The sequence below is a fragment of the Microvirga sp. HS2 genome (genome assembly GCF_055792805.1).
The window spans coordinates 1-112,213 of record NZ_JBVVAJ010000008.1 but is presented as its reverse complement, the minus strand read 5'-3'; the positions used below and the strand labels follow the sequence as shown (position 1 = coordinate 112,213).

At 63.7% G+C, this 112,213-nt stretch carries 103 protein-coding genes and 1 tRNA gene (1 of these 104 cut by a window edge); 38 read left to right on the top strand and 66 right to left on the bottom strand.

All coding sequences use genetic code 11. The features are described 5' to 3' along the window. Together ACS5Q0_RS09815 and ACS5Q0_RS09810 are read left to right on the top strand one after the other, a co-directional pair. Window positions 1-629, top strand: partial view of a TerB family tellurite resistance protein gene (locus tag ACS5Q0_RS09815; protein WP_473126440.1) — the 3' portion only. The gene continues 97 nt to the left of window position 1, outside the view; only the last 629 of its 726 coding nucleotides appear in the window; its start codon lies beyond the left edge, outside the window; it ends in the stop codon at window positions 627-629. 4 nt (window positions 630-633) lie between these two features. Beyond that, window positions 634-1,404, top strand: coding sequence for an N-acetylmuramoyl-L-alanine amidase (locus tag ACS5Q0_RS09810; protein WP_473126439.1), 771 nt, complete (start codon window positions 634-636; stop codon window positions 1,402-1,404). Window positions 1,405-1,410: 6 nt separating this feature from the next. Here the strand turns inward: ACS5Q0_RS09810 and metH are convergent, their stop codons facing one another. The 32 genes from metH to ACS5Q0_RS09650 form a co-directional block, all read right to left on the bottom strand. Then, entirely contained in the window at window positions 1,411-5,166 is a 3,756-nt protein-coding gene (metH, locus tag ACS5Q0_RS09805) for a methionine synthase (RefSeq protein ID WP_473126438.1), read from the bottom strand. Between the two features lie 93 nt (window positions 5,167-5,259). Then, entirely contained in the window at window positions 5,260-6,165 is a 906-nt protein-coding gene (metF, locus tag ACS5Q0_RS09800; protein WP_473126437.1) for a methylenetetrahydrofolate reductase [NAD(P)H], read from the bottom strand. Next, window positions 6,165-7,178: an ArsR/SmtB family transcription factor gene (locus tag ACS5Q0_RS09795; RefSeq protein WP_473126436.1), complete on the bottom strand. Its 1,014-nt coding sequence runs from the start codon at window positions 7,176-7,178 to the stop codon at window positions 6,165-6,167. The genes metF and ACS5Q0_RS09795 overlap by 1 nt, the downstream gene beginning before the upstream one ends. Window positions 7,179-7,306: 128 nt before the next feature. Further along, entirely contained in the window at window positions 7,307-8,782 is a 1,476-nt protein-coding gene (locus tag ACS5Q0_RS09790; protein ID WP_473126435.1) for an AMP nucleosidase, read from the bottom strand. 119 nt (window positions 8,783-8,901) lie between these two features. Further along, on the bottom strand, window positions 8,902-9,288 hold the full coding sequence (locus ACS5Q0_RS09785; protein ID WP_473126434.1) for a hypothetical protein: 387 nt from the start codon (window positions 9,286-9,288) through the stop codon (window positions 8,902-8,904). A gap of 293 nt (window positions 9,289-9,581) precedes the next feature. Next, complete coding sequence (ettA, locus tag ACS5Q0_RS09780) at window positions 9,582-11,234, bottom strand: energy-dependent translational throttle protein EttA (protein ID WP_473126433.1); 1,653 nt, start codon at window positions 11,232-11,234, stop codon at window positions 9,582-9,584. A gap of 1,102 nt (window positions 11,235-12,336) precedes the next feature. Continuing rightward, on the bottom strand, window positions 12,337-13,680 hold the full coding sequence (locus ACS5Q0_RS09775) for an erythromycin esterase family protein (protein ID WP_473126432.1): 1,344 nt from the start codon (window positions 13,678-13,680) through the stop codon (window positions 12,337-12,339). 189 nt (window positions 13,681-13,869) lie between these two features. After that, the gene (locus ACS5Q0_RS09770) at window positions 13,870-15,132 is read right to left on the bottom strand and encodes an aminopeptidase (RefSeq protein WP_473126431.1); all 1,263 of its coding nucleotides are present in this window, start codon (window positions 15,130-15,132) and stop codon (window positions 13,870-13,872) included. A 79-nt stretch (window positions 15,133-15,211) separates the two neighbouring features. Next, window positions 15,212-16,318: a molybdenum ABC transporter ATP-binding protein gene (gene modC, locus ACS5Q0_RS09765; RefSeq protein ID WP_473126430.1), complete on the bottom strand. Its 1,107-nt coding sequence runs from the start codon at window positions 16,316-16,318 to the stop codon at window positions 15,212-15,214. Next, window positions 16,318-17,013, bottom strand: coding sequence for a molybdate ABC transporter permease subunit (modB, locus tag ACS5Q0_RS09760; RefSeq protein WP_473126429.1), 696 nt, complete (start codon window positions 17,011-17,013; stop codon window positions 16,318-16,320). Before modB ends, modC begins: the two co-directional genes overlap by 1 nt. A 202-nt stretch (window positions 17,014-17,215) precedes the next feature. After that, the gene (gene msrQ, locus ACS5Q0_RS09755; protein ID WP_473126428.1) at window positions 17,216-17,860 is read right to left on the bottom strand and encodes a protein-methionine-sulfoxide reductase heme-binding subunit MsrQ; all 645 of its coding nucleotides are present in this window, start codon (window positions 17,858-17,860) and stop codon (window positions 17,216-17,218) included. Next, window positions 17,860-18,804, bottom strand: coding sequence for a protein-methionine-sulfoxide reductase catalytic subunit MsrP (gene msrP / locus ACS5Q0_RS09750; protein WP_473126427.1), 945 nt, complete (start codon window positions 18,802-18,804; stop codon window positions 17,860-17,862). The genes msrQ and msrP overlap by 1 nt, the downstream gene beginning before the upstream one ends. Before the next feature lie 81 nt (window positions 18,805-18,885). Further along, window positions 18,886-19,956 carry an ABC transporter ATP-binding protein gene (locus ACS5Q0_RS09745; RefSeq protein WP_473126426.1) on the bottom strand — a complete coding sequence of 357 codons (1,071 nt, stop codon included), beginning with the start codon at window positions 19,954-19,956 and terminating at the stop codon, window positions 18,886-18,888. An 11-nt stretch (window positions 19,957-19,967) separates the two neighbouring features. After that, window positions 19,968-20,648 carry an N-acetylmannosamine-6-phosphate 2-epimerase gene (locus tag ACS5Q0_RS09740; RefSeq protein ID WP_473126425.1) on the bottom strand — a complete coding sequence of 227 codons (681 nt, stop codon included), beginning with the start codon at window positions 20,646-20,648 and terminating at the stop codon, window positions 19,968-19,970. Window positions 20,649-20,657: 9 nt separating this feature from the next. Continuing rightward, window positions 20,658-21,509 carry a carbohydrate ABC transporter permease gene (locus ACS5Q0_RS09735; protein ID WP_473126424.1) on the bottom strand — a complete coding sequence of 284 codons (852 nt, stop codon included), beginning with the start codon at window positions 21,507-21,509 and terminating at the stop codon, window positions 20,658-20,660. Next, window positions 21,506-22,438 (bottom strand): carbohydrate ABC transporter permease, encoded by a 933-nt coding sequence (locus tag ACS5Q0_RS09730; RefSeq protein WP_473126423.1) that lies wholly within the window; start codon window positions 22,436-22,438, stop codon window positions 21,506-21,508. Before ACS5Q0_RS09730 ends, ACS5Q0_RS09735 begins: the two co-directional genes overlap by 4 nt. A gap of 77 nt (window positions 22,439-22,515) precedes the next feature. After that, window positions 22,516-23,766, bottom strand: a complete 1,251-nt coding sequence (locus ACS5Q0_RS09725; protein ID WP_473126422.1) for an extracellular solute-binding protein — start codon at window positions 23,764-23,766, stop codon at window positions 22,516-22,518. 77 nt (window positions 23,767-23,843) lie between these two features. Beyond that, complete coding sequence (locus tag ACS5Q0_RS09720) at window positions 23,844-24,722, bottom strand: protein phosphatase 2C domain-containing protein (RefSeq protein ID WP_473126421.1); 879 nt, start codon at window positions 24,720-24,722, stop codon at window positions 23,844-23,846. Window positions 24,723-24,792: 70 nt separating this feature from the next. Then, window positions 24,793-25,962: a 4-hydroxybenzoate 3-monooxygenase gene (pobA, locus tag ACS5Q0_RS09715; protein ID WP_473126420.1), complete on the bottom strand. Its 1,170-nt coding sequence runs from the start codon at window positions 25,960-25,962 to the stop codon at window positions 24,793-24,795. Window positions 25,963-26,256: 294 nt separating this feature from the next. After that, window positions 26,257-27,321: a 3-carboxy-cis,cis-muconate cycloisomerase gene (locus tag ACS5Q0_RS09710; protein WP_473126419.1), complete on the bottom strand. Its 1,065-nt coding sequence runs from the start codon at window positions 27,319-27,321 to the stop codon at window positions 26,257-26,259. 18 nt (window positions 27,322-27,339) lie between these two features. Beyond that, entirely contained in the window at window positions 27,340-28,542 is a 1,203-nt protein-coding gene (gene pcaF / locus ACS5Q0_RS09705; RefSeq protein WP_473126418.1) for a 3-oxoadipyl-CoA thiolase, read from the bottom strand. A gap of 1 nt (window position 28,543) precedes the next feature. Then, on the bottom strand, window positions 28,544-29,215 hold the full coding sequence (locus tag ACS5Q0_RS09700; RefSeq protein WP_473126417.1) for a 3-oxoacid CoA-transferase subunit B: 672 nt from the start codon (window positions 29,213-29,215) through the stop codon (window positions 28,544-28,546). Further along, window positions 29,212-29,934: a 3-oxoacid CoA-transferase subunit A gene (locus ACS5Q0_RS09695; protein WP_473126416.1), complete on the bottom strand. Its 723-nt coding sequence runs from the start codon at window positions 29,932-29,934 to the stop codon at window positions 29,212-29,214. The genes ACS5Q0_RS09700 and ACS5Q0_RS09695 overlap by 4 nt, the downstream gene beginning before the upstream one ends. A 100-nt stretch (window positions 29,935-30,034) precedes the next feature. Then, window positions 30,035-30,661 carry a protocatechuate 3,4-dioxygenase subunit alpha gene (gene pcaG / locus ACS5Q0_RS09690; RefSeq protein WP_473126415.1) on the bottom strand — a complete coding sequence of 209 codons (627 nt, stop codon included), beginning with the start codon at window positions 30,659-30,661 and terminating at the stop codon, window positions 30,035-30,037. After that, on the bottom strand, window positions 30,661-31,386 hold the full coding sequence (pcaH, locus tag ACS5Q0_RS09685; protein WP_473126414.1) for a protocatechuate 3,4-dioxygenase subunit beta: 726 nt from the start codon (window positions 31,384-31,386) through the stop codon (window positions 30,661-30,663). Before pcaH ends, pcaG begins: the two co-directional genes overlap by 1 nt. A 39-nt stretch (window positions 31,387-31,425) precedes the next feature. After that, window positions 31,426-31,779, bottom strand: a complete 354-nt coding sequence (gene pcaC / locus ACS5Q0_RS09680; protein ID WP_473126522.1) for a 4-carboxymuconolactone decarboxylase — start codon at window positions 31,777-31,779, stop codon at window positions 31,426-31,428. A gap of 31 nt (window positions 31,780-31,810) precedes the next feature. Then, window positions 31,811-32,605, bottom strand: coding sequence for a 3-oxoadipate enol-lactonase (pcaD, locus tag ACS5Q0_RS09675; RefSeq protein ID WP_473126413.1), 795 nt, complete (start codon window positions 32,603-32,605; stop codon window positions 31,811-31,813). Between the two features lie 8 nt (window positions 32,606-32,613). Further along, a complete protein-coding gene (locus ACS5Q0_RS09670; RefSeq protein WP_473126412.1) occupies window positions 32,614-33,330 on the bottom strand; it encodes an ABC transporter ATP-binding protein in 717 nt (238 codons plus the stop codon). After that, window positions 33,311-34,075, bottom strand: coding sequence for an ABC transporter ATP-binding protein (locus tag ACS5Q0_RS09665; protein ID WP_473126411.1), 765 nt, complete (start codon window positions 34,073-34,075; stop codon window positions 33,311-33,313). Before ACS5Q0_RS09665 ends, ACS5Q0_RS09670 begins: the two co-directional genes overlap by 20 nt. Beyond that, window positions 34,072-35,064 (bottom strand): branched-chain amino acid ABC transporter permease, encoded by a 993-nt coding sequence (locus ACS5Q0_RS09660; RefSeq protein ID WP_473126410.1) that lies wholly within the window; start codon window positions 35,062-35,064, stop codon window positions 34,072-34,074. Before ACS5Q0_RS09660 ends, ACS5Q0_RS09665 begins: the two co-directional genes overlap by 4 nt. Before the next feature lie 10 nt (window positions 35,065-35,074). Continuing rightward, window positions 35,075-35,938: a branched-chain amino acid ABC transporter permease gene (locus tag ACS5Q0_RS09655; protein WP_473126409.1), complete on the bottom strand. Its 864-nt coding sequence runs from the start codon at window positions 35,936-35,938 to the stop codon at window positions 35,075-35,077. 96 nt (window positions 35,939-36,034) lie between these two features. Further along, the gene (locus ACS5Q0_RS09650; protein ID WP_473126521.1) at window positions 36,035-37,168 is read right to left on the bottom strand and encodes an ABC transporter substrate-binding protein; all 1,134 of its coding nucleotides are present in this window, start codon (window positions 37,166-37,168) and stop codon (window positions 36,035-36,037) included. A 224-nt stretch (window positions 37,169-37,392) separates the two neighbouring features. Here ACS5Q0_RS09650 and ACS5Q0_RS09645 point away from each other — a divergent pair, with 224 nt between their 5' ends. From ACS5Q0_RS09645 to ACS5Q0_RS09635, 3 genes are all read left to right on the top strand, one after another. Beyond that, the gene (locus tag ACS5Q0_RS09645) at window positions 37,393-38,175 is read left to right on the top strand and encodes an IclR family transcriptional regulator domain-containing protein (RefSeq protein ID WP_473126408.1); all 783 of its coding nucleotides are present in this window, start codon (window positions 37,393-37,395) and stop codon (window positions 38,173-38,175) included. An 83-nt stretch (window positions 38,176-38,258) separates the two neighbouring features. Continuing rightward, the gene (locus ACS5Q0_RS09640; RefSeq protein WP_414473596.1) at window positions 38,259-38,576 is read left to right on the top strand and encodes a hypothetical protein; all 318 of its coding nucleotides are present in this window, start codon (window positions 38,259-38,261) and stop codon (window positions 38,574-38,576) included. A gap of 52 nt (window positions 38,577-38,628) precedes the next feature. Beyond that, window positions 38,629-40,494, top strand: coding sequence for a DEAD/DEAH box helicase (locus ACS5Q0_RS09635; protein WP_473126407.1), 1,866 nt, complete (start codon window positions 38,629-38,631; stop codon window positions 40,492-40,494). 61 nt (window positions 40,495-40,555) lie between these two features. On the opposite strand, the gene ACS5Q0_RS09630 is transcribed toward ACS5Q0_RS09635, so the two are convergent. From ACS5Q0_RS09630 to ACS5Q0_RS09620, 3 genes are read right to left on the bottom strand one after another with little or no spacing between them, the layout of a single operon-like run. After that, window positions 40,556-41,056: a hypothetical protein gene (locus tag ACS5Q0_RS09630; RefSeq protein ID WP_473126406.1), complete on the bottom strand. Its 501-nt coding sequence runs from the start codon at window positions 41,054-41,056 to the stop codon at window positions 40,556-40,558. Window positions 41,057-41,061: 5 nt separating this feature from the next. Then, window positions 41,062-41,358, bottom strand: a complete 297-nt coding sequence (locus ACS5Q0_RS09625) for a hypothetical protein (protein WP_473126405.1) — start codon at window positions 41,356-41,358, stop codon at window positions 41,062-41,064. A 2-nt stretch (window positions 41,359-41,360) separates the two neighbouring features. Further along, window positions 41,361-41,597 (bottom strand): hypothetical protein, encoded by a 237-nt coding sequence (locus ACS5Q0_RS09620; protein ID WP_473126404.1) that lies wholly within the window; start codon window positions 41,595-41,597, stop codon window positions 41,361-41,363. Between the two features lie 278 nt (window positions 41,598-41,875). On the opposite strand from ACS5Q0_RS09620, the gene ACS5Q0_RS09615 reads away from it, so the two are divergent. Together ACS5Q0_RS09615 and ACS5Q0_RS09610 are read left to right on the top strand one after the other, a co-directional pair. After that, window positions 41,876-42,115 (top strand): hypothetical protein, encoded by a 240-nt coding sequence (locus tag ACS5Q0_RS09615; RefSeq protein WP_473126401.1) that lies wholly within the window; start codon window positions 41,876-41,878, stop codon window positions 42,113-42,115. Between the two features lie 133 nt (window positions 42,116-42,248). Then, window positions 42,249-43,418 (top strand): extracellular catalytic domain type 1 short-chain-length polyhydroxyalkanoate depolymerase, encoded by a 1,170-nt coding sequence (locus ACS5Q0_RS09610; protein ID WP_473126403.1) that lies wholly within the window; start codon window positions 42,249-42,251, stop codon window positions 43,416-43,418. Between the two features lie 161 nt (window positions 43,419-43,579). On the opposite strand, the gene ACS5Q0_RS09605 is transcribed toward ACS5Q0_RS09610, so the two are convergent. Continuing rightward, window positions 43,580-44,386, bottom strand: a complete 807-nt coding sequence (locus ACS5Q0_RS09605) for a DUF1194 domain-containing protein (protein ID WP_473126402.1) — start codon at window positions 44,384-44,386, stop codon at window positions 43,580-43,582. Between the two features lie 412 nt (window positions 44,387-44,798). Here ACS5Q0_RS09605 and ACS5Q0_RS09600 point away from each other — a divergent pair, with 412 nt between their 5' ends. After that, window positions 44,799-45,038, top strand: coding sequence for a hypothetical protein (locus ACS5Q0_RS09600; protein WP_473126401.1), 240 nt, complete (start codon window positions 44,799-44,801; stop codon window positions 45,036-45,038). Window positions 45,039-45,157: 119 nt separating this feature from the next. Here ACS5Q0_RS09600 and ACS5Q0_RS09595 read toward each other — a convergent pair whose 3' ends face one another. Further along, window positions 45,158-45,778, bottom strand: coding sequence for a class I SAM-dependent methyltransferase (locus ACS5Q0_RS09595; RefSeq protein ID WP_473126400.1), 621 nt, complete (start codon window positions 45,776-45,778; stop codon window positions 45,158-45,160). A gap of 741 nt (window positions 45,779-46,519) precedes the next feature. Here ACS5Q0_RS09595 and ACS5Q0_RS09590 point away from each other — a divergent pair. Genes ACS5Q0_RS09590 through ACS5Q0_RS09575 form a run of 4 tightly spaced genes read left to right on the top strand, consistent with a single transcriptional unit; the run spans window position 46,520 to window position 52,304 of the window. After that, on the top strand, window positions 46,520-47,512 hold the full coding sequence (locus tag ACS5Q0_RS09590) for an ABC transporter substrate-binding protein (RefSeq protein ID WP_473126399.1): 993 nt from the start codon (window positions 46,520-46,522) through the stop codon (window positions 47,510-47,512). Further along, on the top strand, window positions 47,509-50,814 hold the full coding sequence (locus ACS5Q0_RS09585; RefSeq protein WP_473126398.1) for a PAS-domain containing protein: 3,306 nt from the start codon (window positions 47,509-47,511) through the stop codon (window positions 50,812-50,814). Before ACS5Q0_RS09590 ends, ACS5Q0_RS09585 begins: the two co-directional genes overlap by 4 nt. Continuing rightward, entirely contained in the window at window positions 50,814-51,179 is a 366-nt protein-coding gene (locus tag ACS5Q0_RS09580) for a response regulator (protein ID WP_473126397.1), read from the top strand. The genes ACS5Q0_RS09585 and ACS5Q0_RS09580 overlap by 1 nt, the downstream gene beginning before the upstream one ends. Window positions 51,180-51,185: 6 nt before the next feature. Continuing rightward, window positions 51,186-52,304, top strand: a complete 1,119-nt coding sequence (locus ACS5Q0_RS09575; RefSeq protein ID WP_473126396.1) for an adenylate/guanylate cyclase domain-containing protein — start codon at window positions 51,186-51,188, stop codon at window positions 52,302-52,304. A gap of 119 nt (window positions 52,305-52,423) precedes the next feature. Here ACS5Q0_RS09575 and ACS5Q0_RS09570 read toward each other — a convergent pair whose 3' ends face one another. The 6 genes from ACS5Q0_RS09570 to uxaC are packed head-to-tail and all read right to left on the bottom strand — an operon-like array spanning window position 52,424 to window position 59,401. Beyond that, window positions 52,424-53,896, bottom strand: coding sequence for a mannitol dehydrogenase family protein (locus ACS5Q0_RS09570; protein ID WP_473126395.1), 1,473 nt, complete (start codon window positions 53,894-53,896; stop codon window positions 52,424-52,426). 7 nt (window positions 53,897-53,903) lie between these two features. Next, window positions 53,904-54,746: an ABC transporter permease gene (locus ACS5Q0_RS09565; RefSeq protein ID WP_473126394.1), complete on the bottom strand. Its 843-nt coding sequence runs from the start codon at window positions 54,744-54,746 to the stop codon at window positions 53,904-53,906. 4 nt (window positions 54,747-54,750) lie between these two features. Beyond that, window positions 54,751-55,659 (bottom strand): ABC transporter permease, encoded by a 909-nt coding sequence (locus ACS5Q0_RS09560; protein ID WP_473126520.1) that lies wholly within the window; start codon window positions 55,657-55,659, stop codon window positions 54,751-54,753. Next, window positions 55,659-56,744: an ABC transporter ATP-binding protein gene (locus ACS5Q0_RS09555; protein WP_473126393.1), complete on the bottom strand. Its 1,086-nt coding sequence runs from the start codon at window positions 56,742-56,744 to the stop codon at window positions 55,659-55,661. The genes ACS5Q0_RS09560 and ACS5Q0_RS09555 overlap by 1 nt, the downstream gene beginning before the upstream one ends. A gap of 15 nt (window positions 56,745-56,759) precedes the next feature. Then, the gene (locus ACS5Q0_RS09550) at window positions 56,760-57,947 is read right to left on the bottom strand and encodes an ABC transporter substrate-binding protein (RefSeq protein WP_473126392.1); all 1,188 of its coding nucleotides are present in this window, start codon (window positions 57,945-57,947) and stop codon (window positions 56,760-56,762) included. Window positions 57,948-57,997: 50 nt separating this feature from the next. Beyond that, entirely contained in the window at window positions 57,998-59,401 is a 1,404-nt protein-coding gene (gene uxaC / locus ACS5Q0_RS09545; RefSeq protein WP_473126391.1) for a glucuronate isomerase, read from the bottom strand. A gap of 118 nt (window positions 59,402-59,519) precedes the next feature. Here uxaC and ACS5Q0_RS09540 point away from each other — a divergent pair, with 118 nt between their 5' ends. From ACS5Q0_RS09540 to ACS5Q0_RS09525, 4 genes are all read left to right on the top strand, one after another. Continuing rightward, window positions 59,520-60,248 carry a GntR family transcriptional regulator gene (locus tag ACS5Q0_RS09540; protein ID WP_473126390.1) on the top strand — a complete coding sequence of 243 codons (729 nt, stop codon included), beginning with the start codon at window positions 59,520-59,522 and terminating at the stop codon, window positions 60,246-60,248. Window positions 60,249-60,290: 42 nt separating this feature from the next. After that, window positions 60,291-61,823 carry a UxaA family hydrolase gene (locus tag ACS5Q0_RS09535; RefSeq protein ID WP_473126519.1) on the top strand — a complete coding sequence of 511 codons (1,533 nt, stop codon included), beginning with the start codon at window positions 60,291-60,293 and terminating at the stop codon, window positions 61,821-61,823. Window positions 61,824-61,889: 66 nt separating this feature from the next. After that, window positions 61,890-63,086 carry a mannonate dehydratase gene (uxuA, locus tag ACS5Q0_RS09530; protein WP_473126389.1) on the top strand — a complete coding sequence of 399 codons (1,197 nt, stop codon included), beginning with the start codon at window positions 61,890-61,892 and terminating at the stop codon, window positions 63,084-63,086. A 339-nt stretch (window positions 63,087-63,425) separates the two neighbouring features. Then, entirely contained in the window at window positions 63,426-65,066 is a 1,641-nt protein-coding gene (locus ACS5Q0_RS09525; RefSeq protein WP_473126388.1) for an acyl-CoA synthetase, read from the top strand. A 12-nt stretch (window positions 65,067-65,078) separates the two neighbouring features. Here ACS5Q0_RS09525 and ACS5Q0_RS09520 read toward each other — a convergent pair whose 3' ends face one another. Further along, complete coding sequence (locus ACS5Q0_RS09520; protein ID WP_473126387.1) at window positions 65,079-65,876, bottom strand: enoyl-CoA hydratase; 798 nt, start codon at window positions 65,874-65,876, stop codon at window positions 65,079-65,081. 123 nt (window positions 65,877-65,999) lie between these two features. On the opposite strand from ACS5Q0_RS09520, the gene ACS5Q0_RS09515 reads away from it, so the two are divergent. Beyond that, window positions 66,000-66,572 carry a peroxidase-related enzyme gene (locus ACS5Q0_RS09515; RefSeq protein ID WP_473126386.1) on the top strand — a complete coding sequence of 191 codons (573 nt, stop codon included), beginning with the start codon at window positions 66,000-66,002 and terminating at the stop codon, window positions 66,570-66,572. A gap of 52 nt (window positions 66,573-66,624) precedes the next feature. Here ACS5Q0_RS09515 and ACS5Q0_RS09510 read toward each other — a convergent pair. Then, a tRNA-Ile gene (locus ACS5Q0_RS09510) sits at window positions 66,625-66,700 on the bottom strand. A gap of 177 nt (window positions 66,701-66,877) precedes the next feature. Between ACS5Q0_RS09510 and ACS5Q0_RS09505 the strand changes: the two genes are divergently transcribed. Further along, window positions 66,878-67,855 (top strand): glutathione S-transferase family protein, encoded by a 978-nt coding sequence (locus ACS5Q0_RS09505; protein ID WP_473126385.1) that lies wholly within the window; start codon window positions 66,878-66,880, stop codon window positions 67,853-67,855. Between the two features lie 42 nt (window positions 67,856-67,897). Here the strand turns inward: ACS5Q0_RS09505 and ACS5Q0_RS09500 are convergent, their stop codons facing one another. Then, window positions 67,898-69,121, bottom strand: a complete 1,224-nt coding sequence (locus ACS5Q0_RS09500; protein ID WP_473126384.1) for an adenylate/guanylate cyclase domain-containing protein — start codon at window positions 69,119-69,121, stop codon at window positions 67,898-67,900. 127 nt (window positions 69,122-69,248) lie between these two features. Between ACS5Q0_RS09500 and ACS5Q0_RS09495 the strand changes: the two genes are divergently transcribed. Further along, window positions 69,249-69,869: a TIGR02466 family protein gene (locus ACS5Q0_RS09495; RefSeq protein WP_473126383.1), complete on the top strand. Its 621-nt coding sequence runs from the start codon at window positions 69,249-69,251 to the stop codon at window positions 69,867-69,869. A 6-nt stretch (window positions 69,870-69,875) separates the two neighbouring features. On the opposite strand, the gene ACS5Q0_RS09490 is transcribed toward ACS5Q0_RS09495, so the two are convergent. After that, entirely contained in the window at window positions 69,876-70,535 is a 660-nt protein-coding gene (locus tag ACS5Q0_RS09490; protein ID WP_473126382.1) for a Fe2+-dependent dioxygenase, read from the bottom strand. Window positions 70,536-70,661: 126 nt separating this feature from the next. Here ACS5Q0_RS09490 and ACS5Q0_RS09485 point away from each other — a divergent pair, with 126 nt between their 5' ends. From ACS5Q0_RS09485 to ACS5Q0_RS09475, 3 genes are all read left to right on the top strand, one after another. Next, entirely contained in the window at window positions 70,662-71,522 is an 861-nt protein-coding gene (locus tag ACS5Q0_RS09485) for a hypothetical protein (protein ID WP_473126381.1), read from the top strand. Window positions 71,523-71,530: 8 nt separating this feature from the next. Further along, window positions 71,531-72,862, top strand: coding sequence for a cytochrome c peroxidase (locus tag ACS5Q0_RS09480; RefSeq protein ID WP_473126380.1), 1,332 nt, complete (start codon window positions 71,531-71,533; stop codon window positions 72,860-72,862). A gap of 63 nt (window positions 72,863-72,925) precedes the next feature. After that, window positions 72,926-74,011, top strand: a complete 1,086-nt coding sequence (locus tag ACS5Q0_RS09475) for a bifunctional transcriptional activator/DNA repair enzyme AdaA (RefSeq protein WP_473126379.1) — start codon at window positions 72,926-72,928, stop codon at window positions 74,009-74,011. An 8-nt stretch (window positions 74,012-74,019) separates the two neighbouring features. Here ACS5Q0_RS09475 and ACS5Q0_RS09470 read toward each other — a convergent pair whose 3' ends face one another. Then, window positions 74,020-75,240, bottom strand: a complete 1,221-nt coding sequence (locus ACS5Q0_RS09470; RefSeq protein ID WP_473126378.1) for an MFS transporter — start codon at window positions 75,238-75,240, stop codon at window positions 74,020-74,022. A 250-nt stretch (window positions 75,241-75,490) separates the two neighbouring features. Here ACS5Q0_RS09470 and ACS5Q0_RS09465 point away from each other — a divergent pair, with 250 nt between their 5' ends. Further along, window positions 75,491-75,616, top strand: a complete 126-nt coding sequence (locus ACS5Q0_RS09465) for a hypothetical protein (protein WP_473126377.1) — start codon at window positions 75,491-75,493, stop codon at window positions 75,614-75,616. Window positions 75,617-75,662: 46 nt separating this feature from the next. On the opposite strand, the gene ACS5Q0_RS09460 is transcribed toward ACS5Q0_RS09465, so the two are convergent. The 3 genes from ACS5Q0_RS09460 to ACS5Q0_RS09450 all read right to left on the bottom strand — a co-directional run bounded on the left by ACS5Q0_RS09460 (window position 75,663) and on the right by ACS5Q0_RS09450 (window position 77,827). Continuing rightward, window positions 75,663-76,628, bottom strand: coding sequence for a cation diffusion facilitator family transporter (locus tag ACS5Q0_RS09460; protein WP_473126376.1), 966 nt, complete (start codon window positions 76,626-76,628; stop codon window positions 75,663-75,665). 72 nt (window positions 76,629-76,700) lie between these two features. Beyond that, window positions 76,701-77,423, bottom strand: coding sequence for an LrgB family protein (locus ACS5Q0_RS09455; RefSeq protein ID WP_473126375.1), 723 nt, complete (start codon window positions 77,421-77,423; stop codon window positions 76,701-76,703). After that, a complete protein-coding gene (locus tag ACS5Q0_RS09450; protein ID WP_473126374.1) occupies window positions 77,420-77,827 on the bottom strand; it encodes a CidA/LrgA family protein in 408 nt (135 codons plus the stop codon). Before ACS5Q0_RS09450 ends, ACS5Q0_RS09455 begins: the two co-directional genes overlap by 4 nt. Before the next feature lie 192 nt (window positions 77,828-78,019). Here ACS5Q0_RS09450 and ACS5Q0_RS09445 point away from each other — a divergent pair, with 192 nt between their 5' ends. Beyond that, the gene (locus tag ACS5Q0_RS09445) at window positions 78,020-79,279 is read left to right on the top strand and encodes an MgtC/SapB family protein (RefSeq protein WP_473126373.1); all 1,260 of its coding nucleotides are present in this window, start codon (window positions 78,020-78,022) and stop codon (window positions 79,277-79,279) included. A 47-nt stretch (window positions 79,280-79,326) separates the two neighbouring features. Here the strand turns inward: ACS5Q0_RS09445 and rpoD are convergent, their stop codons facing one another. The 4 genes from rpoD to ACS5Q0_RS09425 all read right to left on the bottom strand — a co-directional run bounded on the left by rpoD (window position 79,327) and on the right by ACS5Q0_RS09425 (window position 85,505). Beyond that, complete coding sequence (rpoD, locus tag ACS5Q0_RS09440; protein ID WP_473126372.1) at window positions 79,327-81,321, bottom strand: RNA polymerase sigma factor RpoD; 1,995 nt, start codon at window positions 81,319-81,321, stop codon at window positions 79,327-79,329. Between the two features lie 167 nt (window positions 81,322-81,488). Beyond that, window positions 81,489-83,387 carry a DNA primase gene (gene dnaG / locus ACS5Q0_RS09435; RefSeq protein WP_473126371.1) on the bottom strand — a complete coding sequence of 633 codons (1,899 nt, stop codon included), beginning with the start codon at window positions 83,385-83,387 and terminating at the stop codon, window positions 81,489-81,491. A gap of 145 nt (window positions 83,388-83,532) precedes the next feature. Beyond that, window positions 83,533-84,852, bottom strand: a complete 1,320-nt coding sequence (locus ACS5Q0_RS09430) for a sensor histidine kinase (RefSeq protein ID WP_473126370.1) — start codon at window positions 84,850-84,852, stop codon at window positions 83,533-83,535. Further along, window positions 84,849-85,505: a response regulator transcription factor gene (locus ACS5Q0_RS09425; RefSeq protein ID WP_473126369.1), complete on the bottom strand. Its 657-nt coding sequence runs from the start codon at window positions 85,503-85,505 to the stop codon at window positions 84,849-84,851. Before ACS5Q0_RS09425 ends, ACS5Q0_RS09430 begins: the two co-directional genes overlap by 4 nt. Before the next feature lie 177 nt (window positions 85,506-85,682). Here ACS5Q0_RS09425 and ACS5Q0_RS09420 point away from each other — a divergent pair, with 177 nt between their 5' ends. Next, entirely contained in the window at window positions 85,683-85,946 is a 264-nt protein-coding gene (locus ACS5Q0_RS09420; protein ID WP_473126368.1) for a hypothetical protein, read from the top strand. 157 nt (window positions 85,947-86,103) lie between these two features. Here ACS5Q0_RS09420 and ACS5Q0_RS09415 read toward each other — a convergent pair whose 3' ends face one another. Next, the gene (locus ACS5Q0_RS09415; RefSeq protein WP_473126367.1) at window positions 86,104-86,535 is read right to left on the bottom strand and encodes an Lrp/AsnC family transcriptional regulator; all 432 of its coding nucleotides are present in this window, start codon (window positions 86,533-86,535) and stop codon (window positions 86,104-86,106) included. Between the two features lie 112 nt (window positions 86,536-86,647). Between ACS5Q0_RS09415 and ACS5Q0_RS09410 the strand changes: the two genes are divergently transcribed. Next, on the top strand, window positions 86,648-87,235 hold the full coding sequence (locus ACS5Q0_RS09410) for a cysteine hydrolase family protein (protein WP_473126366.1): 588 nt from the start codon (window positions 86,648-86,650) through the stop codon (window positions 87,233-87,235). Between the two features lie 200 nt (window positions 87,236-87,435). Here the strand turns inward: ACS5Q0_RS09410 and ACS5Q0_RS09405 are convergent, their stop codons facing one another. Next, a complete protein-coding gene (locus ACS5Q0_RS09405) occupies window positions 87,436-88,074 on the bottom strand; it encodes a TetR/AcrR family transcriptional regulator (protein WP_473126365.1) in 639 nt (212 codons plus the stop codon). A gap of 146 nt (window positions 88,075-88,220) precedes the next feature. Here ACS5Q0_RS09405 and ACS5Q0_RS09400 point away from each other — a divergent pair, with 146 nt between their 5' ends. Together ACS5Q0_RS09400 and ACS5Q0_RS09395 are read left to right on the top strand one after the other, a co-directional pair. Then, window positions 88,221-88,976 (top strand): oxygen-binding di-iron domain-containing protein, encoded by a 756-nt coding sequence (locus ACS5Q0_RS09400; protein WP_473126364.1) that lies wholly within the window; start codon window positions 88,221-88,223, stop codon window positions 88,974-88,976. A gap of 74 nt (window positions 88,977-89,050) precedes the next feature. Then, window positions 89,051-89,173: a hypothetical protein gene (locus tag ACS5Q0_RS09395; RefSeq protein WP_473126363.1), complete on the top strand. Its 123-nt coding sequence runs from the start codon at window positions 89,051-89,053 to the stop codon at window positions 89,171-89,173. A gap of 88 nt (window positions 89,174-89,261) precedes the next feature. Here the strand turns inward: ACS5Q0_RS09395 and ACS5Q0_RS09390 are convergent, their stop codons facing one another. Next, complete coding sequence (locus ACS5Q0_RS09390) at window positions 89,262-89,720, bottom strand: GatB/YqeY domain-containing protein (protein ID WP_473126362.1); 459 nt, start codon at window positions 89,718-89,720, stop codon at window positions 89,262-89,264. A 144-nt stretch (window positions 89,721-89,864) separates the two neighbouring features. Between ACS5Q0_RS09390 and carA the strand changes: the two genes are divergently transcribed. The 4 genes from carA to ACS5Q0_RS09370 all read left to right on the top strand — a co-directional run bounded on the left by carA (window position 89,865) and on the right by ACS5Q0_RS09370 (window position 93,122). Then, on the top strand, window positions 89,865-91,064 hold the full coding sequence (carA, locus tag ACS5Q0_RS09385) for a glutamine-hydrolyzing carbamoyl-phosphate synthase small subunit (RefSeq protein WP_473126361.1): 1,200 nt from the start codon (window positions 89,865-89,867) through the stop codon (window positions 91,062-91,064). 205 nt (window positions 91,065-91,269) lie between these two features. Continuing rightward, a complete protein-coding gene (locus tag ACS5Q0_RS09380) occupies window positions 91,270-91,644 on the top strand; it encodes a hypothetical protein (protein ID WP_473126360.1) in 375 nt (124 codons plus the stop codon). A gap of 75 nt (window positions 91,645-91,719) precedes the next feature. Then, window positions 91,720-92,274, top strand: coding sequence for a cupin domain-containing protein (locus ACS5Q0_RS09375; RefSeq protein ID WP_473126359.1), 555 nt, complete (start codon window positions 91,720-91,722; stop codon window positions 92,272-92,274). Window positions 92,275-92,429: 155 nt separating this feature from the next. Beyond that, window positions 92,430-93,122 carry a class I SAM-dependent methyltransferase gene (locus ACS5Q0_RS09370; protein WP_473126358.1) on the top strand — a complete coding sequence of 231 codons (693 nt, stop codon included), beginning with the start codon at window positions 92,430-92,432 and terminating at the stop codon, window positions 93,120-93,122. Between the two features lie 33 nt (window positions 93,123-93,155). Here the strand turns inward: ACS5Q0_RS09370 and ACS5Q0_RS09365 are convergent, their stop codons facing one another. Next, the gene (locus ACS5Q0_RS09365; RefSeq protein ID WP_473126357.1) at window positions 93,156-93,551 is read right to left on the bottom strand and encodes a GtrA family protein; all 396 of its coding nucleotides are present in this window, start codon (window positions 93,549-93,551) and stop codon (window positions 93,156-93,158) included. A gap of 9 nt (window positions 93,552-93,560) precedes the next feature. After that, the gene (locus tag ACS5Q0_RS09360) at window positions 93,561-94,382 is read right to left on the bottom strand and encodes an SDR family NAD(P)-dependent oxidoreductase (protein ID WP_473126356.1); all 822 of its coding nucleotides are present in this window, start codon (window positions 94,380-94,382) and stop codon (window positions 93,561-93,563) included. 299 nt (window positions 94,383-94,681) lie between these two features. Between ACS5Q0_RS09360 and carB the strand changes: the two genes are divergently transcribed. The 3 genes from carB (at window position 94,682) to ACS5Q0_RS09345 (ending at window position 99,275) form a co-directional block, all read left to right on the top strand. Next, window positions 94,682-98,155: a carbamoyl-phosphate synthase large subunit gene (gene carB, locus ACS5Q0_RS09355; protein ID WP_473126355.1), complete on the top strand. Its 3,474-nt coding sequence runs from the start codon at window positions 94,682-94,684 to the stop codon at window positions 98,153-98,155. Window positions 98,156-98,261: 106 nt separating this feature from the next. After that, entirely contained in the window at window positions 98,262-98,738 is a 477-nt protein-coding gene (gene greA, locus ACS5Q0_RS09350; RefSeq protein WP_473126354.1) for a transcription elongation factor GreA, read from the top strand. Between the two features lie 33 nt (window positions 98,739-98,771). After that, the gene (locus ACS5Q0_RS09345; RefSeq protein ID WP_473126353.1) at window positions 98,772-99,275 is read left to right on the top strand and encodes a twin-arginine translocation signal domain-containing protein; all 504 of its coding nucleotides are present in this window, start codon (window positions 98,772-98,774) and stop codon (window positions 99,273-99,275) included. A 16-nt stretch (window positions 99,276-99,291) separates the two neighbouring features. Here the strand turns inward: ACS5Q0_RS09345 and ACS5Q0_RS09340 are convergent, their stop codons facing one another. Further along, window positions 99,292-99,777, bottom strand: a complete 486-nt coding sequence (locus ACS5Q0_RS09340) for an Lrp/AsnC family transcriptional regulator (protein ID WP_473126352.1) — start codon at window positions 99,775-99,777, stop codon at window positions 99,292-99,294. Window positions 99,778-99,950: 173 nt separating this feature from the next. Here ACS5Q0_RS09340 and ACS5Q0_RS09335 point away from each other — a divergent pair, with 173 nt between their 5' ends. From ACS5Q0_RS09335 to ACS5Q0_RS09325, 3 genes are all read left to right on the top strand, one after another. Further along, window positions 99,951-100,964, top strand: a complete 1,014-nt coding sequence (locus ACS5Q0_RS09335) for a mitochondrial fission ELM1 family protein (protein WP_473126351.1) — start codon at window positions 99,951-99,953, stop codon at window positions 100,962-100,964. After that, window positions 100,964-101,926 (top strand): thioredoxin-disulfide reductase, encoded by a 963-nt coding sequence (gene trxB / locus ACS5Q0_RS09330; RefSeq protein WP_473126350.1) that lies wholly within the window; start codon window positions 100,964-100,966, stop codon window positions 101,924-101,926. Before ACS5Q0_RS09335 ends, trxB begins: the two co-directional genes overlap by 1 nt. A gap of 115 nt (window positions 101,927-102,041) precedes the next feature. Continuing rightward, window positions 102,042-102,932 carry a LysR family transcriptional regulator gene (locus ACS5Q0_RS09325; RefSeq protein ID WP_473126349.1) on the top strand — a complete coding sequence of 297 codons (891 nt, stop codon included), beginning with the start codon at window positions 102,042-102,044 and terminating at the stop codon, window positions 102,930-102,932. A 525-nt stretch (window positions 102,933-103,457) separates the two neighbouring features. On the opposite strand, the gene ACS5Q0_RS09320 is transcribed toward ACS5Q0_RS09325, so the two are convergent. The 5 genes from ACS5Q0_RS09320 to ACS5Q0_RS09300 form a co-directional block, all read right to left on the bottom strand. After that, window positions 103,458-105,182, bottom strand: coding sequence for an AMP-binding protein (locus tag ACS5Q0_RS09320; RefSeq protein ID WP_473126348.1), 1,725 nt, complete (start codon window positions 105,180-105,182; stop codon window positions 103,458-103,460). Window positions 105,183-105,312: 130 nt separating this feature from the next. Continuing rightward, window positions 105,313-107,352, bottom strand: coding sequence for an elongation factor G (locus ACS5Q0_RS09315; protein ID WP_473126347.1), 2,040 nt, complete (start codon window positions 107,350-107,352; stop codon window positions 105,313-105,315). 277 nt (window positions 107,353-107,629) lie between these two features. After that, on the bottom strand, window positions 107,630-108,103 hold the full coding sequence (locus ACS5Q0_RS09310; RefSeq protein WP_473126346.1) for a DUF992 domain-containing protein: 474 nt from the start codon (window positions 108,101-108,103) through the stop codon (window positions 107,630-107,632). Between the two features lie 40 nt (window positions 108,104-108,143). Beyond that, the gene (locus ACS5Q0_RS09305) at window positions 108,144-108,656 is read right to left on the bottom strand and encodes a nuclear transport factor 2 family protein (RefSeq protein WP_473126345.1); all 513 of its coding nucleotides are present in this window, start codon (window positions 108,654-108,656) and stop codon (window positions 108,144-108,146) included. A 158-nt stretch (window positions 108,657-108,814) separates the two neighbouring features. Further along, a complete protein-coding gene (locus tag ACS5Q0_RS09300) occupies window positions 108,815-111,898 on the bottom strand; it encodes a hypothetical protein (RefSeq protein ID WP_473126344.1) in 3,084 nt (1,027 codons plus the stop codon). Between the last annotated feature and the right edge of the window lie 315 nt (window positions 111,899-112,213).

Below are 112,213 nucleotides of genomic sequence, written 5' to 3'. Positions count from 1 at the left end.
TGCTCGTCGATCGCGAGGGCGCTCCCTTCGGAAAGCCGCCGCGCGACGTCTTGTTCACCATGGGCCTGGTTGCGCTCGCCGCCAAGATGGCGAAGGCCGACGGCGTGGTGGTGGACGTGGAGGTGAAGGCATTCGAGCACATCGTCGAGGTGCCGGAGGGTGAACAGGCCCGCGTCCGGCGCCTGTTCGAACTCGCCATGCAGACCTCCGACGGATTTGAAGCCTATGCCCGGCAGATCGGCACCGAATTCAAAGAAGAGCCGGCGTTGCTGGAGGACGTGCTCGACGGTCTCTTCCATATCGCCAAGGCGGATGAGGCGGTGCATGAGGCTGAGTACGTTTATCTCCAAAGCGTCGCGGCGATCTTCGGCTTATCCGAAAGTGAATTCGAGCGCATTGCCGCCCGGCACGTGAAACGGGCGGACGATCCCTATCTCATTCTCAAGGCCGACCGGGCCATGAGCGACGAGGACCTGAAGCGGCACTATCGCAGGATGGTCGCCGAGAACCATCCCGACCGGGAGATCGCACGAGGCCTGCCGCCGGAGGCCGTGAAGATCGCAACGGAACGGTTGGCTGCCATCAACGCTGCTTGGGAGCGCATCGCCGCCGAGCGGAATCTCAGGTGAACGTATGAGCGCGTCCCTTTCCCCCGAAAGCCCAGTTGCCGCGAAGGTGTTTCCTTCACCCAATCATGGGGAGCGGAAGGACGGACAGCGACCGAACATGCTGATCCTGCACTACACGGGCATGCCCGACGAGGGCGAGGCGCTGCAATGGCTCTGTAATCCGGTCTCGCAGGTATCCGCACATTACTTCGTGTTCAGCGACGGCCGCATTCTGCAATTGGTGCCGGAGGCGCGGCGGGCTTGGCATGCGGGAATTGCGAGCTGGGATGGCGAGACGGATATCAACTCCAGTTCGATCGGCATCGAGATCGCCAATTCCGGCCATCCCGGCGGCCTGCCCCCCTATCCCGACGCGCAGATCGAGAGCGTGATCGCGCTGACGAAAGACATCGTGGCCCGCTGGCGCATTCCGTCGACTCGCGTTCTCGGCCATTCGGACGTCGCCCCCGGCCGCAAGGTCGACCCCGGAGAACTTTTCCCCTGGAAGCGGCTGCATGAGGCCGGCATCGGCCATTGGGTGCCGCCCGCCACTTTGAGCGACGGACGCTTTTTCTCGCGCGGCGACCAGGGCATGCCCATCGAAGCGCTGCAAGCCATGCTCGCCATGTATGGTTATAGCCTCAGGAACAACGGTGTCTTCGATGAGGACACGGAAAAGGTCGTCGCCGCCTTCCAGCGCCATTTCCGTCCCGAGCGCGTGGACGGCGTGGCCGATGCCTCCACCATCACCACGCTCCGTGATCTGATCGCCAAGCGGCCTTCGGCGGCCGCCTGAGGCGCCCTACTCCGCCGCCATCGGCCTGTAGCTCGCCGGATCGTAATTAAGGATCGGGCTGAGCCAGCGCTCGACGTCCTGCACATTCATGCCCTTGCGCTCCGCATAATCCTCCACCTGATCGCGTTCTACCTTCGCCACGCCGAAATAGTAAGCCTCGGGATGCGCGAGATAGAGGCCGGATACGGACGAGCCCGGCCACATGGCATAGGATTCCGTCAGGCTCACCCCGATGCGGCGTTCGGCTTCGAGAAGGCTGAAGATCGCCGCCTTCTCCGTATGGTCGGGTTGCGCAGGATAGCCGGGAGCCGGTCGAATGCCGCGATACTCCTCGCGGATCAGATCTTCATTGGTGAGGTTCTCATCGGGCGCATAGGCCCAGAACTCCTTGCGCACACGCTCGTGGATGCGTTCCGCAAAGGCTTCCGCGAGACGGTCCGCCAGGGCCTTCACGAGGATCGATCGATAATCGTCGTTCGCGCGCTCGAACTTTTCGGCGATGCGCACTTCCTCGATGCCGGAGGTGACGACGAAAGCGCCGATCCAGTCCGGCTTTCCGCTGTCGGCGGGCGCGATGAAATCCGAGATGCATAGATTGGGCTTGCCGTCGCGCTTGGAGAGCTGCTGGCGCAGGCCGTGGAAGGTGGCGAGCGTCTCGCTGCGGCTCTCGCCCGTATAGAGGCGGATATCGTCGCCGACCGCATTGGCCGGCCAGAATCCGATCACCGCCTTGGGATTGAACCAGCGCTCGTCGACGAGCCGCTTGAGCATCAGTTGCGCGTCCTCCCAGAGCTGACGCGCCGCCGGCCCTTGGGCCTCATCCTCCAGTATGGCCGGGAAACGTCCCTTGAGTTCCCAGGTCTGGAAGAAGGGCGTCCAGTCGATATAGGGCACGAGTTCGCCCACATCGTAGCTGCGGAATACCCGCGCACCGGTGAAGGTGGGTTTCGGCGCCTGATAGCTTTCCCAGTCGATCTTCAGTTTGTTCGCGCGAGCCTTCTCGATAGGCAGGCGCTGCTTGTCGGCCTCGGAACGCGCATGAGCATCGGCCACGCGGCGGTATTCGCTCCGCAGCGTCTCCACGTACGCGTCCTTGGCATCGGGCGAGAGCAGCGACGACACTACGCTCACTGCACGGCTCGCATCGGTGACGTAGACGGCTTGGCCTTTTCGATAATTCGGGTGGATCTTCACCGCCGTATGCACGCGGCTCGTGGTCGCGCCGCCGATGAGAAGCGGGATATCGAAACCCTCGCGCTCCATCTCGCTCGCCACGGTCACCATCTCGTCGAGAGACGGCGTGATGAGGCCGGAGAGACCGATCACATCGACATTCTCCCGACGTGCGGTTTCCAGAATTTTCTGGGCCGGAACCATCACCCCGAGATCGATCACCTCGTAATTGTTGCAGGCGAGGACCACGCCGACGATGTTCTTGCCGATGTCATGCACATCGCCCTTCACCGTCGCCATTAGGATCTTGCCGGCGGCGGAGCGCTCGTCGAGTCCCGAGGCCTCCTTCTCAGCCTCCATGAACGGCATGAGATACGCAACCGCCTGCTTCATCACGCGGGCGGACTTCACCACCTGAGGCAGGAACATCTTTCCGGCCCCGAAGAGATCGCCGACGACGTTCATGCCGGCCATGAGCGGCCCCTCGATCACGTGCAGCGGACGTTCGGCGCCTTGGCGCGCTTCTTCCGTATCCTGCTCGATGAACTCGGTGATGCCGTTGACGAGCGCATGCTCGATGCGCTTCTCGACAGGCCAGGAGCGCCACTCGAGATCGGTGACCTTCGATGCGCCCGCGCCGTCGCCCTTGAAGCGGGGAGCCGCTTCCAGCAGGCGCTCCGTTGCATCGGGGTGCCGGTTGAGAACGACATCCTCGCACAGCTCGCGCAGTTCGGGATCGATCTCGTCGTACACGGCGAGCTGTCCCGCATTCACGATACCCATATCCATGCCGACCTTGATGGCGTGGAAGAGGAACGCCGAATGCATGGCCTCGCGCACGGGCTCATTGCCCCGGAACGAGAAGGAGAGGTTCGACACGCCGCCCGAGATATGGGCATGCGGCAAGGTCTCACGGATGATGCGCGCGGCCTCGATGAAGGCGACGCCGTATCCGTTATGCTCCTCGATGCCGGTCGCAACCGCGAACACGTTGGGATCGAAGATGATGTCCTCGGGCGGGAAGCCCACCTTCTCCGTCAGGATCCTGTAGGCGCGGGTGCAGATCGCGACCTTGCGCTCCAGGGAATCGGCCTGGCCCTGCTCGTCGAAAGCCATGACGACGACGGCAGCACCGTAGGAACGGCAGATCCTCGCGTGCTCGATGAAGGCTTCCTCGCCTTCCTTCATCGAAATCGAGTTCACGATGGCCTTGCCTTGAAGGCACTTCAGCCCAGCCTCGATGACGTGGAACTTGGAGGAATCCACCATCACCGGAACGCGGGCGATATCGGGCTCCCCTGCGACGAGATTGAGAAATTCCACCATCGCCTTCTCGGAATCGAGCAGGCCTTCGTCCATGTTGACGTCGATGATCTGCGCGCCGTTCGCCACCTGATCGCGAGCCACGTCGAGCGCTGCGGCATAATCCCCGTTGGTGATGAGCTTGCGGAATTTGGCGGAGCCCGTGACGTTCGTGCGCTCGCCCACGTTCACGAAAGGAATGTCGGAGGTGAGCGTGAAGGGCTCGAGGCCCGACAACCGCATGAGCGGCTCCATTGTCGGAACGCGACGGGGCGCCTTGCCGGCAACGGCTTCGGCAATCGCCCGGATATGCGCGGGCGTGGTCCCGCAGCAACCGCCAACCACGTTCACAAGGCCTGCATCGGCGAACTCGGAGAGCATGCGGGCCGTGGCTTCCGGGCTCTCGTCATAGAGCCCGAACTCATTCGGCAGGCCTGCATTGGGATAGGCGCAGACGAGCGTATCGGCGACCCTGCCGATCTCCTGAATGTGAGCGCGCATCTCGCGCGCGCCGAGGGCGCAGTTGAGTCCGATGGAGAAGGGCTCCGCGTGACGCATGGAATGCCAAAACGCGGTCGGCGTCTGCCCGGACAGCGTACGGCCGGATAGATCCGTGATCGTGCCCGAAATCATGATCGGGAGCCTCACGCCCTTTTCCGCAAAGACCTGATGCGTAGCGACAATGGCAGCCTTGGCGTTGAGCGTATCGAAGATCGTCTCGATGAGGATGATCTCCGCTCCGCCGTCGACGAGCCCCCTCACCTGTTCGGCGTAAGCATCACGCACCTGATCGAAGGTCACGGCGCGATATCCTGGATTGTTCACGTCCGGCGAGATGGACAGCGTACGGTTCGTGGGGCCCACGGCCCCCGCTACGAAGCGGCGGCGGCCATCCTCCTGTTGAACCGTCAGCGCAGCCTCGCGGGCAAGCCGCGCGCCCTCGTAGTTCAACTCGTAGACGATCTCTTCCATGCCGTAATCGGCCTGGGCGATGGAGGTACCGGAGAAGGTGTTGGTTTCAACGATATCCGCACCGGCGCGAAAATAGTCCAGATGAACGTTTCGCACCGCGTCCGGCTGGGTGAGGATCAGGAGATCGTTGTTCCCCTTGACGTCCTGCTTCCAGTCCCTGAACCGCCCGCCCCGGAAATCCTCTTCCGAGAAGCGCGAGCTCTGAAGCTCGGTGCCCATGGCGCCGTCGAGCACGAGAATGCGCTTGGCGGCCGCTTCACGCAGCACGCGGAGGATCTCTGCGCCATCGGCAGGACGAGGTTCGAACACGGTCATCTCAGTCACTTTCAATCGATCGGGATCTCACCCGATCATCCATGCCTCGCATGGCAAATCAGAACACCTGGATCGCAGCCAGGCATTAAATTCCTAGGCCGCTACCTTCACGCCTTGATCACGCAATCCCAGCAGATGGCAGATGGCATAGACCAGATCGGCGCGGTTCATGGTGTAGAAGTGAAATTCGCACACGCCGCGATCGACGAGGTCGATCACCTGCTCGGCGGCGACAGCGGCCGCCACGAGCTTGCGCGTCTCCACGTCGTTGTCGAGGTCTTCGAAGCGGGCCGCCAGCCAAGCAGGCACGCTCGCGCCTGTCTTCGCAGCGAAATTCGCCGTCTGCTTGAAGTTCTGCACAGGAACGATGCCGGGCACGATAGGAATATCGATGCCCCGCGCCCGCACGCGGTCGAGATAGCGGAAATAATGATCGTTATCGAAGAAGAACTGCGTGATCGCGCGATCCGCGCCGCAATCGACCTTTGCCTTCAGGACATCGATATCGGCATCAAGAGAGGAAGCCTCGGGATGCTTCTCGGGATAGGCGGAAACGGACACCTCGAAATCGGCGATGGCCTTGATTCCGGCCACGAGGTCGCAGGTCTGCCGATAGCCGCCGGGATGCGCCTCATACGCGGCTCCGATGCCTGCGACCGGATCGCCGCGAAGGGCAACGATATGGCGCACGCCGGCATCCCAGTAGGACCGCACGACGGTATCCACCTCGTCCTTCGTCGCCGCCACGCAGGTCAGGTGCGCCGCGGGCTTGAGGTGCGTTTCCTTCACGATCCGCGATACCGTGGCATGAGTGCGCTCGCGGGTGGAGCCGCCAGCACCATAAGTGACGGAAACGAATTGCGGGTTGAGCGGAGCAAGCCGCTGAATCGAATTCCAAAGATTCGTTTCCATGTCCGGCGTCTTCGGCGGGAAGAACTCGAAGGACACCTTGATCGGACACGAGGCCTGCCTGCTGGGGCGAAGAGTCAGGGGTGACATCAGGCAACCTCTTTGCTGGGCTGAGACAGAGGCCAATCCGTGAGGATGCGGCGGTCCTGTCCGAGCCAAAGGGAAACGGTCAATTGGTCATCGCCCCTGCTGGGCGGTGCAATTTCCTTCGTCAGCGTGCAGTCGAGGCCTGCCTCGTCGAGCCAGCCCGCAACCTGCGACGGCGCGAAGCCGAGGCGGCGATGCGCCTGCGCCTCACGCAGGAATTCCAGTTTATGGGGCGCAAAATCCACCACGAGAATGCGCCCGCCCGGCGCGACGAGGCGGGCGGCCTCGCGGATGGCGCGTGCGGGATCGTCCAGGTAATGCAGCACCTGGTGAATGACGACCAGATCGAACGTATCGCGCGGAAATGGCGGCGCGTAGATATCGCCCTGGCGCAACTCGATGCCACGCAGACCCGCCTTCTCGAGATTGGCGCGGGCGACCGAGAGCATGGCATGGCTCGCATCGAGCCCCACCGTCCGGTTCGCGCGGGGAGCCAGAAGCTGCAGCATGCGACCCGTGCCCGTTCCCAGGTCGACGAGGTTGCGGATCGGCTTGGGGCCAATGGCTTCAAGCACGGCCGCCTCGACGACGGCTTCGGGGGCATGGAGCGAGCGCAGGCGGTCCCAGTCGGGAGCGAGGCGGGAGAAATAGGCCTGGGCAGCCTGGGACCGCTGGGCGCGCACGGCCTGGAGACGGGTCCGATCCTCCAGCAGTTGCGGATCGGACCGGTCGAGGCTCTCCAGCGTCGGCCGGATGATCCGCAGGGCAGTGCCACGATCCGTTAGCCGGAAAAAGGCCCAGGCCCCTTCCCGATGCCGCACCACGAGGCCGGCCTCCACCAGCAGCTTCAGATGACGGGAGATGCGCGGCTGAGACTGCCCGAGGATATCCGTCAGGTCGGAGACCGAGAGTTCCCCTTCAGTCAGCAGAGCAAGGATGCGCAGACGCGTTTCCTCGGCGGCTGCCCGAAGGACATCCAGGGTCAGATCCAGCGATGGCGCTTGCTTATCGGCCATGAGCCAAAACTCGCTCTTACATATAAAGATATATTTATATCTTTTCCGGAAAGAGAGCAAGCAGGACGTCAGGCTCCGATGCCGTGATCATGGGTGCGGAATGGCGGGCTGGTTTCCCGGGCGATGTCTCAGCGGAACGGCGGCTCGTCGAAGCTGCGCAATTTCCGGGAATGCACGGAGGCCCGCTGACCGCGCAGGATATCGACCGCCGCTAGCCCGATCATGAGATGCTCGCTCACCGCGCGCTCATAGAACGCATTGGCGGCGCCAGGCAGCTTGATCTCGCCGTGCAACGGCTTGTCGGACACGCAGAGCAGCGTGCCGTAAGGCACCCGCAGACGGTACCCTTGCGCGGCGATGGTGCCGCTCTCCATGTCCACCGCGATCGCCCGCGACAGGTTGATCTGCCGCCGCTCCTGGCTCCAACGCAGCTCCCAGTTCCGGTCGTCGTAGGTCACGACGGTGCCGGTACGCAGCCTGCGCTTCAACGCATCGCCACGCTCGCCGGTAACCTGCACCGCCGCTTCCTGCAAGGCGACCTGGATTTCCGCGAGGGCCGGCAAGGGAATTTCCGGCGGCACCGCGCCGTCGAGAATGCGGTCGCGCCGGAGATACCCGTGCGCGAGAACGTAATCGCCGATGGATTGCGACTGACGCAGGCCGCCGCAATGGCCCACCATGAGCCAGCAATGCGGGCGCAGCACCGCGAGATGGTCCGTGATGTTCTTCGCGTTCGACGGGCCGACGCCGATATTGACGAGCGTGACGCCCTGCCCGTCCTTGCGCATCAGGTGATAGGCGGGCATCTGGAAGCGGTGCCACGGCGAGGAAGCGATCAGCTCCTCGACAGCCGCATCGTCGAGACCGCGCTCGATCGTGATGCCGCCGGGCAGGACGAGCTTGCTGTAAGGCCCCTCCCCGTTCGCCAGTTCCTTCACGGCCCAGCGGACGAACTGGTCCACATAGCGGTGATAGTTGGTGAGCAGGATCCAAGGCTGAACCGCGCGCCAATCGCTTCCCGTGTAATGGACGAGGCGGCGCAAGGAGTAATCGACGCGCGCCGCATCGAAGAGCGAGAGAGGACGCGGCTCGTTCTCATGGAAGATCCAGGTGCCGTCGGCGATCTCGTCGCCGACTTTGGCGAGAAGCGGCGTGGGGAAATGCTGCGCGAGTTCGGAAGCCGAATGCGCGCCGCGTCCGAGTTCGTCACCGCGCTCGAAGATATAGGGATAAGGAATTTCCTGGTCGCTGACGCCGACCTCGAGGGTTGCGCCATAATCGCGCACGAGATGGTTCAGCTGTTCCAGCAGGTAGTTCTTGAAGAACGCCGGCTGCGTGATGGTCGTCGCATAAACGCCCGGTCCCTGAAACTTGGCATAGGCGCGCTGCTTTACCGGCGGCACCGAATTGGCCCGATAATCGAGCCTCAGCTCAGGATAGCGGAACCGGGAGCGTTCGAGGGGTGTGGGAGGCGTGCCCGTCGCGAAAAAATGTTCCAGAGCGTGGCGCTGCGCCTCGACGGCGCTGTCATGAAGCCGGATCAGCTGCTCGACGGCTTCTTCTGGAGTGGCGACGGTGTGAAAGGCGGTCGGATCGGCTGGCACGTGAACGTCTCTTCTCGATGTCTCGTGCCTCAAGGGTCATACACGCTTTTTGCAGAAAGCCCAACTCCCCTCCTGGAACGAGAGAAAGGGGCGCCGGTTGCCCGGCGCCCTCGAAACGCTTACTCGCAGACCTGCTCGCGGCGAACGATCCGGCGTCCCCATTGATCTACGAAGCGACGGCTCACCGTGTAGCAGGACGGTTCGCGATAGACGTTCGTCCCGTAATAGTAATTGGGGTAGGCCGGACGCGCCGCCATGGCGCCGAGCGCCATGCCGCCGATCACGCCTGCCGCAACCGCGCCGCCATCGTCATAGTCGCGATGGCGGTAATGGCGACGATAGCCGTAATCCGCATAAGGACGGACGACACCGTAAGGCGTCGCATAGGAACCATCGCGCCAACGGCCGGTGCTCTCACCAGCCTGGGCCGGAACCGAGGCTGCAAGCGCTCCGCCGAATGCGAGGGCAGTGCAACCAGCGGCCAGAATGGACTTCACGCGAGACATCTTCACCCTCCATCAGGAGAACAGGCTTTGGATACTAAAATCGAAAAAAGCGTCTTCGTTCCCAAGGCATGACTCAAGAATAGAGGGACCCGCCTGAACTAGAGATGAAAATCGAGCCCCTCGCGCACCAAGTCGAAGGCGACGTGTTTTTGCCGACGGTTCGACCTTTTCACGGCCGAGCGTGAACGTCGAAGAGTATTCTTCTTGCCAATTCCGTCCGGCAAGAAAAAGGGCGCGGGCGAGCTGCCTGCTCGATCCCGCGCCCCATGGAAGGCGTGTGTTCGCAGCGGGTCCTACCGCGTGAACTTCTTGTACTTGATCCGGTGCGGGATAGTGGAATCGGTGCCGAGGCGGCGCTTCTTGTCCTCCTCGTAATCCGCGAAGTTGCCCTCGAACCATTCCACATGGCTGTCGCCCTCGAAGGCCAGGATGTGGGTGGCGATGCGGTCGAGGAACCAGCGATCGTGGCTGATGATCACCGCGCAGCCTGCGTAATCCTCCAGCGCCTCTTCGAGCGCACGCAGGGTGTCCACGTCGAGGTCGTTGGTCGGCTCGTCGAGGAGAAGCACGTTGGAGCCCGACTTCAGGATCTTGGCGAGATGCACGCGGTTGCGCTCGCCGCCCGAGAGCACGCCGACCTTCTTCTGCTGGTCGGAACCCTTGAAGTTGAACGCCGAGCAATAGGCGCGGGCGTTGATCTCGCGCTTGCCGAGATAGAGCACCTCGTTGCCGCCGGAGATCTCCTCGTAGAGCGTCTTGTTGGCATCGAGCGAATCGCGGCTCTGGTCGACATAGCCGAGCTTGACGCTCTCGCCGATGGTGATGGTGCCCTCGTCCGGCTGCTCCTGCCCCGTGATCATGCGGAACAGCGTGGTCTTACCGGCGCCGTTCGGACCGATCACGCCGACGATGCCGCCCGGCGGCAGCTTGAAGGACAGGCCGTCGATCAGGAGCTTGTCGCCGAAGGCTTTCTTGAGGTTGTCGAACTCGATGACGTTGTTGCCCAGGCGCTCGGCGATCGGGATGATGATCTGAGCCGTCGTCGGGCCCTTTTCGTTGGCCTTGGCCACGAGGTCCTCGTAACGCTGGATACGGGCCTTGGACTTGGCCTGACGGGCCTTCGGCGAGGCCGACACCCATTCGCGCTCGCGCTCGATGGTGCGCTGGCGGGCCTCTTCCTCACGGCCCTCCTGCGCGAGGCGCTTCTGCTTCTGCTCGAGCCAGGACGAGTAATTGCCTTCGTAAGGAATGCCGCGGCCACGGTCGAGTTCGAGGATCCAGCCCGTCACGTTGTCCAGGAAGTAGCGATCGTGGGTCACGATGAGGATCGCGCCCGGATAATTGCGCAGGTGGCCTTCGAGCCAGGCCGTGGTTTCGGCGTCCAGGTGGTTGGTCGGCTCGTCGAGGAGCAGCAGTTCCGGCTGCTCCAGGAGCAGACGGCACAGGGCCACGCGGCGACGCTCGCCGCCCGAGAGCTTGTCCACGGTCCAATCGTCCGGCGGGCAGCGCAGGGCGTCCATGGCCTGGTCGACCTGGGAATCGAGATCCCACAGGCCCTTGGCCTCGATCTCGTCCTGGAGACGGGTCATCTCGTCCGCCGTCTCCTCCGAGTAGTTCATGGCGATCTCGTTGTAGCGGTCGAGCAGCGCCTTTTTGGCGGCCACGCCCAGCATCACGTTCTCGCGCACGTTCTTGGTCGGATCGAGCTGGGGCTCCTGCGGCAGGTAGCCGACTCGGGCCCCCTCGGCCACCCAGGCCTCGCCGGTCCAGTCGGTATCGGTGCCGGCCATGATGCGCAGCAGGGTCGACTTACCGGCGCCGTTGACGCCGAGCACGCCGATCTTGGCATCCGGGTAGAAGGAGAGATGGATGTTGTCCAAGACCTTCTTGCCGCCCGAATAAGTCTTGGAGAGGCCACGCATGTGGTAGATGAACTGACGGGACACGGGAAAAGCCCTGCTGGTAAGTCGGTTGAAAGGGATTGGCCGTCAGTTAGCAGGGGCTGCCTGCGGGGGCAAGGCGGGGGAGTGTCGCCGCTCCCTTCCCGTCCGCGGAGAGTTCGAGGGGCAAGCTCCCTCAATCGGGGCACCCCTGTTCATCGAGCCTTCGCTCGCCTTGCGCAGATGATCCCGGTGCGGCAAGGCGCGGCTTTCTCGGATGGAGAGGCAATTGTCCCTCCCGGCCTTGTGCTGGGGCTTCCAAGACGTGGAAGGCTGGGACTGATCCCGGATCAACTCCGCGGACGGCCAGTGGTGATGAGGTGAGAGGCTGAGGCCCCAACACTCTCCCCGTCATCCCCGTCTTGATCCCGTTGCGGTTCTGAAGACGTGGGTGGCCGGGCCTGATCCCCGGATCAAGTCCGGGGACGGCCATGACGACGGGGCATGGCGGAAGGAGCGCCAGGACGAAGCGGAGCTGTCAAAGAGCGCAGGGCATGGAGGATCGGCCTCGGGGCTGGTCGGCACCGAGGGGGAGCAGTCGAGGGGTCGCGCGAGGAGCGGTCCGGCTCGATGGAGAATGGTGATGGCTGGGGAACCTGACGGCTCCTCGCGCACGGTTCTTTTAGGCGGCCAACGCATGAACGCGATGGGCGAGCCCACCGGCCGCGGGCGGCCTCCCGTCAGTCCAGGCTGCGTGGCCTGGAGCGCGGGACCGTGCCCCGGCTCCACAACCTGCGACGCCTCGCGAGCGCGCCCCTCGGCGAGCCGGGACAGATCACGATATATCTTAGCTTGACGCACCTGTCAAGAACAAAGATGGAACATGCCGCCCGACCATCCCTCGGCCACTCCGCCGCTTCCGCCGCTCACCGTCATGGCCGTCCCCGGACTTGATCCGGGGATCAGACCCGGCCACCCACGTCTTCAGAACCGCAACGGGAGAAAGACGGGGATCCCCGGGACAAGCCCGGGGATGACGAGAGGAAGACCTAAACGACGGGAGGGTCACGACGGGAGGAGGCCATGACGAGAGCGGGCGTAACTATGGAGGGCACGTGGGAGTGGTACGGGAAAGGAGCCCGGCCCGGACAGGCGCATCGCTCCTGTCTCACAGCCCGAACGGATAGGTCTCCGGCATCCCCTCCCCATGAGCATGGGTCAGCGGCGTCACCGCCTTGGTCTCCTCGAACCAGACGAAGGCGTCGAACTGCTCGGTCAGGATCGCCTCAAAATAATGGCTGTAGAGCTCCGTCTCCGGCCGGTAGATCACGCCGATGGCGCGCTCCAGGCGCGGGCGGGACAGGGCCAGCTTCAGGTCGTCCTGGAAATTCTCCCGCCAATCGGTGAGGAAGCGGCCGAGCCCGGTTTCGCGGAAGATCCGCTCATGGCTGTCGGGCCGGGCCGGGATGACGTTCTTCACCTGCATCGGCTCGTCCCAATCGTCGGCGGCGGCCACGGTGCCTCGGTCGGTTCCGAAACCGATGAGAACGGCCTCTTCCCGAAAGGCCTTGCGGCACAGCTCCCCGATATTGAACTCGCCCTGCCAGCCCATGGCGGTCGCCGAAGCATTTCCGATGTGGGAATTGTGCGCCCAGACCACCGCCTTGGCATTCTCGCGGCGGGCCAGCAGGCTCTGGAGGGTGTCGAACATGTGCCGGTCGCGCAGGTTCCAGGATTCCGTCGCGCCCTCATACATGATCCGGTAGTAATGCTCCGCCGCGTGAACGATCTTGGCGTTCTGCACGGCGTCGAAGAACTGCTCGCCGCCCTCCGACTCGAGATAGTCCATCCGCTTGTCGAGGATCTCCTGCAGCTGGCGCAGCAGTTTCTCGTCGCAGGGCTTCTTCTGCCCCGTGATCACCGCGCGGCCGTAGCGGGCTGGGTCCGACTGCCAGGGGCTCAGGCAGCCGTAGCGTCCCCTCGCCTCCTTCGCGGCCTCTGGATCGACCCGGTCGAGGTAATCGAGCACGGAGCGGATGGACGCGTTCAGGCTGTAGACGTCGAGCCCGCGAAACTCGGCGCGACGGTCCTCGGGAAGATCTTTGCTGAAGGCGCGCATCCAATTGACGAAGTCGTAGACCTCCTCGTTGCGCCACATCCAGGTGGGAAAGCGCTCGAAGGCGACGTCGTCACCGTCCGGAACGTGGCGGTGGCGCACATAGGCATCGATCCGCGCCGCATCGGGCCAATCCGCCTCCACGGCCACGATGTTGAATCCGTGATGCTCGATCAGCCGCCGCGTGATGGCAGCGCGCGCCCGGTAGAATTCGGAGGTGCCGTGGGTCGCCTCGCCCAGCAGCACGACCTTGGCATCCGCGAACCGGTCGAACAGCGCTCCGAACGCATCCGCATCGTCGAGCGGAGGAAGCGGCTCGCCGTGATCGCGCACAACGTGGACGGCCTCCCTGATCGAAGCCTCGTTCTCGTTCTGCTTCCAGGAAAATCGGGCCATTGTCGCACCTCGAAGCGTGGAGAAGTTTCTCCACTAACGACGGGTCATGACTCCTGTTCCGGAAGGACTTCGTTCTCCATCATCGTGGCGAACGCCTCCTCCGCCGCCCCAATGGCCGGGCGTGCGCCCAGCATCCGTTGACTCGAAGTATGCGCCGGCCGCGACCGGCCGGCGCCAATAGCGTTTTCGTCAGGAGACCCATTCACCGCCGCGCATCAGCGGCTCGGGCGTACCGGCCTGAGTGATGCCGTCCACATCCACCTTGTCGGAGCCGATCATCCAGTCGATGTGGATGAGGCTCTTGTTGGCGCCGCGCGAGGCCAGTTCCTCCTCGCTCATGCCGCCGCCGTCGCGGATGCACTTGCTGTAGGCTTGTCCCAGCGCGATATGGCTCGAGGCGTTCTCGTCGAAGAGCGTGTTGAAGAAAAGCAGGCCGCTCCGGGAAATCGGCGACGAGAACGGCACCAGCGCCACCTCGCCGAGGCGGCGCGCGCCCTCGTCCGTGTCGAGGACCTTGTTCAGCACCGCCTCGCCGGTCCGGGCCTTGCTCTCCACGATGCGCCCGCCTTCGAACGTCACCTGGATGTCCTGGATCAGAGTCCCGTTGTAGGACAGGGGCTTCGTGCTGGTGACGTATCCGTCCACACGGTCCTTGTGCGGCGTGGTGAAGACTTCTTCCGTCGGGATGTTGGCGTTGCAGACCACCCCGTTCTTCGCCCTGGCCGAGCCGCCGTTCCACTCGTGCCCGTCCGCGAGCCCGACGCGCAGATCCGTGCCTGGACCACGGAAATGAAGGGCGGCGTAATTCTTCTCGTTGAGCATGCGCGTGCGCGCCTGAAGGCTCGCATTGTGCTGCTCCCAGGCGGCTATCGGATCCGGCGTGTCGACCCGCGAAGCCGAGAAGATCGCCTGCCAGAGCTTCGCGACCGCCACGTCTTCCGGATCGTCCGGGAACACGGCCTTTGCCCAGGCGGGCGTCGCAGCGGATACGATGGTCCAGTTGATGTCGAAGCCCGCGATCAGGCCGAGCGCCGGCATGTAGGCCTTGGAGCGAGCGCGGTTGGCGCGGGAGACCTTCTCGGGATCCTCCTTGGCGAGCAGGGACGGATCCTCTCCGACCACGGCCAGACGCGCCGCGCCGTTCCTGAAGGCTGCGGCCATGCCCTCGTAGAGCCATGCGGCGGCCGTATCGAAGCCCTCGGCGTGGCCGTAGCGATACCGCAGCAGGGTCGCCTCCTCGTCGGAGAAGAACGTAGTCACCAGGGACGCGCCCGCCTTGTAGGCGTGTTCCGTGATGCGGCGCACCAGGGGAACCGCGTCGAGCGGAGCGGTCACGACCAGTTCCTGGCCTTCCTTGAGCCCGAGACCCACCCGCACGGCGACCTCTGCGAGGCGGTCGAGAAGCTGGGCGTGGGATGGGGCATCAAGGGGCGTGCGGACTTGTTCGTTCATAATGTCATCTCTTGCAGGATGTAAGGTTGGAGGCAGGCTACACGCCTCGGGGCCAGGAGCAACCTCCGGGATCCGGGACTCACATATTCCCCGGCTGCACGGAGCCAAGGGCTTCACGGTCGAAAGCGACGCTCTTGATGATCGCCTGCACAGCCAAGCCCGGCACGAGGCCAAGCTGTTCGACGGATTTTCGCGTCACGCTGGCGACGATGCTGTCGCCGCCGCAATCGAGAACCACATCCATGGAGGATCCGGTCGCCTCGTCGATCGCCGTGATGGTGCCGGGCAGCACGTTGAGTGCGCTCATGCCCTGCGGCGCATGGAGGGACAGGATGATGTCCCTGGCGCGCAGGCGCACCCTCACAGGCGCGCCGACAGGCCGGTCGAGGCGCGAAACGGTGAGCGTCCCCGCCGCGACCTGAAGGATCGTCAGGTCATAGGCCTCCTCGTGCCGCAGCACGCGGGCCTCGACCAAGGCGCCGGCCTCCACGGGCCCCGTATGCGGAAAGAGCCTCGTGTGCAGCAGGACATCGGCGGCGGGACCGGAGGCGGTGACCCGCCCTCCGCTCAGGATCACGATGGTGGTCGCAAGCCGTGCGATCTCCGGCACGGAATGGCTGACGAGGACCATGGGGACGTCGCCTTCGTCCCGCAATCGCTCGATATAGGGGTAAATCTCGGCTTTCCGTTCCTCGTCGAGCGAGGCCAGCGGCTCGTCCATCAGCAGCAAGTGGGGGTCGGAGAGAAGCGCGCGCCCGATCGCCACGCGCTGCCGCTCGCCCCCCGACAGCGTCGACGGCCATCTGTCCTGCAGGTGCCCGATGCCCAAAAGCTCCACGATGCCGTCGAATTTGGCGGCCCGTTCTCTCCTGGGAGTGAACCAGCGCCCGAACAGCAGATTCTGCCGCACGTTCAGATGCGGGAACAGGCGCGCTTCCTGGAAGACGTATCCGATCCTTCGCCTGTGCTTCGGCACGACGATGTCCTGCGCCGTATCGACGAGGACGCGTCCTTTCACCGAGACGCGCCCTGAATCCGGGCGAATGAGGCCGCCGATGACGTTCACGAGCGTCGTCTTGCCCGAGCCGGACGGGCCGAACAGAGCCGTCAGCCGCCCCTCCGACCGGAAGCGGGCATCGAGCGTGAAAGCACCTTGCCGATGGTGAATGTCGACGTCGAGGACCATCAGGCGAGGAACCTCCGCCGGACCCGCCGCGCCATCCACTCGGACATCCAGAGCGCGGCGATGGAGATCGCAATGGACACGAAGGTCAGGCGCAAGGCGCCGCCCTCGCCGCCCGGCACCTGCGTGAATGTGTAGATGGCCGACGGGATCGTCTGCGTCTCGCCGGGAATGTTGGAAACGAAGGTGATGGTTGCGCCGAACTCTCCCATGGCTTTTGCGAATGACAGAACCATGCCCGCCAGGATCCCGGGCAGGATCAGCGGCAGGGTCACCACCAGAAAGACCCAGACAGGATGGGCGCCCAGCGTTCCCGCAGCATCCTCAATCCTGCGGTCGACGGTCTCGAGGGACAGGCGGATCGCGCGCACGAGCAGGGGAAACCCCATGATGGCACAGGCCAGCGCCGCCCCTGTCCACCGGAACGCCAGAACGATGCCGAACTGTTCGTCGAGAAAGGAGCCGATCGGTCCGCGCCGCCCGAAGCCCAGGAGAAGCGCATAACCGACGACGACGGGAGGAAGAACCAGCGGCAGATGAACCAGCACATCGAGCGCCTGCCGTCCCCAGAACCGGCCACGCTCCAGGACATAGGCCGTCGCAATCGCGGGCAGGAGGCTCGCGCTCATGGCGACGAGCGCGACCTTGAGGCTGAGGCGGACCGCCGTCCATTCCTCGGGAGAGAGCCAATCCGTCACGAGTCCGAACCCGCTGCGCTCACGACGCCGAAGTTCTGTGTCCCGGAAAGCGGCAGCCGCGCCCGCAAGGATCGCAGGACCTCAGCAAGCGCAGGCCCGACGATCGACGTCTCGGCTGTGCCTTTGCTCGAACGTGCTGTCCGCATCCCTTGCTCCCCGGGCCCCATCGGCTCGGCGCATCCTAGCGGACCCGCCCCCGGCTTCAAGCCGGGCGGTGCCGGAGTTGCGCCTTCTTCTTCATGGAACGGACGAGGCGGTAGCCGAGAAGCCCTGCCACGATGGCCGCATAGACAAGAGGCTCCATCGGCCAGGATTTGACCACGAGGATGAAATGGAGGGCCGCGCCGATGGCGGCGATATAGACGAGGCGATGCAGCCTCGCCCAGGCCTGCCCGCCCATGCGCCGGATCGCGGCATTGGTGGAGGTGAGCGCCAGCGGCACGAGAATGACGAAGGTCGCCATACCGATGGTGATGTAGGGCCGTTTCACGATATCGGCCCAAATGGCCGCCAGATCGAGCCCCTGGTCGAGCACCATGTAGGTGACGAGATGGAGGAGCGCATAATAAAAAGCGAGCAACCCGAGAGCACGGCGATAGCGCAGCAGATTGACGGAGAAGAGCTGGCGTAAAGGCGTGATCGTGAGCGTCGCGATGAGGAAGCGCAAAGCCCACAGGCCGAGCGCCTGTTCCAGGTAGCGCATCGGGTCGGCGCCCAGCTGATCGGTGATGCCCCGATAGAAGAGCCAGACGGCCGGAACGAACCCGACGATATAGACCAGGATCTTGGGCACCTGGGGCAGCGCGAAGCCCTTCTTCGCGCTCTGAACGGAAGGTCGGCCTGTCATCAGTAGAACTTCCGCAGGTCCATTCCGGAATAGAGGCTCGCCACCTGATCCGCGTAGCCGTTGAACATGAGCGTGGGCCGCCGTTTCACGAAGAGGCCGCCCTCTCCGATGCGCCGCTCGGTGGCCTGGCTCCAGCGGGGGTGATCCACGGTCGGATTCACGTTGGCGTAGAAGCCGTATTCGTTCGGCGCCTGCGTATTCCATGCCGTCACCGGCTGCTTCTCGACGAAGCTGATGCGGGTGATCGACTTGATGCCCTTGAAACCGTATTTCCATGGCACGACGAGCCGAATCGGCGCGCCGTTCTGGTTCGGCAGGGTCTCGCCGTAAAGGCCGACCGCGAGGATCGTGAGCGGATGCATGGCCTCATCCAGCCGCAGGCCTTCCCTGTAGGGCCAATCGAGTATGGGGAAGACCGAGCGCAGGCCGGACATTTCGCTGGGGCGGTTGACGGTCTCGAAGGCCACATACTTGGCGCTTCCGAGCGGTTCCGCCCGCTTGATGAGATCCGCCAGAGGGAAGCCGACCCACGGGATCACCATGGACCAGCCCTCGACGCAGCGCATCCGATAGATCCGCTCCTCGAGCGCGGAGGCCTTGATCAGGTCCTCGATCCCGATCTCCTGGGGCTTGCCCACGAGCCCGTCGATCTTCACCGTCCAGGGAGAAGTCTTGAGCGTTCCGGCATTCTTCGCCGGATCGTCCTTGTCGACCCCGAACTCGTAATAATTGTTGTAGCTCGTGACATCCGCGCGGCTCGTGAGCTTCTCATCGGTGGAGAAAGGGCTTTTCTGGGCCGACAGGGGCGCGGCTTCCACCTGCGCCGGCAAACCCGCCGCCAGGGCGAGACCGGCGGCACCAGCCATCCATTGGCGGCGGTTGAGATAGACCTCCTGAGGCGTGATCTCGGAGGGGAGGATATCGGAGGGACGTCGGATCAGCACGGTGAGACCTCGGTTCAGACCAATGCGCTAGAGGTATACCCGAGAACGCCGCCGGTGGTTTCACGTTTCCGTGTAGACCCCTCACGTGGTTGCGATACGCCTGCCCTGCTCGTCGAAGAGATGGGCCTGGTGGGCTGCGGGCCTCAGGGCCACGGCCTCCCCCGGCTTCAAGCTGCAACGCTCCCGCAGAACGACGGTGAGATTGCCGCCCTCCGCCTTCGCGATCAGCGTGGTGTCCGCCCCCGTCGGCTCGATCACCGCGACGGTGGCCGGGATCGAACCCGGTGTTCCGGCGGGCGCGACGTGGAGGTGCTCGGGCCGGATGCCATAGGTGAGCTTCGATCCCGGAGCGGCCGAGGGCTGGGCCTCCAGCGGCAGAACTGCCCCGCTCGGAAGCGCCAGCCCACCCTGCTCCAAACGCCCCTCGACGAAGTTCATAGCCGGCGACCCGATGAAGCCGGCGACGAAGCGGTTGGCGGGGCGGTCGTAGAGTTCGAGGGGTGCGCCGATCTGCTCGACGATGCCGTCGTGCATCACCACGATCTTGTCGGCCATGGTCATGGCTTCGATCTGGTCGTGCGTCACGTAGATCGTCGTGGTCTTGAGGCGCTGGTGCAGCTCCTTGATCTCGGCGCGCATCTGCACGCGCAGCTTGGCGTCGAGATTGGAGAGCGGCTCGTCGAACAGGAACACCTGCGGGTCGCGCACGATGGCGCGGCCCATGGCGACGCGCTGGCGCTGTCCGCCCGAAAGCTGGCGCGGATAGCGGTCGAGCAACGCCGTCAGACCGAGCGAGGCTGCCGCATCCCCGACCCGCTTCTTCTGCTCAGCCTGCGGCACGCCCTTCAGCCTCAGCGAGAAGGCCATGTTCTCCGCCACCGTCATGTGCGGATAGAGCGCGTAGGACTGAAACACCATGGCGATGTCGCGGTTCTTCGGCGGCACATCGTTGACGGTGCGCGAGCCGATGCGGATATCGCCGCTCGTGATATCCTCGAGGCCCGCGATCATCCGGAGGAGCGTCGACTTTCCGCAGCCGGAGGGGCCGACCAGAATGACGAACTCGCCGTCCTGGACGTCGATATCGACCCCCTTGATGATCGAGACGGTTCCGAAGGACTTTCGGACGTCGCGGATCGAGACATGGGCCATTCTGCTCTCCCTCAGACGTTCCAGGCCTGCGCGGCCCGGACGAATTTTTTCGTGATCTCGCGCGGATTGGTGATCGCCGTGCCGACCACCACCGCATGAGCGCCGCGCCGGAAGGCCTCCGCCACGAGATCGGGCGTGTCGAAGCGGCCCTCGGCGACGACGGGCACAGTCAGCGCCGCGACGAGAGCCTCAAGCAGCTCCAGATCGGGCCCTTCGCCTTTGCGGGCGGCGGTCTCCTCCGTATAGCCGGCAAGCGTCGACGCCACGTAGGTCGCGCCATGGGCCTGTGCCGCCTTGCCCTCGTCGAGCGTGGCGATATCGGCGAAGACCTCTTTGCCGAGCTCGTGGCGAATGCGGGGGATCAGGCGCTCCACCGGCTCGCCATTGCGGGACCGAGCCGTCGCGTCGAGGCCGATGATGTCCGCGCCCGCTTGCGCGATCTGCGCGGCGTCGTCGAAGCCCGGCGTGATGTAGACTGGGAAACGGTCGTCCCACACCTTCGCGATCCCGATGATCGGGAGTTTCGTGACGGCGCGGATGGCGGCGATGTCGTCCACGCCGTTCGCGCGGATGCCGCCCGCGCCGCCCGCCTGCGCCGCAAGCGCCATGGCGGACATGTGGACCGACCCGTGCAGCGGATTGTCCGCGCGGGCCTGACAGGAGACGACGAGGGTGCCTTTCGGGATCAGCATGGCCGTGTCCTACTTCACCGCACCAGCGGTCAGACCTTGAATGAACTGGCGCGACAGGGCGACGTAGAGAAGCGTGATCGGCGCCGCCGCGATGGTGAGGCCCGCGAACAGCATGCCCCAATCGGTGGTGTATTCCCCCATGAAGGTCGTCAGTCCCTGCGGCAGGGTCTTGTAGGCGTCGGTCTGGATGAAGACGAGAGGGAAGAAGAAGTCGTTCCAGATCGGCACCGCGTTCTGAATGGCCGCGATGGCCATGGGCGGACGCGCCAGCGGGAGCATGACGGACCACATGATGCGGGGCTCCGACGCGCCGTCGATGCGGGCCGCGTCCTCCAGCTCAGCGGGCAGCGAGCGCAGGAAGCCTGCCATGATGAACACGGCCGACGGCAGCCCGATGGCCGTATAGGTGACGATCAAGCTCCAGCGGCTGTCGAGCAGGTTCAGGTCGCGCAGCAGAATGAAGAGCGGAATGACCGCGAGCTTCAAGGGCAGCATCAGACCCGCCAGGAAGAACAGCAGGATGAAGGTGTTGGTGCGCGACTCGTAGCGCGCCACCGCATAGCCCGCCATGGTGCCGAGCACGAGGATCAGGAGGATCGAGACGCCGGTCACGATGATCGAGTTCATGAAATAGGTCGGCATCGCGGTTTCGCCGAGGACCTTGGCGAAGTTCTGCACCTGCGTGAAATCGGGCAGCGCGAAGGGGTGCTCGAAGATCTCGCCCGTGGTCTTGAAGGCGGAGAGCACCATCACCACGACCGGATAGAGCATGATGAACGAGTTCGCGATCAGGATCACCTGCGCCAGAAGCGCAAAGGAGATCGGCTGCCGCGATGATGAAGAATTGGCCAGAGCGGTCAAAACTGGATCTCCCGACGGCGCAGCCACAGGGTGAGCGTGGACGCGAAGACCACGATGAAGAGGAAGATGAGGGTGGCGAGCGCCGAGCCCATGCCGAAATTCTGAATGCTGGCGCTCTGGTTTCCGAAGGCCGTGCGGTAGAAGACGAGGCCGAGCACATCGGTCGTGCCGAAAGGCGAACCGTCGAGGCCGACCATCACGTAAGGGATCTCGAACCAGTTGAACGCGCCGATGAAGAGCAGCGTGAAGAGAATGGTGGTGCTGGGGGCCACCAGGGGCCATACGATGGTCCTGAGGAGCTGCCATTCGCTGGTGCCGTCGAGCCGCGCCGCCTCGATGATGTCGGACGGGATGCGCTGCATGCCGGCGAGATAGACGAGCGTCGGAAAGCCCACGAAGTGCCAGGCATTGGCGAGGATGAGCGCGCCGAGCGCGGTGGAGGAATCGCCGAGCCAGGGCTTCGCCCATGAATCGAGGCCCAGGGAATAGAGCGCCTGGTTGATGATGCCGAAGTTCGGATTGAGGAAGAGCTTCCACAGGAAGCCCACGATGATCGTGGAAAGCACCACGGGCACGAACACCGCGACCCGGTGGAAGCGGAAGCCGAAGTGCTCCTTGTAGAGCAGCCACGCGAGAAAGAACCCGCCGCCGTTCTGGATGATCATGAGCGCGATCAGCGCATAGACGTTGTGCAGGAAGGCGTTCCAGACGGTCGGCCCCATGGTGGCCCCGAACAGCACTTCCTTGAAGTTCGCCAGCCCCACGAAATCGCCGCGCGCCAAGCCGCGCCATTCATAGAAGGCGTAGGCGAAGGCCGACAGGATCGGATAGACCACGAACAGCGACATGAACACGACGGGCGGGACGACGAGAAACGCCACCCAGCTGCGGTGCTTCCATGTGCGGGCCTGTTTGGGCGAGACGGGCATTGGTGAACCCTGGAAGGTCGGAGAGAGGCATCCTGCCGTCATGCCCGGCACAAGGCCGGGCATGACGACGGATGAGCTTACTTCTGGAACGGCTTGTAGTAGGTCGCGATGCCCTTGTTGATCTCGGCGGCCGCCTGCTCGGGCGTCTGCTGGCCGGCAAGCATCTTCTGCACGTTCGACTGCAGCAGCACCGATCCGCTCGGCTCCTGGTAGCGGAAGCGCACGAGCATCAAGTAGGACATGGAATTCTGGGCGAGCTTCGCCACCTCCTGCGTGATCGGGTCCTCGATCTTGATCCCCTTGATCGGCGACAGGTTCTTCAGGGTGTTGGTGAAGGCGGTGCCGTATTCCGGAGTGGCGAGATAGCGGATGAACTTCAGAGCCGCTTCCTTCTTCTCGCTCTTCGCGTTCACCGCGTAGCCGCCGTCGTAGTAGGTTGCGATGAGAGCCTGATCGCCTTCCTTCAGGACCGGCGCCGGGAACACGCCCAGATCGAGGGTCGGGTTCTGGTTCTTGAAGTTCGCGACCTCATAGGAGCCGCCCGCGAACATGGCCGCGCGGCCCGCCACGAAGAGCTGCTGCGACGACGGGTAGTCAACGCCCGAGAAGTTCGGCGAGAAGTACTGGCTGACGTCCTTGAGCTTGGCGAGCGCGCTGACGAAGCGCGGATCGGTGAAGTTCGCCTTGCCCGAGACGATATCATCCTCGAAGGACTTGCCGAGCATGGACGACAGAAGGCCGCCGACGATGGTCTCGTTCTGCCACGCGGTCGCGGTGCCGTTGGCGAATGGCGTGACGCTCTTGGCCTTCAGCGCCTGGCACAGGGCCATCAGCTCGTCCCAGGTCTTCGGCGGGTTCACGCCGTTATCCTTGAAGATCTTCTTGTTGTAGACGACGAGCTGGGCCTGCATGGCGAAGGGCACCGCATAGACCTTGCCATCGGAGCGCAGGGTCTCGGCGGCGAGAGCCGCGTCGGGGAAATTCGCGAGCTCCGGCACATTCTGCTTGTCGAGAGCGACCAGATAGCCGGGGGTTGCGATGGTCTCCAGATTGCCGTAGGCGCGAACCTGAATCACGTCCGGACCGCGGCCGGCGGCGAGCGCCGTGGAGAGAATGGTCTGATAGTTCTCGGGCGCATAGGTCTCGAACTTGATCGAGATGCTGGGCTCCGTCGCCTGGAACTTCTTGATGGCGTCCTGATAGAACGCCTTGTCTTCCTGGCGCCAGCTCCAGAAGGTCAGCTCGGTCTGCTGGGCCATGGCGGCGCCGGATGACAACAGGAGGCCGCCGGCGGCAGCGCCCATCAGAATGCGTCGGGTCAGTTTCATTGTCGGTTCCCTCATCGTTGAAGTCCTTTTCCTCCCACCGGCAGGCGTCCTTTTCGATCCGCCTTCCGGAATCCGTTCTAGCCGCTGGTCTCGGCCACGATCACGAGCACCGTCGCATCGTCGTGCGTTTTAACACGCGGATACGCCCTCGCCAGGAGATCGTCGCGCTCCAGCGCCCGCAATTCCTCAATCAGATCGTCTCCCCTGCCCTCGGCGAGCGCGGCATGGAGGAAGCGATCCGTATAAGCTCCGAACACATCGACGAGGCGCATGAAACCGTCCGTGGCGAGCACGATCGTCTCACCCGCCCTCACCTGCGCCTCGAAGTACAGCTCGCGCCCGGCCCATGGATGGGACGGGCTGACGACCCAATAGCCGTCCGGCTGGTTGAGCTTGCTGCGATTGTCCAGGATCTGACGCCGGACCGCCTCCGGCATCAGGCCCGGCGCGTGACCTCCGGATTCGAGTGCGGCAAGCGTCTTTCGCTCGAAGGGCTTCGATCGCTCGTCGGTCCAGCGCGCAATCCCCTGCTCCGTGGGAACCAGAGCCACCACGTCCCCGAGAAAGAAGCCGTCGAGGCGCAGATGTCCGGGGTCGGACCGACGAGCCTGGACGAGCCCGAGACAGGCCGAAGGGGTATGATGGACGTGATGTCCTGGAAGATGGGCGGTGGCCGTGGCGAAGACCCGGCTGATCTCAGCCTCCACCCGCCGGAGGAGATCGTCCCCCGGACGATCCTCGCTTGCCAGCCTCTCCAAGGTTTCGTGGATCCTGGCCGCGAGCCAGGCAGCATCGCTCCCGCCCTCGGTCAATTGCCCGGTCGAAAGCCCCGTGGCTCCGTCGATGATCCAGGCGCAATGGTCGAGCAGGCCCAACCCGTCCTCATTGATACGGGTGCCGGGCACGGATTGCCGGTACAGGGACCGGAAGCGGGGATCGGGGCCAGTCAGGGTCACTCCTAACTGGTCTCATATTGGTCGCCCCCTGTCCATACTGGTCTTAGGGACTGTTCACACCCGGAAGCGGTTACAGCGGCAACCCGGTATAGTTCTCGGCCAGGGACTTTGAGGCCGCCTCGGAACCGACGAGATAGTCGAATTCGGTCCTCTGCATCCGCCGCCCGAACGTATCGGTGTTCGGAAAGGTATGCAGGATCGAGGTCATCCACCAGGAAAATCGTTCCGCTTTCCAGACCCGGGCGAGAACGCGGGCCGAGTACCCGTCGATGCCGGCGGAAGAACGCTCATGATAATATTCGGCTAGCGCCTCGGCGAGAGCCCCGACATCGCTGGCCGCGAGGTTCAGGCCCTTGGCTCCTGTCGGCGGCACGATATGAGCCGCGTCGCCCGCCAGGAACAGGCGGCCGAACCGCAGAGGCTCGGCGACGAAACTCCGCAGCGGCGCGATGGACTTCTCGATGGAGGGGCCCGTCACCAGTCGCTCCGCCGTCTCCTCGTCCACGCGTCGGCGCAACTCGTCCCAGAAGCGCTCGTCCGACCAGTCCTCCACCTTCTCGCCGGAAGGAACCTGGACATAGTAGCGGCTGCGGGTGTGCGAGCGCATCGAGCAGAGGGCGAAGCCCCTCTCGTGATGGGCATAGATCAGCTCGTCCGCCACGGGCGGACGATCGACAAGGATTCCGAGCCAGCCGAAGGGATAGACGCGCTCGAAAGTCGTCAGGGCACCTGCGGGCACGCTGGCGCGGCACACGCCATGATAACCGTCACATCCGGCGATGAAGTCGCAGGTGATCTCCTGCTGAACGCCGTCCTTGACGAACCGGACCTTAGGCCTGTCGGTGTCGAAATCGTGGATCGAGACCTGATCCGCCTCGTAGATGGAGACTGCGCCGGACGCGTCCCGCGCCTGCATGAGATCGCGGGTGACCTCCGTCTGCCCATAGACCGTCACCGTGCGCCCGATGAGTTCGCGGAAGTTGAAGCGGTGCTTGTCGCCGTCGAAACAGAACTCCACGCCGTCATGCACCAGACCCTCCGCGTGCATGCGCTCGCTGACCCCAGCCTTTTCGAGGAGTTCGACGGTGCCCTGCTCCAGCACGCCCGCCCGGATGCGGCCGAGTACGTAATCGCGACTGCGGCGCTCGATGATGATGGCCTCGATGCCCTGCTTGTACAGGAGCTGCCCGAGCAGCAGCCCTGCGGGACCTGCGCCGATGATCGCGACCTTGGTGCGCATTGTCGTTCCCTCCTGCGCCGCATCCCTGTGCGGCGCCCATGATCCCTCTCGCGGGCTGCCCTGCTCTCACCCTGCTCCCGAAACGAACCGTCGCACCCTCACGACGTTCATCTGCAAAGGAGATGGTGCGATGACCGATGGAGACAGAAAAAATCCCGGCGATGAAGACGTCCCCGGCACCCGACAGACGGGCGAGACCATCTGTCCGACCTGCAGCGGATCTGGTCGGCTCAACCAGCGCCCCTGTCCTGATTGCGGCGGAAGCGGCAGAGTGACCGTCATCGTAGGCGATGCCTAATGTTCGCCGTATGAGGACGGCAGAAAACGCATGCCCGTCACGAGCGCCTGCGCCTTGCTCAACCCGGCCGCCGCCGCCTCCACCATCTGAGGCAGGACGAGCCATTCCAGCGTCCATGCCGATCCCGAGCGCTCATTCTCGTGCACGAGGGCCTGATGCAGCGTGCCGAGCAGACCGGCATTGAAGCGGGCGAGCGTGACGAGCACCTCCGCCTGAACCGGGTTGGATTTGTGCGGCATGGCGGAAGATCCGCCGCCCGCAGCGAGGCGCACTTCGCCCACCTCGTTCTGCGCCATCAGCGCCGCATCCTGCCCGATCTTGCCGAGCGTGCCGGACAGGAGCGAGAGAAAGGCGGCGAACTCGCCGATGCGATCGCGCTGGGAATGCCAGGACGGTCCGTAGCCGAGCCCCAGGACCTCCGCCATGGCGTCGGCCACCGCATCGCCATGGTCCTTCAACTCTTGGCGCGTTCCGATGGGCCCACCGAGCTGCACCACCAGAAGGCGCGGTGCGAGATTCTCCAGGTTCTCAGCATGACGCTCCAGCGGCTGCAGCCACGTGTCGATCTTGTCGGCCGCCGTGAACGGCAACGCCTGCTGCATGCGGGTATGAGCCATCAGCTTCACCAAGCCGTCCCGCACACGAAGATCGCGCAGGGCCGCGACCAGGTCGGCCATGCGCTGCCCGAAGATCCCGATAACGCTTTTCAGACGAAGCACGAGGGCCGTGTCGATGATGTCCTGGCTCGTCGCGCCGAGGTGAACGTCCTTCGCATAAGGCTCGCCCACCGCGGCCCGCAGCTGCTTGACGAAGGCGGGAACGATCACGCCGTCCTGCGCGAGACCTTCCGCCAGCTTGTCCCAGTCGGGGCGGAAGCTGCGGCTGACCTCGGCGACCCTCTGCGCGGCTTCCTTATCGATCAACCCAGCCTCGGCCTGCGCCCTGGCAAGCGCGACCTCGGTCTCCAGCAGGGCGGAAAGCTCGGCCTCGTCGGAAAAGAAAGCGCCCACCGCCTCGTCGCCGACGAGAGCCTTCAGCAAGGGATACGGACGTGCATGCATGGCGATGCTCCTCACCGATCACACGGCTTCGAGGGCAATGGCGATGCCCTGCCCGACGCCGACGCACATGGTGGCAAGCGCGCGCTTCCTGCCCGTGAGCTTCAGCTCCAGCGCCGCCGTCCCGGTGATCCGCGCGCCCGACATGCCGAGCGGATGGCCGAGCGCGATCGCGCCGCCGTTCGGGTTGACATGCTCCGCATCCTCCGCGATCCCGAGCTCGCGCAAAACCGCGATGCCCTGGCTGGCGAATGCCTCGTTCAGCTCCACCACGTCGAAGTCGGAGGGCTGCCATCCAAGACGGGCGCAGAGCTTGCGCGTGGCCGGCACCGGGCCGATGCCCATGATGCGCGGCGGAACGCCTGCCGCGGCTCCCCCCACCACGCGAGCGAGGGGCTCGAGGCCATATCTGCGCATCGCCTCCTCCGACGCGACGATGAGCGCCGCCGCGCCATCGTTGACGCCGGACGCATTGCCCGCCGTCACGGTTCCGTCCTTGCGGAACGGTGTCGGCAGCCTGGCGAGCTGTTCGAGGGTCGTGTCGCGTGGATGCTCGTCCTTCTCCACGATGACCGGATCGCCCTTGCGCCTGGGGATCGAGACCGGAACGATCTCCCGGGCGAGACGCCCGTTCGCCTGCGCGGCAGCGGCCTTCTGCTGCGAGCGTAGGGCGAAGGCGTCCTGGTCGGCGCGGGAGACGCGGTAATCCTCCGCCACGTTCTCGCCGGTCTCCGGCATGGAATCCACGCCGTACTGGCTCTTCATCAGCGGATTGACGAAGCGCCAGCCGATGGTGGTGTCGTAGATCTCGGCGGCGCGCGAGAATGCCGTCTCCGCCTTCGGCATGACGAAGGGCGCGCGCGACATGGATTCGACTCCGCCCGCGATCATCAGCTCCGCCTCGCCCGCCTTGATGGCGCGCGCGGCCGCAATGACCGCGTCCATGCCCGAGCCGCAGAGGCGGTTGATGGTGGTGCCGGAGACGGAGCCGGGCAGGCCCGCCAGCAGCAGAGCCATGCGCGCCACGTTGCGGTTGTCTTCTCCGGCCTGGTTGGCGCAACCATAGATCACGTCATCGACGGCCTCGAAATCGACTCCGCCGCAGCGCTCCATGAGGGCCTTGAGCGGAACCGCCGCGAGATCGTCGGCCCGCACGCTCGACAGAGCCCCTCCGAACCGGCCGATGGGGGTACGGACGTAGTCGCAGATGAAAACCGCATTCATCTTACAGCTCCGGAACAATCAGATCGGCCACAGGGCCCTTGATAAGAAGCTCGGCCCCCGTCTGCGCCTGCAGCGCCTCGAGCGTCAGCGCGGGCAGCTTCTCGCGCAGAACGAAATGACCATCCTGGATGTCAATGACTGCGAGGCTGGTATAGACGCGCGTCACGCAGCTCACGCCGGTCAGCGGCAGGGTGCATCGCTTCACCAGCTTAGGCTTGCCGTCCTTCGTCACATGATCGGTGATCACCGCCACCCGCTTCGCGCCGTGGACGAGATCCATTGCCCCGCCCACTGCCGGAACGCCCTTGGGCCCGGTGCTCCAGTTCGCCAGATCCCCGTTCTCGGCCACCTGATACGCCCCGAGGATCGCCACATCGAGATGCCCGCCTCTCACCATCGCGAAACTGTCGGCGTGGTGGAAGAAGGCCGCACCCGGATTCAGCGTAACGGCTTTCTTGCCGGCATTGATCAGATCCCAGTCCTCGGCCCCCTCTGCCGGAGCCTCGCCGAAATTCAGGATGCCGTTTTCGGTGTGAAAGATCGCCTGGCGTCCGGCAGGCTGGTATTGAGCCACCATTTCGGGAAAGCCGATGCCAAGGTTGACGTAGGCCCCATCCGCGATGTCCTGCGCGGCGCGCCAGGCGATCTGGGAATTTGAAAGCTTGATGGTCATGGGTGGTGTGCTCCGGCGCGGTTCAGGACTTCTTCCTGTTGCGGATCCGCGACCTCAACGAGGCCTTGTACAAAGATGCCGGGAGTGACGACGTGCTCCGGGTCGATGTCGCCTGGTTCCACGATCCGGCTGACCTGGACGAGAGCTGTCGCCGCCGCCATGCACATCAGCGGATTGAAGTTCCGTGCCGCCTTGTTGTAGGTCAGGTTCCCGTGCCGGTCGCCGAGATGGGCTTTCACCAGCGCGAAATCGGCTTTCAACCAGCGCTCCTGCACATAAGGCCGGCCATCGAATTCCGCGATCACCTTGCCGTCTGCGAGATCGGTCCCATAGGCTGTGGGCGTGTAGAAGGCCGGAATGCCCGCGCCGCCGGCACGGATACGTTCGGCGAGCGTGCCTTGCGGCACCAGCTCCAGCTCGATCTCACCGGCCAGATATTTCTCGGTGAACACGCGCGGATCGGACGAGCGGGGAAAGGAGCAGATCAGCTTGCGCACCATTCCGTGCTCGATCAACGCCGCAAGCCCGACATGGCCGTTGCCTGCATTGTTGTTCACGATAGTGAGGCTCTTTGGGCTGCCTGTGATCAGGAATCGATCAATGAGCGCATGGATCAACTCAATCGGTGAGCCGGAACCGCCGAAGCCCCCGATCATCACCGTCGCACCGTCACCGATTCCCGCCACAGCCTCGGCCGGGGTGGCGATTGTTTTATCCATTGGAGGGCTCCTCTCGCACCAGAGGCTCGATCCTGTCTCTGGCTTCTGGTTGACGGGTCCTGCACGGTCGATCGGCAGGAAGCTGCCAACATCGGGCTGATCAGATATCGAAGAACACGGTTTCCTTCTCACCCTGAAGATGGATGTCGAAGGTATAGGTGGGAATGCCGTTCTCCTCGCTGCGCGGCGCGATGAGGGTGGGCACCCTCACCTTGTGCTCGATGCGCGCCAGGACCGGGCATTCTGCGTTGGCTGCTTCCTCATCCGCGAAATACATGCGGGTATGGAGGCCGATATTGATGCCGCGCGCCACGATCCAAAATGTGATGTGCGGCGCCATCGGGCGGCCGTCCTTGTAGGGAACCCGCCCCGGCTTGATCGTCTCGAACTTGAACTCGCCGGTGACGCCGTCCGTGGGCTGTCGGCCCCAGCCGGCAAAATGCGGGTCGGCCCGGCCGCGCTTCTCCTGAGGGCTGTTGTAAAGCCCCTCGGCATCCGCCTGCCAGATCTCGATGAGCGCATCCTTCAGAGGCGTCCCGCTGCCGTCGAAGACGCGGCCCTTCACGACGACGCGCTCGCCCTTCGTCTCGGGCCCGACGAGGACGAGGCCGAGATCCTCCTTCCACACGCCGGTGATTTCGACCCAGTTCGGCGTGGCGCCGATATGAACGTAGGGACCCGCCGTCTGAGAAGGAGATTCCTTCAATCGCTCCAGTTTCTGAACCATCAGTTCCCCTCCATCCGGTTCTCGAACATCGTCGAGCGGCGGCCGCGCAGAACGATGTCGAATTTGTAGGCGAGCGCATCCATCGGAAGCGTGTTCTCCCGGTCCAGCGCGGCGATCAGTTGCTCCACTGCCTTCCTGTCGGGGATCGTCGAGACGATGGGGCATTGCCAGATCATCGGATCGCCCTCGAAATACATCTGGGTGATCAGGCGCTGCGCGAAGGCGTGGCCGAAGATCGAGAAATGGATATGGGCCGGCCGCCAGTCGTTGACGCCGTTCGGCCACGGGTAAGCGCCGGGCTTGATGGTGCGGAACCAGTAGCGCCCCTCCTCGTCCGTGATGACGCGACCGCAGCCGCCGAAATTCGGGTCGAGGGGAGCCAGGTAGGTCTCCTTCCTGTGCCGGTAGCGCCCGCCCGCATTGGCCTGCCAGAACTCCACGAGAGCGCCGGGCACCGGGCGCGCGTTTTCGTCGAGCACGCGGCCATAGACGATGATGCGCTGGCCGATCGGCTCCCCGGTCTTGTTGTAGTTGCGGATGAGATCGTTATCGAGCGGCCCGATCTTGCCGTGGCCGAAGACCGGCCCGGTCATCTCCGAGATCGTGTTGTCAAGCGACAGCAGCGGATATTGCGGCGAGCGCAGGACGGAGGTCTTGTATTGCGGCGTCAAGGCCGGTGGGTGCCAGCTCCTGTCCCGCTGGTAGAACGATCCTTCATCCGACATGGCTGCCCTCCCTCACGAAGCCGAACGTGCCGCGCGTTCTCATGCCTTTTCCATCTCCTCATAGGCTTTCTTCACCACCTTGAAGGCGTGATTGGCGGCGGGCACGCCCGCATAGACCGCCACATGGAAGAGAGCCTCGCGAATGTCATCCTTGGTCGCGCCCGTGTTGCGCGTCGCGCGAACATGCATGGCGACCTCGTCGTCGTGCCCGAGCGCCGCGAGCAGCGCGATGGTGAGAATGGAGCGCTCGCGCTTCGACAATTGCGGGCGCGTCCACACCGATCCCCAGGCGCCCTCGGTGATGAAGGTCTGGAAATCGGCGTCGAGATCCGTCATCTGCGCGCTGGCCCTGTCCACATGCGCATCGCCCAGAACCTGGCGGCGGACCGCCATGCCCGCCTCGTAGCGCTCGCTCTTCTTTTCGTCAGACAAGACCGGCCTCCTGAAGATGCTTCTGGATCAGTTGCGTGAGCGCCGCGGGCTTCTCGACGCATGGAATGTGACCGCACCCCTCGATCAGCTCGAAACGTGCGCCGGGGATGAGGCTCGCCGTGTCGCGCACCACGTCGGCAGGCGTCGAGCCGTCCTGGTCTCCGGCGATGCACAGCGTCGGAGCATCGATCTTTCCCGCATCCGCCGTCAGGTCCGCATCGCGGATGGCGGCACAGGTCCCGGCATAGCCGTGAACCGGAATGCGCACGAGCATGTTGCGCCAGCCCGCGACGTCGTCCCCGCATGTTTCGTGGAAGTCGGGCGTGAACCAGCGCTGCAGGACATTGTCGGCGATCGGCCCGATGCCGCCCTTCTCCACGGCGGAGATCCGCTCAGCCCAGAGGCCCGGCGTGCCGATCTTCGCAGCCGTGCAGCACAGAACCAGCGCCCTGACGCGTCCGGGAGCCCGCATGGCGGCGCGCTGAGCGATCATGCCGCCGACGGAGAGGCCGACGAGAGCGGCGCTCCCGACCTCGAGGTGATCGAGCAGCGCGAGCAGATCATCCGTATGATCGTCCATCGTGTAGGGAGCGGGCGGCGCATCCGACAGGCCATGGCCGCGCTTGTCGTAGAGCACGACGCGGAACCGGTCCGCGAATGCGGGCGCGACCGCCTGCCAGATGCGGAAGTCGCTGCCCAGCGAATTGTTGAAGACGAGCGTGGGGGCATCCGATCGTCCGATGACCTGATGATGAAGAACGATGCCGTTAGCGCGAACGAATGCCATGTCTCACCTCAATGCAGCGAACCGACGCCGATGTAATGCTCGATCAGACTTTGATCCGCCCGTAGAGCCTCGCTCGTGCCCTGCCAGACGATGCGTCCCCGCTCCAGGATCAGGACGGACTCGGCGAAGTCGAGGGCGCTCTCCAGGCGCTGCTCCACGAGCAGGATCGTCATCTCACCGCTGGAGGCCAGGCGCGTGAACGCGGCCATCAGTTCCTCGCAGATCACCGGAGCCAGGCCTTCGAGAGGCTCGTCGAGAAGAAGCACCGAGGGCTTGCCGAGGATGGTGCGGGCCGTGGAGAGCATCTGCTGCTCGCCGCCGGACAATTGCCAGCCGAGATTGTTGCGGCGCTCGAAGAGGCGCGGAAACATGTCATAGGCTTCCTGGATGACTTGGCGTGGGCGATCCTTGATCCCGACGATCAGGTTCTCTTCGACTGTGAGCGAGCGGAAGATATCGCGCGTCTGCGGCACCAGTCCGATGCCCTGCCGGGCGCGCTCCGAACTCTTCAGCGACGCGAGATCCCGGCCACCGACCAGGATTTCGCCCCCGTACCGCCGGTTCATTCCCATGAGGGTCGAGAGCAACGTGGTCTTTCCCATGCCGTTGCGGCCGAGGATCGACAGGCGCGCCCCGGCGGGAACGGAGAAGGAGACGTCCTCCAGCACCAGGGTCGGGCCATAGCCTGCACTCAGGCGTTTGACGTCAAGCGACGCTGCGGGCATTGGCATAGTTCCCCAGATAGGCTTCACGCACTTTCGGATCGGCGGCCACTTCCGACGGCAGGCCCTCGAAGATGATCTCACCCGCTGCGAGAACCACGACGCGCTTGGCGAAGCGGAACACGAGATCCATGTCGTGCTCGATCATGAGCACGGCGAGGCTCGGCGGAAGACGTTCGAGAGCCTGCTCGATACGAGGAGTGTCGGCGGATGGCACGCCTGCCGCAGGCTCGTCGAGCAGGAGCACCTTCGGCTTGAGCGCAAGCGCGATGGCGATTTCCAGAAGGCGCTGCTGTCCGTAGGCGATCTGACCGACCCTGCGGCGCGCGACATCGATCAGGCCGAGCGTGGTGAGAATGCCCTCGACCTCATCCGCAACGCCGGCATTTCCGCGAAAGCGGCTCAGGATCCGCGTGGCCTTCCCCTCCCGCTGCAGCACCGTGAGGGTGACATGCTCCTCCGGCGTGAGCTCGGAGAAGAGACGGGTAACCTGGAAGGTCCGCACAAGTCCTTTGCGCACGCGCCGCACGGCGCCGAGCCGCGTGACGTCCTCGCCGTTCAGGAGGACGCGCCCGGCGCTGGGCTTGATCTGCCCCGTCACCAGATTGACGAAGGTGGTCTTGCCGGCCCCGTTGGGGCCGATCAGGGCGAGGCGCTCGCCCGCGGGCATCGCCAGGGAGATGTCGCGGCTGACGGCCAGACCGCCGAAGGACTTGGACAGGCCCTCGACACGGAAGAGATCGCTCATGCCCTCCCTCCCCTCGCCGAGGCGATTTTTCCGGTCAGGCTGCTCAAGCCTCCGGGCGCTGCCAGCACCACGGCGATCAGCAATGCGCCCACCATGGTCATCCAATGGAACGGGTTGTAGGCGGAGACCACATGCTCAAACCCCATGAAAATCACGGTGCCGATCAAGGCGCCGTAGAGCGTGCCGAGCCCGCCGATCACCAGCATCACGAGAGCATTGGCGGAGAGTTCGAAGCTCACGCTGTCGAGCCCGACCACCTGCGTCGAGATGGCGGCCAGGGCTCCACCCATCCCGGCCACGGCGCCCGAGATCACGAACATCTTCAAGAGAACCGGAAACACGAAGGAGCCCATGGCGCGGATGCGGACCGGATCCTGCTTGATGCCCCGGCACAGCATCCCAAACGGCGAAGAGACGACGAACTTGAGAACGATGAACACGAGCACCAGAAGAGCGAGGCCCAGCAGATAGGCCGTGCGTCCCCACAGATCGAATTCGAATGTTCCGAAGAGAGGGCTGACCATCAGGCCCGCCAGACCGTCGCTGCCGCCCGTATAGGCGGACGCCTTGTTCGCCGCCTCATGGAAGAGCTGCACGATCGCGATGGAGAGAACGAGCTGAGCCAACCCGTGCGCCCGCAGCATGACGGCTCCGGTGACGAGGCCTGCCGCGGCGCCCGCGACCGCACCGATAGCGATCAGCGTCATCGGCTCCGTCACCCCGTTCACGCAGGCGATGCCCGCCGCATAGGCCCCCGCGCCGAACAGGGCGGCCTGACCCAGGGTGGCGACGCCGCAATAGCCGACGATCAGGTCGATCGACAGCACCAGGAGGGCCACCGCGACGACCCGGGTGAGCAGAGCGAGATTGTCCGGGAACAGCCAGTAGCCCGCTGCGCCGAAGGCGGCGATCGCAACAACCCCGACGACGTCCTGCCACCAATGACTCTTTGCCTTGGGGAGTGCCGATATCGTTCCTGCCTGAGCCATGACGTGCACTTTACTGAGCCCTCCCGAGGAAGCCGCGCGGGAAGAGGCAGACGATGAGGATCACGGCAGCGTAGAAGAAGAAATTGCCGAAATCGGGCATCAGATAGCGGCCCGTCGTATCCACCAATCCGAGGACGAGACAGGCGATGAGAGCGCCGGGAATGGAGCCCGCTCCGCCGACGGAGACGACCACGAGGAACGTCACCATGTAGCGCAGGGCGTAATAGGGCTCGATGGGCAGGAACTCGGCGCCGACCACTCCGCCGAAAGCGGCAAGCCCGATGGCGATGGCGAAGCTGATGGCATAGACCACCTGCGTACGGACGCCGAGCGCATCGGTCATGGCAGCATTGTCGACGGTCGCCCTGAGCTTGATGCCGAAGCTCGTCCGCTCGATCAGATACCACAGCCCGCCCGCCACGGCCGCGCCGCACGCGATCACGAAGAGCCGGTGCGCGGCAATCGTGCGGAAACCCACGTCGACGGGCTCGCTGAGAAGCTGGGGCAGCGGAATGGTTTTCAGGGTCGGGCCGAAGAAGTAATTGGTGATGCCGATGACGCAGAAGGTGATGCCGATGGTCATCAGCACCTGTGTCAGTTCGGGGCTACCGTAGATCCGGCGGTAGAGAAACCGCTCGAGCGGAATCGAGATGGCGATCGTGCCGACGATCGCCAGGAGGATCGCAAGGGCATAGCCGAGCCCGAGGTCGCGCGCGACATAAGAAGCGATATAGCCTGCAATCATCGCGAAAGCGCCATGGGCGAGGTTCACGACCCGCATCAGGCCCATCGTGAGAGACAGGCCGATGCAGATGATGAACAGCACCATGCCGAACGCCAGAGCGTCGATGCCAATGCTGAGGATGGTCTGCATGAAAAGCTTCCGCTCGCTCGCGCGTCGTTCAATGGAGTCGCGGACGGACGCAATCCCGATCGGAGCGCGCCCGTCCCTCTTCGCCTGCGGTTCGCCTTACTGGGTGGTGAGACCGGGATCCTTCTGATCCGGGAAGGTCTGGATCTCCTTGTTGATGTACTTTCCGTCGGCCCCCTTCGCGACCTCGCGCAGATAGATGTTCTGCGTGATGTGGCGCGTCTCGGGCTCGATGCGCACGGGACCGCGCGGGCTCGTCCAGGCCAGGCCCTTGACGGCTTCAACCGCCTTCTTCGCGTCCTGCTTGCCGTCGGTCGCCTCGATCATCTTGTAGATGACGTGCATGCCGTCATAAGCACCGACAGCCGGGAAGGACAACTGATCGGCGGAGCCGATGGCCTTGGTCGCGGCCTCGACGAATTTCTTGTTCTCCGGGCTGTCGTGCGCCACCGAATAGTGGAAGCTCGTCTTCAGGCCTTCGGCGGCCGAACCGAGCGCCGGCAGGTCGGATTCCTGCGTCAGATCGCCAGGCGCGTAGAACTTGATGCCGGCGGTCTTCAGGCCCGTCTCGTTGAAAGCCTTCACGAAGCCGAGAGTGGGCGGGCCGGAGGGCAGAAACGCGAAGAGGCCCGTGGCGCCGGAATCGCGCACACGCTGCATGATCGGGCTGAAGTCGGTGGTGTTCATCGGCATGCGAATGGCCTCGACCACTTGGCCGCCGGCAGCCTCGAACGCTTTCTTGAACGCATTCTCGGCATCGACGCCGGGGCCGTAGTCGCTCACCACGGTGATGGCCTTCCTGACCCCTTCGTCGAACGCGATCTTGCCCAAGGGATGCGTCGTCTGCGCGGTCGTGAACGACGTGCGGACGACGAGCGGCGACGTGTTCATGATGGCGGAGGTCGCCGCATTGAAGATGACGAGCGGTGTGTTGGCCTGGGCGAGCAGAGGCGTGATCGCCATGGCGTCGGGTGTGAAATAGACGCCGCCGAGATACTGCACCTTCTCCTTCACCACGAGTTCCTGCGCCAGGGCGCGGGACTGGGCGGGATTGGCGGCAGGAAGGTCGCGATAGATGACCTCGATGTCGTGGCCCTTCACGGATTTGCCGTTCAGCGCCATGTAGGCTTCCACGCCGGCCTGGAAATTCTTGCCCTGAAGGGCGAAGGGCCCGGAGAACGGGCCGATGATGCCGACCTTGACGGTATCGGCGTAAGCGGAGACGCAGCCCATCAGCAACGCGCCGACGGCCACCCCCAGTATTCTCTTGCCTGCTGTCATCCTCGTTTCCTTCCCTGCGAGCCAGCGGATCTCGTTTGACGGATCACGGTCTGCAATTTCAGTCAATCGAACTTGTGCGCATTGCGAACATTGATTACCATTACGCACATCAAGGACGATTCACACCCCGGGTGTCAAGGCTCCATGAGTCGAACCCCGCTCTTTTGGACGTGAGAATGCAGGCTCAGGAGACCGACAATCTGGAGCGCGAAGATCGCGATTTCGTCGCGAGCCTCGAAAAGGGCCTGCTGGTGATCGAGGCCTTCGACGCCAGCCGCCCACGGCTGACCCTGTCCGATGTCGCCAAGATCACGGGCATCACCCGGGCGGCCGCGCGGCGCTACCTGCGGACCCTCACGCGGCTCCATTATGCGGATTTCGATGGGCGCTACTTCTCATTGAGCCCGCGCATTCTCAGGCTCGGCTACGCTTATCTCTCCTCCACGGCGATTCCCACCCGCCTCCAGCCTTTCCTGGAGCGGATTTCCGAAGAGACGGGCGAATCCAGCTCCGCTGCGGTGCTGGACGGAGACGAGATCGTCTATATCGCCCGCTCGGCCACGCGTCGGATCATGTCCATCGGTTTAGGTGTCGGAAGCCGGCTGCCGGCCTATTGCACCTCTCTCGGCCGGGCAATCCTGGCCTATCAGCCCCCTGACATCGTCGAGGCTTATCTGCAGCGCGTGCGCCTGGAGGCGCGCACCCCGAAGACCGTCACCGACAGGAACGAATTCAGGGCCGTGCTGGAAGCGGTGCGGCAGCAGGGCTACGCCATCATCAACGAAGAACTGGAACTCGGCCTTCGCTCCATTGCCGTGCCGCTCGTCCAGAAGAACGGCCAGGCTTCCATCGCCCTCAACATCAGCGCCCAGGCCGCGCGCGTGCCCGCCTCCGAGATGGAGGAGCGCTTCCTGCCGTCTCTGAGGGCCGCCGGCGAGGCCCTGCGCTACACATTATAGGCTTGGAAGCTCGGCCCTAATGATCGAAATGCCCGGATGCGCGTTAGGCTAAGAGCCCCAGCTTAAGCGATGAAGGACATGCCATGGTTACCCTGGAGATTGCCGGCAAAGCGGTTGCCGTGACCAACGCCGATCAGGAGCAGGCTCAGGAGCTCTTTTTGAGCGAGAGCTTTAAAGATGACCTCAAGTCGTTTAAGAGCGAGGGCCGCTTCCTTTGGGACGGCTCAGCTGCCTTGACAACCAGACCCGCATCCGAGGACGAAATCGATGCGTTTTATGAGGTTCTGGACGACGAGGATGAGGACGAGGTCGAAAACGACGAAGACTCTGGCGACATCAACATTGATGTCGTCTTCCTGGTGTCGATCGACGAAATAGACGACGGCGCCGCCTCTGGCTGATCATCCTCATCGGAGCTTGAAAGCTCCCTCAAACCGGTTCAGCCCTAATCTCATGCCTTTTCCCAAGACCAATCCAAGCCTCGAGCGCGCTCTTGCCGACCGAGGATATAACGATCCTACCCCCGTCCAGGCGGCTGTCCTCGAAGCCGACGCCCTCGACCGCGACCTCCTCGTCTCCGCCCAGACCGGCTCCGGCAAGACCGTGGCCTATGGCCTGGCCATGGCCTCGACCCTGTTGGGCGACGCGGAGCGCCTCGGCGCGCCTCGCGAGCCCCTGGCCCTCATCATCGCCCCGACCCGGGAACTGGCGCTCCAGGTCCATCGCGAGCTGATCTGGCTCTATGGCCCTGCCGGCGCGAGGGTCGTCTCCTGCGTGGGCGGAATGGACGTGCGCCGGGAGCAGCGCGCGCTGGAGGACGGCTGCCACATCGTCGTCGGCACGCCCGGACGCCTGCGGGATCACCTCGAGCGCGGGCGCCTCGATACGTCCAGGATGAAGGTCATCGTGCTCGACGAGGCCGACGAGATGCTGGACCTCGGCTTCCGCGAGGACCTGGAATTCATTCTCGATGCCACGCCCGAGGGTCGCCGTACGCTGCTGTTCTCCGCAACGTTGCCGAAGAACATCGTGGCGCTCGCGCGCCGCTATCAGCGCGATGCGCACCGAATCGATACCCTGGTCGAGAACGAGCCCCATGGCGACATCGAATACCGCGCCATCCGCTGCGCGCCGAACGAGACCGAACTCGCCACGGTGAACATTCTGCGCTTCTACGAGAGCCGCGGCGCGATGGTGTTCTGCCATACCCGCGAGGCGGTGCGCCATCTCCATGCGAGCCTGGTCGAGCGCGGCTTCGCGGCGGTCGCTCTCTCGGGAGAGCTCAGCCAGAGCGAGCGCAGCCACGCCCTGCAGGCGCTCCGCGACGGGCGTGCCCGCGTCTGCGTCGCCACCGACGTCGCCGCACGGGGCATCGACCTGCCGGATCTCGGGCTCGTCATCCACGTGGACCTGCCGAACGATCACGAAACGCTCCTGCATCGCAGCGGCCGTACGGGCCGCGCCGGACGCAAGGGCGTCTGCGTCATGCTCGTGCCCTATACCCGCCGCCGCAAGGCCGAACGCCTGATCGACCAGGCCGGTATCGACGCCACCTGGGCCGGCCCGCCCTCGGCCGACGAGATCCGCAAGCTCGACCGTGAGCGCATGATGCAGGATCCGATCTTCTCCGAGGAGACCACGGAAGAGGATCTCGCCATGGCGCGCGCCCTTCTCGCGGACAAATCGGCGGAAGAGCTTGCCAGTGCCCTGGCGCGTTTCCATCGCTCGAGGCTGCCGGCGCCCGAAGAGGTCTTCGATCCGGGTGAAGATCGCGGGCCGCGTCAGCGCAAGGACAAGCGCGAACGGCAGGACGAGCGGTCTCGCGGCGAATATGGCGCGAGAAGCCGCCGTGGAGAATCGGATGATAACGCCTACGGCGCGTCGGAAGACATGGTGTGGTTCCGCATGAGCGTCGGACGCCGCAACAATGCCGATCCGCGCTGGCTTCTGCCGATCATCTGCCGCCTCGGCCATGTGACCAAGAAGGAGATCGGATCGATCAAGATCTTCGACCGGGAGTCGAAATTCCAGATCGCCCAATCCCATGCGCCGAAATTCGCCGCAGCGGTGCGCAAGGCCAATGACGAAGATATCCGGATCGAGCCGGCCGATGCTCCGCAGGCCAAGTCCTGGGACGGCGCCAGGGACAAGGCTCCCAAGGCCAGAAGCGGGCCTTCCGAGCGCAAGCCGTTCCGCGAAGGCAAGCCGTTCCGCGAGGGGAAGCGCGCTGCTGAAGCCAAACATCCTCGCGAGCAGAAGAGCGCAAAAGACAGCAAGCGCCCGAAAGACCAGAAGCGCCCATCCGGCAAGAGCCGCTGAGACTATAGCAGGCCGGAGCGCTCTCGCGTTCCGGCCTGCCGTCCAAAGGAAGCCGATGAGATCAGGACGCGTTGGCCGGCTTCTTGAGATTCTTGATGACAGCTCCCGCCAGCGGCACGAGCATCGACGGAATGATGGAGTCGATCGGATTGCGCACAAACCCGATAATGGCCTGCCTCATGCCTCGCACTTCATCGCGCAGCTCCGTGAGCTGCAACTGGACGGCTTCGGCATCCGTTTCCAGCGCCTGAAGGGCGGAGTTGCGCACTTCGAGCGCCAGCTCCATCTCCCGTCCCGGCTTTGTCCGCTCTGCAATCGCCAAGAGAAGAAGAGCGGCCACGAGATTGCCGAGTGCGACGGCAACGGCGGCCCAGATGTTGCCCCAGACCTGATCGAGCGCGAAGAACGCTGCCAGATTGCCCATGCCATAGGCAAAAAGGCCCAGAAGCGCAGCCGCTCCTCTCAAGGAGGAACGGGTCATCATCTGCCGCACGCGGATGTCGGCGATGATCGACTCGGCGCGCCAGAGAACCCTGAGATTTCGGACAATGCTGTCCATCATGACGTTCAAGCCCTTCTCATCATGCATCCGAGCGCCAGACCGAGGAGAAACGCTCCCAGAACGGACGCCAGAGGATGTTCGGCGATGGCATCTTCGACACCGTCCGTATACGCGGACAACTCTCTGCTCAGCTCGCTCAGCTGCTCTTGGAGATCGGCAGTGAGGGACGGAGCATTATCGTCAGCCGCATTGCCCTTCACCTCCTGCTGAACGAATTCGGAACGCGGCTTGGAACCGACGCCCGACACCTTGCCGAGCTCCGCCTGCAGGGCGGCAAGCTCATGCTGGAGATGGCCCGCCATGATCAGAGCGCCCGCCGAATGCGCATGTACGCATCCTTCAATTCGCCCCCCAGGATCTTTATGGCATCCCCGAGGTCCTTAGCGCTCTTGTCGAGTTCAGCGCGGTTCTGGAAAGAGTTCCAGCGACGCTCGAGCTCGGACCATTCGTCCTGCACCTCTTTCGAGCCGAGATGAATTTTCAGCCTAATCTCGTCCCTGGCGGATTTGATCTCGTCCACGAGTTTTGCGTAGTCGGGCATGTTTCTGTTCCTTCTCCTGGTGCGAGCGGGAGGATCGGCCATGGCGGCAACCAGGGTTTCTTGTAGCCGGCCCGTAATACGCGGCATTGATCCTCATCAATATGCTCAAGCTAGAAGGCGCCCTCTTCCTGGAGGAATTTGGGGTCTCTGCCCCCTTTCTTATCTCATATGCGACATAATCCACTCTCTGGGCGGAGAGCAGACAGGGGGAGCGGGAGGCGGTAGATTGTTGAGCATGCCGTAGGGGCATAACCAAGACAGCCAGAGGGATAACAACAATGAAGCCTGACATGGACGCGATTGGAGCCCTCACCGCCTTTTCCGTCGGCACGCTCGACGGGCACGACGCGATGATGGTGATCGAGATGGCGAGCACGCCGGAGGAATACGAGAGCGGGGTGCGCCGGCAATTGCCGGTGGCGATGACGGCCGAGCATGCGCGTGAGCTCGGCGAGGCGCTGCTGTTGGCCGCCAGGGCTGCGCTCATGGGCGAGGCGCCCTCATACGCCGTCAACTGAAACGGGCTTCCTGCGAATTCTCTCCTGACGGGATCTGTGGAAGGCTGCTGCAAGGCAATATTCGATTTTTGCATTGCAACATAGGCATTGATCGGGCGTTATCCTTCGTTCGGAATCTTGAAGGATAAGCTCGATGCAGCGCCTGGGAAGCATGATCCGCCAATTGGCCCGTTATCGCCGCCAGTGGGAAGGATTGATGAAGGCTAGCGAGACGAGTGCAGCCTCGCTCGAGCCTTCATCCGGGGCGCCCAGCCGCCTCACCGAAGTCCAGGACTTCGACACCAATCCGGGCAACCTGCGCATGCTGACCTATGCGCCGCCGGAACTCGCGCCTTCTCCGGCCCTCGTCGTGGTCCTTCACGGCTGCACCCAGAGCGCGGCGGGTTACGATTACGGCTCCGGTTGGTCCGTCCTGGCCGAGCGCTACGGCTTCGTCGTGCTCCTTCCCGAGCAGCGGGAGACCAACAATCCCAAACGGTGCTTCAACTGGTTTCTGCCCGGAGACATCGAGCGCGAACGGGGCGAAGCCGCCTCGATCCGCCAGATGGTGGAGCGCGCCGTTCGTGACCACGGCATCGACCGTGATCGCATCTTCGTGACCGGGCTTTCCGCCGGAGGCGCCATGACGGCCGCCATGCTGGCAACCTATCCGGAGGTCTTCGCGGGCGGAGCTATCATCGCCGGCCTGCCTTATCGCTGCGCCACCAATGTCCCGGAAGCATTCGAGTGCATGTTCCAGGGGCAAACGCGTTCCGCCAAGGAATGGGGAGACCTGGTGCGCCATGCATCACCCCATCAGGGCCGCTGGCCGAAAGTGTCGGTATGGCACGGCAGCGCCGACGCCACCGTGAAGCCGCTGAACGCGGGCGAGATCATCAAGCAATGGACGGACGTTCATGGCCTGCCGCTCGATCCGAGACGGAAAGAAACGGTCGACGGCTATCCACGCCGCGTCTGGACGAACGACGCCGGCGAGGATGTGATCGAGGAATACATCATCAACGGGATGGCCCATGGGACGCCGCTCGCCACCGGAGACGGCGACAACCATTATGGCGTCGCTGGCCCGTTCCTGCTCGAAGCCGGCATTTCGTCGAGCTACCACATTGCACGCTTCTGGGGACTCACGGAACGTGTCATCACGCAGCGACAGCCGCGCCCTGCTCAGGAATCCAGCACCCGCGAGAGAGAGCCCGTATCAGAAACGAGCACGCCCAAGCATGACGAGCCCGCCCCCTCGCCTGTTCCCGACGTCTCATCGGTGATCACGAAAGCGCTGAAGGCCGCGGGGCTCATGCGGTAGCGCATTGCGCGGACCAAGGAGACCGCTCGAACAATGCGCTCGGCAAGAGGAAGAACCATCGAAAGGCAGGAGCAGTCATTAGTTCCGCGCGGAAAGATGCCTCCTCTCCGGCAGCATATCGTTTGGAGCGGGATCGAAGATCCGCGCAATCGGCACGGATCCTACGGATCTTTCTGAACACTGAGATCATCATCAGTCTTCTTCTCGCCAGTGACGCAGTTCATGCGCGATTGCGTCGGGATGACTTTCGGCTGCCGATCCTCGATTCCTGCGATCTCCCGCATGATCTTGGTACGGATGATCATGGCGAATTGCTCCGCATCGTGGAGCGGAATCACAAAAGCGCCGCTGCCCCCGATGACGCACTCACGATAATAGACGTCGAGCCCGTCCATCTCCGGGCTATTCTGAGATCGATTGAACATGATCGGCAGACCGTTGATGACGACGCCGTCCGCAACGGCCTCATCCCGCGCGAGGACGACCTTGCGCCCGTCGTTGTTGGGGCCGTCGCCCGATATGTCGATCACGCGGCGCGCGGCGATCTTGCCGATATCACTGAAAAGAGTGCGGCTGAAGTCGATAGCACCGGAAATCGATGTCATGCCGGCCTGACGGATAGGTCTGCTTCCGAGGCTGTCAGCGAAGGCCTTCGCTTTCTCTGGTCCGTCGATGACCATCCAGGGGACGATGATCGTTTGATCCTTGGTGCCGGACCATTCGACATAAGTGACTGCGATCCGGCCTGCGGTGCCGTTCTGGATCGCTTCATGCACAAGGGAAGAACGGAATGCTTCCGCGTAACCAACGCGCTGAAGACTTTGCTCTTCCGCTTCCATGGAGGAGGAGATGTCAACGGCAAGCACGAGAGCCACGTCGAGTTGGGGTTCGGCCGAAGCCGATGATCCGTCGAGGAAGCCGCCCGCCAAAACAAGGCACGCAACAGTAAACCAGAAACGACGAAGCATGACGACCTCCGCCCCAGCCCTCAGCTCATGACCACAGCCCGCAGCCCTTCTCTCAACGCGTTATGCTCAACTTTGATACGACAGGGTGGCGAAAAGATGTGCGCTCCACACGAGAAGCGACGAGTGCAGTCTTTCCCGAAATGCGTCATCGTCCTCCTCACATGGTTTGATGATCCGAGAAACGACATCTGCGGGATACGATGCTCCCGCGGGCCAGACCGTCAGTGCACATCCGTCATCTTGAGTGAGGCTTGAATGGGCCCGAGGGCAATTGCAGCCCGATGTTTCTTCCGTCCTCCGACATGCAACAAAATCCACTCTCTGGGCGGAGAGCAGACAGGGGGAGCGGGAGGCGGTAGATTGTTGAGCATGCCGTAGGGGCATAACCAAGACAGCCAGAGGGATAACAACAATGAAGCCTGACATGGACGCGATTGGAGCCCTCACCGCCTTTTCCGTCGGCACGCTCGACGGGCACGACGCGATGATGGTGATCGAGATGGCGAGCACGCCGGAGGAATACGAGAGCGGGGTGCGCCGGCAATTGCCGGTGGCGATGACGGCGGAGCATGCGCGTGAGCTCGGCGAGGCGCTGCTGTTGGCCGCCAGGGCCGCGCTCATGGGCGAGGCGCCCTCATACGCCGTCAACTGAAACAAAACCTCGCATCGTTTGAGCGGAGGCGTCCCGTCGGAAATTCATGACGCTACGCCTCCTCATCGCCCGACTTGAACGCCGAGCTGAGTAATGGCTCCAAGCAGCATTGCTCTCGATTACAGAGCCTGGGCGACACCACGGCAATGGAAGCCGAGCACACGCGGAGCACCGCCGAGATAATACTCCTCCATATCCCGGATGGAAAAGCCGGCTCGCTGAAGGAGCTCCGCCACCGGGCGCGTGAGATTGCAGCCAACTGCAAGAGAGCGCCAGATCGGGTTCAACCGATACTGCCAACGCGCCACGTCTTCCTCCGGCGATAATCCATGCTCGAGGAAGAGCACCTTACCGCCGGGCCTGAGGACCCGGCGGATCTCTTTGAGCGCCTGTTCGGGATCGTCGACCGAACATAAAGTGTAGGTGATCACGGCCGTGTCGATGCTGTCGTCCTTCAGCGGCAGCTCTTCAGCGGGGGCACGCACGATCTCAAGAGGCACGCGGCTGCTACGATGGCGGATCTCGCCGAGATGCAGAAAAGCATCGTTCGGATCGACGCCGAGGATTTTCGTCACATGAAGCGGATTGTAGAATGGCAAGTTCAATCCCGGCCCCATCCCGATCTCCAGAACCACACCGCTTGCGAGAGGAATGACACGCTCCCGCTCCGCGGTGATGTCGTCCATGGCGCACAGGCAGCTGACGATTCTCGGACCGATATAGCGGGAATAGATGCTCATCATGGGGCTCCGTCGAGGCGAAAATTGCGCAGGCGATGAAGGACCGGTCTGAACCGCATCAACCGTGACAGACGACGTAACGTTCAAGACCGACGCCCTGCAGCAGCCACCGCGCTCGATTGCGTCAACCGCCGCCGACGATGCGGGCAAAAGAGGGTTGCCGATCATCGCTGCCGTTGATCATCCGCCGGTCGTGCCTGGATTTCTGTGACTTCGGTCACATCGCGGACGCTCCCGTCATGTCTGAGGAAACGTCTTTTCTTAGCGTGACATCACACCCCGCTTCTCGACTTCGGCAGATGTGAGGTCGCCACCGAATTCGCCATGTGATCCAAGTCACAGATGGATGGCTCTTCCTCGATTAGAATCCAGTTCTCGCTTCGGGGCTGAAATGAGTGATGGCCCCGGGAAGAGGATGCGCGCAAGCCGGACGGCTTTACGTGGAAGACTGCCGTGGGACGGATCGCAAAGGCATCTTGCCTATGGGATGTCTTGCAGGCCAAGCCCTCAAAACCTGCAGGCGATTTCGTCAACCGCTCCGCTCGGAAACGACAAAGCGGCCGATATATCGAAACTAACCCTTAAGGGGTGTGGGAGCGCAAAAGAGTTGGGAGCCGCGATATCGGAGCATAGTATGGTCCGCAGAGCGAAACTCACAAGCAAGGCATAGGCCCGCGGCACACTGTGAGAAGGACATACGTCCGCCGAAGGCAACGAACGTTCACGCGATCGGAATATGCCATGTCACGACGTTTCGAACACGCACGGCCCTGGATGCGGGATGCCGCACTAACCTGTCTCTTCATCTATGCCCTGATCGCGCTACCGCTATCCCCCTCCGTACAAGCGCAAGAAGAGCAGAAACGCATCCTCCACATCGATTCCTATCACACCGGCAATGAATGGAACGACCGGATCGTGGCCGCTCTTCGCGAGACGTTACGCGGAAAGGCGATTGAACTGCGCGTGTTCCACATGGATACGAAACGACGCCCGTCGGAGAACGATGTCCAGGACTCTGCCCTCGAAGCTCTGCGGCTCATCGATGAATTCAAGCCGGACGTGGTGACGATCAACGATGACCCCGCCGCGAAATACCTTGTCATGCCTTATCTGCGCGATACTGCGGTTCCTGTGGTCTTCTGCGGCTTGAACTGGGATGCCTCTACATATGGCCTGCCGTACCGCAACACCACCGGTATGGTCGAGGTTTCCTCCGTTCCACAGATCATCCGTTTGATGCGCCGGCATGCGCGCGGACCGAGGCTCGGCTTCCTCGCCGAAGACACGCCCGTGAAGCGCAAGGAACTCGCCTATCACGAACGCCTGTTCGGGATCACCTACGACAGGACCTATTTCGTGAAATCGTATGCGGCCTGGAAGGAGGCTTTCCTGCGGGCGCAGAAGGAAGTCGACATGCTCATGATCCTCGGCGTCGGGTCGCTGCCCGACTGGAACCTTGCCGATGCGGGTCGTCTTGCCGAGGAGAGCAGCGAGATCCCAAGTGGAACGGACTTCGAATGGCTGACAAGCGTGAGCCTCATCGGCGTCGTGAAAAGCCCGCAGGAACAGGGACATTGGGTAGGACAGGCGGCGCTCCGCATCCTCGATGGCATCAAGCCCAGCGACATTCCCCTCTCCTATAATCGCGAGGGCGAATTGTTCTTCAACGGCAGGATCGCCCAAAGACTCGGCATTCGGGACCTCCCCGCTCTCGCGAAGGCCGTTCCATGACAAGTCTTGCCCCCGTCGAACCCAGCAAGGTCACCAGTCCGAAGCGTTCGCTCACACTGCAGACGCTCCGCAAGATCGCAATCCGGATCAGCCTCGTCGTCGCCGCCGCCACCATTCTGAGCTACTGGCACGTGAAGACCGGCTTCGAGCAACAGGCGACGGAGAACCTCGAACGCTACGTTGAACAGCGACGCGTCCGGGAAAGCGCCATTTTCGATCTCGCCAGCAGCAATGTCCGCACTTTCTCGGAAAGCTACCTGCGAGAGATCAGCCAGATGGATCCCCAAGGGGCCGAACAGCGATTTGCCTCTCTCTTCGAGCAGCTCCCCGACGGAACCACGCGGCTCACGGAGAATGTCTTCAAGACCTATGGCGTCACGGGTTTCATCGGAAAGCACGTGATGATCGAGCGGGATCTCAAGCGGCGGCTCGTAGTCGCCTTCGACCTGATCACGCAATTCGGCCCTGCCTGGAAGAGCCAGTTCGCCAATCTCTATGTCATGACTCCCGAAGGAGCCGTGCTCATGTTCTGGCCGGATCAGCCCTGGGCTCTCCGCGCAGGAGATTGGGAGATCTCGGGCAAGCTCAACCTGCTCTCCGACAAGAAGGACGGCGTTCTCGTTTCCAGTACCGGGTCGGCCGGCAATTCGGCGAAGGAGCGCTGGTCCGAACTCTACTTCGATTACGGAATCAACGATTGGCTGGTTTCGGTCACGCGCCCTGCTCTCCTGGACGGGCGCCCCGCCATTCAAATCGGGCAGGACATTCTCGTTCACGACCTGATCGGCCGCGCCGTGAGCACGGACGTGGATGGAACCTACAACATCCTCTTTTCCGATGAAGGGCGGATCATCGCGCATCCGCGCTTCATGGATGCCATTCAGGCGCGCAGCGGTTCGCTGCCCATATCGGAAACGGGAGATCCGCATCTCGAGGAAATTCACCGTCTGACCCTCGAACGCTTCCCCGAGCAGACGGTCATTCGCGATCAAGGCAACAACCAGGTGATCGCCGTTACGAAGCTCAGCGGGCCGGCCTGGACCCTCGCGACGGTCTACCCGCTGGATCTCGCCGCCCAGAGCGCATGGAAGACGGCGCGCCTGATCCTCCTCATGGGGGCGTTGGCGCTGCTTCTTGAAATCGTCATTCTGAGCTCGACCCTCAGGAGCCAGATTGCCGTACCTCTGCGTCTTCTGGTGCGCGCCACGAGCTCCGTGGCCAAGGGCGAGTTCAAAACCCACCTGAACCTGAAACGGGAAGACGAGATCGGTGAGCTGGCCGAGGCTTTCACGACGATGGCCCGCCAGATCGATGCACGCGAGACGGCGCTCAGTGAGCGCAGCGCCAGCCTGGCCAAGCTGAACGAGGAGCTGGCCCGCGAGCTGAGCGAGCGGGAACGAGCCGAACGGGAACTCGCCCGTCACCGTGAGCTCAATGCGCTTCTCGATACCATCGATTACGGCATTCTTTTCTTGAGTCCCGACTTGAAGATCCGCCTCGCCAACCGCGCCTACAAGGCGATGTGGGCCGTGTCGGAATCGCAGCTCGTCAAGGGCACCCCGATCCGGGACGTGATCGCCCATCACGGCAAGGCCATGGGGATCGAACCCGAATATGAGGATGCTTTCGTCGAACGCAGTATGGAAGACATCCGGCATTGCGACGAGACACCGATCGAGATTCAGTCTCCGAACAATCACGTGCTGCGCTATCATTGCGTCGCTCTGGCCGATGGCGGGCGCATGCTCACCTATGTGGACATCACGGATCAGAAGCGGGCCCTCGACGCCGTCGCCCTCGCCGAGCAGCGCCAGCGGCGCCTTTTGGAGCTGGCTCCCTTCCCGCTCGTGGTGACGCGGATGTCGGATGGACGCATCCTCTATGCCAACGCCCGTACGGCGGAGGCGATCCGCCTCACGCAGGAGGAATTGCGGGGAACAGCGGCGCCGAACTATTATGCGAACCCTGCCGACCGTGAGCGCATCCTGAAAATCCTGTCTCAGGAAGGACGGGTCCAGGATATCGAGGTCCTCCTGCAGCGTCATGACGGATCCCAGTTCTGGGCCCTGGTGAATGCCACCTTCGCCGATTACGAATCCGCGCCCGCCCTCCTCTTCGCCTTCAACGACATCACGGAATTGAAGCAAAGGGAAGCGCAGCTCAAGCAGGCGAAGAAGGAGACCGAAGCGGCGCTGCGCGACCTCAACGCCGTTCTCGAAACCATCCAGTACGGCATCCTGTTCCTCGACCCCGACTTCCATATTCGTCTTGCCAATCGTGCGTATCGCGAGATCTGGCAGATGCCCGAAGGTTTCTACGGGAAGTCCCGCTCCCTCGAGGAGGACATGGAGAAGAGTCGGGAACTCGACAGCTACGACGTCTCGGAGGAGGAGTGGGGCGCTTACAAAGCCAGGCGCGTCGGAGAGATCAGGAGCGGCGTCACGGCCATGACGGAGATGCGGCTGAGGAACGGCCAAGTGCTCCAGTACCGCATCATCTCTCTGCCGGACGGCGGACGCATGCTCACCTATTTCGACATCACGGACCTGAAGTTGTTTGAGGATGTCCTGAGGCAGGCGAAGGAACAGGCCGAAGAGGCGAGCCAGGCCAAATCCCGGTTCCTGGCCAATGTGAGCCACGAACTCCGCACTCCGCTCAACGCGGTACTCGGTTATACGGAACTCTTGATCGACGGGCTCTACGGCGACCTGCCCGAGAAAGCGCACGGCGTTCTCACCCGCGTGCAGGTGAACGGCAGGCATCTGCTCGCTCTCATCAACGATATTCTCGATCTGTCGAAGATCGAGGCAGGCGAGCTGATGATCGCAGCCGAACCCTATTCCGTTTCGGATCTGGTCCATGCCGTGGTCACCACGGCGGAGCCCCTCGCGAAAGCCAAAGGGCTTTCGCTCCACGTTTCCGTTCCCGAGGGCCTTCCCTATGGCAGCGGCGATGAGCGCAGGCTGACACAGGTGCTCGTCAACCTCGTCGGCAATGCGATCAAGTTCACGGATCAGGGCTCGGTCGAAGTGACGGCCGCGGTGGAGAACGGACGGCTGAGAATCGTCATCCAGGATACGGGCATCGGCATTTCCCCGAAGGATCAGAAACTCATCTTCGAAGCCTTCCAGCAGGGCTCGAACGCCGTGAACGGCGGTACGGGAACAGGCCTCGGTCTCGCGATCTCCAAGCGTATCGTCCAGATGCATGGCGGCGCGATCCATGTCCGATCGGCCGTGGGACAAGGCTCGACCTTCACCATCGATCTCCCGCTGGAGACCCACGTCACGGAGGCCGCGTGATGGGGAAGCGGATCCTGATCGTGGAAGACACGGAGGACAATCGGCGCATTCTGCGCGATCTTCTGACCAATGCCGGATTCGACATCTGCGAGGCGCATGACGGCCTGGCGGCCGTGACGGCGGCGACAGAGTTCCGCCCCGACCTGATCCTGATGGATATCCAGCTCCCCATCCTCGACGGCTATGAAGCCATACGGCACATCAAGGCGAACGGTATGATCGATCCGCCCCCGATCATCGCGGTCACCTCCTATGCTCTCTCTGGAGACGAAGAGAAGGCCTGGGCCGCCGGATGCGACGGCTATATCGCCAAGCCTTTCAGCCCGCGTCTGATCCTCGCGAAGATTCGCGAACTCCTGGAATGATCCCTCATGCGCGAGCGTCCTCTCATTCTGGTGGTCGACGACATCGAGGAGAACATCGAGATCGTGCGGGTGCGTCTGGAGGCGCAAGGCTATGAGATCGCGACGGCCACAAGCGGCCACGGGGCCCTTGAACAGGTCGACAGGCTGTGCCCCGACCTGATCCTGCTCGATATCATGATGCCTGGGATGGACGGCATCGAGATCACCAAGCGTCTCAAGAGCAACGAGGCTTCCCGCGCGATTCCCATCATCCTGCTGACCGCCAAATCCAGCATCAAGGATGTGGTCGCGGGCCTCGATGCCGGAGGGGACGACTATCTCACCAAGCCTTTCGAGCCGGCCACGCTGGTCGCCCGCGTCCGTTCCCTCCTGCGGATCAAGACGCTCTACGACACCGTTCAGGCGCAAGCGGCCGAACTGTCTGTGCTGAATCGCGACTTGGAAGCCCGTGTCGAGCGGCAGGTCCAGGAACTCGAACGACTGCGCGACCTCAGGCGTTTCCTGGCGCCGCAGCTCGCGGACATGATCGCATCGAAGGGGGGCAGAGCGGAGATCCTCGAGCATCACCGCCGGGAGATCGTCGTGCTCTTCTGCGACCTGCGCGGATTCACCAGTTTCGCCGAGCTGGCCGCGCCCGAGGAGGTCATGGCCCTGCTCAAAGCCTATCACTCCACTCTGGGACCTTTGATTCATAATGCGGAGGGTACGCTCGAACGCTTTACGGGCGACGGAATGATGATCTTCTTCAATGATCCCGTTCCCTGCCCCGACCCGGCCGACCGGGCGGTGCGGCTCGCCGTTGCCATGCGCGAAAGCACTCAGGCGCTGGCGCATGACTGGCGGCTCCGGGGCTATTCCATCGGCTTCGGGATCGGCATCGCGCAGGGCTATGCGACGCTGGGTCGGATCGGTTTCGAAGGCCGGTTCGATTACGCCGCGATCGGCACCGTGACGAATGTGGCGGCGCGCCTCTGCTCGGAAGCGCGCGACGGTCAGATCCTTGTGACGCAGCGCATCGCGACCGAGGTGGATGCCGTGGCCCATGCCATCTCGCTCGGCGATTTTCATTTGAAGGGCCTGAGCCGTCCGGTTCCGATCTACAACATCGAAGGCCTCAAGGGCTGATCGTCTAGAGCATCGGACCCAAAAGTGGATGTGCACTTTTGGGGCTCATCCGATGCTCCACTCCCTTGAAGAGCGCATCGTTCGAGCGGAAAACCGGGTCCACTTTTCCGCACGATGCGCTAGACCCACTCAGCGACGGTCCGCTTGGCGCCTTGAGCATAGAGCTGTGCGAGCGCCTCGACGACAGGGCCGGTAAAGCGTGCGTCGTTCGGAAGATCCTCTCCGAAGATCTCCCGTATGGCGAACAACGCGTCGGCCAATCCCTCGGGCAAACCGGCGGCCCGATCGGCCGCTTCGCGCAGGCGGGCCGCCATGGGGTCGCGCACGTCGATAGGGCTTCCCTTCTCGTCGACGCCCGTCACGTAGCGCATCCAGGCAGCGACACCGAGCGCGAGCCTGCTGATGCTGGCATTCTCGCGCAAGCGATCCCGAACCGTTCCGAGAAGGCGCTGCGGCAGCTTCTGGGATCCGTCCATGGCAATCTGCCATGTCCGATGCCGGAGAGCGGGATTCTTGAACCTTTCGATCAGGGCTCGCTTGTAGGCGTCGAGATCGGCGCCGGCCGGCATGTGGAGCGTGGACGTCACCTCTTCGTTCATGAGACCTGCGATCAACCGCTCGAAGGCCGGATCAGCCATGGTCTCCGCAACGGTTTCATAACCGGCGAGATAGCCGAGATAGGCCAGCGTCGAGTGGCTTCCGTTGAGAAGCCGCAGCTTCATGTGTTCATAGGGCTCCACGTCGGTCACGAATTGAGCGCCCGCCTCCTCCCAGGCTGGGCGGCCTTGGGGGAAGTGATCTTCGATGACCCATTGCGTGAAGGGCTCGGTCACCACGGGCCACGCATCCGAAAGCCCCAGCTCCTCACGGATCCGCCTGCGGTCCTCGTCGCTCGTTGCGGGAACGATCCGGTCGACCATGGTCGACGGACAGGAGACTTCGTCCGCGACGAACCGTCCGAATTCAGGATCGAGCAGCTGCGCAAATCGCGTCAGGACGCGCTTCACCGTACGGCCGTTGGAGGGAAGGTTGTCGCAGGTCAGAACCGTGAAGGGCGGGACACCCGCGATCCTCCGGCGGCGCAGAGCCTCGAGAACGAAACCGGGAGCGGATCGAGGACGATGAGGGTTCTGGCGATCGTGAACAACATCCGGATGGGACTCGTTCAGCGCTCCCGTTGCCGGATCGTGGCAGTACCCCTTCTCGGTGACGGTCAGGGATACGATCCGCGTTTTCGGATCGGCCATGACCCTCAGCAGATCATCCACGGCCTCCGGAGCGACGATCACGCGCTGGATCGAGCCGATGACGCGAAGCGCCTCCCCTTCGCCCGAGCGCACGGAGAGTGTGTAGAGACCGTTCTGCGGTTCCAGGGCATCGTAGGTGTCCGGGCTGCGCAGGCTCGCCGCCACGATCCCCCAGCGCGGATCCTTCGACAGGATGTCATCGACATAAACCGCCTGGTGTGCGCGGTGAAACGCACCGACGCCGAGATGCACGATCCCCGTCGTGACCGCTTTCCGGTCGTATCGCGGACGCGCGACGGACTTCGGAAGATCGGCAAGCGTGGCTTCGCTCAGACGCTTCGACATGACATCCTCAATGAGCAGGCTGCTGCTTCGCCCGGGTGACGATCTGCGTAGGATTGACGAACCGCAGGGCGATGACGAGCCACACCAGGGTGGTCGCCATATAGACTACGGCCATGGCGTCGATGGACTGGACGGCTCGGACGCCCGCCGCGAAGACCGCATAGTAGAGCGCCACGACCAGCGTCTGGCTCGTTGGCCCTGCCACGAGGAAGGTCAGCTCGAACATCGCGATGGTGCGCACCAGGACCAGCAGCAGCGCCGCGAGAATGCCGGGGAGCAGCAGAGGCAGAAGCACATGAACGAAGAGCTTGAAGGTGTTGGCTCCGAACACGCGGGCCGCCGCCTCGATCTTCGGGTCGATCTGCTCGATGAACGGGATCATGACGAGGATCACGAAGGGGACTGTCGGCACGAGATTGGCCACGACGACGCCCCAGAACGTGCCTGCGAGTCCCGTCTGGTAGAGAACAGTCGCCAAGGGAATGCCGAAGGTGATCGGCGGAATCAGGAGCGGCAGGAGGAAAAGCAGCACCAGCAGGCGCTTACCGGCGAAATCGCGCCGCGCGAGCGCATAGGCCGCCGTCACGCCGAGCGCACCCGAGATCAGGACCACCAGTCCAACGACCTGGAACGTGACGATCAGCACGTCCCAGAGCTGGAACTCGTTCCAGGCGGACGAGTACCACCGCGTCGTCCAGCCGAGCGGCAGCCACGTGCCCAGCCACCGCGTGGCGAAAGAGCTCGTGACCACCGTCGCGATCATGGCGAGAAGGTTGATGATGAAGAAACCGACCAGGCTCCAGACGGCCACGGCCCACAGCTTCGCGCCAAGCGTCGTATCGCGGATCATGGCCTTATCCTTTCGCGCCGGAAGCGGGACCACGGTAGAACAGCCCGCGGGACGCGAGCACCAGCACGACGATGCCGAGCTGAACGAACCCCATGATCATCGCCACCGCGGAGGCCATGGAGTAATCGTATTCCTCGAAGGCGGCCTGATAGGCGGCGATGGAGATGACGCGGGTCGAGCCCGCAGGCTCGCCGAGCAGGACCGCCGAGGGAAAGACCGAGAAGGCCTGCACGAAGGACAGACAGAACGTGATGGCGAACCCAGGCATCAGGAGCGGCAGATAGATGTGGAGGAAGCGCTGCCACGCGCTCGCCCCGAGTGTCGCCGCCGCCTGTTCGAGCGCCGGATCGATCCCGGTGACATAGGACAGGGTCAGCAGGAACGTGAACGGAAAACCCGTGATCACGAGAGAGGCGAAAACGCCCCAGTAATTATGGACGAGCCTTATGGGCTGGTCGATGACCCCGAGGGTGAGGAGCGTGCGGTTGAACCACCCTTGAGGGCCGAGATAGTTCAGGAGCCCTTCGGCGACCAGCACCGTGCCGAGGGTGATCGGCAGAACGAGGATCGTCGTCAGAAGGCGCTGGCGCCGCATGAGCCGTACGCGAAACGAGATCGGCACGGCGAGGAGCAGGTTCAGCAGCGTGACGGGAATGGACAGCCAGAGCGTGTTGGCGATCGTGCCGTAGAGATAGGAATCGGAGAAGAAGCGCTGGTAATTGGCAAGCCATCCGCCGTTCTTCGGCTCGAAGGAGAGAATGAAACCGAAGGCGAACGGATATACGAAGAGCAGCAGGCTGAAGATGGCTGCGGGAACGACCAGCAGGGTCACGGCGTCAAAACCCTTGGCGGCGAGCCTCTGCCGCAGATTGGGTCCGTGCTCGACGCGGGTCGCGGGTGCAAGTGCCTCCATCATCTCCTCCCCTTGATCGGCTCGGCGAACACGAGAACGCGCTGATCGTCGGCCTGCAGGTGAATGGTGGATCCCAGCTCGACCGGCTGGTGGGCGCGGAAGACGAAGTCGAGCCCGCCCTCCGAGTGCGCCGTTCCCACGAACTCACGTCCGCGATATTCGATGGTGTCAACTTTGACCTTCAGCGCGTTTCCGCCGGCCTCGCCAAGAACCAGATCATCCGGACGGATCGCCGCATAGGCGGTCGAGCCCACCGACAGGTTCTCGCGAGCGACGCCGCTGATCCGCGAACCTTCCACGTCGAGAAGAGCCCGGCCGTTCTCGACCGAGACGACGGTGCCTTTGAGCTTGTTGCGGAAGCCCATGAAGTCCGCGACATCGAGATGAGCCGGCGCCTCATAGAGCTCCTTGGGCGTTCCGACCTGCCGGACCACGCCGTCGCGCAGCACCACGATCCTATCCGCGAGCGACAGGGCCTCGTCCTGATCATGAGTGACGTAGATCGTCGTCGCGCCAAGCTCGTTGTGGATGCGCCGGATCTCGGCGCGCATCTCGAGGCGCAGCTTGGCATCGAGGTTCGACAGCGGCTCGTCCATGAGGACGAGCGGCGGCTCGATGACGATGGCGCGGGCGATGGCGACACGCTGCTGCTGGCCGCCGGACAGCTGCCCCGGCAGCTTGTTCTCCTGGCCCTGAAGGCGGACGAGGCCGAGCGCCTCGTTGACCTTGCGGTCGATCTCCGCCTTCGGCGTGCCGCGCATCTTGAGGCCGAAGCCGATGTTCTGGCGAACGTTGAGATGAGGAAAGAGCGCATAGTTCTGGAAAACCATGCCGAAGCCGCGCTCCTCGGGGCGCAGCCTGTCGATCCGGTTCTTGTCGAGCCAGATGGCGCCGCCTGTAACGGGAAGAAGACCCGCGATGCAGTTCAACGTCGTCGACTTGCCGCAACCGGACGGTCCGAGCAGGGCGATGAACTCACGCCGCTGGATCGTCAGGGAGACATCGCGAAGAGCGTTGAGCGCCCCGAACTCGCGACTGACGCGGTCGAGCCGGACTTCGTTGAACTGAGAGAGAGCTATCGTCATCGCGGGTCCTCGGATTTACTTGCGCTTCGCGCCGCCGACCTGCTCGTCCCACATGCGGAACGCGACCACCATCTGCTCCGGCTGGAGCGGCAGCTCGATCGGATTTTCGGCAATCCACTTCTCGTATTCGGGGCGTCCGTATTCCTTGATCGCGGCCTGGCTTTCCGGAGGAGCCATATCGAGGGTGACGCCCTTCACCGCCGGACCGGGATAGAAATAGCCCTCGTCATAGGTGTAGGCCTGCTGTTCCTTCGTGAGGAGGAAGCTCATCAGATCGAGAAGGACGGCGATCTTCTCGTTCGAGAGACCTTTCGGGATGCACATGTAATGCGCGTCCGCGACCCAGTGGAAGCCTTTGAGCGCGGCGACCTTCGCCTCCTTCGGAACGACGCCGAGGACGCGCGGATTGATGTCCCAGCCGGTGGTCGAAACCGTCATGTCGCGCGAGCCCTCGCCCAGCTCCTTCATGACAGCACCCGTGCCGGACGGGTAATACTCGATGTTCTGGCCGAGTTCCTTGAGATAGGCCCAGGTCTTGTCCCACCCCTTGGCGGGATCCTGCGGATTGCTGTCGCCGAGCAGGTATGGCAGGCCCATGAGGAAGGTGCGGCCGGGGCCCGAATTCGCCGGACGGGCATAGATCAGCCGGTTCGGATTCTCCTTGGCCCAGGCCAGCAGCTCCTCCGCGGTCGTCGGCACCTTCTTCACCTTGTCGGGCATGTATTCGAGGATCGGACCCGACGGGTAATAGGTGACCACGACCCCCTGCCCCTTCGCCAGGGTCTGCATCTTGGCTGCAGCGGGAAGATAGATGTCGTCGAGCTTCGGCAGCGCATTCGCGTGCTGCGGGATCAGATCCACCCAGAGCTTCTGGTCGATGCCCGCCGACAAGGCGTCGGTGCCGGTGAGCACGAGATCGATATCGACGCGGCCTGCATCCTGCTGTGCCTTGAGCTTGCCCGCAAGCTCCGGAGCCGGAGCCTTGGTGAAGGTGATGCGCGAGACCAGGTTCGGCTTCGCCTTACGATAGTTCTCGATCGCCTTCTGGGTCAGCGCCAGGTTGCCGGCGACGTCGATGACGTTGAGCGCGACCGGCTCCTTCGGCAGCGCCAGTTGCGCAAAGCTCTGTCCGCCGAAGGCCGCCACGCCGGCAGCGCCGGCCACACCGCCCACGAAGGTGCGTCTGGTGATCAGGTTCCTCATGTCTTCCTCCCGTTCTGTGCGACTGGCCTCTTTGCCGGCCAAGTCCGTTCTCACAGCTTGTAGGCCTCTTTCGCGAGGCGATATGCGAGGTCGTAGGCCAGCTCGTGCGCCTCATCCTCGTCGAGGCGATGAGTGGTTACGAGCTGGCTCAGAAAGGCGCAGTCCACGCGGCGCGCCACATCGTGGCGGGCGGGGATCGAGAGATAGGCCCGCGTGTCGTCGTTGAACCCGACGGTGTTGTAGAAGCCGGCCGTTTCCGTCGTCAGTTCGCGGAAGCGTCGCATGCCCTCCGGCGCATCGAAGAACCACCAGGCAGGGCCGAGCTTGAGCGCCGGGTAATGGCCCGCGAGCGGCGCGAGCTCGCGCGAATAGCTCGTCTCGTCGAGCGTGAAGAGGATAAGCGTGAGATTGCGCACGTTGCCGAACCTGTCCAGGAGCGGCTTCAAGGCGCGGACGTAATCCGTTCGCGTGGGAATGTCGGCTCCCATGTCGCGGCCGAAGCGGCCGAAGATCGTATTGTTGTGGTTCCGGAACGAACCCGGATGGATCTGCATGACCATGCCGTCTTCGACGCTCATGGCCGCCATTTCGGTGAGCATCTGGGCACGGAACAGTTCGGCGTCCTCGGCGCTGGCGTCTCCCGCCGAAACCTTCCGGAACAGAGCCTCCGCATCGGCCTTCGACAGGTCGGCGGTTCTGGCCGTCGGATGACCATGATCGGTGGAGGTCGCACCATAGGTGCGGAAGAACGCACGCCGATTGCGATGCGCCTCCAGATAGCCGCTCCAGGTGGACGTGTCGCAGCCCGTGATCTCTCCAAAGCGCGCAAGGTTCTCGCGGAAGCCTTCGAAATCGGGATCAACGACCGGATCGGGGCGATAGGCGGTGACGACACGCCCTCCCCAACCCGACTGGCGAATGATCTCGTGATATTTCAGGGGATCGAGTGGGCTTTCCGTCGTGGCGATGGCCTCGATGCGGAAGCGCTCGAACAGAGCACGCGGACGAAATTCCGGTGTGCGTAGAGCCTCGTCGATCCGGTCATAATAAGCATCAGCGTTGTCGGTGCAGAGACGGCCCGTAAAACCGAACAAAGTTGCGAACGTATGATCGAGCCACGCGCGCGTCGGCGTGCCCCGGAAAAGATGGTAATGCGCGGCGAAGCGCCGCCAGATCACGCGGGGATCGCGCTCGACCGGCTTTCCGTCCCTGGTCGGAATGCCGAGATCCTCCAGGCTCACGCCTTGGCTGTAGAGCATCCGGAAAATGTAGTGATCGGGAATGACGAACAGCGTCGCCGGATCCGGGAAGGGCTCGTTCTCGGCGTACCAGCGCGGATCCGTGTGGCCATGCGGCGAGATGATCGGCAGATCGCGGATTCCCTCGTAGAGCCTGCGCGCCACATCCCGCGCGGCAGGCTCGATGGGAAACAGCCTATCCGGATGGATCAGCATGGCATTCTCCCTAGGCGTTACGCTCGACCTTGGCGGCCGTTTATCGAGATTGTGCCTCGAAGATTAGAGCGGTTGGGGCGGCTTTGCAATGGCCCACTAGTATGGTAGTGTGCCACTTATGACTAATAGACCCTCCCTTGCGAAGCTCGATGTCAGCCGCGAACCCATGGCCCGGCAGGTCACGCGCGCCCTGCGCCAAGCCATCGTGACCATGCAGATTTCGCCGGGAGAAATGCTGTCGGAGCAGGATCTCGCCCAAAAGTTCGGGGTCAGCCGCTCGCCGGTCAGGGAAGCGCTGATCAAGCTGAGCGAAGCCGGACTCGTGCGCGTCCTGCCCCAGCGGGGCACCCAGGTCGTCAAGATTTCGCGCGCCGCCGTCGAAGATGCCCGCTTCATTCGGGAGGCCGTGGAATGCGCGGTCGTGCGCGAAGCAGCCTCGAATGCGACGCCGGTCGTGCTCGCGGAGCTGAATGCCAGCCTCACCCGTCAGCGCCGCGCGCAGCGCTCCGCCTCGACGGAAGAATTTCTGGCGCTCGACGAAGAGTTTCATCGCCTGCTCGCCGAGGCGGCGGGCCGTCCCGCGGCTTGGCGGATGATCGAGGACATCAAGCCGCAGATGGACCGTGTGCGCTTTCTCGACATGGCGAAGGCCATCCCACGCCATGTGGTTCTCGCGCAGCACGTTCTCATCGTGGACGCCATTAAGGAGAAGGACCCGCTGGCCGCGCAAGAGGCGATGCACCAGCACCTGAGCGAGATCCTGCGCACGTTGCCGGAACTCGCCGCGCAGCACCCGCATCTTTTTGAATCGGAGACCGAGACGTCTCCGGACGTTCTCAGCGCCTGAGCCATCGGCCTCGATGGATCGGGCGCGCCGGAAGGATAGATGATGTTGGACAAGCCGGCCCTGCCCCCACGGATCGTCCGCCTTCACTATCGCGACAACCTCGTCGTGGCCGTCGATCCCATCCCTGCAGGATCGGGCGCGCACGGGATCAAGGCCAAGGATCGCATTCCCAAGGGCCACAAGATGGCCGTCGTCCCGATCGAACAAGGAGAACCGATCCTCAAGTTCGGCCAGATCATCGGCTTCGCTTCGAGACCGGTCGAACCCGGCGAGTGGCTTCACGAACACAATGTGGAGATGCATTCCTTCACGCGCGATTACCACTTCGCCGAAGACGCCAAACCCGAAGCCGTGCTGCCGCTCGAAGCGCGCGCGACCTTTCAGGGATATCGCCGCGCGAACGGCAAGGTCGGCACCCGGAATTATCTGGCGATCCTCACGAGCGTGAACTGCTCGGCCTCAGTCGCTCGCTTCATTGCGCGCGAGGTCGAGCGCTCGGGCCTTCTCGACGCGTACCCGAATATCGACGGCGTCATCCCGCTCGTGCACGGCACGGGCTGCGGCATGGACCAGCAGGGCGAAGGCGCCGAGATCCTCAAGCGCACGCAATGGGGCTACGCCTCCAATCCCAACATGGCGGGCGTGCTCATGGTGGGTCTCGGCTGCGAGGTCTTCCAGATCGGGCGCTGGAAAGAACGCTATCATATCGAGGAGAGCGACACCTTCCGCTCCCTGACGATCCAGGAAACCGGCGGCACGCGCAAATCCATCGAAGCCGGGCTCGCAGCGCTCCGCGACATGCTTCCGATCGCCAATCGCGTGCAACGCGAAACGGTGCCCGCCTCCGAACTGATGCTCGCCCTCCAATGCGGCGGTTCGGACGGCTATTCCGGCATCACAGCCAACCCTGCGCTCGGGGCGGCCGTGGACCTTCTGGTCCGGAACGGCGGCACGGCGATTCTGTCGGAAACGCCCGAAATCTACGGTGCGGAGCATCTCCTGACCCGCCGCGCGGCGACACGTGAAATCGGTGAGACGCTTGTCGATCTCATCGGGTGGTGGGAGGATTATACGGCCCGCAACAGGGGCGAGATGAACAATAACCCCTCTCCTGGCAACAAGGCCGGCGGCCTCACCACCATTCTTGAAAAATCGCTGGGCGCAGCGGCCAAGGGCGGCACGACTACGCTCAACGGCGTGTATCGCTATGCCGAACCTGTGACGGCGAAGGGCTTCGTGTTCATGGATACGCCCGGCTACGACCCCGTCTCCGCGACCGGACAGGTGGCGGGCGGCGCGAATGTCCTCTGCTTCACGACCGGACGCGGCTCCGCCTATGGCTGCAAGCCGACGCCGTCGATCAAGCTCGCAACCAACACCGATATCTATGACCGGATGATCGATGACATGGACATCAATTGCGGCGACATCCTCGACGGTGTCTCGATCGCCGAAAAGGGCCGGGAGATTTTCGAGACGATCCTGAAGGTCGCCTCGGGCGAGCGTACGAAGTCGGAGCTGCTCGGGTATGGCGACGCCGAGTTCCTGCCCTGGCAGGTCGGCGCAGTGATGTAAGCGACGACAAGAGTTCAACTTCAAAGGCCGATCCGGGAGGTCGGCTCACATCCGTAAGGTGCTTTCATGGAACAGACTTGGCGCTGGTTCGGTCCCGATGATCCCGTCCGCCTTCCCCATATTCGGCAGACCGGTGCGACAGGCATCGTGACGGCACTCCACCATCTTCCCTACGGCGTCGTCTGGACCGTGGAGGAGATCGAGAAGCGCAAGGCTGAAATTGCCGCCGACCGGTCCCTGGGGCTGCGCTGGAGCGTGGTCGAAAGCCTGCCGATCCACGAGAGCATCAAGATCGGCGAAGGCGATCTCACGCCGCTCTTCGACAATTACCGGCAATCGCTTCGCAACCTCGCGCATTGCGGCATCACGACCGTCTGCTACAACTTCATGCCGGTTGTCGACTGGACCCGCACCGAACTCGCCCACCCTCTTCCCGGTGGAGGAACGGCGCTGCGATTCAATGCGCATGAATACGCTGCCTTCGACTGCTTCATGCTACGACGCCCAGGCGCGGAAGGGGAGCAGAGCCCGGACGTTCTGGCGCGCGCGAAGGAATGGTATGAGCGCTCGTCGGAAGCCGATCGCAACAAGCTGCTCGCGAACATCATGGCGGGCCTCCCCGGAGCCTATGATCGATACGACATTCCGGGCCTTCGCGCCATGCTCGACCGCTACGCGGGCATCGACGCAGGCGCATTGCGTGAGAATCTGGCACGCTTCCTGCGTGAGGTCATTCCCGTGGCCGAGGAAGTGGGAATCCGCATGTGCATCCACCCGGACGATCCGCCGCGGCCATTGATGGGGCTGCCGCGTATCGTGTCGAACGCGGACGATCTGGCCTTCATCGTCAGCGCCGTCGATATGCCCGCGAACGGAATCACGCTCTGCAGCGGCTCGCTCGGAGCCGGCCCATCGAACGATGTTCCCGCGATTGCAAGGCGCTTCGCAAGCCGCATCTGGTTTGCCCATCTGCGCAACGTCGCCAAGGAGCCGGACGGCTCGTTCATGGAGGCGGACCATCTCGGCGGCGATACCGACATGGTGGCCGTGGTGACGGCTCTTCTGGAGGAGCAGAAGCGCCGGAAGGATTCCGGCGATCCGCGTTGGCGCATCCCCATGCGCCCCGATCATGGTCACGAGCTGCTCGACGATGTGGGCAAGCCGACCCATCCGGGCTATCCGGCGATCGGCCGTCTGAAGGGGCTCGCCGAACTGCGCGGCGTGATGACGGCAGTGTCCGCCCTTCGGAACCTTCCACTCTAGGAGCACCGGACAATGGGGCAGCTCACGATGGGAGGGGCACAGGTTTGCGGGCAGCGATTGTGTCCTAGGTGAAGTGATGGATTGCTTGAGGCGACCTTCTCCCAGAGATCCCCCCATTCCCGCCCTGATTACCGATGTTCATGCCAGCGGATTGGAGTAGGCCCAAAGTCACCGCGGGGCTGTCCTGGGGCGCATCACCGGCTCGCCTTATTGCTAAGACACGCTTATCATGCCCCCCGAGACGGGTGCATGTGCCTTTGATAGAATGGGAAATACAGAAACGTCCTGCCACGCCTCAGGCTCTCGGGACGTCCTTTGGCAGCCATTGGGGAAACGCTCGTGACTTCGACTGTTTACGACACGAACCTCGACAAGAATCCGGCGAACTACCAGCCGCTGACTCCTCTCTCCTTCCTGGAGCGCGCCGCAAGCGTTCACCCTGAACAGACGGCGATCATCCACGGCTCGTTGAAGCGCAGCTACCGTGACTTCTATGCCCGGTCCCGGCGTCTGGCGTCAGCCCTGGCCCGGCGCGGGATCAGTCGCGGCGACACGGTGTCCGTGGTGCTTCCCAACACCCCGGCCATGCTCGAATGCCACTACGGCGTGCCCATGGCGGGCGCCGTTCTCAACACGCTCAACACCCGGCTCGACGCCAAGATCATCGCCTTCTCGCTCGAACACAGCGAGGCGAAGGTGCTCATCACCGATCGGGAGTTTTCAGGCGTCGTGAAGGCCGCCCTCGCGCTTTCCTCGGTCAAGCCGCTCGTCATCGACTACGACGACCCCGAGTTCGCCGGTTCGGGCGAACGCCTGGGCGACCTCGAATACGAGGATCTTCTGGCCGAAGGCGATCCCGAATTCGCCTGGAGCCTGCCCGGCGACGAGTGGGACGCCATCACCCTGAACTACACATCGGGCACGACGGGCGACCCAAAAGGCGTCGTCTATCATCACCGCGGCGCATACCTGCTCGCGATGGGAAATATCGTCACCAGCGCCATGGGCCAGCACCCCGTTTACCTGTGGACGCTGCCCATGTTCCACTGCAACGGCTGGTGCTTCCCCTGGTCGCTTTCGATCGTCGCCGGAACGCATGTCTGCCTACGCGCCGTCCGCGCGAAGCCGATGTACGACGCTCTGGCCGACCACAAGGTCACGCATCTATGCGGCGCGCCCATCGTCATGTCGACGCTCCTCAACGCGCCCGCTGCGGACAAGCGCACGTTCCCGCAGACGGTCCGCTTCATGACGGCGGCGGCCCCTCCGCCGGAAGCCGTGCTGGCCGCAATGAAGGACGCAGGCTTCGACGTCACGCATCTCTACGGCCTGACGGAAGTTTATGGCCCCGCCGTCGTCAACGAATGGCATGAGGACTGGAACCAGCTGACGCCTGCGGAATATGCCGCGAAGAAGGCGCGGCAGGGCGTGCGCTATCCGGTGCTCGAAGCGCTCGACGTGCTCGACCCGGACACGCTGCGCCCCGTGCCGGCCGACGGCAAGACGCTCGGCGAGGTCATGTTCCGCGGCAATGTCGTGATGAAGGGCTATCTGAAAAATCCCGCCGCGACCGAGAAGGCCTTCGCAGGCGGCTGGTTCCATTCCGGCGACCTCGGCGTGAAATATCCCGATGGCTATGTGCAGCTGAAGGACCGCTCGAAGGACATCATCATCTCAGGCGGCGAAAATATCTCCTCCATCGAGGTGGAGGATGCGCTCTACAAACATCCCGCGGTTCAGGTCGTCGCCGTCGTCGCGATGCCCGACGAGAAATGGGGCGAGACCCCGTGCGCCTTCGTGGAGCTGAGGGCGGATCAGTCAGCGACGCCCGAGGATCTCATCGCTTGGTGCCGTCAGCATCTCGCCTCCTTCAAATGCCCGCGCACGGTAATCTTCACCGAGCTGCCGAAAACATCCACCGGCAAGATTCAGAAGTTCCAGTTGCGCGAGATGGCGCGGGCGCATGTTGGGGCGGTGTGAGGACAGGCGCCGTCAGCGCCCCTTCCACACCGGCTTGCGCTTGCCGATGAAGGCGTCGATTCCCTCCGCGGCATCCTCGGCCATCATGTTGCAGGCCATCACCTGTCCGGCATAGGCGTAAGCCTCCTCCAAGCTCATGCTGCGCTGGCGGCCGAACATGGCCTTACCGGTTCGGATCGCGACCGGGCTCTTGGCGCAAATGTCCGCCGTCAGGGATGACACGGCTGCATCGAGGTGAGCATCCGGCGCCACGCGATTGATCAGGCCGTAGGAGAGAGCGTCGTCCGCCGAGATGAAGCGCCCCGTCACCAGCATCTCGAAGGCCCGCTTGGGCGCGACGTTGCGCGAGAGCGCAACCGCCGGCGTGGAGCAGAAGAGGCCGACATTGATTCCCGATACGGCGAATGTCGCGCTCTCGGCCGCAACGGCGAGGTCGCAGGAGGCCACCAACTGGCATCCTGCCGCAGTCGCCATGCCCTGCACACGGGCGATCACCGGAACCGGCAGGTTCACGATGCTCTGCATGACGCGCCCGCAGCGCCGGAACAGGTCCTCGTAATAGTCCTGGCGCGGATGGGACCGCATTTGCTTGAGATCGTGCCCCGCACAGAACGCCTTGCCGGCAGCAGCGATCACGACGCAGCGGACGGCCTCGTCGGCGGCAAGCTCGTCCAGGTTCTGCTGAAAGGCCTGCAGCATCTCCTCCGACAGGGCATTGTACTGACCGGGCCGGTTCAGCGTCAGCGTCACGACTCCCTCCCGCTCGTCGCGGATCAGGATGGGCTCATCGGAAACAATCTGCGCGCTCATGGATCCTCTCTCCTGTCATGAATTTAAGCACGTTGTCCCTGCGAGCCAAGCTGAATAAGCTGATGCTCAATCGGCACGATCGCCCTTTTCCGCCGCGGCGATATGACAGCAAGGAAGCTCTTCATGAACAAGGCACCCATCAGCCGCTTCCCCACACCGGAGATCGCCGATCTGCCGGACGACATCCGGACGCGCATCCTGGCCGTTCAGGAAAAGTCCGGTTTCGTGCCGAACGTCTTTCTCGTCCTGGCCCGCCGTCCCGACGAGTTCCGCGCCTTCTTCGCCTATCACGACGCATTGATGGACAAGCCGGGAAATCTCACCAAGGCGGAACGCGAGATGATCGTCGTGGCAACGAGCAACGCCAACCAATGCCAGTACTGCGTCGTCGCCCACGGAGCGATCCTGCGCATCAGGGCGAAGAACCCGCTGATCGCCGATCAGGTCGCAATCAACTATCGGAAGGCCGACATCACCGACCGCCAGAAGGCGATGCTCGATTTCGCCATGAAGGTCGCCTTCGAGGCCCACACCGTCGGCGACACCGACCTGGCCCAGCTGAGCAGCCACGGCTTCAGCGAGGAGGACGCCTGGGACATCGCCGCGATCGCCGCCTTCTTCGGCATGTCGAACCGCCTGGCCAACGTCACCAACATGCGCCCGAACGACGAATTCTACATGCTGGGCAGGACGTGAGCGGCCCTCTCACGGCGAATCGGTGCTTGCGGAGGCTCGGCCGAGGAATGGATGGTGGGCCCGGCAGGACTCGAACCTGCAACCAGACCGTTATGAGCGGCCGGCTCTAACCATTGAGCTACAGGCCCTTCCAGGGAAGGTCTGATATCATCTAACCGAGGGCGGGCCGTTCGTCACCCCCCTGTTTGGCAGGGCCCCCACGCCTTGACCGGGCGACCTGCAGCCAGGACCGGCCGATCCCCTCGAATAAGTCCATGGGCAGGGCCATATCCGTGGGGCCGAGCGGCTATCGAAGGAGAGGTCTGGTGGGATTGCTGGTGGACGGGGTTTGGCAGGACCGGTGGTACGACACGAAGAGCACGGGCGGGCGATTTGTCCGGAACAGCACGGCCTTCCGCAACTGGGTCACGCCGGACGGGGCGCCGGGTCCCACGGGAACGGGCGGGTTTGCGGCGGAACCCGGGCGGTACCATCTTTATGTCTCGCTCGCTTGTCCCTGGGCCCATCGCACCCTCATCATGCGCAAGCTCAAGGGCCTGGAGACGACGATCGGCCTTTCGGTCGTGCATTGGCGCATGCTCGAGCACGGTTGGACCTTCGATGAAGGGCCCGGCACGATCCCGGATCCGATCCATAACGCGCAGTATCTTCACCAGATCTACACGGCGGCGGTACCCGCCTATACGGGCCGCGTGACGGTGCCCGTGCTCTGGGACAAGGCGAGAGCCACCATCGTCAGCAACGAGTCCGCCGAGATCATCCGCATGTTCAACTCCGCCTTCGACGGCATCGGCGCGACCCCCGGCGACTATTATCCCGAACACCTGCGGGCGGCGATCGACGGGCTGAACACGCGCATCTACGACGCCGTCAACAACGGGGTCTACAAGGCGGGCTTCGCCACCACGCAGCAGGCTTACGAGGAAGCCGTACACCCCCTCTTCGAAACCTTGGACTGGCTCGATGCGCGCCTCGCCTCGCAGCGCTATCTCTGCGGCGAGGTTCTCACGGAGGCCGACATCAGGCTGTTCACGACCCTGGTGCGGTTCGATCCCGTCTATGTGGGACATTTCAAGTGCAACCTGCGGCGGATCGCGGATTATCCGAACCTGTCGGGCTATCTGCGCGATCTCTATCAGACGGGCGGCATCGCAGAGACGGTGAACATGTTGCACATCAAGGGGCATTATTACGAGAGCCACAGGACCATCAATCCAACCGGCATCGTGCCCCTCGGCCCTATCTTGGATCTCGACGCGCCGCATGGGCGCGAGCGCCTCTAGCGTGTCGGAAGCGAGAACCGAAGGCGCTTTTTGCACGAACGATCAAGGCTTGTAGACTTCAACCTCCTCCTCGAAGCCTTCGACCGCGTGGGCTCCGAGCGGGTGAGGATTGCCCCAGAGATGCTCCACGAAGGGCTTCGACATGAGCAGCGGTTCGCCGAGACGCTTGTTGAGATCGGCGATCCGGCTCGCGAGGTTCACGTCCCGTCCGATCACCGTGAAGTCGAGGCGCTGACCCGAGCCCACATTGCCATAGGCGGCATCGCCGTGATGCAAGGCGAAGCCCACATCGATCTGCACGGGGAAGCGGCCCTCGTTGTTCGCGGCTTCGATGCGCCGCAAAGCCTTGGTCGCGGCCGTCAGCGCCGATTGCGCCGCGCCGCCCGTGTCGTCGCCGCGATCGCGCATGATGGCGAGCAGCCCATCGCCGAGATATTTCAGCACCTCACCGCCCTCGTCCTCGATGGGAGGCACGAGACAGTCGAAATAGTTGTTGAGCAGCTCCACCGCGCTCTCGGGGCTCAAGGAGGAGGATATGCGCGTGTACTCGCGCATATCCGCGAAGAGGATCGCGGAGCGGATGCGCGTCACCTGTCCGCGCTGAATCGCGCCTGAGAGAATGGCCTTATGCGGATCGTCGCCGACATAGATGCGCAGCACCTCGTCCAGGCGGTTGCTGGTGGCGCGCAGCTCCGTGACGAGCGCGAAGGACGGCATGACGAGGCGCAGGATCGTCAGCCCTTGTATCCCGAAGCCTTCGGGCGCCCGCGTTGCGAACGAGATGGCATTCTCCGCCCCATTGGTGAAGCGGATCGGGATCGTCAGGTAATGACGGTATCCCGCCTGCTTCAGCTCCGGAATGATCGGAAACAGATCGTCCGGCGTATCGGCGAGATCGAGGATGAGCCACTCGCCGATGCGGTTCACGTAGGCGAAGGGGCTCGTCTGGTAGATGGCCTCGCGCCGGTCGCCATGCGGGAGATAGCGGACGATGGTCCCCTCCTCCCGCGTCCAGAAGCGTCCGATCCCGGCATATTCGGAATGAAGCGCCTCGATGGCCGAGACGGCCCGGTCGATCGGCAGGCCCAGAGAGATCAGCCGGTGGAGGAACCCGTTCAGGACCTCGTTCGCATCCTCCATCCGGGAAGCCGTGGTCACGAGCCAGTCCCGCAAGGCGATGACCCTCGGGAGGGTTTCCGCGTCGAGACTGCGGGCCAGGGACAGAAGGTCGTCCGGAAGGGCTGCCAGGGGAGAGAGCGACATCATAGGGCCAAGGTGTGTTGTTCCCGCGGCTCCTTCAAGAAGCGGGGAGGCATGACTTGAGAAAAGATGCTATGCGCCCCAAAAGGGCAATCATTTTGACAGAGAGCCCCCGTCGTCATAGAGCCGGACCATGCCAAGCATCGAGACGCTTTTCGTCACCAAGATCTACCGCGCCGAACTGACCGGCGCCAAGGCCGAGCGCCGTAACGCCGAGCTCGAAGGAGCCTGCCTGTCCATTGCCGAGGACGACGAGGCCGGCCAGCGCTGGTGCGCCAAGAACGGCTATCCGGGATACACCTCCTATGCCTCGCTCAACGACCTGCCCTGGCGGGTGCCGGTCTTCGGGGAACTGGTGAAGGACATCGACAAGCACGTCGCCGCCTTCGCCAAGGAGCTCGAATACGACCTTCAGGGCCGCAAGCTGGTCATGGACAGCCTGTGGATCAACATCCTGCCGCCCGGCGGAATCCACACGTCCCACATCCACCCGCATTCGGTGATCAGCGGCACCTACTACGTGACGATCCCGGAAGGCGCGAGCGCGCTCAAGCTCGAGGATCCACGCCTCGGCTTCATGATGGCGGCCCCGCCCCGCAAGGCCAAGGCCAAGCCCGAGAACCGGCAATTCGCCTATATGAAGCCGGTGCCCGGCACGGTGCTGCTTTGGGAGAGTTGGTTGCGCCACGAGGTGCCGCTGAACGAGGCGGACAGCGAGCGCATCAGCATCAGCTTCAACTGCTCCTGGCAGTAGGCGGCGTCAGACTTCCGCCCACATCCGGAACAGGTTGGCGCTGGTCTTGGCGATAAGGTCGAATTCCGGCGTCTTGCCGTGCTGCGCGAAGAGGTTGCGCCGAGCGGTCTCCAAATCGAACAGAAGTTCCCGCTTGGCGCTGTCGCGCACATAGCTCTGCGCCCAGCCCACCGCAACGAGGCGCTCGCCGCGCGTGACCGGCGCGACGCGATGAAGGCTCGTGGAATCATAAGCCACCAGATGGCCCGCGGGCAGCTTGATCTCCTCCTCTCCCGAGACGGACTCGATCACGAGTTCGCCGCCGTCGTACGAGTCGGGATCGGCCAGGAAGAGCGTGAACGACACATCCGTACGCACCCCGTCCATCAGGGGATTGTCCACGTGGGACCCGTATTGCTTGCCTTGCGCGTAGCGGCTGAAGAGAAGCGGCGTCAGCGCCTTGGGCCGGACGGCGAGCTGGAAGACCTCGTTCGACTGAATGGCCTTCGCCACCCGCTCGCGCAGGAGCGTGAGGGCGGCGCCTTCCCGAGCCTGCTCGTTGTCCTTCACGAGCTTGGCGCTCCACCCCGCCGTGGCTCGCCCGTCCTCGAACCGCATGGAGCCGAGGGTGGCGCGGATCTCCTCGATCTCGCCGGGGGACAGAACATCCGCAATGGTGATCAACATCGTGCGCCAACCTTCAGACTTGCCTTCAGCCCTCATAGAATGTAGCTAAGTGCCTGTAAAGACTAGTAGTTTTTAGCATTTCTAAACTAGCCGCCGGCAGCCTTGACCTGCTGGAAGGGGACAAAGATGAAAAAGCGCAAGATTTGGGCGGGCTTGAGCACCGCCGTTCTCGTTGCGGCTCCGGTCGCGCCTCAGGCCGCCGGCGTGCCGACCTATCCTCCGGCCACGGTCGAGGCAAAGGCGAATCAGCACCTGCTGCAATTCGCCCAGGCTCACCAGGGCCACGCCGCACCGGCGACGGCCCGCGGGGAAGGTGGCGAGGGTGGCGAAGGTGGAGGCGCCGCGAAGCTTGCTCCCCCTCTTCATCTTTATCGCGGGATCGAAATGATCCGGGGGCACCTGCTGGTCGGCAACGAACTCATCGAAGCAGGCCGCTGGGCCGATGCCCTGCCCCACTTCCTGCACCCGGAAGAGGAGATCTACGCCAGCCTGCGCGATGACCTGAAGGCGTTCAGCATCGCGCCGTTTCAGGCGGCCCTGAAGTCGCTGTCGCAGACCGTGAAGGCCAAGAACAAGGACGCCTATGCCCGCGCCCGCGCCGCCCTCGATGAGCGGCTTTCCGCCGCCGAGACGGCCGTTCGCGCGAAGGAGGAGAAGGGGCTCTATTTCACCCTCGAAACGGCGCTGGAAGTTCTGCAGCAGGCGGCCGACGAATATGGCGAGGCCATCGAGAAGAACCGCATCGCGAACGTGGTCGAATACCAGGACGCGCGCGGCTTCGTGTTCGAGGCGGATCGTCTGGTCGGCACGGTGATGCAGGACGCCGGCGCGAAGGACGCCGAGGCCGCAAAAGCCCTCAAGGCGAGCCTGGAAGAGCTGAAGGCGGTGTTCCCCGCCGTTACGCCTCCCAAGCAGCCGGTGAAGGATGCAGCCGAATTCCTCAGCGCCATCGCCAATTTCGAGCTTCAGCTCGGGAACTTCCAGTAACGTTCGCGATGCGCGAAGGCCTGCACATTCTGCGGCGGGTGGTGCCCGCCCTGATCGTCGCCACGCTGGTCGGGGGCGCGGCGGAAAAACCCGCCGCCCTCGATGTCGAGCACTGGCGGCAGGCCTTCGCGCGTCCCGACCACGCACCCGAGCCTGCGGGGAACCCCACGATTCCGGAGAAGGTGACGCTCGGCGCGGCACTTTTCGAGGACAAGCGCCTGTCCGGCTCCGGTGATGTGTCGTGCTCGACATGCCATCAGGCGGAACTGTCGTTCTCGGACGGTGTCGAGCGCCATCCCGGCCTCGACGGTCAGCCTCTCGACCGGCGCACGCCGCCGCTCTGGAACATGGCCTGGGGCCTCTCCTGGTTCTGGGACGGCCGAGCGGCGAGCCTGGAGACACAGGCCGCCGGCCCCATCGAGAACAAGCGCGAGATGGGAGGCGATCTCAAGCGAGCCATCGAGACTCTCGCGGCCGATGCGCTGATGCGGCAATCCTTCGCGGCGGCCTTCCCCGAAGATCCCGCCGTCACGCGCGACAATCTCACGAAGGCGCTCGCCGCCTTCGAGCGCACATTGATTTCTCCGGAAACGCGCTTCGACCGATGGGTGAAGGGCGACGACAGGGCCCTCGACAAGGATGAGCTCGCCGGTCTCGCGCTCTTCGTCGGGAAGGCCGGCTGCGTCGCCTGTCATCAGGGCTGGCGCTTCACCGACGAAGCCTTCCATGACATCGGTCTCACCGGCGACGACAAGGGACGCGGCCCGGTCCTCGGTGTGAAAGCGGCGGATCATGCGTTCAAGACGCCGAGCCTGCGCGAGCGCGTGTGGAGCGCGCCCTACATGCACGACGGGTCGCTCGCCACCTTCGAGGACGTGGTGGACCATTATGCGAAAGGCATTGTGAAGCGCCCCACCCTTTCGGCCGATCTGCCGCGATCGATCGACCTCAGCGAAAGCGAGCGCGCGCAGCTGGTCGCCTTCCTCAACACGATTTCGAGCGACGATCCCCCGCGTCCCGCGACCCTGCCGCCGAAGACCATGACCTTGGGCGCGACGGCCCAGGCCGTCTCCACCACGACGGTAAGCCAGAAGGACAAGCGCTTCGCGCCCGGGGCCATTCTGCTGAAGCTGGGCGAGGCCCTGCGCATCGTCAACGACGACACGCGCACGCACAACGTGCGCGTCGACGGCGCGAACCTGCACTTCAACTCCGATGGGCAGAACCCCGGCGATACGGTGACCCTCGGTTTCGACCAGCCGGGCCATTACGACATCATCTGCGGCATCCACCCGGAGATGCGCCTGAGCCTGGACGTGGCCTCCGCGACCGCTCCCTGACGGCATAAAATAGACGCCTCGTTTCCGGCGGCGCGGCTTGTCCGCCTGCGGTATAAGAGAGGCATGAACAGCGATGACACTCTCTTTGCCGCCCTGATCGCCCGCGATCCCTCCTATGAGGGCTTCGCCTATGTAGGCGTGAAGACCACCGGCATCTTCTGCCGCCTCACCTGCCCCGCCCGCAAGCCGAAGCGCGGCAACGTGGTTTTCTTCGGAAGCTGCGAGGATGCGCAGAACGCGGGCTTCCGTCCCTGTCTGCGCTGCAGGCCGCTGGATCGTCAGCGGCCGACGAACGGCGCCCTCGATACCTTGCGCGAGAAAATCAAGGCCGAGCCGGAGCGGCGATGGAGCGCCGCGGACATCCGGGACCTCGGCTACGATCCTTCGACGGTCCGTCGCGCCTTTCAACGCGAGTACGGCGTCACCTTCGCTCAATATGCGCGATCCCAACGCCTGGGGAACGCCGTCAGCCGCCTGCAACGGGGAGGATCCGTCATGGACGCGCAACTGGATGCCGGATACGAATCCGGGAGCGGGTTTCGTGAGGCGATCACGAAGCTCGTCGGAGATGCGCCCCTTCGCGCGACAGGGCGCAGCATCCTCACGGCCCGATGGCTGGATACGCCCATCGGCGCCATGCTCGCCATCGCGGACGACAGCGGCGTTCACCTTCTCGAATTTTCCGAGCGCGCAGCGCTTCCCAAGGAGATTGAACGGCTGAAGACCCGCGTCGGGCCGATCTGCTTCGGAAACAATCCGGTTCTCGATGAGCTGTCCTGCCAGATGGAGCGATATTTCTCCGGCCGGTCCCTGTCTTTCGACGTGCCGGTCGTGCAGCGAGGGAGCGCATTCGAGGCGTGCGTCTGGGAGGCTCTGCGCCAGATCCCGGCTGGCAGCACGCGCAGCTATGGCGAGATCGCCCGCCACATCGGACGCCTCGATGCGCCACGCGCCGTGGCCCGCGCCAATGGAGCCAATCAAGTGGCCATCATCGTTCCCTGCCACCGGGTGATCGGGGCCGATGGATCCCTGACCGGATACGGCGGCAAGCTCTGGCGCAAGAAATGGCTGCTCGAGCACGAGCGGCGCATGGCCGCCGGTTCCACGCTGCCTTGTCGGCTATCCGAGCAACCGCAACTTGCGCTTTAGGCCGCGCCTCAGGCGCGGTTCCTCCCGATCTTCGGCAGGAAATAGGTGAGCAGCCCGATCGCCGGCAGGAACGACACGACCTTGTAGACCGTCTCGATGCTGGTCAGGTCGGCGAGTTCTCCGAGCACGGCGGCGCCCAGACCGCCCATGCCGAAGGAAAGGCCGAAGAACAGCCCCGCAATCGTGCCGACGCGGCCCGGCACCAGTTCCGTCGCGTAGACGAGGATGGCGGAGAAGGCGGAAGCGAGCACGAGGCCGATGATCACGCTGAGGATCGTCGTCCAGAACAGGCTGGCATAGGGCAGCATCAGCGTGAACGGCAGCACGCCGAGGATCGAGATCCAGATCACATAGCGCCGCCCGATCCTGTCGCCGATGGGACCGCCGATGACCGTGCCGGCCGCCACCGAGCCGAGGAAGATGAAGAGATAGATCTGCGCTTCCTGCACCGAGACCTGGAACTTGGAGATCAGGTAGAAGGTGAAGTAGCTGGAGATGCTGGCCGTATAGAAGTTTTTCGAGAACACGAGCAGCATCAGGATCGTGATCGACACGCCGATGCGCCTGCGGGACAGGGGCGATGTGGTCGCGGCCGCGCGCGGCTTGGCTTTCATGTCCGCGACCCGTGCCCGATACCACCGCCCCACGTTGAACAGAATGATCATGGCGAGCAGCGCGACGCCCGAGAACCAGGCGATGCTCGCCTGGCCGAACGGCACGACGATGAAGGCCGCGAGCAGCGGGCCGAGCGACGAGCCCAGATTGCCGCCGACCTGGAACACCGATTGAGCCAGCCCATGCCGCCCGCCGGAGGCCATGCGGGCCACACGGGAGGATTCCGGATGGAACACGGAGGAGCCCATGCCCACAAGGGCCGCCCCCATCAGCAGCAGCGGATAGGAACTCGCACGGGACAGGGTGAGGAGGCCGATGAGCGTGAAGCCCATGCCGACCACCAGGGAAAACGGCTGCGGCTTCTTGTCGGTATAGGTGCCGACCAGAGGCTGCAACAGAGAGGCCGTGAGCTGGAAGGTGAGCGTGAGAAGGCCGATCTGGCCGAAATCGAGATGGAAGTTCGCCTTGAGGATCGGGTAGATCGCCGGCAGCAGGGACTGGATCAGGTCGTTGAGAAGATGGGAGATGCTGATCGCCGCCAAGATCGGGATCGTCACCCGCTCGATAGAGGTCCGAACAGGCGCGGCGGCAAAGGCAGGCGACTTGGTGTCCATTGGCGTTCTTGAGGTTAGGCCAAGCGACGCCCGGCCCGGGAAGGCGTTTCCAAACCGGCTATATACCAGATTGTTTCCCCATGACCCCATAGGATCCTGCAAGGCAGGGTTGTTACATCGGCAACGACCCATGTTACAAAGATGCGCAAACGCATCTCGCCGTCACAAGGTCATCCCAATTCGGAATTCGTGCGACGGGACGAAGGGAGCACGGATAAGCCGACCCTGAGAGCGACAACGGGCAATCTTCATGGCACAGGCCAATGCGGACAGCGACGTGTGCGCGGACGATGTCGTCATCCAGGCCGACGGGCAGACGATCACGCTGCTGAACGTGCAGAAAGCCATGGTCGGCGCAGCGGACTTCCTGTTCTGATCCGAGGGACCTTGCGGACACCATGAGGCGGGGCTCGCCCCTGCCCTCATCGCTCCTGCTCCTGCGCCAGGGCAGCGGTCTTCTCGTGCCGCTTGCGATAGGTTCCAGCGCTCTGCGGCTTCACCAGGAGCATGCGGATCTCGGGATGCTGCTCCCTCACCTGCGCCTCGATCCGCGTGACGCAATCCTCGATGCCGGCCGTCGTCAGATCGTCCTGGAAATCGATGCTCAAGGCGGCCACCACCTGCCGCGGCGCGAGATGAACGGTGAGGATTCCGTTGGCGCGCTCGATGGCAGGATCCGCCTGGACGATGCGAAGGATCGAATCCTGCAGGCCGGGACGCGCCGACTCGCCGATCAGAAGTCCCTTCGTTTCCCGCGCAAGCACGAGAGCCGTGAACGCCAGCACGCAGCCGATCCCGACCGAGGCAAGGCCGTCGAGTTCCGGCATCTCGAAGACATGGGCAGCGGATATGCCGATGAGCGCAATGGTCAGGCCGACGAGGGCCGCGCTGTCTTCGAACAGAACCGTGAAGGTCGTCGGGTCCTTGCTCTCGCGCACGGCGCGGTAATAGCCAAGGTTCCCCTTCGCATGCCGGAACTCCTTGAGAGCCACCCACCAGGACCCGCCCTCGAAGAGGAGCGAAAGCCCCAGGACCACGTAGTTGACGGTTGGGTTCTCCACGGGGGCCGGACGGCGAATGTGGCTGATGCCTTCGTAGAGCGAGACGCCGGCGCCGAGAGCGAAGATCAGGATCGCGACGATGAACGTCCAGAAATAGAGCTCACGCCCGTAGCCGAGCGGGTGATGCACATCGGCGGGCCGCGCCGCCTGGCGCAGTCCATAGAGCAGCAGCAACTCGTTGCCAGTATCGACGAGGGAGTGCACTCCCTCGCTCAACATGGCCGAGCTTCCCGTCCAGGCGGCTGCGACGAATTTGGTGATCGCAATCAGAAGATTGCCCAGGAGCGCCGCATAGATGACCTTCTTGGATGAATTCTGTGCCGCCATTCGCCGCTCGCTCCTCGACAAGGCAAACGAGCAGGACGCGGAATCTGTTTCCTCGGCAGCCCGGCGTCACGATCATCCGATAAGCCATTTGAGCACCAGCGGCAGCAGCAGCGCCGTCACCAGAGCATTGAGCCCCATGGCGATGCCGGCGAAGGTGCCCGCCAGGGAATTCACCTGGAAGGCCCGGGCCGTGCCGATCCCGTGAGAGGCGAGCCCCACGGCAAAGCCGCGCGCGCGCCAGTCCTTCATGCGCAGGGCATTCATGAGAGGCGTCACCATGACCGATCCGATGACGCCGGTGAACATGATGAGAATGGCGGTCAGGGCCGGATCGCCGCCAAGCGTTTCCGTGATGCCCATTCCGACCGGCGCTGTCACGGATTTCGGCGCCAGTGAAATGAGAATGGAGCGGGGCATGCCGAACAACTGCGCGACAGCGATCGCCGAGGCGATGGCGGTCACGGAGCCCACGACCAGCGCGGCCACCATGGGTAGGAGAGTGCGCAGCACGATCCGACGGTTCTCGTAGAGCGGAATGGCAAGCGCAACGGTGGCGGGACCGAGCAGGAAGTGAACGAACTTCGCGCCTTCGAAATAGACCGGATACGCCGTGCCTGTTGCCCAGAGCACGAGAGCGACCGCGATGACGGACATCAGAACCGGGTTGCACAGGGGATGGCGGCCGAAGGCCTGCGAGATGCGGTCGGCGACCACATAGGCCCCCAGCGTCACGACAAGCCAGAGCAGCGGCGTCTGCGAGAGGTAAACCCACAGAGAGAAAGCCTGATCGGTCATGACTTCTTCCCCAGATTGCCTTCGTCTGCGGCTTCCATGGCCGAGCCGCTCAGGCGAGACACGACGACGAAGGTCACCACCGTCACAACGAGCGTAATGAAAGTCGAAACGACCAGGGCGACGACGAGCCCGACGCCGTACGCCTCCAGCACATCGAGCCGCTGCACGACGCCGACGCTCGCCGGGATGAACAGGAGCGACAAATGCGCGAGCAATCCCTTGCCCGTCGAGTCCAGCGTGCGGCCGAACTCGGGCAGTGTCTTCTTGACCCGGTCACGCAGGCTCAAGACGGCGAGCAGGATGAGCATCCCGAGAACGGGACCCGGCAGAGGCCAGCCGAAGCCGCGGACGACCACCTCGCCGACGAGTTGGCACAGAAGAATGACGGTTAAGCTGACGATCATGAGAAGCCCCAGGAACGGCGCGTGAATTCATATCGTCCTATATACCGCCCATCCGTGAGCTTGGCAGGCTCTTGAGCCGCTGCGTTGCCGCGACTGTCCTCCTAAGCTTGGCCGTGATACCAGAGCGCCGAAGGGCCGACTTGGGAGGCGGCGTTCCTGGTCTCCACAAGCGATGCCGAGGTAGATTGGGCCATGAACGACACGTCTCTTCTTCTGCGTCTGGGTGTTGCGCTTGCCATAGGGCTTCTCGTCGGCCTCGAACGCGGCTGGCAACAGCGGGACGAAGAGGAAGGCGAGCGCACGGCGGGTTTGCGAACCTATACGCTCACCGCCTTGCTGGGTGCCCTGTCGGCGCTCCTCGCGACCTATACCAACCCTGTGTTTCTCGGCCTCTCCTTCCTCGGCTTCGCCCTCGCGTTCGGGGCCTTCGCATGGCTGGAGGCGAAGAGCGAGCGGAACTTCAGCGTCACGGGCGTCGTCGCCGCCCTGCTGACCTTCGCCCTCGGTGCCTATGCGGTGCTCGGGGATCTGCAGATCGCCATTGCGGCCAGCGTGATCGTGGCCCTCATTCTCGCCCTCAAGCAGCCGCTTCATTCATGGCTCAGGCGTCTGACGTGGCTGGAGATCCGCTCCGTCCTCGTCCTGCTGGCGATGACGTTCCTCGCACTCCCGATGCTGCCGAACAGAACGGTGGACCCGTGGGATGCCATCAATCCATCGCAGATCTGGCTTTATGCGATCATCATCGCGGCCATCTCGTTTACGGGATACATCGCCATCCGCATCATGGGCAGCCAGGCCGGCGTGGCTTTGGCGGCGCTCGCAGGCGGCTTGGCCTCGTCGACCGCAACGACGGTGACCCTCTCGCGCATGGCGCGCGAGCATCCGGAGGCGAGCCCCCTCCTCGCCGGCGGCATTCTGCTCTCGGGCTCGGTCATGATCGTGCGCGTCCTCGTCATCGCGAGCGCCTTGAACAACGCCCTCCTTCTGCCGCTCGCGTGGCCCCTGGGCGCGGCCGGCCTCGTGACCGCCGCCATCGCGGGCCTGCTCTTCCTGACCCACGGCCGTGGGAGCGAGGAGCATCCTCAATTGAACATCAGAAACCCCTTCGACCTCGGCACGGCCCTGCAACTGGCTGCGCTGATCGCCGTCATCAGCCTGCTGGCGAAGCTGGTGAGCGGCGTCATGGGCAATGCAGGCCTCACCATTCTTGCGGCGCTCTCCGGCATTGCCGATGTCGATGCGATCACGCTGTCCCTCGCGCGCCTGTCGCATGACGGCATTTCCCCCGGCGCCGCCGTGCTCGGCATCGGCGTCGCCGTTGCCGTCAACACGCTGGTGAAGGCGGGTATGACGTTCAGCCTAGGAACGGCAAAAGCAGGTTGGATCGTCTCCGGAACGAGCTTTGCCGCGATTGCGGCGGGGGGCGCGGCGTTCGCCTTTGCCGCCTGATCCGGGAATGAAAAAGGCGGGCCTCGAAGCCCGCCTTTTCAATCCGCTCAGTTGTCCAGGAAGCTCCTGAGCTTCCGCGACCGCGACGGGTGCTTCAGCTTGCGCAGGGCCTTCGCCTCGATCTGACGGATGCGCTCGCGAGTCACCGAGAACTGCTGGCCGACCTCTTCGAGAGTGTGGTCGGTGTTCATGCCGATGCCGAAACGCATGCGCAGCACGCGCTCCTCGCGCGGCGTGAGCGAGGCGAGAACGCGCGTGGTGGTCTCGCGCAGGTTCGACTGGATCGCGGCGTCGATCGGCAGGATCGCGTTCTTGTCCTCGATGAAATCGCCGAGATGTGAATCCTCCTCGTCGCCGATGGGCGTTTCGAGGGAGATCGGCTCCTTGGCGATCTTGAGGACCTTGCGCACCTTCTCCAGCGGCATGGCGAGCTTTTCCGCCAGCTCCTCCGGGGTCGGCTCACGGCCGATCTCGTGCAGCATCTGACGCGAGGTGCGGACGATCTTGTTGATCGTCTCGATCATGTGCACCGGGATGCGGATCGTGCGGGCCTGATCCGCGATGGAGCGCGTGATCGCCTGACGAATCCACCAGGTGGCATAGGTCGAGAACTTGTATCCGCGGCGGTACTCGAACTTATCGACCGCCTTCATGAGGCCGATATTGCCCTCCTGGATCAGATCCAGGAACTGAAGGCCGCGGTTCGTGTACTTCTTGGCGATGGAGATCACGAGGCGCAGGTTCGCCTCGATCATTTCCTTCTTCGCCTGGCGCGCTTCGCGCTCGCCCTTCTGCACCATCATGACGATGCGGCGGAATTCCTGGATTTCCAGGCCCGTCTCGCTCGCCAGATTGTGGATCTGCTCGCGCAGGTCGTGGATGCCGTCCTTCGCCTTGGCGACGAAATCCTTCCAGCCCCTGCCGCCGAGCTTCGAGACGCGCAGAACCCATTTGGGATCGAGCTCCCAGCCCTGGTAGTGCTTCAGGAACTCCTCGCGCGCGACGCCGTGGCTTTCCGCAAGACGCATCAGGCGGCCCTCATGGGAGATGAGGCGCTTGTTGATGTCGTAGAGCTGCTCGACCAGGGCTTCGATACGGTTGTTGTTCAGCGACAGCGACTTCACCGCAGCGACGATGTCCGACTTCAGCTCGCGGTACTTGCGCTCCTGAGCCGGGGTCAGCTGCTTGTTCTGCATGCGCTGTTCCACATGCTCGACCTGCAGGCGGCGCAGCTTCTTGTAGTTGTCGGCGATGGAATCGAAGGTTTCGAGAACGCGCGGCTTCAGCTCGGCTTCCATGGCCGAGAGCGACACGTTGTTCTCCATGTCGTCGTCGTCCATCTCGCCCTCGGGCGGGGCCATGCCCTCCTCGCCCTCCGGCGCCTCCTCCTCGGCCTCCTCGCCCATGGCGTCGACCTTGGGCGCTCCCTTGCCGTCGGGTCCGGCATAGGTGGCCTCGAGATCGATGATGTCGCGCAGGAGCACCCGGCCCTCGACGAGCTCGTCGCGCCAGATGATGATGGCCTGGAAGGTCAGCGGGCTTTCGCAGAGGCCCGCGATCATGGCCTCGCGGCCGGCCTCGATGCGCTTGGCGATGGCGATTTCGCCCTCGCGGGAGAGAAGCTCCACCGAGCCCATCTCGCGCAGATACATGCGCACCGGGTCGTCCGTGCGGTCGGTCGGCTCCTTGGCCGTGGTCTCGCGGACCGCGACAGCGCGGGTCTGGGACGCCTCGACGAGGTCGCCTCCGTCGGCCTCCTCCTCCTCGGCCTCGGCCTGGGCGCCCTCGTCCGTCTCCTCCGACTCGACGACGTTGATGCCCATCTCGGAAAGCTGGCCGAGCACATCCTCGATCTGCTCCGAGGAGAATTCCTCCGGCGGCAGAACCTCGTTCAACTCATCATACGTGACGTACCCGCGCTTTTTCGCGAGCTTGATCATCCGTTTAACGGCGGCATCGCTCAGGTCGAGCAGAGGCCCGTCGCTCGTTTGCTCCGGAGCTGTCGTCTCGCCTTCTTCCCGTTCGGTTGCCTTCGTTGCCATGCTTTGCCTTACTCCAGCGCCCCGTCGGCCCCCCCAACGAGACCTACGATACGCGAATGGGCAGCAAGGCCTATGGGCCCGGCCACCCGGAAATTCCTGACCATAAAACAGTAAGTCAATTGACTAACCGTTAACCATCTCCCGCCCGCCAGGGCCTCGTCTCGATCTCAGAAGCCGGCTCCCCCAGCGGACCCGTTCTTGTCCAAGTCGGCCTCGGCACCCTCGACGGAGGACAGTTGATTTTGGACCTCTCGCAGCCAGGCGAGATTGGCCTCGTTGTCCTCTTCGGCAAGCGCGCGCTCGGCGGCCCGAAGTTCGCTATGTAACGTGCGCGCACGGCGATGCAAGGTGATGGCTTGCCTCAATGCGTCTTCAAGCCGCAAGGGATCCGCGTGCGGATCGAGCATCCAGCGGTCGCCGGGGCGGACGAGGGCGTTCAGTCTGTCCGCCGCCTGGGCCATCCCGGCCCGCTCCAGGCGGGCCTGCATCACTGTCAGATCGGCCGGTTCGCCGCTCGCGGCGCCGTCCAGCAGGAGACTGCGCATCATCTGGGCGCTGCGCCCCTCAAGTTCAAGATCTGCAAGGGTTTCCGCGTGATTCTGGATGAGGTCCGGGTGCGTCAGGAAGGTGCAGAGGATCATCGCTTCCCGGGCACTTTCCGCCGTTCCACCGGTAAAGATCGGGCTGCGCGCCAGGAGCGGCGACACGCTCAAACGGGCGCTCGGCGTCGTCGGTCCGGGGCCGCGGAAATCACGTCGGCCGCCTCCGCCCTGACGCTTGAAACGATTGGCGCGGGGATCGGGGCTTAAAGCCGCAAGACGGCTTTCGATCTCCTCCCGGTAGTACCGTTTGAGGGTTTCGTCGCGAATCAGCGCAAGTGATTCGCGCAGGCGCCGCTCCAAACCGGCCCGCCGCTCGGGGGTATCGAGCGGCCCGGCCTCGGCCTCCCGCGCCCAGAGAATGTCCACCAGCGGCTTGGCCGCGCCAAGCACCCGCTCGACCGCGCTGCGCCCCCCGGAGCGGGCAAGGTCGTCCGGGTCCTGGCCCTCCGGCAGGAGGGCAAAGCGCAGGGATTGGCCGGCGGTGATGTTCGGCAGCGCCGTCTCGAGCGCACGATAGGCGGCCCGCTGACCGGCCTTGTCGCCGTCGAAGCAGAGGATCGGCTCCTCCGAGAGCCTCCACAGCAGCGTCAGCTGGTCCTCCGTCAGGGCCGTGCCGAGAGGCGCAACGGCGTTGGGAAAGCCTGCGACGGAGAGCGAGATCACGTCCACATAGCCCTCGACCGCGATCACCGCGCCCCGGTCATGGGCGGCCTGGCGGGCGAGGTGGTAATTGTAGAGAAGCCGTCCCTTGTTGAAGAGCGGCGTATCCGGCGAGTTCAGGTATTTCGCCGGCACATCGGCGCTCATGGCGCGCCCGCCGAAGGCGATCACACGGCCCCGCACGTCGCAGATCGGGAACATCACCCGGTCGCGGAAGCGGTCATAAGGGACCTTCACGTCCTCGCCTGCGATCAGCAGCCCCGCCTCCACCATCATGTCGATGGAGACGCCCTTCCCGGCCAGGTGATCGCGCAGGGCGAAACGGTCCGGCGGCGCATAGCCGATGCGGAAGCGCTTCTGCGTCTCCAGGCTCAGGGACCGGCCCGCCAGGTAATCGCGAGGCTTCAGGCCGAAGCGGCCCTGGAGCGAAGCCTCGAAGAACTCCGTCGCCATCTCCATGACGTCATAGAGCGTCTTGCGCTTCACCTCTTCCGCCCGATCTTCCGGCGCGAGCTTGGGCAGAGGCACCCCCGCCTCTCCCGCCAGCCGCTCCACGGCCTCCGGGAAGGAGAGCCCCTCTGTCTCCATGACGAAGGTGAAGATGTCCCCATGCTTGCCGGAGGAGAAGCAGTGATAGAACTGCTTCTGGTCGTTCACGTAGAAGGACGGCGTCTTCTCCGCGTTGAAGGGCGAGAGGCCCTTCCATTCCCGACCGGCTTTCTTCAGGCGCACGCGCTTGCCCACGACGGCCGAAACCGGCAGCCGGGCGCGGATCTCTTCGAGGATCTGGGGTGGGTAGCGCAACTTCAGCGGACTCCAAACATGCTCCTTAAACTAGGGCGGCAGAGCTGAAGCAGGAAAGCGAACGGCCAAGCTGTTCTTTGCCCGCAATCCACAGGGCGGCGCCGTTCCCTGCCTTGGACTGGTCAATGGATGGGTACCGTCTGGGCTATGCGCCTGAAGCAACCGGCAGCTTTATGCGGGCCAGGAGCCCACCCCCGTTCTGCCTGTTACACAGTTGGACCTGAGCCCCAATCCGGGCGGCGAGCGCTTTGACGATCGAGAGCCCGAGTCCCGTTCCCTCCTGCTCGCCTGTTCCGCGAACGAAGGGATCGAAGACGCGGGGGAGCAGATCCTCCGGGATTCCCGGTCCCGTATCGGCGATCTCGACAGTGACCGTCCCGTTCTGCGCCTGGAACGAGAGATCCACGTGCCCGCCGCGCGGTGTGTAGCGGATCGCGTTGTCGAGCAGGTTCGACAGCAGCATCTCGAGATCGTGCCGCTCGGCCCTGATCGGAATGGCCGTCATCTCGGACGAGGAGATCGTGATCTCCTTGCTCTCCGCCTGCAGGATCAGGCCGGCGATCGCCTCCTGTAGGACCTCCGACAACGGCACTGGTGTAGGAGCTTCGGGCGCCGGCAGTGTTTCGGCGCGGGCGAGCGCCAGCAGCTGGCTGGTCAGGGTCGACATCCGCAGGATACCGACCTCCATTTCGTCGAGCACATCACCGGCTCCGATGGGGTTCTCCAGCCGGCGCAGGTTGCGCACCTGAATTCTGAGGGCGGTGAGCGGCGTGCGAAGCTGATGCGCTGCGTTCGAGACAAACTGCCGCTGGGCGGACAGCATGAGCCTGACGCGCGAAAGCGCCTCGTTCATCGCACCGACGAGGGGAACGATCTCACCCGGAAGGTCGGACGAGGACAGCTGCTGCGTCGAGTCGGGCTGCCGCGCCAGAAGCTCATGGGTGAGATGGTCCACCGGGCTCAGGATCCGGCCGACGACCAAGCGCACCAGAAGCCAGGATATGGGAATGAGCAGGAAAGTGGTGATGAGCGCCGGCAATGCCGCCTTGAGGGCGAGTTCCCGGCGCACCTGCGACTGCTGTGAAACCTGAACGGTTCCGTCGTCCAGGACCCAGGTATAGCTGCGCCATCCCCCCTCCGGCGTGGTGAAGTTCGAAAATCCGGTCTTCGTTTGACGCGGCAGATCGAAATGGGGCGGAAAGGATTTGAGCAGGCGCCCATCCGGATCCCAGGCCTGCACGACGATCATGTCGCCGGCGTCCAGCGGAGGCGCGGGCATCTGGGCGAGGTCGTCGACGGAGCCGACCACATCGAGCGCGATTCCGCGCATCTGATCGTCGAGGAAATTGTCGGGATCCTGCTGCGCGACGATGTAGGCCCCCACTCCACCGGCCAGCCCGAAGGAGATCAGCAGCAGCGTGAACCACATCGTGAGCTGTTTGCGGAGTGAACTGCGATGCCTCATTTGGCAACCATCCAGCCGACACCACGGACATTGCGGATGATGTCGTTGTCGAACTTGCGGCGAATATAATAGATCAGGACATCCACGGCATTGCTCTCGACCTCGTCCCCCCACCCGTAGAGCGCATCCTCCAGCTGCTTGCGCGACAGGATGGCCCCGGGCCGCTCCAGCAGCGCCTGCATGAGCGCGAATTCCCGCGCCGGCAGAAGCTGCGTGATGCCCTTGTAAGTGGCCTGGTGTCCGGCGAGATCCAGCACGATCTCGGATGACTGAATTCGCGACGTGGCATGGCCGGCGTGACGGCGGACGACAGCCCTGATCCGGGCCGCGAGTTCGTCGAAGTCGAAGGGCTTCACCACGAAGTCGTCGGCGCCGAGATCGAGGCCGGCCACGCGGGTCTCGATGTCGTCATGCGCCGTGATGATCAGGACGGGCGTCGTGTCCCTGCGACGCCGCATGTCCTTCAACACGTCGAGACCTGCCTTGTCGGGCAGCCCCAGGTCGAGCAGGACGACGGAATATGGCATTGCTTTGAGGGCCACGAGAGCGTCCTCGCCCGTGCGCGCCCAATCGACCGCGATCCCCGTCCCTTCGAAGGCCTGGGTCAAACTGCGCCCGATCAAAGGATCGTCCTCGACCAGCAGAATCCGCATGCCGCCTGCCCTTGTTGCAGATCCGAGTTCAGCGCCAACGAGTGGAACACTCAAGGATGCATTTTGCCGCCTTGGCCAAGAGAAGTCGCCACGCGTGTCCTCATTTTCCCCTAAGTCGAGCCAAGTATCATCGCAGCCAGGTACAGATCGCGTACCTTCATGCAATGGAGAAATCCGATGAAGAAATTCCTGATTGCCGCTTCGGCCCTGGCCTCCCTCATGGCAGCCCCCTTCGCGGCCCAGGCCGCAACGCCGTCGTCACAGCCGTCGCAGTCCTCCCAGTCCTCGCAGCCCTCCATGTCGTCCGAAGCCCCTCGGGTCCAGAAGCATGCAACGGTCCGACATCATACGGCCAAGCATCATGCCCCTCGGCATCACACGGCGATGAACCAGACAAAGCACAAGACCACTAGCCCGACTTCGACAGGATCCACCCGCTGAACCTGAAGAGTCGATTGACGCCTTGCATCCCCGGGCGTGTCCCGGGGATGCCTTTCTCTCCTCTACCGGATGGCCCATCGGATCGCCCCTTACGCCTTGCGAACGCCACCGTCGAAAGGCTCGCTCGGCACCCCGCCGCAGGGCGCGAACCCGGTCTTCAGTCCCGCGACCACTCCGTCGCCAGGACAATGTGGGTCGTGGCGGTGGCCACGCCCTTTACGGCCGCAACGGCATCCCGGATCCTGTTGAGGGTCGCGTTGGAATCGCAGGTGACCATGACCATCAGATCGATGGCCCCAGTCAGCGAGTGGCATGCCGTGATCTCCGGAATTCCGGACAGGATGGGCACCACCTGCCTGCAGCGAAAGCCCGGCTCGAAGGTCACGGCGATCATGGCTTTGACGGCGGAATCATGGGCCGGGGCGAGCTCCACCGTATAGCCCTTGATGACACCCTCGCGTTCGAGGCGCCGCATCCGCTCCTGGGTCGCACTACGGGACAGGCCGACCGTGCGCGCGAGTCCGACGAGGCTTTCCCTTGCGTTCCTCCGCAAGGCCCCCACGAGAATCTTGTCTTTGTCGTCCAGCATGACGCCTCTTACGGTGCTTCGACCGGCATTTAGCCGGTCCAGCCGTCATCTTGTCGAGTGAAACCGGCCGAACATTCATGAAGATGAAGGCCGGATTCACAAGGAGCTTCCAATGGCACTCGATCTCACGAACGCGGTCCTTCTGCCCATCGACATGCAGAAGGCCTTCGACGATCCCTCCTGGCCGCGCCGCTGGAACCGGGCCGTCGACGCCAACGGGCTCCTGCTGCTCGACGCCTGGAGGACGGCTCGCAAGCCGCTCATCCATGTCAGGCACGACTCGGTCGAACCGGGATCGAGCCTCGGCCCCGACCGGCCGGGCAACGGCTTCCGGGAGGGCTTCGGCCCACGAGGCGACGAGCCCCTCGTCATCAAAAGCGTGAACTCGGCCTTCATCGGCACCGATCTCGACCTGCGCCTCCGGCGGCTTGAAACCGGAACGATCGTCACTTTCGGCATCACGACCGACATGTGCGTCTCGACCACCGTGCGCATGGGAGCCAATCTGGGATACCGCATGATCCTGGTCGAGGATGCCTGCGACTGCTTCGACCTCCCCGACGGCAGGGGCGGCACGATTCCGGCGGAAACGGTCCATGCGACCCATGTGGCGACCTTGGGCTTCGAATTCGCCCAGGTCGTCACGACCCAGGAACTGATCGCGGCGCTCGCGGGAGCCGGAACGGCCGCGGCGGCCTAAAGCATCGGACGTGAATTCGAACTCACGCCCGATGCTTTAGGCTTTTGATTGTGAGCCTCTTTTCACGCAAAACCGGTTCCCACTTTTGCGTCCGAGGCTCTAGAGCACCGGACCGGAAGACGGGATCCGCTTTAAGGGTCCACTCACGCGAAGAGCGCATCGTTTAAGCGGACCCGGCGGGTCCGCACGATGCGCCGGGCCTATCCGGCGGCGCGCCCCACATCCCTGCCCTTCTTCGCGGCTGGAAGGAAAAAGCTGTCCTCACCGTCCTTGGCGCAACGGATGGCCTGAACCATTGCGCTGACGGCGGCGTCCGGTTCGAGGCCGCTTTGGCGCACAAGGATCCGCCAGGTGGAGAAGCTGAGGGCAAGCTGCAGCATCGCGTGCTGGGTCGTGCTCAAGGCCTCCCCGAGCACCTCGTGATAGGCCGCCATGTACGGCCCGAAGCGCAGCGTCGTGATTTCCTTCGTCAGGGGGTGATGTTCGGCATCGCGCAGCACGCATGCGGCCATATCGGCGTTACGCCCGTACCAGCCGTAAACCGCATCGAGGCCGACCCGGAGCCGCTCGCTCGGGTCGTCGATCATGCGCCAGGCCGCGGCATCGGGGAGAGGATCGCGCTCCATCGTCAGCCCGGAGCAGGCCATGAAGAGGCTGCGCTCGTCCGGAAAATGCGCGTAGAACGTGTGCCGCTGAACGCCGGCCCGCTCCGCCACCATGCTGACGGTCGTAAAGGCCGGACCGACCGTACTGTGCATCTCCACCGCAGCCTCGATGATACGCCGCCGGGTTTCCGCCTGCTGCTCTGCGCGCCGTTTGAGAGTGTAACTCCGTGCCATAACCTTTTTCGCTACACACGCCTGTGCAATTATATTGACAGGCATTCTACTTTTGACTACACACCTCTGTACTCTGAAAAAGCACCAATGTCCATTGTTCTCCCGATGGCCCGCACCAGCCATCCAATCATTGCGCAGAGGAAGTGATGGAAACCAAGATCAGCGAAATTGCCAACGGCATCTACAGGCTCTCGACCTTCGTGCCGGACATCGCTCCGCCGGCCGGCTTCACGTTCAATCAGTTCCTCATCCTGGGGGACGAGCCGCTCATGTTCCACACCGGCCTGCGGAAGATGTTCCCGCTGAACCGGGATGCCCTGAGCCGGATCATTCCGCTCGAAAAGCTGCGCTGGGTGACCTGGGGGCACCTCGAGGCCGATGAATGCGGCGCGATGAACGAGTGGCTCGCGGCTGCTCCGAACGTGGAGCTCGCCCATGGCAATACCGGCTGCTACATCTCGATCAACGACATGGCCGACCGCGCCCCTCGGGTGCTGAACGACGGCGAAGTGATCGATCTGGGCGGAGGGAAGCGGGTCCGCTATATCGATACCCCGCATACGCCCCACGGATGGGATGCAGGCGTCATCTATGAGGAATCGACCGGAACCCTGCTGTGCGGCGACCTCTTCACCCAGACCGGCAACGGCCCGGCGTTGACTGACGGCGATATTGTCGGTCCGGCAATCGCGGGCGAGGATCTCTTCAAGTATTCCAGTCTCAGCCCGAACATGGGAGCGACGATCCGGGAGCTCGCGAAACTGTCACCGCGTACGCTGGCCCTGATGCACGGCTCGTCGTTCTCCGGCGATTGTGTGGCCGCGCTCCACGCGCTCGCGGACGACTACGACCGCCGCACGACCGATTTCAGAGATGCGGTGATGGAAGGCAAGGCCGCCTAAGCCATCGAGGGGGAAGCCTCTCAAGATTTCGGCGCGCTCGCCTCTTCGGAAAAGTCAAGGCACGGGAAATTTACATGTTCCGATTTGTTCTACCGTCCGTTCTGTCACGTCTCTTCGCCGCCCTCCTCCCCCAGAAGGAGGCCGAGATCGTCGAGGCTCGCACGACTTGGCGAACCGCGATTCTGGAAAAGCGCTGAGAGGACGAGACATTTCCTGATCAGCCGCCGAGCGGCCCTTGCCCAAAGTCTCGCTTCGGGCAAGGGCGCATCTGGCGGCTGGGGGCGATTACCCCTTCGGCAGCATGTCCTTCACCAAGCCGCTCGCCTTGGCGAAATCCATGCGGCCCGCGTATTTGGCGCGCAGGGCGCCCACGACCTTGCCCATATCCTTCATCGAGGCGGCGCCGGTCTCGGAAATGGCGGCCTCGATCGCGGCCTTCGTCTCGGCCTCGTCCATCTGCTTGGGCAGATAGGAGGAGATCACCTCGACCTCATCCTTTTCCTGTTGGGCAAGCTCGGTCCGGCCGCCTTGCTCGTACATGGCGATCGATTCCTGGCGCTGCTTGACCATTTTCTGCAGGAGGGCGAGGATTTCCTCGTCCGACAGCGGCTCCCTGCCCGCGCCCCGGGCCTCGATGTCCTTATCCTTCAGGGCAGCCTGGATCAGGCGGATCGCGCCGAGCTTGCCCTTCTCCCCGGCCTTCATGGCCTCTTTCATGTCGGCGGTGAAACGTTCGCGCAGCATTGCGGATCTCCTTTGAATTTAAGGCGTCTCAAGCGTTGACGGAATGCGAACGGCCCCTTAAGTCACGGGAACAGTTCACGGCGGCCCGGTACGGGCCTGCTCAAGCACGGCCTGCTGGCCTCGGACTTACAAGAGATCATGACGATGCTGCAAGACAAAGACACGGCGGGTGGCTGGGAAGAGCCGCGCGCAACGGCCGTTCTCGTGCTCCAGGACGGCACGGTGCTGGAAGGCTTCGGCATCGGCGCCGAGGGCGAGGCCACCGGCGAGGTCTGCTTCAACACGGCGATGACGGGCTATCAGGAGATCCTGACGGACCCCTCCTATGCCGGGCAGATCATCACCTTCACCTTCCCGCATATCGGCAATGTCGGCACGAACGACGAGGACATCGAGAGCGTGAACGCCGCCTCGTCCTCCGGCGTGCGCGGCGTGGTGCTGGCCGCCACCATCACGGAGCCGTCCAACTGGCGCGCCTCCCGCGACCTGGACGCCTGGCTGAAAGCCCGCCAGATCGTGGGCCTGAGCGGCATCGACACCCGGGCGCTCACCGCCCTGATCCGCGACAAGGGCATGCCGAACGCCGTCATCGCCCATAGCCCGAGCGGCAAGTTCGACCTCGACGCCCTCAAGGCCAAGGCGGCCGCCCTGCCCTCCATGGACGGGCAGGACCTGGTGCCGCTGGTGACCAGCACCCAACGGTTCGACTGGGACGAGACGACCTGGACGAGAGGCGAAGGCTACGGGCATCAGCAGGCCGAGCCGAAGCATCACGTGGTCGCCATCGACTACGGGGTGAAACGCAACATCCTGCGCCTCCTGGCCCGCGCCGGCTGCAAGGTGACCGTCATGCCCGCCACGGCGACCGCCGAGGACGTCCTGGCCCTGAAGCCCGACGGCGTGTTCCTGTCCAACGGACCGGGCGATCCGGCGGCGACGGGCGAATATGCCGTTCCGGTGATCCAGAAGGTGCTGGAGCAGAAGATCCCGACCTTCGGGATCTGCCTCGGCCACCAGATGCTGAGCCTCGCCGTCGGCGCGAAGACCAAGAAGATGCACCAGGGTCATCATGGCGCGAACCATCCGGTGAAGGACAAGACCACCGGCAAGGTCGAGATCACGTCCATGAATCACGGCTTCGCGGTGGATCCGGAAACCCTGCCGAAGAACGCGGTGGAGACCCATGTCTCCCTGTTCGACGGCTCGAATTGCGGCATCGCGCTGACCGACCGTCCGGCATTCTCGGTGCAGTACCACCCGGAGGCCTCCCCCGGGCCGCAGGACAGTCATTATCTCTTCGATCGGTTCGTGAAGCTGATGGATGAGGGAAAGGCCAAGCAGTAATCACACGTCCGCCTCGGGACGAATGTTTCAAGCGCCGTCGCTCACCCGAGTGACGGCGCTTTTCATTTGAGCGGCATCCCCTTCATTTTTTGTCAATCCCGCACGGCCGCGACAAAGGCGGCGTTGCCCTTTGCGGCCAAATCACGGTAACAAACGATTAACCATAACAACCAATGATTCTGGGCTTGCCTGGGGGTTTTCTCCGATGGATTTCGATCACGATTCCGGCGAATTTAGCCGCTTGCACAACCTGTTCACCTTTCATCTCGGCGTGGCCGTCACGCTGTCCTGGCTGACCTCGCTTTACGCAGCCGCCTATGCCCCATGGGTGCGCAACATCCGTCCTCTCATCGATCCGTCGAATGTAGGGCCGGCCGAAAGCACCTGGTCGTATCTCTTCATTTTTCCCGTCGTGCTGACGACGGCATGGCTGATCTCGATCTTCGGGCAGAACATCTTCGCCAGGTTCCGCCTCCTGAAGAACCAGGCCATCGAGTTCGGCATCGCAGCGACCGTTGCCTTCGGCATGTTCTATCTCTCCATCGACCGCGCCGTCGCGGCGATGTTCCTCGGCATGTAAGCGCGAGCCTGAACGCTCCAGCTCGATCTTTCGCGTGGGCCATGCGTTCCCTCCCCTAACGTGAGGGAAATCAGCATGGCTCAGGCAAAAGGATACGGCGATCCGAAGGGCTACAACGCGCCGCTCGGCACGGAGACCTACGTCTTCCAAAGCAACGGCATCGTGCCGAATTCGCCGCTGCCGCTGATCGTCCGCCGCGGCGCCGTTTCGCCGTCACAGGACGATCCGGCGAAAGCCTTCAAGGCCACCTTCGCCAAGAACGGCTGGACCAATGCCTGGATGGACACCATCCACGACTATCATCACTACCATCCGAACACCCACGAGGTGCTGGGCGTCGTCTCGGGCTCCGCATCCGTGCGCTTCGGCGGCGAGGAGGGAGAGCTCGTCGCCGTATCCGCGGGCGACGTCGTGGTCATCCCGGCCGGCGTGGCGCATGCCCTGATCAATGCGAGCGATGATTTTACCGTGGTGGGCGCCTATCCGGCCGGCCGCTCCTACGACACCATCCGCGACGATCCCGGAGCCCTGGCCTCGTCGCAGCAGCGGATCGCCCAGGTTCCGCTTCCCGATGCCGATCCCGTGGACGGCGCGGACGGCCCGCTGACGAAGCTGTGGTCCCGACCATGATGACGCTGGCGTGAGCTTGGGCTAGAGCATCGGATCAATCCCAAACGTGGACTTGCACTTTTGGGATTGATCCGATGCTCCACCCTCTTGAAGAGCGCATCGTTCATGCGGAAAACCGGGTCCACTTTTCCGCACGATGCGCTAGAACTCGCTTCATGATGAACTGGCGAGACTACTGGAACCAAGACACGCCGATCTACTCGGGCGAGCGGCACAAGCTCCTGCATTACAAGCTCGTGGCGAACGACATCGTCGGGCTCATCCCCTCGCCCGATGCCTTCGTGCTCGACTACGGCTGCGGCGAGGCCCTCTTCGCGGATCAGGTTGCGGCCAAATGCGGCAAGCTCCTCCTGAGCGACGCTGCGCCGCTCGTGCGCGAACGGCTGCAGGCCAAATTCGGCCGCAACGGGCGCATCACGATCCTGGCCCCCGAGGAGGTCGCCGGACTCGCGGATGCGTCGCTCGATCTCATCGTGGTGAATTCACTGCTCCAGTATCTCTCCCTCGAGGAACTGCGCAGCCTTCTGAAGCTCTGGCGCGCCAAGCTGAAGAGCGGAGGCAGGCTCGTCCTTGCGGACGTGATCCCTCCCGACGTGAGCCCGCTCACCGATGCCAAGGCCCTTCTCGCCTTCGCCTGGCGGGGCGGGTTCCTGAAATCGGCCCTCATGGGCCTCGCTCGCACGACATTCTCCGACTACCGCCGGATCCGCGAGGAAGTCGGCCTTGCTCAGTACAGCGAGGACGAGATGATCGACATCCTTCAGGATGCCGGTTTCACGCCCGAGCGCGCCGCGCGCAATTTCGGCCACAATCAGGCCCGGATGACCTTCATGGCGCGGCCCGCCTGATGTCTCCCTGCACAGTCGTGTTTGTCGCGGGCATCACGCGAAGGTCCAGACCTTGTGTGCGGCAAAGCTCCACACCATGACCACGCCCGTGGTCATCACCTGGGCCGGCAGGTAAGGCCCCCCGAGCCATTCCACCAGGATGTGCATCGAAAGCCACGTCAGAAGGAAGCCGACGAAGGCGACCAGCGCGAAGCGCCAGGTCGCCTCCCGGTGCGGGCGACTGCTCTGGTAGGTATGCCGGCGGTTGAGCCCATAGGAGACCAGCCCGCCCGCCACGTACCCGGCCAGGGTCGCAGGCACGGGATGGCTCCCGCCCCCTTCGACGAGCAGGATGAGCAGGCCGTAATGAACCACGGCCGCGGCGAGCCCTACTCCGAAGAAGGCGGAGAACTGACGGATCAGGCGATGGAGGGGAGGAAGCGCGGTCACGCCTTCTCGTTAGCCTCTTCCATGAGTTTCTTCCACGAGTTTCGTCACCTCGCCTCTTTGAAGGCGCCCGGCGATTCTCCGAACGATGTTGCGCGGGAGAAACTTGGCCCCGAGGGCCCCGATTCGGTTGGCGCCGCCCGGGATCACGATGGCTCTGCCGGCCTCGTAGCCTTCGACGCCGATCCTCGCCACCTCAGCGGCCGACATGATGCTGGGCCTGTAGCTCCTGGAATATTCCACATCGGCCGTCGCCGAGAACTCGCTCTCGGTCGATCCGGGGCACAGGGCCGTCACCGTCACGCCACGGGGCTTGGCCTCCTCATGCAACGCCTCGGACAAGGAAAGCACGAAAGCCTTTGAGGCGTAATAGACGGCCATATAGGGGCCGGGCTGGAAGGCGGAGGTCGAGGCCACGTTCAGGATTCCGCCCCGCCCCCGCTCCAGCATGCCGGGCAGCAGCAAACGGCAGAGGGCCGTCAGCGCGGAAACGTTCAGGTCGATCATCGCCATCTGGCGCTCGAAGGGCAGCGTTGCGAAGCTGCCCCGCAGGCCGAATCCCGCATTGTTCACGAGCGTATGGACCTGGATGCCCTGGTCGCGGAGCATCTCGGCCAGATCCTGAGGCGCCCCCGGATCCTCCAGGTCGAGGGCCATGATTTCCACGGGAACGCCCTGGTTCTTCTGGATCTCCTCGCTCAAGGCCTCCAGGCGCTCGTGCCGCCGGGCCACGAGAACCAGGGCATGGCCTCTGGCCGCGAAGACCCGGGCCAGTTCCGCCCCGATTCCGCTCGATGCCCCGGTGACGACGGTCCAGCGCGGTTCTTCAGCCATGCTCGGCCTCCTTCAGGATTCTGCCGGTCGATCATGCCGCATGAGGTGACCTGTCGCCAAATCATCGAGCATCGGACCCAGAATGGCCTCCACTTGTGGCATCTAATCCCATCTCCATTCTAGCGAGCGCGTCGTTCGGACAGAAAACCGGGTCCACTTTTCCGCACGATGCGCTAAGGCCTTTGAATTTGCGGCATGTCCGTGTAAGAGCCTCTCTCAACCTTCAATCTGACACATCCCGGCTGCGCTTGAAGCGCCGCATAGAGCGGCCGCGCGGCTGGACACGCCTGGGTGGGCCTATGCCGAAGCGGACAGACATCTCCTCCATTCTCATCATCGGCGCGGGCCCGATCATTATCGGTCAGGCCTGCGAATTCGATTATTCCGGCACACAGGCCGTGAAGGCTCTCAAGGAGGAAGGCTACCGCGTCGTCCTGGTGAACTCGAATCCCGCGACGATCATGACCGACCCGGATCTCGCGGACGCCACCTACGTGGAGCCAATCACGCCCGAGATCGTCGCCAAGATCATCGAGAAGGAGCGCCCCGACGCGATCCTGCCCACCATGGGCGGCCAGACGGCGCTGAACTGCGCCCTGTCGCTGAAGAAAATGGGCGTGCTCGAGAAGTTCGGCGTGGAGATGATCGGCGCGACGGCGGAAGCCATCGACAAGGCCGAGGATCGCCAGCTCTTCCGCGAAGCCATGACCAAGATCGGCCTCGACACTCCGAAATCCCGCCTCGCCAATGCCTCGGCCCTGAAAAAGGCCGACCGGGACGCCTATCTGGCGGAACTCGCGCGGCTCGAGGCCCTCGACGACATGCATCCGGGCGACAAGAAGCGCACGATCGCCGCCTACAAGCTGAAATGGGACGCAGGCGAGAACGAACGCCGCAAGCGCTATCAGGAGCACGCCATGGGCGAGGCCCTGCTGGCGCTCGCCGAAGTGGGCCTGCCCGCCATCATCCGCCCCTCCTTCACCATGGGCGGCACCGGCGGCGGCATCGCCTATAACCGCGAGGAATTCCTCGACATCGTCGAGCGCGGCCTCGACGCCTCCCCGACCAACGAGGTGCTGATCGAGGAGAGCGTTCTCGGCTGGAAGGAGTACGAGATGGAGGTCGTCCGCGACAAGGCGGACAACTGCATCATCATCTGCTCCATCGAGAACTTCGACCCGATGGGCGTCCACACGGGCGACTCGATCACGGTCGCGCCCGCGCTGACGCTCACCGACAAGGAATACCAGATCATGCGCGACGCCTCCCTGGCGGTTCTGCGCGAGATCGGCGTCGAGACCGGCGGCTCAAACGTGCAGTTCGCGATCAACCCCGAGAACGGGCGCATGATCGTGATCGAGATGAACCCGCGCGTGTCGCGCTCCTCGGCGCTGGCTTCCAAGGCCACGGGCTTCCCCATCGCCAAGGTCGCGGCGAAGCTCGCGGTGGGCTACACGCTCGACGAGATCGCCAACGACATCACCGGCGGCGCGACGCCCGCCTCCTTCGAGCCCACCATCGACTACGTGGTCACGAAGATTCCGCGCTTCGCCTTCGAGAAGTTCCCCGGCGCGGAGCCGACCCTCACCACGGCCATGAAGTCCGTGGGCGAGGCCATGGCCATCGGCCGCTCCTTCCCGGAATCCCTGCAGAAGGCCCTGCGCTCCCTCGAAACCGGCCTCACCGGCCTCGACGAGATCGAGATCGAGGGCCTCGGCAAGGGCGATGACAGGAACGCCATCAAGGCGGCGCTGGGCACGCCGACCCCGGACCGCATCCTGAAGGTCGCCCAGGCCCTGCGCCTCGGCATCAGCCATGACGAGGTCTACGAGTCCTGCAAGATCGACCGCTGGTTCCTGGAGCAGCTCCAGGCCATCGTCGACATGGAAGCCAAGGTGAAGGCCCACGGCCTGCCGAAGACCCCGGGCGCCTTCCGCCAGGTCAAAGCCCTGGGCTTCTCCGATGCCCGCCTTTCGGTTCTCGTCGGCATGACCGAGGCCGAGGTGCGCACGGCGCGCCGGGCGCTGGGCGTACGCCCGGTCTTCAAGCGGATCGACACCTGCGCGGCGGAATTCGCTTCGCCCACGGCCTACATGTATTCGAGCTACACCACCCCGTTCGCGGGCAGCCCCGCCGACGAGGCCAATCCGTCGGACGCCAAGAAGGTCATCATCCTCGGCGGCGGCCCGAACCGGATCGGCCAGGGCATCGAATTCGACTATTGCTGCTGCCATGCCTGCTTCGCGCTGAAGGATGCGGGCTATGAAACCATCATGATCAACTGCAACCCGGAGACGGTCTCGACCGACTACGACACCTCCGACCGGCTCTATTTCGAGCCGCTGACGCAGGAGGACGTGCTGGAGATCATCGAGACCGAGCGCTCCAAGGGAACCCTCCACGGCGTGATCGTGCAGTTCGGCGGCCAGACCCCGCTCAAGCTCGCCCATGCCCTGGAAGAGGCGGATGTGCGCATCCTCGGCACCTCGCCGGATGCCATCGACCTCGCGGAGGACCGCGACCGGTTCAAGCGCCTGCTGGACAAGCTGCACCTGAAGCAGCCGAAGAACGGCATCGCCTATTCGGTGGAGCAGGCCCGCCTGATCGCCGCCGATCTCGGCCTGCCCTTCGTCGTGCGCCCGTCCTACGTGCTCGGCGGCCGGGCCATGGCGATCATCCGCGACGAGGCCCAGTTCGAGGATTATCTTCTCGGCACCCTGCCCAGCCTGATCCCGTCGGACGTCAAGGCCCGCTACCCCAACGACAAGACGGGCCAGATCAACACGGTTCTCGGCAAGAACCCGCTGCTCTTCGACCGCTATCTCTCGGACGCCATCGAGGTGGACGTGGACTGCCTCTGCGACGGCAAGGACACCTTCATCGCCGGGATCATGGAGCACATCGAGGAAGCGGGCATCCACTCGGGCGATTCCGCCTGCTCGCTGCCGCCCCGCTCGCTCTCCAAGGAGATCATCGCCGAGCTGGAGCGCCAGACGCAGGCACTTGCCCTCGCCCTCGACGTGGGCGGCCTGATGAACGTGCAATACGCCATCAAGGACGGCACGATCTACGTGCTCGAGGTCAACCCCCGCGCCTCGCGCACGGTGCCCTTCGTGGCCAAGGTCATCGGCGAGCCCATCGCCAAAATCGCGGCCCGGGTGATGGCGGGCGAGTCCCTCGCCACCTTCGCCCTGGCGCCGAAGGAGCTGCCGCATATCGGCGTGAAGGAAGCGGTCTTCCCCTTCGCCCGCTTCCCGGGCGTGGACGTGCTGCTCGGGCCGGAAATGCGCTCGACGGGCGAGGTCATCGGCCTCGACCGGGGCTTCGGCGTGGCTTTCGCCAAGAGCCAGCTCGGGGCCGGCAGCCAGCTGCCGAAGACGGGAACCCTGTTCGTGTCGGTTCGCGATTCGGACAAGCCGCGCATCCTTCCGGCGGTTCAGATGCTGGAGGAAGCCGGGTTCCAGATTCTCGCAACGGCGGGTACCCAGAAATATCTGGTGGAGCAGGGCGTCAAGGCGAAGCGCATCAACAAGGTGCTGGAAGGCCGTCCCCACGTGGTCGACGCCATGAAGAACGGCGACATCCAGCTGGTGTTCAATACCACCGAAGGCGCGGGCGCTTTGTCAGATTCTCGGTCGCTCCGACAGGCTGCCCTCTTGCATAAGATACCTTACTACACCACTCTTGCAGGAGCGATCGCTGCAGCCGAGGGCATCAAGGCCTATCTCGGCGGCGATCTTGAGGTCCGAGCGCTTCAGGATTATTTCGCCTGAGGCTTCGGCCTGCACAATGGAACTGCGAAGCTTCTGGTAAGTTTTCGTTGACTTGCGAGGGCGCTGGAAACAGCGGCCTCGTACCTCTTTTTGGACGAGACAAACGATGGACAAGGTTCCTCTGACGATCAAGGGTTTTGCGGCGCTGGAGGAAGAGCTCAAGCACCGGCAACAGGTCGAGCGCCCCCGGATCATCCAGGCGATTGCCGAAGCGCGCGCGCTCGGCGACCTGTCGGAAAACGCCGAATACCATGCCGCCAAGGAAGCTCAGTCCCTCAACGAGGGCCGCATCCTGGAGCTGGAAAGCCTGATTTCCCGCGCAGAAGTCATCGACATTGCCAAGCTCTCGGGCGACCGGATCAAGTTCGGCGCGACCGTGAAGCTGGTGGACGAAGACACCGAGGAAGAAAAGACCTACCAGATCGTAGGCGAGCCCGAGGCTGACGTCCGTTCCGGCCGCGTCTCGGTTGCCTCCCCCATCGCCCGCGCCCTGATGGGCAAGACCATCGGCGATACGGTGGAGGTGTCGACCCCCGGGGGCGGCAAATCCTACGAAGTCGTGGGCGTCCGGTTCAGCGCCTGATGCGATGAGGGGGCAACAGTGAGACATCAAGCCATGCCCCCGTCATCCCGCCGATCCTTTCTCAAGAATCTCGCCTGCGCCGGCCTCGCTGGTGCGGGCCTGCTGACGCATACCCGGGCTCAGGCCCAGACCTTCCCTCAGGCGTTCTCGTCGTTTTCCGTGGATGTCAGGCCCCTGAAGGCCAAGGGCCTCGGCTCTTTCGCCGATCTCGTGGCCCAGGCGGCGCTCGACGAGCTGCACCGTGCGTTCGCGGACCGGGTGGACCCGCGCGGCCCGCGCTTCGTCCTCGTCATCACGGATGTCTTCATGACCCCATTCCCGGACGCGGGCTCGGGCTGGCGCGGCCGTGGCGGCGGCGGCAGCCATGACGGCATGGATGGGGAGGTCCTCGCGGTCGGACCGAAGGGCGAGATCCTGGCGCGTTTCCCGCAGCATGCGGTGCTCGACGTGGCGAGGAGAAGCACCGATCCGGACGAGCCGGGCCGCGCGGTCGCCCTGGCCCAGTTCTACGTGCAATGGCTGCGGCGCAGGCTGTGATCGCGCCGGAAGATCCTTACTCCGCGACTTCCGCCATATCCGCGATCGGCACCAGCGGCTCGTCCTTGATCAGGTCGAGGGTGAGCGCCGTGCGAACATTGCGGACGTTCGGCAGGGACGTGAGCTCGGACACGAGCCCCTGGAACGCGCCCAGGTTCGGGGCCACGCATTTCAGGATGAAATCGATGTCGCCCGACAGGGTCCAGCATTCGCGGACCATGGACCATTCCTTCACCCGCTGCTCGAACTCCTGAAGCTCCTTCTTGCCCTGGACGTCGAGCTGGACCATGGCGAAGCACACGATCTCGAAGCCCAAGCCCTTGGGGTCGAGAATGGCGCGATAGGCCTTGATGATGCCGGCGCTTTCGAGGGCGCGCACGCGGCGCAGGCACGGAGGCGCCGACAGGCCGACGCGGCGGGCCAGCTCCACATTGGTGATGCTGCCGTCGGCTTGCAGTTCCCTCAGAATGGCCCAGTCAATCGAATCGAGGCGTCCGCGCACGATCACTCCAATTGGTCGCAGCCTGGGCCTGGAAGACACCTTCCGCCCCGGATCATGCACCCTTCAAGCAAAAAACTCGTCTTGGCTGAGTAGACCGTGTAAACGGTCCGCACAAGCGGGACGGGCGATTAAGTCGCAACGAACCATATGAACTCCACAGGCTCATTGATCGAATGTTGCGCGACAATTCAAGCCTTATCACCTGGGTTCTGAGCGATGGCAAGGCCGGAGACGAGCTTCAGGCCCTGAGCGTGGCAGAGGCGCTGGGACTTCAGCCGGAACTTCGCCGGGTCCGGCCGCGCGCGCCGTTCACCTGGGCGATGCCCTGGGGGCCGATCGATCCCCGGGAGCGGCCGGGCGCGCCGGGAAGCCCCATCGCCATGCCCTATCCCGACCTGCTCATCGCCTCCGGCCGCAGGGCGGTGCCCTATCTGCGGTTCGTCAAGCGCGCCTCGGGCAGGCGGACCTATACGGTGTTCCTGAAGGATCCCCGGACGGGACCGAACACGGCCGACTTCATCTGGTCGCCGGATTACGACCGGCTGCGCGGGCCCAACGTGCTGACCACGCTGACCCCGCCGCACCGGGTCTCGGCCCAAAAGATCGAGGCAGCCCGCATGCACCCCGACCCGCGGCTCGCCCCCCTGCCCCATCCTCGGGTCGCGGTCCTCGTCGGGGGCGACAGCCGGCACCACCGCTTCACGGAGCGCGACATCGCCCTCTTCCTCGAACGCCTGAGCATGCTTGCTCAATCGGGTGCGGGACTGATGATCACGGCGTCCCGCCGTACCCCTCCGGCGCTACGGGATTCCCTGATCGAGCTTGCTGCCCGGCATCGTGCCTTCTTCTGGGACGGGACCGGCGAGAATCCCTATGTGGCCCTGTTAGGCCTCGCGGATTTCATCGTGGCCACGGCGGATTCCTTCAACATGATCGGAGAGGCCGCGGCGTCGGGAAAGCCGATCCTGGTTTTCGAGCCCTCGGGCGGACATCCGAAACTCGATGTTTACATGGAGCGCCTTAAGGCCCATGGAATTGTGCATCCGTTCGAGGGGCGTCTTGTAGGACAGCCCTACGAACCCTTAAATTCAACACCCAAGATTGCTGCTGCCATTGTCCGGGGCTTCAGCCTTCACCGCCGCTCGCTCGGTTTGCCGGACATTGCGTTTTCGCTGGAGATTTCCTGATGGCCCATTCTCACGCCAAGCTCATCATCATCGGCTCGGGGCCCGCAGGCTACACGGCGGCGATCTATGCGGCGCGCGCCCTGCTCGAGCCCGTCATGATCTCGGGTTTCCAGCCCGGTGGGCAGCTCATGATCACCACCGACGTCGAGAATTACCCGGGCTTCGCCGAGGTCATCCAGGGCCCCTGGCTGATGGAGCAGATGCGCCTCCAGGCCGAGCACGTGGGCACGAAGATGATCTCGGACCACATCACAAAGGTGGACCTGAAGCAGCGCCCCTTCCGGCTGGAGGGCGATTCCGGGGAGACCTATACCTGTGATGCCCTGGTCATCGCGACCGGCGCCCAGGCCAAGTGGCTAGGCCTGCCATCCGAGGGCCTGTTCCAGGGCTTCGGCGTCTCAGCCTGCGCCACCTGCGACGGGTTCTTCTACCGCAACAAGGAGGTCGTGGTGGTGGGCGGCGGCAACACGGCCGTCGAGGAGGCGCTCTATCTCGCCAACCTCGCCTCGAAGGTGACCCTGGTTCACCGGCGCGACTCCCTGCGCGCCGAGCGCATCCTGCAGGACCGCCTGTTCAAGCACCCGAAGATCGAGGTTCTCTGGAACAGCGCCGTCGAGGAGATCTGCGGCTCCGAGAACCCGACCTCGGTCACTCATGTGAAGCTGAAGAACCTCGTTTCGGGCGAAGTCTCGGACTTCAGGACGGATGGCGTGTTCATCGCCATCGGGCACAAGCCTTCCACGGAGCTGTTCGTCGGCCAGCTCGACATGAAGCCGGGCGGCTACCTCCAGGTGAAGCCGGGCTCGACGAGCACCAATATCCCGGGCGTCTTCGCCGCCGGCGACGTCACGGACGACGTGTACCGGCAGGCCGTAACATCGGCAGGTATGGGCTGCATGGCTGCCCTGGACGCCGAACGCTATCTGGCGGCCCTCGAAGCGACCCAGGAAGCCGCAGAATAGGTTCTATTAACAACTGGTTGACCCTTGGGCAGAATTCCTATTGCATCCTGCCCCCAGCTCGGAAGAGATAGGGAAGCCCTGCGTCAGAGGAATGCGGGGTATTCAGGGGAACGCCGTGGATTGGGACAAAATCCGGATTTTCTATACCGTTGCGGAAGCGGGCAGCTTCACCCGTGCCGGTGACGATCTGGGCTTGAGCCAATCCGCCGTCAGCCGTCAGATCAGCGCCCTGGAGCGCGAGCTGAAGGCCCCCCTCTTCCATCGCCATGCGCGAGGCCTGATCCTCACCGAGCAGGGCGACCTCCTGTTTCGCGCGGCCCGCGACATGCGCATGCGCCTGGAAACCACCAAGGCCCGCCTCGTCGAGACGAGCGAGCGGCCTTCGGGCGAGCTGAAGGTCACGACCACCGTCGGCCTCGGCTCCATCTGGCTTGCGCAGCGCATCGCGGAGTTCCTGGACCTCTACCCGGATGTCCGGGTGGAGCTGATCCTCTCCAACGAGGAACTGGACCTGGCCATGCGCGAGGCGGATGTCGCCATCCGCCTGCGGCGCCCGGCCCAGCCGGACCTGATCCAGCGGCGCCTCTTCACGATCCATTTCCACGTCTATGCGTCGGCCGACTACATCAAGCGCTTCGGCGAGCCGAAGACCCTGGAGGAACTCGACGAGCATCGCATCGTCTCCTTCGGCGGCGACCAGCCCTCCTATCTGCTGGCGGTCCACTGGCTCGCGACGGCCGGACGCGAGGGCCGCGAGCCGCGCCAGTATCACTACGAAGTGAACAACATCACCGCCCTGAAGCTCGCCGTCGAAACCGGAGCGGGCATTGCCGTGCTGCCGGATTATGCGGTGGTGGGAAATCCGGGCCTTGTGCAGGTTCTGCGCGACATCGAGATGCCGTCCCTCGACAGCTATCTCGTCTACGCGGAGGAAATGCGCTCCGTCGCCCGTGTCCAGGCCTTCCGCGACTTCCTGATCTCCAAAGCCCAGCGCTGGACCTACTAGAGCATCCGATCCAGAAGTGGATTGTCACGTTTGGAATTCATCCGATGATCCGCTCTTTGGGAGAGCGCGTCTTTTCACTCCGAAGCGGGCGCTGATATCGCGTGGAAAGATGCTCGATATCAGAGGCTTGAGTCATCGTTCGGAAGCGGCATCGGATTGCCGCAGCTTATGAAGGCTGCTGCCGGAGAGGATGCTCCGCTGTGCACCGAAGAGCCTTCCACATCCACGTCTCACGAAGGATACCGAGTGGCCGAATCCGCCGTTGCCATGAAGAGCGTGGCAGTTTTACGTCAGTCTTTCGTATAAGCCATGCAGCCAATGCAGCCCTTTTATGAGGCATGTTGCATTGCAAATAAGTCGAATGCGGCCGATATGGGCAGTGGCTGATTTCAACGCGGCACCGCTTTCTTCCTCCCGGCGCTGCCGTGTCGGCCGTTCCCTCTGGAAGGTTTTGACTGAATTGTCGGACCTCTACTTATGCCGGGCCTTTGGCCCGGCTTTTTTCTTTTCAGGCCTCGACGTCTTTCAGGAAGACGATGCGACCTCGTCCTTCAGCACGCGGCGCAGCACCTTGCCGACATTGGTCTTCGGCAGCGTTTCGCGAAACTCGATCCGGCGCGGCACCTTGTAGCCTGTGAGATTCTCCCGGCAGAAGCGGCGCAGCTCGTCGGGATCGAGACTCGGATCCTTGCGCACGACATAAGCAACGACCGCTTCCCCCGATTGCTCGTCGGGCAGACCGATGACGGCGGCTTCCATGACGCCAGGGTGCTTGACAATCACGTCCTCGACTTCGTTCGGATAGACGTTGAAGCCGGAGACCAGGATCATATCCTTCATCCGGTCGACGATTTTCACCTCTCCGTCTGGGAGGATCATGGCCACGTCGCCCGTGCGGAAATAACCGTCCTGCGTCATCACCTGCGCGGTTTCATCGGGCCGTTGCCAGTAACCGGCCATCACCTGCGGGCCCTTCACGCACAGCTCACCGCGCTCGCCGGGAGGCAGAACAGTCCCGTCGCTTGCGCGCACGATCACGTCGGTCGACGGCAGCGGATAGCCGATGGTGCCGGTGAATTCCTCGATGTCGAGACGATTGGCGCAGACCACGGGCGAGGTCTCCGACAGACCATACCCTTCGACGATGGGCTGGCCGGAGATTTCCTTCCACTTCTTCGCGACCGCCTCCTGCGTCGCCATTCCGCCTGCGACGGCGAAGACGAGCTGAGAGAAATCGACCTTCTCGATGCCCGGCGCATGAGCGAGCGCGTTGTAGAGCGTGTTCACGCCGGACATGAGCGTAATCTTGCTCTTCTGGAGAATCTTCACGAACCCGGCGATGTCGCGTGGGTTCGCGATGAGAAGCTGGCAGCCGCCGATCCTCGTCATCAGGAGCGAGCACACGGTGAGACCGAAAATGTGATAGAGCGGCAGCGCAGTGACCATCACATGATCATCGCGCTCGCCGAAGAACGGACGCATCCACGCCTCGCATTGCAGCACATTGGCGACCACGTTGCGGTGGAGCAGAACCGCTCCCTTCGAGATGCCTGTCGTTCCTCCCGTGTATTGCAGGAAGGCGATATCGTCGCGCGTGACGGCGACGGGATCGGGCTTCCTTCGCGCTCCCTCGCTCAACACCCTCCTGAAGGACACGGATTTCGGCAGACGAAAAGACTTCACCGCTTTCTTCACGTAGCGGGAAACGAGATTGACGATGGTGCCCTTGGCGCCGAGCAGATCGCCCGGCTTCACGACAACCACGCGATCGAGCCTGAGATCGGGCAGAGCCTCTTCCACCGTGGCGCCGAAATTTTCGAGTACGAAGAGGAAGCGGGCGCCTGAATCCTGCAGCTGATGGGTCAGCTCGCGGGGCGTATAGAGCGGGTTGACGTTCACCACCGTGCCGCCCGCCAGCAGCACGCCGAAGATGATCACCGGATAGGCCATCACGTTCGGCAGCATGATGGCGACGCGATCGCCCTTCCTCAAACCCTGCTGCTGCAGCCAGGAGGCGACGACATTGGCGCTGCGGCCGAGCCCCGCATAAGTCATGCGTGTCCCGAAACTCTCTGCGGCAGCCCGGTTCGGATATTGCGCGATCGCCTGGAGGAGCATGTCGTTGAGGGTGCCGATGCTCGCATCGTCGATGACCTGGGGCACGTTCGATGGATAGGATTTGAGCCAGGGCCTGTCCAAAGGATGCCCTGCCGAATCCAGGGATGCGGCCGGTTGGGTCTTGGCGTTCATTCTTCTTCCTCCCGCTCCAGGGCGAGTTCGCTTCCGAGGAGATGGCGTCTCCAGTGAAGCTTAGATGTGGCGCGGAAGAAGAGGTTTGTCGATGGGCACCGCACGCGGAGCGGCACCCATCGATTCCGGCTCAATGAGCCTTTTGCAGCACCATGTCGGCCGGCTTGCCGCTGAGCTCGGCCATATGATCGAAGCGGGTCGAGAAGGTCCCGACGCCTGCCGTAACGGAACGCAACTCGACGATCAGGTCCCCGATTTCGGATTCCGGGATGGTGGCGTTCAGGACCTCCCAGCCGGACCATCCCGGCCGCCCGTCATAGCCCAGGATCTGCCCGCGGCGGGCGGTCACGAGGCTCGTGGCCTTGGACAAGGCCTCGGTGGGAATGGTGATTTCCACGGACAGGATGGGCTCCAGCAGGACGGGCTTGCCCTTGGGGAGAGCCTCCGCCAGGGCAAGCCGCGCGGCGGCCTGGAAAGCCGCGTCCGAGGAATCCACCGTGTGATAGGAGCCGTCCGTGAGGCTGACCGCCAGGTCGACCACCGGAAAACCCAGAGGGCCGCTCTTGAGGGCATCGCGCACCCCGGTTTCCACGGAAGGGATGTACTGGCGCGGAACCACGCCACCCGTGATCCGGTCCTCGAAGGCGAAACCGCCGCCGCGTGGCAAAGGCTTGATCTCGATCATCACGTCGCCGTACTGGCCATGCCCTCCTGTCTGCTTCCGATGGCGTCCGCGGGCCGATGCGGACAGGCGGATCGTCTCGCAATAGGCGACCCGCGGCTTGCTGATGTCGACCCCGACCTGGAACCGGGAGGCGAGCTTCTCCACGGCGACGCGCAGGTGCATCTCGCCCTGCCCGAGCAGCCGGATCTCCCCCATCTCGGGCCGGGTCTCGACCACGAGCGACGGATCCTCCTCCGTGATCTTGGCGAGCGCGCTCGAGAGGCGGACGTCGTCCTTCCTGTCTCTCACCTTGAGAGCCATCGCATAGACGGGTTCGGGCGGCGCCGACGAAACGATGGTGTCCGGCCGGTTCTTGCCCGATGCGAAGCTGTCGCCGGTGGCGATGCCTTCGAGACGTCCGAATCCGACCGTATCTCCGGCGACGGCTTCGCCGCGGCGTGCCGTGCTGCCGCCGACCATCGCCAGCAGGCTGCCGACGCGGCTTTCCGCTCCGCGCGAGCCCACCACCATGTCGCCTTCGTGGAACGTGCCGCGCATCACGCGGGCCACGGAGAGCTTGCCGCCCTGCCCCATATGCAGGGTTTTCATCACATGGGCGAGTGGCGCGCCCTCCTCCGGAATGCCGAGGCGGACCCGGGTTTCGTTCAGCGCCGGAGCCTCGTGGCGCAGAGCCTTGAGAAGCCGCGTGACGCCGTTGCCGCGCTCGGCGGAGCCGATGAGCGCGGGCACCACGTGCCGCTCGCGCAGTTCCTTGGAAAGATCGTCGAAGATGCGGTCGCGCGGTGGCTCGATCTCGGAGATCAGATCCTCCATCAGCTCGTCATCGTAATCGGCCAGCCGTTCGAGCATGGCGAAGCGCGCCTCGCGCTCGCGCAGGCCTTCGCCGTCCGGCATCTCGACGATTTCGCTGGGCGCATGCTCGCGATAGATGAAGGCGCGCTCCAATGCGAGATCGATGAACCCGACGGCGATTCCGTCCTTCCAGAGCGGAATCTGGCGCAGCAGCAGCGGCGTTCGCGATGCCTGCTGCAACAGGCTCAGCGTCTCGCGCACGCGCTGTGTCGCCGTGTCGATCTTGTTGATGAAGAGGAAGCGCGGGATATCCGCCTCCTCGAGTTCCCGCAGGATGATTTCGAGCGCGGGAATCTTGCGCTCGTCCGACTCGCACACGACGACCGCCGCGTCGCAGACGGGAGTGATGCTCCGCATCTCGTGCAGGAATTCCGTGGAGCCGGGGCAATCGATGAAGGTCATCCTCTCGCCGAGGAATTCGACGGTGGCCACATTGGGCTCGATGCTCATGCCGTGGGCCCGCGCCTCCGCGCTCGCATCCCCGACGCTGTCGCCATTGGCCACGCGCCCTGCGCGCGAGATCGTGCCGGTGCGCTCCAGGATCGCTTCGAGGAGCGTGGTCTTGCCGCTCTGGAATGGGCCGACGATGGCGATGCATCGCGGGCCCGCAGGTCCTCTGCCGTTGGGTGCCATGGTAGTCTCCTCCCTGCCCCCGTCAGCGCGCTCTTGGCATCGGACCCGACAGTGGCTTCCACTTGCGGGGATCCATCCGATGCTCGCTTCTTTGACAGCGCATCGTTCGATGCGGAAACACGGTTCCACGTCTCCGGACGATGCGCGAGCCGTCGCGTCTCTGGGATGCTCTGCCTGTCGGGAAGAGTTGGCAAGAGGCTTTTTGAGTAGTCTTTCCGAGCGCAATGAAACGGCCAAGCTCGGGCCCGGCCGTTCCGGCAGCGCGTGAAACGGCGGCCTAGCGCAACTCGCGCAGCTCGAAATCGCTCACGCCGAGCGCAAAGTTCAGGCCCGTCTGGCCGGTGACCGAGAGGGGCTGGAGGGAAATCGAGGCGCCGGAGCCGCCAACCAGAACATTGGCTCCGAGACCCGCGCCGACCGTCGCCTCGGCGGTGGGCCCCGCATAGGTCCCGGCGAGCGAGCCGGGCGACACATCGCCTCCGGAGAAGACCGCCCAGGTGAGAACCCCGCTGTTCGTCGCGCCGATATCCAGCCCGAAGCGGCGGATCACACCCAGATAATGCTCAATTCTCCCACGCTGGGAGTTGAAGACGCAGGCCGTGGTTTTCTGGGTCGTCAGGATCAGGCCTACATTGCCTGACACATTGCAGGTCAGGACGCCGACCTGGGTCCCGGACTGCGCCTGCGCATGAGAAACGCCCGCCAGGGAAGCGGCGGCAAGGACCGCGAAGGGGAGAACCGCACGAAGCATGATGAACTCCTGAGCTTGATGAAGCCTGGCTTTCAACGGATCAGGAAGAGCGTCGTTCCGGCGCGACGCGCTCTCCGGAAGCGGTAGAATTCGGTTCATCCCCCGCCGCCCGACGGTTCAACCATTGCCTGGGAATGGGGTTCGCCGGGCTTTCCTCGTCCCAGGCCTGCGACACAATCCGCCAGCCTCCCCCGTCCCTGACGAGGAGCATCATTTCGATGCTGCGATGGCTTTCCGCCCCGTTTTCGACCATCTCGCAGGCCGCCAGCGCGATCGCCACGTTCCCGAAGACGCGGATCTCGGTTCCCAGCACCGCCTCCTCGAACGAGCGCAGCTTCGTTCCCGCGAGGCCCTTCATCCGCTCGATGAATGCCGGCACTGTCTGCCGCTGGGCCGGACGCGCCGCCGGATAGAGCGAAGCGTCGGAGAGGAAGTCAGCCGCAAACCCCTCCCAATCGGCCGATGTCCCGGGCGTCCAGCCGAGACTCGAAAACTGGCGGGTGATGATGGCCTCGATGGCCCCGACATCGTCCGCGTGCTCATCGGCTTCCATGGCGCATCCCTTCTCTGGACTGGAGAGGGGCAATCATGCGCCCACCCCCGCCAGGGGGAAAGGGTCCGGCTCCGACCCTTTCGGCGATGGCGTGGGTCGCGGCATCCGTGCCGCTAACCCAGCCCGGACCGGCGGATCACGTCCAACGTGTCCTTGCCTCAGACGACGAAGAAGTCGTTATAGGTCAATTTGAGGCCTACCTTCAGCTTCGCGATCTGAACCATGCCGCCCGAGGCAGAGCCGTTGGAATCGTAGAACAATGCTCCGGTCTTGCTGTTGTAGATCAGGTAATCGTTCGCATCGCCCGCTGCGCTGCCGATCTTGAAGAACTTGCTGTTCAGTTTGACCGGCCGCGTCTCGGAGCCCGACCGGCCGAGCTTGGTGAAGATTGCGTTGTCGAGCCAGAACGTATCGTCGGTGGGGTTGAAATCGGTGATCGTGTCGAGATTGCTCGTCTTGCTCGGCCTCTTGTCGAACACGAAGATATCCCGCCCCGAACCGCCGGACAGGACGTCGTTGCCCGTTCCACCGTAAAGCCGGTCGTTGCCGGAATTGCCCTTGATCGTATCGTTGCCCGAACCGCCGATCACGATGTTGGCAAAGGCGTCACCCGAGATGGCGTCCTTGCCCGTCGATCCGACGAGCGTATCGGAGAGGCCCGTGTTGCGGACCATCTGCCCGGCGGCGAGATCGATCCGGTGCGGCACGTGCCAGGTCAGGGTTCCCTGCTTCACCGTCACGAGCGCCGCCTTGAGGCCGCTCGTGGCATAGGCATGCGAGAACACGGCGCTGCCAAGGGTGGGGGCAACCGTCTCCACCGTGCCGTCGCCCCAGGCCATTGTCACGCTCGATGCGCCGCCCACCCCGAACTTCACGAACGCGAAGCGCTTCTCTTGCATGGCCTGCTGATTGGAGAAGAACGCATCCACGAGGAAGATATCGCCTAAGCCGTTGCTGTCCCCACTCACCAGATTGCTTGCATCACTTCTTATCAGGATGAAGCGAGCATCCGGGCTGTAGCTTGCATCGCCGCTGATGTTGTTGGCCTGCTCGTCGCCCTGCGCATCCTGGTTCGTCCAGGACAGGCACACTACTTCGCCGGTCACCAGATCCTTGCGAAAGATATCCGCACTGTTGTTGGTGTCGCCGGCCACAAGGTTAGTGGCATCGCTCCGGAACACGATATAGCGCCCATCCCCGCTGAACTGGGCATTGGAGCTCCGACCGTTCGTCTGGGTACCATCGGCAGTGGTCGAGAGCCGCACGACCTCACCCGTGACCATATCCTTGCGGAAGATGTCCGTCCTGGCGTTGGTATCGCCTGCCACCAGATTGCTGGCATCGCTCTCGAACAGCACGTAGCGCCCGTCTTCACTAACTTGAGCATCGTAGCTCCAGCCGTTACCTGGCGTGCCATCGGCGGCAGCCGAAACCAGCACCATCTCGCCCGTGTCCAGGTCTTTACAGAAAATGTTCTGCCCACCACCGGGAGTGCCTGCTACGAGATTGCCGGCTCTGCTCTGGAACACGACATAGCGCCCATCCGCACTGAACTGGGCGTTCGAACTATCGTGATTTCCCTCCGTACCATCGGCAGCGGTGGAGGCCCGCACCACTTTTCCCGTGCCCAGATCCTTGCGGAAAATGTCGGCGCTACCGTTGGTGTCACCCGCCACCAAGTTGGAGGCGCTGCTCTCAAACAGCACGTATTGTCCATCTGCGCTGACCTGAGCTCTCAAGCTGTCGCCATTGGCTTGCGTTCCATCGGCGGCAGTCGAGAGGCGCACCAACTCGCCTGTGTTCAGATCCTTGCGGAAAATGTCGCTGTTACTGCCGAAATCGCCTGTGACCAGACTGTTGGCTCTGCTCTCGAATACGACATAGCGACTGTCCGCGGTGAGTTGAGGGTTGGAACTGGCGTCATTGCCCTGCGCGCCACTGGTCGAGGTCGAGACCCGCACCACCTCACCTGTGTTCAGATCCTTGAGGAAAATGTCATTGTTCCTGTTGGTGTCGCCTGCCACCAGGTTGCTGGCGTCACTCTCGAACAGCACATAACGGCCGTCCGCGCTGAGCTGCGGGTTTAAGCTGCTGCCATCGGCCGGAACCTTGCCCTGACTCTCCCGGAATGTCGTGAGGCGCACGACCTCGCCCGTCATCAAATCCTTACGGAAAATGTCGCTGCTGCGGTTGGTGTCGCCTGCTACCAAGTTAGTGGCGTCGCTTTCGAACAGCACATAGCGCCCGTCCGGACTGAATCGAGCCGCATAGCTGGAGTTGCCGGCCTGTCCGCCATCGGCGGCAGTCGAGACCCGAACCACCGCGCCAGTCAACAGATCCTTGTAGAAGATGTCGCTAGCGCCGTTCGTATCACCTGCCACCAGGTTGCTTGCGTAACTCCTGAACAGGACATTCCGGCCATCGGCACTGAGCTGGGCATTCGAGCTCAAGCTGTTTCCCTCTGTGCCATCGGTGGCGGTCGAGATCCGCACGACCTCGCCGGTGACCAGATCCTTTCGGAAAATATCGGTACTGCCGTTGGTGTCACCCGCCACGAGGTTGGAGGCATCGCTCTCGAACAGCACGTAGCGTCCATCCGCGCTGACCTGGGCATTAAAGCTAGAGTCATTGGCCTGTATGCCATCCGCAGAGCTCGAAACCCGCACCACTGCGCCGGTCACCAAGTCCTTGAGAAAAACGTCGATGGTGCCGTTGGTATCGTCCGCTACGAGATTGCTGGCGTCGCTCTCGAACAGCACGTAGCGCCCATCCGCGCTGAGCTGCGGGTTGGAACTCCAGTCATTCGCCTGTGCACCATCCGCAGAGGTCGAAACCCGCACCACCGCACCCGTGATCAGATCCTTACGGAAAATGTCGCTGCTGCCGTTGGTGTCGCCCGCCACGAGATTGCTGGCGTCGCTTTCGAACAGCACGTAGCGCCCATCCGCGCTGATCCGCATATTGTAGCTATCGCCATTCCCCTGTGCACCGTCGGCGGCAGTCGAGACCCGCACCACGGCACCCGTGATCAGATCCTTACGGAAAATGTCGCTGCTGCCGTTGGTGTCGCCCGCCACGAGATTGCTGGCGTTGCCCTCGAACAGGACGTAGCGCCCGTCCGCGCTGATCCGCGCATTATAGCTGGAGCGATCCGCCTGTGTTCCATCGGCAGCGGTCGAGACGCGAGTGATGAGCTTGGAACCGTCCGGGCGGTCGAAGGACTGGATGACAAGGGTCGGCATGGCAATTCCCGCAACGATGATTCCACAAGCATGACGTTAGGAATCATAATTTAAAGATATATCATTGCTTTATATGAAGGCTTTTGGCGTATCAATGGGCCGCGCAACTGGGACGGGTCTGATAAATATGCCCTTAGGGTACCGCCGTTTGAGTTGCAGGATTGTCTGAGATTGAAAGACGGGAAACCCGCCTAGTCCTTTGCCACAGGGATCATGCAGGATAGAGCCGCCGTAGTTTGGAGCGAGCCTGCGTGGTGGTGAAATGCCAATGCGCCTTGGCTCTGTTGCGATTGCGCTCGGCTTCCCAGGCGGCGG

What these genes read in the sequence shown, in the direction of transcription:
- ACS5Q0_RS09455 (WP_473126375.1), bottom strand. Translation starts at nt 77,423, where the DNA reads ATGACCGATCAGGCTTTCTCTCTGTGGGTTTACCTCTCGCAGACGCCG.
- ACS5Q0_RS09460 (WP_473126376.1), bottom strand. Translation starts at nt 76,628, where the DNA reads ATGGCGGCACAGAATTCATCCAAGAAGGTCATCTATGCGGCGCTCCTG.
- uxuA (WP_473126389.1), top strand. Translation starts at nt 61,890, where the DNA reads ATGGAACAGACTTGGCGCTGGTTCGGTCCCGATGATCCCGTCCGCCTT.
- ACS5Q0_RS09405 (WP_473126365.1), bottom strand. Translation starts at nt 88,074, where the DNA reads ATGGCACGGAGTTACACTCTCAAACGGCGCGCAGAGCAGCAGGCGGAA.
- ACS5Q0_RS09695 (WP_473126416.1), bottom strand. Translation starts at nt 29,934, where the DNA reads ATGGATAAAACAATCGCCACCCCGGCCGAGGCTGTGGCGGGAATCGGT.
- ACS5Q0_RS09490 (WP_473126382.1), bottom strand. Translation starts at nt 70,535, where the DNA reads ATGTTGATCACCATTGCGGATGTTCTGTCCCCCGGCGAGATCGAGGAG.
- pcaD (WP_473126413.1), bottom strand. Translation starts at nt 32,605, where the DNA reads ATGGCATTCGTTCGCGCTAACGGCATCGTTCTTCATCATCAGGTCATC.
- ACS5Q0_RS09740 (WP_473126425.1), bottom strand. Translation starts at nt 20,648, where the DNA reads ATGCTGATCCCGAAAGGCACCCTCGTCGTCTCCTGTCAGGCCCGCGCG.
- ACS5Q0_RS09570 (WP_473126395.1), bottom strand. Translation starts at nt 53,896, where the DNA reads ATGTCGAAGCGTCTGAGCGAAGCCACGCTTGCCGATCTTCCGAAGTCC.
- modC (WP_473126430.1), bottom strand. Translation starts at nt 16,318, where the DNA reads ATGGTCCTCGACGTCGACATTCACCATCGGCAAGGTGCTTTCACGCTC.
- ACS5Q0_RS09595 (WP_473126400.1), bottom strand. Translation starts at nt 45,778, where the DNA reads ATGAGCATCTATTCCCGCTATATCGGTCCGAGAATCGTCAGCTGCCTG.
- ACS5Q0_RS09555 (WP_473126393.1), bottom strand. Translation starts at nt 56,744, where the DNA reads ATGACGATAGCTCTCTCTCAGTTCAACGAAGTCCGGCTCGACCGCGTC.
- ACS5Q0_RS09495 (WP_473126383.1), top strand. Translation starts at nt 69,249, where the DNA reads ATGCCAAGCATCGAGACGCTTTTCGTCACCAAGATCTACCGCGCCGAA.
- ACS5Q0_RS09785 (WP_473126434.1), bottom strand. Translation starts at nt 9,288, where the DNA reads ATGTCTCGCGTGAAGTCCATTCTGGCCGCTGGTTGCACTGCCCTCGCA.
- pcaC (WP_473126522.1), bottom strand. Translation starts at nt 31,779, where the DNA reads ATGGCGGTCCGCCGCCAGGTTCTGGGCGATGCGCATGTGGACAGGGCC.
- rpoD (WP_473126372.1), bottom strand. Translation starts at nt 81,321, where the DNA reads ATGGCAACGAAGGCAACCGAACGGGAAGAAGGCGAGACGACAGCTCCG.
- ACS5Q0_RS09725 (WP_473126422.1), bottom strand. Translation starts at nt 23,766, where the DNA reads ATGAAACTGACCCGACGCATTCTGATGGGCGCTGCCGCCGGCGGCCTC.
- ACS5Q0_RS09480 (WP_473126380.1), top strand. Translation starts at nt 71,531, where the DNA reads ATGCGCGAAGGCCTGCACATTCTGCGGCGGGTGGTGCCCGCCCTGATC.
- carA (WP_473126361.1), top strand. Translation starts at nt 89,865, where the DNA reads ATGCTGCAAGACAAAGACACGGCGGGTGGCTGGGAAGAGCCGCGCGCA.
- ACS5Q0_RS09395 (WP_473126363.1), top strand. Translation starts at nt 89,051, where the DNA reads ATGTTCCGATTTGTTCTACCGTCCGTTCTGTCACGTCTCTTCGCCGCC.
- ACS5Q0_RS09390 (WP_473126362.1), bottom strand. Translation starts at nt 89,720, where the DNA reads ATGCTGCGCGAACGTTTCACCGCCGACATGAAAGAGGCCATGAAGGCC.
- uxaC (WP_473126391.1), bottom strand. Translation starts at nt 59,401, where the DNA reads ATGCTGATCCATCCGGATAGGCTGTTTCCCATCGAGCCTGCCGCGCGG.
- ACS5Q0_RS09300 (WP_473126344.1), bottom strand. Translation starts at nt 111,898, where the DNA reads ATGCCGACCCTTGTCATCCAGTCCTTCGACCGCCCGGACGGTTCCAAG.
- metH (WP_473126438.1), bottom strand. Translation starts at nt 5,166, where the DNA reads ATGACCGTGTTCGAACCTCGTCCTGCCGATGGCGCAGAGATCCTCCGC.
- ACS5Q0_RS09535 (WP_473126519.1), top strand. Translation starts at nt 60,291, where the DNA reads ATGTTGGACAAGCCGGCCCTGCCCCCACGGATCGTCCGCCTTCACTAT.
- ACS5Q0_RS09630 (WP_473126406.1), bottom strand. Translation starts at nt 41,056, where the DNA reads ATGATGGACAGCATTGTCCGAAATCTCAGGGTTCTCTGGCGCGCCGAG.
- msrQ (WP_473126428.1), bottom strand. Translation starts at nt 17,860, where the DNA reads ATGACAGGCCGACCTTCCGTTCAGAGCGCGAAGAAGGGCTTCGCGCTG.
- ACS5Q0_RS09335 (WP_473126351.1), top strand. Translation starts at nt 99,951, where the DNA reads ATGTTGCGCGACAATTCAAGCCTTATCACCTGGGTTCTGAGCGATGGC.
- ACS5Q0_RS09600 (WP_473126401.1), top strand. Translation starts at nt 44,799, where the DNA reads ATGAAGCCTGACATGGACGCGATTGGAGCCCTCACCGCCTTTTCCGTC.
- ACS5Q0_RS09470 (WP_473126378.1), bottom strand. Translation starts at nt 75,240, where the DNA reads ATGGACACCAAGTCGCCTGCCTTTGCCGCCGCGCCTGTTCGGACCTCT.
- ACS5Q0_RS09610 (WP_473126403.1), top strand. Translation starts at nt 42,249, where the DNA reads ATGCAGCGCCTGGGAAGCATGATCCGCCAATTGGCCCGTTATCGCCGC.
- ACS5Q0_RS09645 (WP_473126408.1), top strand. Translation starts at nt 37,393, where the DNA reads ATGCAGGCTCAGGAGACCGACAATCTGGAGCGCGAAGATCGCGATTTC.
- pcaG (WP_473126415.1), bottom strand. Translation starts at nt 30,661, where the DNA reads ATGGTTCAGAAACTGGAGCGATTGAAGGAATCTCCTTCTCAGACGGCG.
- ACS5Q0_RS09520 (WP_473126387.1), bottom strand. Translation starts at nt 65,876, where the DNA reads ATGAGCGCGCAGATTGTTTCCGATGAGCCCATCCTGATCCGCGACGAG.
- ACS5Q0_RS09415 (WP_473126367.1), bottom strand. Translation starts at nt 86,535, where the DNA reads ATGCTGGACGACAAAGACAAGATTCTCGTGGGGGCCTTGCGGAGGAAC.
- ACS5Q0_RS09345 (WP_473126353.1), top strand. Translation starts at nt 98,772, where the DNA reads ATGCCCCCGTCATCCCGCCGATCCTTTCTCAAGAATCTCGCCTGCGCC.
- ACS5Q0_RS09730 (WP_473126423.1), bottom strand. Translation starts at nt 22,438, where the DNA reads ATGCCCGTCTCGCCCAAACAGGCCCGCACATGGAAGCACCGCAGCTGG.
- ACS5Q0_RS09700 (WP_473126417.1), bottom strand. Translation starts at nt 29,215, where the DNA reads ATGACCATCAAGCTTTCAAATTCCCAGATCGCCTGGCGCGCCGCGCAG.
- ACS5Q0_RS09500 (WP_473126384.1), bottom strand. Translation starts at nt 69,121, where the DNA reads ATGATGTCGCTCTCTCCCCTGGCAGCCCTTCCGGACGACCTTCTGTCC.
- ACS5Q0_RS09795 (WP_473126436.1), bottom strand. Translation starts at nt 7,178, where the DNA reads ATGGCCGATAAGCAAGCGCCATCGCTGGATCTGACCCTGGATGTCCTT.
- ACS5Q0_RS09540 (WP_473126390.1), top strand. Translation starts at nt 59,520, where the DNA reads ATGACTAATAGACCCTCCCTTGCGAAGCTCGATGTCAGCCGCGAACCC.
- ACS5Q0_RS09565 (WP_473126394.1), bottom strand. Translation starts at nt 54,746, where the DNA reads ATGATCCGCGATACGACGCTTGGCGCGAAGCTGTGGGCCGTGGCCGTC.
- ACS5Q0_RS09775 (WP_473126432.1), bottom strand. Translation starts at nt 13,680, where the DNA reads ATGGCCCGATTTTCCTGGAAGCAGAACGAGAACGAGGCTTCGATCAGG.
- ACS5Q0_RS09475 (WP_473126379.1), top strand. Translation starts at nt 72,926, where the DNA reads ATGAACAGCGATGACACTCTCTTTGCCGCCCTGATCGCCCGCGATCCC.
- ACS5Q0_RS09465 (WP_473126377.1), top strand. Translation starts at nt 75,491, where the DNA reads ATGGCACAGGCCAATGCGGACAGCGACGTGTGCGCGGACGATGTCGTC.
- ACS5Q0_RS09410 (WP_473126366.1), top strand. Translation starts at nt 86,648, where the DNA reads ATGGCACTCGATCTCACGAACGCGGTCCTTCTGCCCATCGACATGCAG.
- ACS5Q0_RS09550 (WP_473126392.1), bottom strand. Translation starts at nt 57,947, where the DNA reads ATGAGGAACCTGATCACCAGACGCACCTTCGTGGGCGGTGTGGCCGGC.
- ACS5Q0_RS09315 (WP_473126347.1), bottom strand. Translation starts at nt 107,352, where the DNA reads ATGGCACCCAACGGCAGAGGACCTGCGGGCCCGCGATGCATCGCCATC.
- ACS5Q0_RS09810 (WP_473126439.1), top strand. Translation starts at nt 634, where the DNA reads ATGAGCGCGTCCCTTTCCCCCGAAAGCCCAGTTGCCGCGAAGGTGTTT.
- ACS5Q0_RS09380 (WP_473126360.1), top strand. Translation starts at nt 91,270, where the DNA reads ATGGATTTCGATCACGATTCCGGCGAATTTAGCCGCTTGCACAACCTG.
- trxB (WP_473126350.1), top strand. Translation starts at nt 100,964, where the DNA reads ATGGCCCATTCTCACGCCAAGCTCATCATCATCGGCTCGGGGCCCGCA.
- ACS5Q0_RS09660 (WP_473126410.1), bottom strand. Translation starts at nt 35,064, where the DNA reads ATGGCTCAGGCAGGAACGATATCGGCACTCCCCAAGGCAAAGAGTCAT.
- ACS5Q0_RS09450 (WP_473126374.1), bottom strand. Translation starts at nt 77,827, where the DNA reads ATGATCGTCAGCTTAACCGTCATTCTTCTGTGCCAACTCGTCGGCGAG.
- ACS5Q0_RS09770 (WP_473126431.1), bottom strand. Translation starts at nt 15,132, where the DNA reads ATGAACGAACAAGTCCGCACGCCCCTTGATGCCCCATCCCACGCCCAG.
- ACS5Q0_RS09605 (WP_473126402.1), bottom strand. Translation starts at nt 44,386, where the DNA reads ATGCTTCGTCGTTTCTGGTTTACTGTTGCGTGCCTTGTTTTGGCGGGC.
- ACS5Q0_RS09485 (WP_473126381.1), top strand. Translation starts at nt 70,662, where the DNA reads ATGAAAAAGCGCAAGATTTGGGCGGGCTTGAGCACCGCCGTTCTCGTT.
- greA (WP_473126354.1), top strand. Translation starts at nt 98,262, where the DNA reads ATGGACAAGGTTCCTCTGACGATCAAGGGTTTTGCGGCGCTGGAGGAA.
- ACS5Q0_RS09430 (WP_473126370.1), bottom strand. Translation starts at nt 84,852, where the DNA reads ATGAGGCATCGCAGTTCACTCCGCAAACAGCTCACGATGTGGTTCACG.
- ACS5Q0_RS09585 (WP_473126398.1), top strand. Translation starts at nt 47,509, where the DNA reads ATGACAAGTCTTGCCCCCGTCGAACCCAGCAAGGTCACCAGTCCGAAG.
- metF (WP_473126437.1), bottom strand. Translation starts at nt 6,165, where the DNA reads ATGTCACCCCTGACTCTTCGCCCCAGCAGGCAGGCCTCGTGTCCGATC.
- pcaH (WP_473126414.1), bottom strand. Translation starts at nt 31,386, where the DNA reads ATGTCGGATGAAGGATCGTTCTACCAGCGGGACAGGAGCTGGCACCCA.
- ACS5Q0_RS09635 (WP_473126407.1), top strand. Translation starts at nt 38,629, where the DNA reads ATGCCTTTTCCCAAGACCAATCCAAGCCTCGAGCGCGCTCTTGCCGAC.
- ACS5Q0_RS09370 (WP_473126358.1), top strand. Translation starts at nt 92,430, where the DNA reads ATGATGAACTGGCGAGACTACTGGAACCAAGACACGCCGATCTACTCG.
- ACS5Q0_RS09580 (WP_473126397.1), top strand. Translation starts at nt 50,814, where the DNA reads ATGGGGAAGCGGATCCTGATCGTGGAAGACACGGAGGACAATCGGCGC.
- ACS5Q0_RS09615 (WP_473126401.1), top strand. Translation starts at nt 41,876, where the DNA reads ATGAAGCCTGACATGGACGCGATTGGAGCCCTCACCGCCTTTTCCGTC.
- pcaF (WP_473126418.1), bottom strand. Translation starts at nt 28,542, where the DNA reads ATGAATGCGGTTTTCATCTGCGACTACGTCCGTACCCCCATCGGCCGG.
- ACS5Q0_RS09560 (WP_473126520.1), bottom strand. Translation starts at nt 55,659, where the DNA reads ATGGAGGCACTTGCACCCGCGACCCGCGTCGAGCACGGACCCAATCTG.
- ACS5Q0_RS09710 (WP_473126419.1), bottom strand. Translation starts at nt 27,321, where the DNA reads ATGCATGCACGTCCGTATCCCTTGCTGAAGGCTCTCGTCGGCGACGAG.
- ACS5Q0_RS09420 (WP_473126368.1), top strand. Translation starts at nt 85,683, where the DNA reads ATGAAGAAATTCCTGATTGCCGCTTCGGCCCTGGCCTCCCTCATGGCA.
- ACS5Q0_RS09445 (WP_473126373.1), top strand. Translation starts at nt 78,020, where the DNA reads ATGAACGACACGTCTCTTCTTCTGCGTCTGGGTGTTGCGCTTGCCATA.
- ACS5Q0_RS09625 (WP_473126405.1), bottom strand. Translation starts at nt 41,358, where the DNA reads ATGGCGGGCCATCTCCAGCATGAGCTTGCCGCCCTGCAGGCGGAGCTC.
- ACS5Q0_RS09320 (WP_473126348.1), bottom strand. Translation starts at nt 105,182, where the DNA reads ATGAACGCCAAGACCCAACCGGCCGCATCCCTGGATTCGGCAGGGCAT.
- ACS5Q0_RS09305 (WP_473126345.1), bottom strand. Translation starts at nt 108,656, where the DNA reads ATGGAAGCCGATGAGCACGCGGACGATGTCGGGGCCATCGAGGCCATC.
- ACS5Q0_RS09400 (WP_473126364.1), top strand. Translation starts at nt 88,221, where the DNA reads ATGGAAACCAAGATCAGCGAAATTGCCAACGGCATCTACAGGCTCTCG.
- ACS5Q0_RS09670 (WP_473126412.1), bottom strand. Translation starts at nt 33,330, where the DNA reads ATGCCCGCAGCGTCGCTTGACGTCAAACGCCTGAGTGCAGGCTATGGC.
- ACS5Q0_RS09425 (WP_473126369.1), bottom strand. Translation starts at nt 85,505, where the DNA reads ATGCGGATTCTGCTGGTCGAGGACGATCCTTTGATCGGGCGCAGTTTG.
- ACS5Q0_RS09620 (WP_473126404.1), bottom strand. Translation starts at nt 41,597, where the DNA reads ATGCCCGACTACGCAAAACTCGTGGACGAGATCAAATCCGCCAGGGAC.
- ACS5Q0_RS09575 (WP_473126396.1), top strand. Translation starts at nt 51,186, where the DNA reads ATGCGCGAGCGTCCTCTCATTCTGGTGGTCGACGACATCGAGGAGAAC.
- pobA (WP_473126420.1), bottom strand. Translation starts at nt 25,962, where the DNA reads ATGCGCACCAAGGTCGCGATCATCGGCGCAGGTCCCGCAGGGCTGCTG.
- carB (WP_473126355.1), top strand. Translation starts at nt 94,682, where the DNA reads ATGCCGAAGCGGACAGACATCTCCTCCATTCTCATCATCGGCGCGGGC.
- ACS5Q0_RS09590 (WP_473126399.1), top strand. Translation starts at nt 46,520, where the DNA reads ATGTCACGACGTTTCGAACACGCACGGCCCTGGATGCGGGATGCCGCA.
- ACS5Q0_RS09650 (WP_473126521.1), bottom strand. Translation starts at nt 37,168, where the DNA reads ATGGGCTGCGTCTCCGCTTACGCCGATACCGTCAAGGTCGGCATCATC.
- ACS5Q0_RS09665 (WP_473126411.1), bottom strand. Translation starts at nt 34,075, where the DNA reads ATGAGCGATCTCTTCCGTGTCGAGGGCCTGTCCAAGTCCTTCGGCGGT.
- ACS5Q0_RS09375 (WP_473126359.1), top strand. Translation starts at nt 91,720, where the DNA reads ATGGCTCAGGCAAAAGGATACGGCGATCCGAAGGGCTACAACGCGCCG.
- ACS5Q0_RS09640 (WP_414473596.1), top strand. Translation starts at nt 38,259, where the DNA reads ATGGTTACCCTGGAGATTGCCGGCAAAGCGGTTGCCGTGACCAACGCC.
- ACS5Q0_RS09360 (WP_473126356.1), bottom strand. Translation starts at nt 94,382, where the DNA reads ATGGCTGAAGAACCGCGCTGGACCGTCGTCACCGGGGCATCGAGCGGA.
- ACS5Q0_RS09310 (WP_473126346.1), bottom strand. Translation starts at nt 108,103, where the DNA reads ATGCTTCGTGCGGTTCTCCCCTTCGCGGTCCTTGCCGCCGCTTCCCTG.
- ACS5Q0_RS09515 (WP_473126386.1), top strand. Translation starts at nt 66,000, where the DNA reads ATGAACAAGGCACCCATCAGCCGCTTCCCCACACCGGAGATCGCCGAT.
- ACS5Q0_RS09655 (WP_473126409.1), bottom strand. Translation starts at nt 35,938, where the DNA reads ATGCAGACCATCCTCAGCATTGGCATCGACGCTCTGGCGTTCGGCATG.
- ACS5Q0_RS09745 (WP_473126426.1), bottom strand. Translation starts at nt 19,956, where the DNA reads ATGGCCCATGTCTCGATCCGCGACGTCCGAAAGTCCTTCGGAACCGTC.